The sequence below is a fragment of the Streptomyces sp. HUAS MS02 genome, from assembly GCF_055702265.1.
In genome coordinates, this window is record NZ_CM146747.1 from 2,274,894 (window position 1) to 2,390,236 (window position 115,343).

Genomic DNA, 115,343 nt, shown 5'->3' on the forward strand with positions numbered 1-115,343 from the left:
CGACGCCGACCTGCTGGTCCTCGCGGCGCAGAAGTACGCGCTGAACGCGGACAACGCGCACCGGCTGCGGGCCGGGCTGGTGGTCGAGGGCGCCAACATCGCCTCCACCGCCGAGGCGCGGGAGAAGGTGCAGGCCTCGGGGGCGTTCCTGGTGCCGGGTGTGATCGCCAACATCGGCGGGGCCGGCTCGGCCGCCCTGGCCGTCACCCGGGTCGTGCCCTTCGACCTCGAGGCCGAGGCCCGTAAGGCGTGGGTCTTCGACTGGGTCGGCGACTGTGTGCGCCGCAACACCCGGGACCTGATGGAGATCGCCACCGGACGTCCGGGCGACCCGCTGCCCGAGCTGCTGCACGTCCGTGGGAAGGAGCGCGGATGAGCACGGCAGCCACCACGGGCCCGGCCGGGCACACCGACCTGGCGGGCCTGTCCGGCGCGGAGCGGGCGGCCGAGTACCGGCGCCGGGGCTGGTGGCGGGACGAGACCTTCCTCGACGACCTGCACCGCCAGGCGCGGACCCGGCCGCACAAGCTCGCCATCGCGGGCCGCCGGATCGCCGAGTCCCGCACCGACACCCTCGACTACGCCGAACTGGCCCGCCTCACCGACCGGTTCGCGCTGGCGTTGCTGGACCTCGGCGTGCGGCGGGGCGACTTCGTCGCCGTCCAGCTCCCCAACCGGTGGGAGATGGTGGCGCTGATGTTCGCCTCCGTACGGGTCGGCGCGGTCATCTGTCCGATCTCGCCGATCTGCCCCGAGGACGAGCTGCGCCACCGCCTCGGCCTCACCGAGGCACAGGTGTGCGTCACGCTCCCCGACTGGTCGGGCACCCCGCTCGCGGGGATCGTCACCAAGCTCAAGGACGAACTCCCCTCGCTGGACCATGTGGTGGTGGTGGACGGGCCGGCCCCCGAGGGTGCGCTGTCGTTCCACGACCACTTCGTGGCCACGGCCCGCGAGGAAGGGCGGGCCGGTGATCTGGACGGCCTGGCGCTCACGGCCGACGAGCCGTTCGTCGTCCTGTTCACCTCCGGCACCACGGGTGAGTCCAAGGGCGTACTGCACAGCCAGAACACGATCCACTCGGCCGTACGGGGCTATGTGGACGCCTTCGGGCTCGGCGACGACTGGGTCGCGGCGGTGTCCACGCCCCTCGTCCACTACTCGGGCTTCGCGCAGGGCGTCCTCGCGGGCGTCATGCTCGGCGGCACGGTGGCCTTCCAGGACATCCGCAGGAACGAGGCGCTGCTGGACCTGGTGGAGCGCTACGGTGCCACGCTGCTGTACGGGCCGCCCGCCACGCTCGCCGACGTGGCCGCCTCGCAGCGGGCCGAGCGGCGGGACACCGGTTCGCTGCGGCACGTGGTGATCGGCTCCGCGCCGGTCCTCGCGGAGCTGGCCGACGAGGTCCACGATTCCCTGGGCGCCCGCGCCCACTCCTTGTGGGGCATGTCGGAGAACGGTCCGGTGACCATGACCCGGCCCACGGACCCAGCCGACTGGGCGGCGCACAGCAACGGCCGTGCCATCGACGCCATGGAGACCCGTATCGACCCTTCGGGCATCGACGGCGAGAGCGACCGCGTGGGCCGGCTGAAGGTGCGCGGCGCGTCGCTGGCGCTCGGCTACCACCGGCGCGAGGAGGCATTCGCGGCGGAGCTGGACGCGGACGGCTGGTTCGACACCGGGGACCTCGCGCGGGACGACGGCCGGGACGGCATCCGCATCATCGGCCGGGCCCGCGACGCGATCGTCCGTGACGGCCTGGTGGCGCCGATGACGGAGTTGGAGGCGCTGATCGGCAGCCATCCGAAGGCGGTCGAGGCCGCGGTGGTGGGCCTGCCGTCGGCGACACACCCCGGTGGGGCCGCGATCTGCGCGGTGGTGGTCCCGGCGGGCGGCGCGGACCCGTCCCTCGACGACATCCGCACCCGGCTGCGGGACTCGGGCCAGGACACCCGCTTCCTGCCCGACCGTCTGGAGCTGCTGCCCGCGCTCCCCAAGACGCTGACCGGCAAGGTCCGCAAGGCAGAGCTGCGGCAACTGTTCTCCGAGCCGTCGGTCTGACCCGCCTCCCTCTCCCCCACCCCGTTGGAGCCTGAAATGCCCGAACCCGCACCGGTCTCCATGTCGGCGACCCTCGCCGCCGACGAGGCCATGGCCCGCCGGCGTCGCGCCGGGGAGCAGGTGCTGTCGATGACCAGCGGTGAGATCGGCCTACCCGTACACCCCGCCCTGCGGGAGCGGCTCGCCTCCGCGGTGGACGAGAACGCCTACGGGCCCGTGCCCGGCAGCGAGGCGCTGCGGGAGGCCGCGGCAGGTTACTGGGGGCGGCGTGGGCTCGGCACCGATCCCGGGCTCGTCGTGGCCGGTCCGGGCAGCAAGCCGCTGCTGTTCGCCGTGCTGCTGGCCATCGGCGGCGACGTGGTCGTGCCGGTGCCGAGCTGGGTCAGCTATGCCGCGCAGGCCCGGCTCGCCGGGGCCCGCCCCATCGCCGTACCGACTCAGCCGGGCGAGGGCGGCGTACCGGAGCCGGAGCGGCTGCGTGAGGCGGTCACCGTGGCACGCGCCGCCGGGCAGGACCCGCGGTCCGTGGTGGTGACCGTGCCGGACAATCCGACCGGCACGGTCGCCTCGCCCGCCACGGTACGCCGACTGGCCGCCGTCGCCCGGGAGTTGGACCTGGTCGTCGTGTCCGACGAGATCTACTGCGACCTCGTGTACGACACCTCCGCCCCCGCCCGGTCCCCGGCCCTGGACGCCCCCGAGCGCACCGTCGTCACCACCGGTCTGACCAAGAACCTGGCGCTCGGCGGCTGGCGCACCGGTGTCGCCCGGCTGCCCGACGGCGACCTCGGGCGAGCCCTGCACGGCCGACTCGTGTCGATCGCCAGCCAGATCTGGTCGAGCCCGCCGGCCCCGGTGCAGACGGCGGCCGCGTACGCCTTCGGCGAGCCCCCGGAGATCACCGAGCACATCGCGGCGAGCCGCCGGCTGCACGAGGCGGTGGTGCGGGCGGTCGCCGACCGCTTCACCGCGGCCGGAGCGAACCTGGCCCCGGTCCGCGCGACCAGCTATCTCTACCCGGACTTCGAGCCGCTGCGGGACCGCCTGGCCCGTACGCACGGCGTCCGCGACGGCGACGACCTGGCCCGCTTCCTGACCGAGCGCCACGGCCTCGGCGTACTGCCCGCGAGCGCGTTCGGCGACTCCCGGCACGCCTTGCGGATCCGTGCCGCGACCAGCCGCCTCTACGGCGACACCGACGAGCGGCGCTGGGCCGCGCTCACCGCACCGGATCCCGTCGAACTGCCCTGGATCCGGGAGGCGGTGGACCGCGTCGGCGCGATCCTGGCCGACCTCACCGGCACACCCGCCCCGTCCCTGGCCCTTCCGTCCTGATTCCCCCGGCCTGAGTCCCCCGAGCCTGATTTCACGTGCCTGATTCCCCCGAGCCACAGGAGACCTTTCCCCATGTCTGACCCGATCCTCTTCGAGGCCCTCCACCAGGGCGAGCGCCACGTCGGCTTCGGCCTTCCCGAGCCGGGCGCGCCGCAGACCCTGTACCGGGTGGCCGACGGACAGCTCGCGGCGGCCTTCATCGCCACCGACGGCTCCGCCGACGCGATCCGGGCCGCCGTCACCGAGGGCGCCGAGAGCGTCACCGTCACCGCCGGCGACCCGAAGGTGCAGCCGCTGCCGCCGCTGCTGCCGACGGCCACCGGGAACGCACTGCTGAGCGGTTTCATGGGCACGCACAAGAAGAAGTGGGGCGGGAAGACCGCCCCGGAGGGCGAGTTCACGCCGCCCAAGTGGTTCTTCAAGGGCTTCGGCGACTGGGTGCGGCTGCCGGGCGAGACGCTGAACGTGCCCGCGAACCCGGTGGCCCTCATCGAGGAACCCGAGGTGGCCCTCGTCTACGTCAACGACGCCGACGGCACCCCGCACTACGCGGGCTACACCTTCGCCAACGACCTGTGCGACATCGGCCTGCACCGCCAGGACCCCGGCTACAACCCGTACTGCAAGCTGTGCGACACCGCCCTCGCGCCCTGGCTGTTCCTCGGCGAGCCGCCGGCCTCCGTGACCGGCCGGGTCACCATCGAGCGGGACGGCGCGACCGCCTGGGAGGGCGGCTTCGACTGCGGCGACGACGCCCTGTACTTCCGGGTGCGGGACATGGCGGAGCACCTGTTCTCGTTCCCCGCGGTGCGGCGGCCCGGCCTGGTCAACTACGTGCTCCTGGGCGCCGACGAGGCCAGCTTCCACGACGGTTTCCGCATCGCCGACGGCGACCGCATCGCCATCGACGTCAAGAGCCACGGCGTGGCCTTCGACAACGCGGTCAGGTACGTCTCCCCCGCTCCCCTCGCCTGAGAGGCAGGCTCCATGGCCGCCGTCGCCCGAAAGCGGCTGCACCTCGCGGCGCAGCTGCCCGGCATCCACAACGTGACCGTGTGGTCGGACCCGCGGTCCCGGAGCCAGATCTCCATCGACTCCTTCGTACGGCTCGCGCGGACCGCGGAACGCGGCAGGTTCGACTTCTTCTTCCTCGCCGAGGGACTGCGGCTGCGCGAGCACATGGGCGAGTTCTACGACCTCGACGTCGTGGGCCGCCCCGAGAACCTGACGGTGCTCGCCGCGCTGGCCTCGGTCACCTCCCGGCTGGGCCTCGCCGCCACCGTCAATGCCACCTTCAACGAGCCGTACGAGGTGGCGCGCAGGCTCGCGACTCTGGACCACCTCAGCGGCGGGCGGGCGGCCTGGAACGTCGTCACCAGCTTCGACGCTTTCACCGGTGAGAACTTCCGCCGGGGCGGCTTCCTCGCGGAGGCCGACCGCTACGGCCGCGCCGCCGAGTTCCTGCACGCGGCGCGGCGGTTGTGGGACAGCTGGGCGGTCGACGCGGTGCGCGCGGACGCGCGGGCCGGGGAGTTCGTCCGCCCCGGCGCCGGTGGGTTCGCCCACCGGGGGCGGCACTTCGACATCGCGGGGCGCTTCACGACGCCGCGCGGCCCCCAGGGGCACCCCGTGGTCATCCAGGCCGGGGAGTCCGACGCGGGCCGGGAGTTCGCCGCGGCCGACGCCGACGTCATCTTCAGCAAGTACAACCGGCTCGACGAGGCCCGCGCCTTCTACCGGGACGTCAAGGGACGCCTGGCCCGGCACGGCCGCTCCCCCCACGAGCTGAAGGTCATCCCCACCGCGACGGTGGTCGTCGCCGACACCGACGAGGAGGCCGCGGCGTACGCCGACGAGATCACCCGCGCCCAGGTGAGTCCGCAGACCGCGATCGCCCACCTGGAGGCGGTGTGGGGTCGCGACCTCTCGGCGTACGACCCGGACGGGCCGCTGCCGGACGTCGACCCGGAGCCCGACTCCCTGGTGCTGAAGGGGCATTCGGTGTTCCGCAAGGGCCGCCAGGAGACGGCACGCAGGTGGCGCGAGCTCGCCCGGGAGCGCGGTCTGAGCATCCGTGAGCTGGTCATCGAGGTCCACGGCGGCCAGACCTTCGTCGGCAGCCCCCGCACCGTCGCCGACGCCATCGACCACTTCGTGCAGACCGACGGGGCCGACGGTTTCGTCCTCGTGCCGCATCTGACGCCCGGCGGCCTCGACGACCTGGTCGACCGGGTGGTGCCCCTCCTGCAGGAGAGGGGCGCCTTCCGCGAGGACTACACGGGGACGACACTCCGGGACCACCTCGGTCTGCGCCCCCACCCCCGCACACCCGCGAAGGAGGACGCGTGACCGGCACCCCCCTGCACCTCGCCGTCGCCCTGGACGGCGCGGGCTGGCATCCGGCGGCCTGGCGGGCCGAGGACGCCCGGCCCGGTGAGCTGTTCACCGCCGGGTACTGGGCGGACCTGGTCGCCGAGGCCGAGCGGGGCCTCGTCGACTTCGTCACCCTGGAGGACGCCCTCGGCCCGCAGTCCGCCGCCTTCCACCGGCCGGACGACCGCGTGGACCAGGTCCGCGGATATCTCGACGCGGTGCTGCTCTCGGCCTGCCTCGCCCCGCTGACCACGCACATCGGCCTGGTCCCCACCACGAACGTCACGCACACCGAGCCGTTCCACGTGGCCATCGGCATCGCGACCCTCGATCACGCCGCCGAGGGCCGCGCGGGCTGGCGTCCGCAGATCTCCTCGCGCGCCGCCGACGCCGCCCACTTCGGCCGCCGTACGACGCCGGAGCTGACCGACGACGACGTACGCGACCCGGAACTGATCGCGGCGCGGTTGCGCCCGCTGTTCGCGGAGGCCGCCGACGTGGTGGAGGTGGCGCGGCGGCTGTGGGACAGCTGGGAGGACGACGCGGAGATACGGGACGCCGCCACGGGCCGCTTCGTCGACCGCGGCAGACTCCACCACATCGACTTCGAGGGCCCGCACTTCACGGTCAAGGGCCCCTCGATCACCCCGCGCCCGCCCCAGGGCCAGCCCGTGGTCGTGAGCCTGGCGCATGCCTCCACGCCGTACGAGTTCGCGGCGCGGGCCTGCGACGTCGTCCTCGTCACCCCGCACGACCGCGCCGGCGTGAAGTCCGTCCTGGCGCAGGTCGACGATGCCGTGACCGCTGTCGGCCGGGACGTACGGGCCCGCCCCTTGAAGCGGTTCGCGGAACTGCTCGTCCTCCTGGACGACGAGCCGGGCGCCGCAGCCCGCCGCAAGGCGCGTCTGGATGCCCTGGACGGCGCCCGACTCGCCTCGGACGCCGAGATCTTCACGGGCACTCCGGGCGACCTCGCCGACCTGCTGCTCGACTGGCGCACCGCCGGCCTCGACGGCTTCCGGTTGCGCCCCGGCGCCCTGCCGCACGATCTCACCGCGATCACTCGTGGCCTGGTCCCCGAGTTGCAGCGGCGCGGCGCGTTCCGCACCGCGTACGACGCCACGACACTGCGCGGGCACCTGGGGTTGCCCCGCCCCGAAAGCCGTTACGCGGAAACCGGTTGACTCCAGAACTCCTGGCTCGAACCGGTTCGACACTCCGCGGAGGCGAAGCTTCCGAGCCGCTGGGACAGAGGGCTGTGAAGAGCCGCGGGGTCCGGCCGTCGAACCGGTTCGCGTGAAGTGAAAGCAGGAACGGGCGGGGCGGCTGTCAACACCTCGATCGGAACTTCCCGTCATAGCGCGGCGATCCGGACGATCCCCGGTCCCCCGCGGCTTCGCTCGTGTCGGAAGTATTGCTGCGCGATTTCTCCGGTGCTAGCTTCCAGCGAACCGGTTCGACGGAGTGACCCTTCCGGCGGCCGAGAGCCCACTCCGCACCACCCCTGGTGTGCGGGGTGCCGCCACGGCCGCGCCGGTCGGCCGCCCCGGCTCCGTGGCGCGGGCGATCGAACCGATTCCGTACAGCCGCCCCGGATTCCGCGTCGCCGCAACCAGCCCGCCCCGCCGCCACCATCCGCCTCGCTGCACCCTCCGCATCGCCGCCGCCATCCGCCTCGCTGCACCCCCCCGCATCGCCGCCACCATCCGCCTCGCTGCACCCTCCGCATCGCCGCCGCCCAGTCCGCACGCCGCCGCCATCTCCGAACCCGCCGCTTCACCGACCACGGCACACGGACGGACAGCCGGGGCGGGGCGGGGCGGGGCGGCTGAACGGGACCCGTTACTCACAGGATCGAGGACGCACCCCATGCCATCCGCTGACAGATCGGCCCGGCGCCGGGCCTCGGCCGCCGTGGTCCTGGCCCTCGGGGCGGGCGTGCTGGTCGCGCCGGCCGTCCCCGCCCGGGCCGCCGAAGCGCCCGAGCCCACGGCCCGCTACACCTTCGACGAGGACGACCTCGCGTCCGGGAAGATCACGGACGTCTCCGGCAACGGTCTGACGGCGAGCCTCGTCAACGGCTCCACCGCGCGGTCCGTCGAGGGCACGGGCGGCGGCAGGGCGCTCGCCCTGCCCGGCGGGGCATCCACCTCCGACGGCGCGTACGTGCGCCTGCCCCGCGCGGTGGTCGGCGACGCGACCGACCTGACGGTGTCCGCCCGTGTGAAGTGGGGCGACGACAGGTCGGCCTGGCAGCGGATCTTCGACCTGGGCACCGACACCACGAAGTACCTCTTCACCACCCCGTCCCACAACGGCGGGGCGCTGCGCACCGCCGTGACCACCGGCGGCGGGGGCGCGGAGTCCCAGGTCTCCGGTTACGCGGCGCTCCCCGCCGGCTCCTGGCGGACGGTCACGGTCACCCTCGACACCGCCGCCGCGCGGGTCACCACCTACCTCGACGGCGTGGCCGTCTCCTCCGCGAACACCGCCGTCAAGGCCAGGGAGCTGCTGGGCGCCTCGGCCACCGCCGCCGGATACATCGGCAAGTCCTTCTGGCCGGACCCACTGCTCAAGGGCGCGATCGACGACTTCACGGTGTGGCACTCGGCGCTGAGCGCCGAGCAGGTGGCGGCCGTGGTCGGCGACGTCCCCACCCTCCGGTCGTTGTCGCGGACGTCCTTCGACGTGCGCACCACGACCGGGACCGCTCCGTCCCTGCCCGACTCGGTCCGCTCCTCGTACTCCGACGGCTACGACCGTGACACGCCGATCGTCTGGGACGCCGTGCCCGAGGACAAGTACGCACGGCCCGGCACGTTCACGGTGGCCGGACGCGCGGCCGGACGGGACGTGCGGGCGACGGTCGCCGTGGTCCGGGAGGGTCAGCTCACCGTCGACCTCGCCTCGGACACCGGCGCGTTCCACGGCGGCGCCTCCGGCACGCTCTACGGCGTGTACGGGCCGGACGTGCCGACCAACAACCTCATCGAGGGCATGGGCCTGCGCACGGTCTCCACCAAGGCGCAGGACGGCCCGCAGCACCCGGGCGCCGACGCACTGGAGGTGGTGAAGCCGCTGGCGGACTCCACCGACGGCGATGTGTACATCTACATGACCGACATCCACCGCGGCTTCCCGTACCAGTGGCCGGGCGACACCCCGGCCGAGAAGCTCAAGCTCTACGAGCAGAAGATCGCCCGGCAGGTCGACCAGGTGCTCCAGCTGCCCGAGGAGTACCAGGACAACATCGTCTTCGTGCCGTTCAACGAGCCCGAGGGCAACATGTTCGGCACCGGGGAGTGGAGCTACAACGGGGTCAGCTGGCTCGACGACCCCGACGACTTCCTCGCCGCCTGGGACTCCGCGTACGAGCTGATCAAGGAGAGGATGCCGGACGCCCGGATCGCGGGCCCCAACACCAGCGTCCTCTACGACCAGGTGAAGGGCTTCATGGCGCACGCCCTGGCCGCCGGCACGCTCCCCGACGTCGTCACCTGGCACGAGCTGAGCCACCCGGAGGCGGTGCGCGACAGCGTCGCCACGTACCGGGGCTGGGAGAAGGACCTGTTCGAGGGCACCGCCCGCGAGGGCACCGAACTGCCCGTCAACATCAACGAGTACGCGTTCAACTACCACACCTCGGTGCCCGGCCAGATGATCCAGTGGGTCTCCGCGATCGAGGAGTCCAAGGTGGACGCCGACATCGCCTACTGGAACATCGACGGCAACCTCTCCGACTCCGCCGTGCAGTCCAATCGCGGCAACGGCCAGTGGTGGCTGCTCAACGCGTACGCCTCGATGAGCGGGCACACGGTGCACGTGGACCCGCCGTTCCCCGGCGAGAACTACACCATGCAGGGCGTCGGCACGCTCGACGAGAGGAAGAAGCAGGCCCGGCTGATCTTCGGCGGCTCCACCGGCAAGGGACACATCACCTTCGCCGGCGTCCCGCAGAAGATCTTCGGCGGCAGCGTCCACGCCTGGGTCCGCGAGATCGAATGGAGCGGGCAGCTCGGCGACAGCTCCGGCCCGAAGCTGCTCACGGAGACGAACCTGGAGGTCTCCGACGACGGCGCGGTCTCCGTCGACTTCGGTGACGGTGACGGCACCCTGCCGACGCTGAAGGAGTCCTCGGCGTACGAGATCGTCCTCAGCCCCGCCGGGAAGGCGAAGGCCACCTTGGACGCGCCCACGCGCTGGCAGCACTCGTACGAGGCCGAGGACGCCGCCCACACCGGGTCCGGCCACTCGAAGAACGGACCCGAGGGCTCACCCCGCGACGTGTCGAAGTTCTACACCTCCGGCGGCTACGACGTCGGCGGCCTGCGCACCGGTTCGGACCTGACGCTCGACTTCACCGTGGACGTGCCCGAGGACGGCACCTACGACCTGAGCGTGTTCGCCAACTCCCTCAACACCTTCGACAAGGTGCAGGACCAGGGCCCCACCAACGTCTTCCTCCGGGTCGACGGCGAGGCGGACGGCGAGCAGGAGCTGTATCTGCCCCTGGGCTACAAGTGGGTGGTGTGGGACCACACCGACACCACGGTCCGGCTCACCAAGGGCAGGCACACCCTGACGCTCGCCGCGCGGAGCGCCGACGGCAAGCGCGTCACCCAGGGCGACGCCATCGTCGACCGGCTGACCCTCTCCCTGCCGGACGCCTCCGCCGGTACGCGGGTGTACGAGGGTGAACTCGCCTGGCTGGGCGGCGGGGCACGTCCCGTCTACGACCTGCCCAAGCGGCCGGCCAGCGGATCGGGCGCGGCCCGGCTCCCGAAGAAGGGGACCGCCACGTTCTGGGTGTACTCCCCCGCCGACCGCGAGGCCACCCTCAGGGTCGACACCCTGAAGGGCTCGGGCGCCCGGCTCTCCGTCAACGGCCAGGACGTCCTGCGGCTGGACAAGGGCCGGAACCGTGTCGCGGTCTCCCTCTCGGGCGGCGTCAACAAGGTGACGGTGAACGGGAGTTCGTCCACCACGCTCGTCGACCGTCTCACGGTCACCTCGACCGAGGGCACGCTCCCGACGCGTACGTACGAGGGGAAGGACGCCGAGCTCCAGGGCTCGGCCGCGCTCGCCTCCCTCTCCCTGGCCACGGGCGGCACCGCGATCACCGGGATCGGCGGCGACCCGGGCAACGGCAACACCGCCACGTTCACCGTCACCGCCGACCGGGCGGGCACCCACGCGCTGCGCGTCCGCTACTCCAACCCGGAGCAGTCGCCGGCCACCCACTACAACCCGGACCCGCTCGCCCGCCATGCCGACCTCGCCGTCAACGGCGGTGAGGCACGGCGGGTCACCTTCCCGCACACCTTCCACCAGAACAACTTCTGGGAGCTGACCGTCCCCGTCCACCTGAGGAAGGGGCAGAACACGATCACCTTCCGCTCCGAGGAACTCCCGAACTTCGACGGCGAGACCTACGCCTCGGACACCTTCCCCGGTGTGCTGCTCCGCTCCCGCCACGCCCCGCTGATCGACCGCGTCACGGTCGCGCCGTACGCCCGGGAGGTGCGCTGAGACGAGCGGCGCCGACGGTGACGGCCTCGACGCCGACGGCGGTGACCGGGTTCGACTCGGCCTGGGCCGCCGGTGTTTCCCGGGACCCGGCGCCGGCGCGGCGGCGGGTGAGCCGGGTGGCCAGTGGTTCGGTCCAGCGCGCGGTGAGCGGGCCGACGACGACCAGGAGGAGCACGTACGCCGTCGCGAGGGGCCCCACACGGGGCTCGACCCCGACGGCGAGACCGGCGATGACGATGGAGAACTCGCCCCGGGCGACCAGGGTTCCGCCCGCGCGCCACCGTCCCTTGGCGGAGATCCCGGCCCGGCGCGCGGCCCAGTACCCGGTGGCGATCTTCGTCAGGGTGGTGACGGCGGCCAGCGCGAGGGCCGGGAGGAGGACGGGTGGGATGTCGGCGGGGTCGGTGTGCAGGCCGAAGAAGACGAAGAACACGGCGGCGAAGAGATCGCGCAGTGGGGTCAGGATGCTGCTGGCCCCCTCGGCGACCTCACCGGACAGCGCGATGCCGACCAGGAACGCGCCCACGGCGGCCGAGACCTGGAGGTGCTGGGCGATCCCGGCGACGACGAGGGTGAGGCCGAGGACGACCAGGAGGAGCATCTCGGCGCTGTCCGAGGACACCGCCCGGCTGATCAACCGGCCGTGGCGCAGGGCGACATAGAGGACCGCGCCCACCGTGCCCAGGGCGATCAGCAGGGTCAGGGTGCCGCCCGCCAGGCTCACCCCGGCGAGCAGCGCGGTGAGGATCGGCAGGTACACGGCCATCGAGAGGTCTTCGAGGACGAGGATGCTCAGCACGACCGGGGTCTCACGGTTGCCGAGGCGGCGCAGATCGCCGAGGACCTTGGCGATGACGCCGGAGGAGGAGATCCAGGTGACGCCGGCCAGGGCGACGGCGGCGACCGGGCCCCAGCCGAGCAGCAGCGCCGTCGCGGCACCGGGGGCGGCGTTGAGAACGAAGTCGACCGCGCCGGAGGGGTATTGGGACTTGAGGCTGGTGACGAGTTCGGAGGCGCTGTACTCAAGGCCGAGCAGGAGCAGCAGCAGGATGACGCCTATCTCGGCGCCGGTGGCGACGAACTCCTCGCTGGCCCGCAGCGGGAGGAGTCCGCCGTGTCCGAAGGCGAGTCCGGCGAGCAGGTAGAGGGGTATGGGTGAGAAGCCCACCCGTCCGGCGAGGCGGCCCAGCATGCCCAGGGCGAGGATGATCGCCCCGAGTTCGATGAGCATGGCTGTGGTGTGATGCACGGGCGTCTGTCCTCCGGTGACGAGTGCGGTGACGGCGTCTGTGCCTGGGGGGAGTTCGGGTGCGGGCGGGGACGCGTGGGCACGCGAGACAGGCCGGGAGCCCCCTCCGTCGCGGCGGAGGGGGCGTCGGTAGGCGGGGTGTCAGCTCAGGCCCGCGGCGCGGCCGGTATCGGGAACGGCGTCACGAGCGGCGTTGAGGACGCGCACGCGGATGAATCGACCCATGTCACGCCCCCCTTGCACGCCGCCGGCGTACCACCGGCCAGCACTCGAACGAATGAGCAAATTGGCGCTCAACAGAGCGTGGGCGCCAGGTAAAGGAGTTTAGCGCAATCCGAAAAGGTAAAATCACACAATCAGTAAAGTGACGCCCATTTCCCTTCACAGCGGACTTGTTACGTCACTCGCCGATCTCGACCTCAACCGTGTATCCGGAGAGGGCAAGGTCACAGCCTTGCCCCCTGCTGCTCCTTTGTGCCTCTGGCCTAGCATCCGAGCATGACGGTCCTGCCTGACGACGGGCTTGAGCTGGCCGCCGAGTTCCCTGACGCAACCCACGAGCAGTGGCAGCGCCTCGTTGCGGGCGTGCTGCGCAAGTCGGGCAAGGACGTCGAGGGCGCTCAGGCCGAGGAAGCCCTGTCCACCGCGCTGGAGGACGGGCTGCGCACCCGTCCTCTCTACACCGCGCACGACGCCGCGCCCCCCTCCGGCCACCCCGGCTTCGCACCCTTCGTACGAGGAGGCAGGGCCGCCGGCAACACCGTCGGCGGCTGGGACGTACGCCAGCGGCACACGACGGCGGACGGCGCGGCGGTGCTCACGGACCTGGAGAACGGCGTCACCTCCCTGTGGCTGGTGCTCGGCGAGGGCGGCTTCCCGGTGGCGTCGCTCGGCCGGGCCCTCGACGGCGTCCACCTCGACCTCGCGCCCGTCGTCCTGGACGCGGGCACCGAAGCGGAGCCCGCCGCACGGGAGTTGCTGCGGCTCTACGCCGAGCGGGGCGTCGCCGGGGCGGCGGCACGCGGCAACCTGGGCGCGGACCCGCTCGGCCATGAGGCCCGCACCGGACAGACCTACGACATCGCACCCGTCCTCGACCTCGCGCGCCGGTGCGCCGAGGAGTACCCGGGGCTGCGGGCCCTGACCGTGGACGCCTTGCCGTACCACGAGGCCGGCGGCTCGGCGGCGCAGGAGCTGGGCGCCTCGCTCGCGACCGGTGTCGCGTATCTGCGGGAGCTGACCGGCGCCGGACTGAGCGTCGAACAGGCCTGTGCACAGCTGGAGTTCCGGTACTCGGCGACCGCCGACCAGTTCCTGACGATCGCCAAGCTGCGCGCCGCGCGCCGCCTCTGGGCCCGGGTCGCCGAGGTGTGCGGGGCACCCGCCGCCGGGGCGCAGATCCAGCACGCGGTGACCTCGCCGGTGATGATGACGCGCCGCGACCCGTGGGTGAACATGCTCCGCACCACCATCGCCACGCTGGCCGCCGGCGCGGGCGGCGCCGACTCGGTCACCGTGCTGCCCTTCGACCACCGGCTGGGCCTGCCGGACGCGTTCGCGCGACGCATCGCCCGCAACACCTCGACGATCCTGATCGAGGAGTCCCACCTCGCCCGGGTGATCGATCCGGCGGGCGGCTCCTGGTACGTGGAACGGCTCACCGACGAACTCGCCCACGCGGGCTGGGAGTTCTTCCAGCGGATCGAACGCCTGGGCGGACCGGCCGCCGCGCTGCGATCGGGCGACCTTCGCCAGGACCTCGCCGACACCTGGGCGGCCCGCACCGGCGGGCTCGCCAAGCGGCGCGAACCGGTCACCGGTGTCAGCGAGTTCCCGCACCTGGCGGAGAAGCCGGTCGTCCGCGCCCCCGCGCCCGAGCCGCCCTCCGGCGGCCTCCCCCGCGTCACCCGTGACGAGGCGTACGAGACCCTGCGGGCCCGCTCGGACGCCCATCTCGCCGCCACGGGCTCCCGCCCCCGGATCTACCTGGCCGCCCTCGGTCCGGCCGCCGCCCACACCGCGCGGACGACCTTCGCCGCCAACCTCTTCCAGGCGGGCGGCATCGAGCCCGTCACGGAGGGCTCCTTCGAGGACAGCGGCGCCACCGAGGTCTGTCTGTGCTCCAGCGACGCCCTGTACGAGGAGAGCGCCGCGGCCGAGGCGGCCGCGCTCAGGGCCGCCGGCGCCACGCACGTGTTCCTCGCGGGCCGCCCCGGGGAGTACGCCGACGTCGACGCCTACGTCTTCGCGGGCTGTGACGCCGTGGCCGTCCTGTCCGCCACCCTCGACCGCATGGGAGTGTCCCGATGACCACCCCCTCCACCCCCTCCGTCCCCGACTTCACCGGGATCGAGCTGGGTTCCCCGTCCGTCGACGGCGGCGCCGACGAGTGGCGTACGGCCGTCGAGAAGGCGACCGACGGCGGCGAGCCGCTGTGGGAGACCCCGGAGGGCATCCCGGTCAAGCCGCTCTACACCGGTCAGGACCTGGAGGGTCTGGACTTCCTGGGCACGTACCCCGGCATGGCCCCGTATCTGCGCGGCCCGTACCCGACGATGTACGTCAACCAGCCCTGGACGATCCGCCAGTACGCGGGGTTCTCCACCGCCGAGGAGTCCAACGCCTTCTACCGCCGCAACCTGGCGGCCGGTCAGAAGGGGCTGTCCGTCGCCTTCGACCTGCCCACCCACCGGGGCTACGACAGCGACCACCCCCGGGTGACCGGTGACGTCGGCATGGCGGGCGTGGCGATCGACTCGATCCTCGACATGCGGCAGCTCTTCGACGGCATCCCGCTGGACCGGATGACCGTGTCGATGACGATGAACGGCGCGGTGCTGCCCGTACTCGCGCTCTACATCGTGGCGGCCGAGGAGCAGGGTGTACCGCCCGAGAAGCTGGCCGGGACCATCCAGAACGACATCCTCAAGGAGTTCATGGTCCGCAACACCTACATCTATCCGCCGAAGCCGTCGATGCGGATCATCTCCGACATCTTCGCCTTCACCTCGCAGCGGATGCCCCGCTACAACTCCATCTCCATCTCCGGCTACCACATCCAGGAGGCGGGCGCGACGGCCGACCTGGAGCTGGCGTACACCCTCGCGGACGGCGTCGAGTACATCAGGGCGGGCCGGGAGGCCGGCCTGGACGTGGACGCGTTCGCGCCCCGGCTGTCGTTCTTCTGGGCGATCGGCATGAACTTCTTCATGGAGGTCGCCAAGCTGCGCGCGGCCCGCCTGCTGTGGGCGAAGCTGGTCAGGCAGTTCGACCCGAAGAACAGCAAGTCGCTGTCCCTGCGTACCCATTCGCAGACCTCGGGCTGGTCGCTGACCGCGCAGGACGTCTTCAACAACGTCACCCGCACCTGCGTGGAGGCCATGGCGGCCACCCAGGGCCACACCCAGTCGCTGCACACCAACGCCCTGGACGAGGCCCTCGCCCTGCCCACCGACTTCTCCGCCCGTATCGCCCGCAACACCCAGCTCCTCATCCAGCAGGAGTCCGGCACCACCCGGGTCATCGACCCGTGGGGCGGCAGCGCGTACGTGGAGAAGCTGACGTACGACCTCGCCCGCCGGGCCTGGCAGCACATCCAGGAGGTCGAGCAGGCGGGCGGCATGGCGAAGGCCATCGACGCGGGCATCCCCAAGCTGCGCATCGAGGAGGCCGCGGCCCGTACCCAGGCACGGATCGACTCCGGGCGGCAGCCGGTCATCGGCGTCAACAAGTACCGGGTCGACAGCGACGAGCAGATCGACGTCCTCAAGGTCGACAACTCCTCCGTCCGGACCCAGCAGATCGAGAAGCTGCGGCGGCTGCGCGCGGACCGCGACGAGACCGCCTGCCGGGACGCGCTCGACGCGCTCACCCGGGCGGCCGGCGGCGAGGGCAACCTGCTGGAGCTGGCCGTGCGCGCGGCCCGCGCCAAGGCCACCGTCGGCGAGATCTCCGACGCCCTGGAGAAGGTGTACGGCCGGCACGCGAGCCAGATCCGTACGATCTCCGGCGTGTACCGCAACGAGGCAGGCGAGTCCCCGAACGTGGAGCGCACCCGGAGCCTGGTGGAGTCCTTCGCCGAGGCCGAGGGCCGCCGGCCGCGCATCCTGGTCGCCAAGATGGGCCAGGACGGCCACGACCGGGGCCAGAAGGTGATCGCGACCGCGTTCGCCGACCTCGGCTTCGACGTGGACGTCGGCCCGCTGTTCCAGACCCCGGCCGAGGTGGCCCGTCAGGCCGTCGAGGCGGACGTGCACATCGTCGGGGTGTCGTCGCTGGCCGCCGGGCACCTGACCCTCGTACCGGCGCTGAAGGAGCAGCTGGCCGAGGAGGGGCGCGAGGACATCATGATCGTGGTCGGTGGGGTGATCCCGCCTCAGGACGTGCCCACGCTCCTGCGGATGGGCGCGGCGGCCGTCTTCCCGCCCGGCACGGTCATCCCGGACGCGGCGTACGACCTGGTGCGGCGGCTGTCGGACGATCTCGGGCACGACCTGTGATCGATGTCGACGCCTACGCCAAGGGTGTCCTCGACGGGAAGCGGGCGATCGTCGCCCGCGCCATCACCCTCGTCGAGTCCACCCGGCCCCAGCACCGGGCACTGGCCCAGGAGCTGCTGACCGCGCTGCTGCCGCACAGCGGCCGGGCCCGGCGGATCGGGGTCAGCGGGGTGCCGGGCGTCGGCAAGTCCACGTTCATCGACGCGTTCGGCACGATGCTGACCTCGCTCGGGCACCGGGTGGCGGTGCTGGCGGTGGACCCGTCGTCGAGCCGTACGGGCGGCTCCATCCTCGGCGACAAGACCCGGATGGAGCGGCTGGCCGTCGACCCGGCGGCCTTCGTCCGGCCCTCGCCGACGGCCGGGACGCTCGGCGGGGTCGCCAAGGCCACCCGTGAGTCGATGGTGGTGATGGAGGCGGCCGGCTACGACGTGGTGCTGGTCGAGACGGTGGGGGTCGGCCAGTCCGAGACGGCGGTCGCCGACATGGTCGACTCCTTCCTGCTCCTGACGCTCGCCCGCACCGGCGACCAGCTCCAGGGCATCAAGAAGGGCGTCCTGGAACTGGCCGACGTGCTCGCCGTCAACAAGGCGGACGGCCCGCACGAGCGTGACGCCCGTACGGCGGCACGGGAGCTGGCGGGTGCCCTGCGGCTGATGCACGGGAAGGACGCGGTCTGGACGCCGCCGGTGCTGAGCTGCAGCGCCCGCGAGTCGACCGGACTGGACGCCGTCTGGGAGCGTCTGGAGCAGCACCGCACGCTCCTGGACTCCACCGGCCGGCTCACCGCCAAGCGCCGGGACCAGCAGATCGACTGGACCTGGTCGATGGTCCGCGACGAGCTCCTCGACCGGCTGCGCACCCACCCCGGGGTCCGCTCCGTCGCGCCCGGCCTCGAACAGCGGGTCAGGGACGGCGAGTTGACGGCGACGCTGGCCGCCGAACGCATTCTGGAGGCCTTCGGGGACCCGTCCCCCGGTTCACCCGGCTGAGCGCCCTGAGTGGTGGCGGAGTGCGATCCGGCTGACGGTGGATCACGTCGGAGTCGGGTCAAGTCAGCTGACGAAGCACCAGCTGCCCGGCTGCCGGCGGAAGGACCATCAGATGCGTTCTGCCCGCATGCTGCTCGTCACCGGGGCGGCGGCCGCCGTCCTCGCCGTCACCGCTCCCGGCGCGTACGCCGACGGTGACGAGTGGGAGCACAAGGACAATGGCTACAGCAAGGAGCACCACAAGGACAGCAGCCACGACGGCCCGCACGGCGGGGTTCACACGGGTGGCGGTGCGCTGACCTCGCCGGCGGGCGGGGAGGAGTGGAACTCCGAGCGCTCCGGCAGGCCCGGCGCCGGGGGCTACGACAAGGAGGAGGAGTCCACCAAGGAGTCCTGGAACGGCGACCACGCCAAGGACTCGTGGAAGGGCGGGAACGACAAGGAGTCGTGGAAGGACGAGCACGACAAGGGTTCCTGGAAGGGCGGCGAGGACGCGGGAGCCTGGAAGGGCGACCACGACAAGCCGCGCGGCGGGATGCACACGGGCGGCGGCGCGCTCGCCGCGCCGGCGGTGACCGCGGGCGGGATGGCGGTCCTCGCGGTGGCCGGTACGGGCATGTACGCCCTGCGCCGCAAGAAGACCACCGGAAGCGTGGCCTGATCCCATGCCGGGCGCGATACCTGGCGCGATAGCGGCCGCGGCCGCCACACCGTGTGTCGTGTGGCGGCCCGGCCGGCGTTCCCCGCGTGCGGGCCCCGGTCGGTGTTCCGGGCGTACGGGCCCCGGCCGCCCGCTCCTTCGTCCCTTTCGCTCTGCTGCCGTACCTGTGAGGTGGTTCCGATGGCAGCCCACTCCTCTCCCCCCGGTGCCCGCGTCAATCTGACCGTGCTGTGCGCCGTGGCCCTGTTGATCCTGGCGGTGAGCCTGTTCGGCGGCGAGGACTCGTCGTCCGACACCTCCCGCCCGTCGGGCGCCCGGCACGCCCCGCAGGCCGCGCCCGCCTCCCCCGGCGAACAGGCCGCGCCCGTCGAGCGGCCGGCGGACCGGCGACAGCGGTCGCCCCGGGCCAGACCGGTCCGGCTGCTCATCCCCAAGATCCAGGTGAGCGCCCCCTTCGTGCCCCTCTCCGTCGGCCGCTCCGGGCAGCTCGAAGCCCCGCCCGCCGACGACGTGAACCTCGTCGGCTGGCACGCCGAGGGTGCCGCGCCCGGCGAGACGGGCACCTCGATCATCGCCGGCCATGTCGACACGGCGACCTCACCGGCGGTCTTCGCGGGGCTGAGCGAACTGGAGAAGGGGGACGTCTTCCACGTCGCGCGCTCCGACGGGAGCAGGGTGTCCTTCGTGGTCGACTCTCTGGAGACGTTCGAGAAGGACGACTTCCCCGACGAGCGGGTGTACGCCGACGCGGCCCGCCCCGAGGTCCGCTTGATCACCTGCGCCGGCGACTACGACCGCAAGGTCATGGACTACACAGAGAACCTGGTGGTCTTCGCGCACCGGACCTGAGGGCACGCGGAGGGAGAGCGCTCCCACGCCCCGGGCGAACAACAAGAGACGGGCAGTCCAAGAACCATTCCCGAAGTGACCAAGAGCGGTTCAAGGGACGGCCATGATTGATCAACGCACGTCCATGATTCCGCAACTTGAACGTTTGAGCGTTTAGGTCGGACGTACGTTCCTGCCCGTGAACCCTGACCCAACACCCCCCATAGGCGACGGCGCCGAGGCGACCGCCACCGGCGCGGACGCCCCGATGTCCCACGCCAGGTCGCGCGGCCGGCGCTCCCTCCTGCGCGCCGCGCTGGCCGGCACGGCCGTCCTCGGCGGCGGCCTCGCGGTCGGCGCCTTCCCGGCAGACGCCGAGCCCGTCTCCCGCTCCTCCCGTGCCACGCCCTCGCCCTCGGCCCCCACCCGTCCGCGGCCGAAGACGGCGGAGGAGGCGCTGACGGAGCTGTCGAAGGGCAACCGCCGCTGGCGGACCTTCCACGAGCAGCACCCCGACGAGGACTACGCCGTGCGCAAGGCGCTGACGACCGGTCAGCAGCCGTTCGCCCTCGTCCTCGGCTGTATCGACTCCCGGGTCCCCCCGGAGCTGGTCTTCGACCAGGGCCTCGGCGACCTGATGACCGTGCGCAGCGCGGGCGAGGTGCTGGACCGGTCCGTGCTCGGCAGCGTCAAGTACGGCGTCCTCGAACTGAAGATCCCGCTGGTCGTGGTGCTCGGTCACCAGTCCTGCGGTGCGGTGAAGGCGGCCGTCGCGGTGGACGAGAGCGGCGAGGAACTGCCGAGCGGCATCCAGTACATCGCGGACGAGATCGCTCCGGCGATCGACCACAGCGTGACCGGCGACGCCCGGGTCGCGGCGACCATCGACGCGAACGTCCGGCTCGTCCGCTCCAAGCTGGAGGCCGACCCGGACCTCGCCGCCAAGCTGAAGGCGGGCGAGGTTGCCGTCGTCGGCGCCCGCTACGACCTGACGACCCAGCGGGTGCACCTGCTCAAGTAAGCGGGCCCTGGCAGGGAGAAGGCGGCTCCGGTGCATCACCCACCACCGGGGCCGCCTTCGTGTGTCGTGATGTCGCCGGGCCGTGTCCGGCCGGCGGCTCAGCCCTCGACGAGCGTGATGTCCTGCTGCCGCACGGCGTGGAACCTGGGCAGCGGCAGGCCGCCGCCGGAGAGCTCCGTGACGGTGGCCTCCACCCGGGCGGGTCCGGGCCGGAAGCGGCCCGGGGCGGCCTGGTCCGTGTTGGTCCAGGTGTGGTCGGCGCCGTCGCAGACCGCCGAGGTGCCGCCGACGCCCTTGCGGACGTGGCTCTCGCCCTGCTGGAGCGAGGACGAGACGAAGACGGGGCCGTTGCCGCCGAGACAGCGGTAGGTGCCGGACAGGGTGAGGGTGCCGTCGGGGGCCACGACCCCGGTGGGGTCGATGGTCACCGTCTCGAACGGTTCGGTCGTGGCACCGGCGGACGGGGCGGCGGCGAGCACCAGCAGCGCGGCGCCTGCGGCCGCGCCGAGCAGCCGGGGGACGCGCGCGAAGGCCGGGGACGAGGGCATGGGAGAACCTCCTTGGACGGGACCCAGCGGGGATCCAGAGGGGATGCAGAGGGGATCCAGAGGTACCGGCCACACCTCTCCGATCGTGCGATCATCACCCCTTCGTCGGCGCGTCGGTTCCTCCGTCCTCACTACCGGTTCCGCCCGCCGCACCACCGGGTGCGCCCCGCGCGCCCATGGTTATGTCCGCGTCCTGTCACGGCACGTCCGGGTGCTGTCACGTCTCGCGCGAGGGTGTGGCGATGAGTTCCGGGCGCGGGCATGGTCTGTAGTGCGAGGCGGTGACGCACCGCCGGCACTCACCACGACGTGGAGGCGCGCCATGTGTTCACACCAGCCCCTGTGCCCCTCGGCCGACCGCTCCGACCGCGACGCCGCGCGCGTCGTCGCCTTCCACCCCGAGCAGGGCTGGAACCTGCTGTGCAACGGGGCGATCGTCTTCGACGACACCGGCGAGATCCTGCCCGACGGCAGCATCGTCGCGCCGAGCCGGCTCGCGGTCGCGGCCTGACACCCACCGCACCGGGGCCCGGGCCTCGGGGCTACGGCAGAACCGCGAAGCCGTCCAGCTCCACCCACGCCCGCTCGTCCCACAGCCGTACGACGCCGACGACCGCCATCGCGGGATAGTCCCGGCCCGCCAACCTCCTCCAGATACGGCCCAGTTGGGGAGCGCGGCGCCGATAGTCGGCGACGTCCGTCGCGTAGACCGTGACCCGGGCGAGGTCGGCCGGCGCACCGCCGGCGGCCTCCAGCGCGGCCAGCAGATTGCCCAGGGCCTGCTCGAACTGCTCCTCCAGCGTCTCCCCCACGATCTTGCCGTCCGCGTCGAGCGCGGTCTGGCCCGCCAGGAACACGACCCGGCTCCCGGTGGCGACGACGGCGTGGGAGAAGCCGGTGGGGGGCGACAGCCCGGCCGGGTTCACCCGCTCGGCGCTCATGACGGCCTCCCCTCGGGCCCGGTCCGCCGGTACAACTCCTTGGCGATGACCGTCCGTTGCACCTCGCTCGCCCCTTCGTAGATGCGTGGCGCCCGCACCTCGCGGTAGAGGTGTTCGAGCAGATGGCCGCGCCGCAGCGCCCGCGCGCCGTGCAGTTGGACGGCCGCGTCGACGACGTACTGCGCCGTCTCGGTGGCCAGCAGCTTCGCCATCGCGGACCGGCGCGGCACGTCCGGGTCCCCCGAGTCGTACGCCGTCGCCGCCGCGTAGACCATGAGCCGGGCCGCCTCCGTGCGCAGGGCCATCTCGGCGACCTGGTGGGAGACGCTCTGGAGGTCCCGCAGCTTGCCGCCGAAGGCGTCCCGTCGGGCGGTGTGCGCGAGGGTGGCGTCCAGGGCGGCTTCGGCCATGCCGACCGCGAAGGCGCCGACGCTCGGGCGGAAGAGGTTGAGGGTGGCCATGGCGACCCGGAAGCCCTGGCCGGGTGTGCCGAGGACGTCGTCGGCGGTGACCGGGACGGCGTCGAGGCTCAGGGCGCCGATGGGGTGCGGCGAGAGCATGTCGAGGGGGGTGCCGGTGAGGCCGGGGCGGTCGGCCGGGAGCAGGAACGCGGTCACGCCGCGGGAGCCCGCGTCCGGGGTGGTGCGGGCGAAGACGGTGTAGAGGTCGGCCTCGGGGGCGTTGGAGATCCAGCACTTCTCGCCGGTGAGGCACCAGCGGCCGGGGCCGTCGGGTTCCGCGCGCAGGGAGAGGGCGGCCGCGTCCGATCCGGCGCCCGGCTCGCTGAGCGCGAAGGCCGCGATCGCGTCGCCGTCGCTCACCCGGGGCAGCCAGCGGGCCCGCTGCGCGTCGGTGCCGTGGGCGTGCACCGGGTGGGCGCCGAGCCCCTGGAGGGCGAGCGCCGTCTCGGCCTCGGTGCAGACGTACGCCAGTGACTCACGCATCAGGCACAGGTCGAGCGCCCCCGAGGTGAACAGCCGGGAGAGCAGCCCCAGTCGGCCGAGTTCGGCGACGAGGGGGCGGTTGACGTGGCCGGGCTCGCCCTTGTCGGCCAGGGGGCGCAGGCGCTCGACGGCCAGTGCGCGCAGCTCTGCGCGCCAGGCGAGTTGTTCCGGTTCTAGCGAGAATGCGGTCATTGCCCGTCCCTTCTCACCTGGGGGCCACTGCCGAGGTTATCGCGGACTGTTGACTGCCGTCACCAAGGCGATACGCTCGCTGGTGCGAGCCCACCCACGCCAGCCAGTCCGGCACTCCGTGCGAGCCCACTTCGGCAGGGACCACAGCAGCAGGGACACAGCAGGGGGCGAACGTCATGAACTCCAGGGTCACCGCCCATGTCGACACCTTCGCCCGGGACTGCCTCCCGCCGCCGGACCAGTGGCCCGAGCTGTCCTTCGACCTCCCCGAGCTGCGCTATCCGGACCGCCTCAACGCCGCCGCCGAGCTGCTCGGCGGCGGCGAGGCGGAGCGGCCCGTGTTCCGTACGCCCGCCGGGGAGAGCTGGACGTACGGCGAACTACGGGACCGTGTCGACCGGATCGCGCACGCCCTCACGTCCGACCTCGGGGTGGTCCCCGGCAACCGGGTCCTGCTGCGCGGCCCCACCACGCCCCTGCTGGCGGCCTGCTGGCTCGCGGTGCTCAAGGCGGGGGCGGTCGCGGTGACCGTACTGGCGCAGCAGCGACCGCGGGAGCTGGCGACGATCTGCGAGCTGGCGCGGGTGTCCTTCGCACTGTGCGACCTGCGGCACGTGGACGACCTCGTGAAGGCGGACGTCCCGGGGCTGCGGGTCACGACCTTCGGCGGGGACGGGCCCGACGACCTGCTCGGGCTGCCGTCGGCGGACGGGACGCGCGGCCCGTACGAGGCGGTGGGCACGGCGGCCGAGGACGTGGCGCTGATCGCGTTCACCTCCGGGACGACCGGGCGCCCGAAGGGATGCGTGCACTTCCACCGGGACCTGCTGGCGATCGCGGACACCTTCTCCCGGCACGTGCTGCGGCCCAGGGCAGACGACGTGTTCACGGGGTCCCCGCCGCTCGGATTCACGTTCGGTCTCGGCGGTCTCGTCGTCTTCCCGATGCGGGCCGGCGCCAGTGCCCTGCTGCTCGAACAGGCGGGGCCGAGGCAACTGCTGCCGGCGATCGCCGAGCACCGGGTGTCGGTGCTGTTCACCGCGCCGACCGCCTACCGGGCGATGCTGGGCGAGCTGAACGGGTCGGCAGGGGAAGCCGGTTCGGCCGGGGCCGAGCGGTACGACATCTCGTCGCTCAGGCGGTGCGTGTCGGCGGGTGAGAACCTGCCGGAGGCCACGTGGCGGGCCTGGCACGAGCGGACCGGGCTGCGGATCATCAACGGCATCGGGGCGACCGAGCTGCTGCACATCTTCATCTCGGCGGCCGACGACGCCGTACGGCCGGGGCGGACGGGCGTGCCGGTGCCCGGGTGGCGGGCACGGGTGCAGGACGCGCAGGGGAAGGAGGTGCCCGACGGACAGCGGGGACTGCTCGCGGTGCGCGGCCCGGTCGGGTGCCGTTACCTGGCGGACGAGCGGCAGCGGGAGTACGTGCGCGACGGCTGGAACGTCACGGGTGACACCTATGTCCGCGAGCCCGACGGGTACTTCCGCTATGTCGCGCGCGCCGACGACATGATCATCTCGGCCGGGTACAACATCGCGGGTCCCGAGGTGGAGGAGGCGCTGATGCGCCACCCGGACGTGGTGGAGACGGCGGTCGTGGGCCGGCCGGACGAGGCGCGCGGGCAGGTCGTCGTCGCCCATGTGGTGCTCGCGGCGGGTGCGCGTAGGGACGGCGAGGCGCTGCGCGCGTTCCTCAAGTCGCAGCTGGCGCCCTACAAATGCCCGCGCGAGTTCGTGTTCCTGGACGCGCTGCCGCGCACGGCGACCGGCAAACTTCAGCGGTTCCGGCTGCGCACCCTAAGTGACCAGCAGTGATGCCGACGACCTAAAATGATCAACGTGTCCGAACAGCACGCACCACGTTCGCTCATCGTCACCTTCTACGGCGCCTACGGCCGTTCGGTGCCGGGCCCCGTGCCCGTCTCCGAGCTGATCAGGCTGCTCGCCGCGGTCGGTGTCGACGCGCCCTCCGTCCGCTCCTCGGTGTCCCGGCTGAAACGGCGCGGCCTGCTGCTGCCGGCCCGCACCGCGTCGGGGGCGGCCGGGTACGCGCTGTCGCAGGACGCGCGCCAGCTCCTGGAGGACGGCGACCGGCGGATCTACGCGACGGCGCCCGAGCGGGACGAGGGCTGGGTGCTGGCCGTGTTCTCGGTGCCGGAGTCGGAGCGGCAGAAGCGGCACGTGCTGCGCTCCCGGCTGGCCGGGCTGGGCTTCGGCACGGCGGCACCGGGCGTGTGGATCGCGCCGGCCCGGCTGTACGAGGAGACCCGGCACACCCTGACCCGGCTGCGGCTCGACCCGTACGTGGACCTGTTCCGGGGTGAGCACCTGGGGTTCGCGGCGACCGCCGAGGCGGTGGCGCGGTGGTGGGACCTGGCCGGGATCGCCAAGCAGCACGAGGCGTTCCTCGACCGGCACGCGCCCGTGCTGCACGCCTGGGAGCGGCACGAGGAGACCCGGCCGGAGGAGGCGTACCGCGACTACCTGCTGGCCCTGGACTCCTGGCGTCATCTGCCGTACGTCGACCCCGGGCTGCCCGCCGAACTGCTGCCCGCGGACTGGCCGGGGGTACGCTCGGCGGCCGTGTTCCGCGCACTGCACGGGCGGCTGAGGGACGCCGGAGCCCTGTTCGTGACCGCCGGATCGTAAAAACCCGGAACAGCTTCGTTCGCTCAGGGAACCCTCAGGCTCTTACTTCGGTCTTCTCAGAATCTTTACTTACCATCCTGACGCATGAGCCTCATGCGCAACCTGAACCGTGCCCTCACCGCCACCACCGGTCTGCAAGTACGCAGGGCCGCCCCGGTCGCGTCCGCCGCGCCCAGGGCCACCGCGCCGAAGCAGGAGGCGAGGAAGCCCACGGCGAGGTACCGATGTCCGGCCCCCGAGGACCTCGCGACGGACCGGTTGCTCAGGCGGCCGGTCTTCATCATGGCTCCCGTGCGCTCGGGCTCCACCCTGCTGCGCATGCTCCTGAACGCGCACCCGCGGCTGCACTCCCCGCACGAGCTGCACATACGCCGTCTGGAGGTCGGCTACGGCAGCAAGCTCTCCCAGAAGGCGATGAGCGCCCTCGACCTGGACCGCGGTGACCTGGAGCACCTGCTGTGGGACCGGGTCATGCACCGCGAACTGGTCAGGTCGGGCAAGGACTTCATCGTCGAGAAGACCCCGAGCAACGCCTTCGTGTACGAGCGCGTCCGGGACTGCTGGCCGGACGCCCGCTTCGTCTTCCTGCTGCGCCACCCGGTCTCCATCGCCCGGTCCTGGCACGAGGGCGACCCCGACAGGCGTACCTACGACGAGGCCGCCGCCGACGCGCTGCGCTACATGAGGGCCGTCGAGCGGGCGCGCGCGGGCACCACCGGCGGGTACACCGTGCGCTACGAGGACCTCACCGCCGACGCCGAGAAGGAGCTGCGGGGGCTGTGCGCGTTCCTCGACCTCGACTTCGAGCCCGCCATGCTCGACTACGGCAGGCAGGACGACGCCCAGGTCGTCAAGGGCCTCGGCGACTGGCGGGACAAGATCAGGACCGGTCGGGTGCAGGCCGGGCGGGCGCTGCCCACCGACGACGACATCCCCGACCTGCTCCGGCCGATGTGCGAGGCGTGGGGCTACAGCTCGTGAGGCCGCACGCCGAGATAGCCGAGGTGTGGCCGCGCGACGGGCGCATCAGACTCGTCGGACGCATCCACGGGGCCCCGGCGGACGGGACCTGGCACCTGCTCCTCACCCGCCGCGCGCACACCGGCCGGACGCTGCGCTACGCCGCCGCCGTCAAGGGCGACCGCTTCGAGACCGAGCTGCCCGTCGGCGACCTCACCGCCGACGACTACGCGCCCGTCGAGGAATGGGACGTCCACCTGACCGACGGTCAGGTCGAACTGCGTGCCGGGAGGCACCTCGACGACGTCCGGGGCAAGAAGAAGATCTTCGTGTATCCGGAGCAGCGCGTGGGAGACCTCCGGGTGCGGCCCTACTTCACGATCAAGGACAACCTGTCTCTGGAGTGCCGTACGGGAGGCTCCGCATGACCGACCGCCGACCACTCCCCGAGCGCCCCCGCGTCCGCTACCTGCTGCTGCACGCGTACGGCCGGGGCGGCACCGTCCGCACGGTGACGAACCAGGCCAACTCCCTGGTGGCGGCGGGCTGGAGCGTGGAGATCGTCAGCGCCGTGCGCCGCCGCGACGACCTCCAGTTCCCGCTCGACCCCCGGGTGCGGGTCACCACCGTCGTCGACCTGCGCGAGGGCGCCCACACCCCGCCGTCCGGGCTCCTCGCCCGCTGGCGCGACCACCGGCGCGGCGTGCGGCTGGAGGCACCCGCCCGGCACATCCCCAAGGGCGAGTTCGGCTACCGCTACTTCAACCGGTACGTCGAGGACCGGCTCATCACGTATCTGCGGTCGTTGACCGACGGCGTCCTCGTCACCACCCGCCCCGCGCTGAACTTCCTGGCCGCCGAACACGCCACCGGAGGTGTGGTCCGGGTCGCCCAGGAGCACATGAACCTCGGCACCCACAAGCGGGACGTCCAGCGGCGCATCCAGGAGACGTATCCGCGCTTCGCCGCGGTCGCCGTGCTCACCGAACGCGACCGCGAGGAGTACGCCGAACTCCTGCCCGGGACCAGGGTCGTCCGGATCCCCAACGCCGTGCACTCCCTCGACCAGGTCCCCGCCGACCCCAGGTCGAGGATCGCGGTGGCGGCCGGCCGGCTCTTCCCGCAGAAGGGCTTCGACCTGCTGATCCCGGCCTGGGCGAAGCTCGTCGAGACCTACCCCGACTGGCAGCTGAGAATCTACGGCAGCGGTGAGAAGAAGTCGGAACTGCGCCGTCTCATCGACGAACACCATCTCTACAATCACGTCTTCCTTATGGGACACACCGACCGCTTGGACGACGAACTCGCCAAGGCCTCCTTCTACGTGCTCAGTTCACGCTTCGAGGGACTGCCGATGGTGATGATCGAGGCGATGAGCCACGCCCTGCCCGTGGTGAGCTTCGACTGCCCGACCGGCCCCGCCGACGTGCTGACGCACGGCGTGGACGGGCTGCTCGTCCCGCCCGAGGACCCCGACGCGCTCGCCGACGCCATGGCCCGGCTGATGGCCGACGAGGTGCTGCGCGCCGACATGGGCATGGCCGCGGTCCTCACGGCGGCCTCCTACGGCCCGGACTCCGTCCACCACCGCTGGGAGTCCCTCTTCGCCTCCCTCCACGGGCAACGGCACGGCATCGCCGTCGGCGCCGCGAAAGGAGCCCACGCATGACCACCTCGTCCAGGGCCTCCCGGGCCCAGGGAGCCACGGTCTGGCTCACCGGACTGCCGAGCGCGGGCAAGACGACGATCGCCCGCGTCCTCGCCGGGCGGCTGCGGTCCGAGGGGCATCGGGTGGAGGTGCTCGACGGTGACGAGATCCGCCGCTTCCTCTCCGCGGGGCTGGGCTTCTCCCGCGAGGACCGCAACACCAATGTGCAGCGCATCGGCCTGGTCGCCGAGGTCCTCGCCCGCAACGGCGTCAAGGCGCTCGTGCCGGTCATCGCGCCCTACGCCGACAGCCGCGAGGCGGTCCGGGGGCGCCACGACGCCAGCGGCACCCCGTACTTCGAGGTGCATGTCGCCACCCCCGTGGAGGTGTGCAGCCGGCGTGACGTGAAGGGGCTGTACGCCCGGCAGGCCGCGGGCCGGCTCAAGGGCCTGACCGGCGTCGACGACCCGTACGAGCCGCCGGCCGCCCCCGCGCTCCACCTCCCCACGCAGCACCAGACGCCCGACGAGTCGGCCGCGGCCGTGTACGCGCTGCTGGCGGAACGGGGCCTCGTATGACCGGCACCCCGCGGCGGCGTTCACGCGTGGCTAGGACAGGGTGAGCCGAGGCCTGGGGGCGTCGGTGCGACCGGTGTTGGGGCGGCGGCTGCCGGCCCCGTACGGGGCCGGCCAGGGCGCGCCCGGTCCCTCGTAGCCCTGTTCGGCGGCCGCGTGGAGGGTCCAGTGGGGGTCGTAGAGGTGGGGGCGGGCCAGGGCGCAGAGGTCGGTGCGGCCGGCGAGGATCAGTGAGTTGACGTCGTCCCAGGAGGAGATGGCGCCGACGGCGATCACCGGCACCCCCACCTCGTGCCGGATGCGGTCCGCGTACGGGGTCTGGTACGAGCGGCCGTACTCGGGCCGCTCGTCGGCGACGACCTGACCCGTCGAGACGTCGATCGCGTCGGCGCCGTGCGCGGCGAAGGCACGGGCGATGGCGACGGCGTCGTCGGCGGTCGTCCCCCCGTCCGCCCAGTCGGTCGCGGAGATACGGACGGTCATGGGCCGCTCCTCGGGCCACACCGCCCGTACGGCGTCGAAGACTTCGAGGGGGAAGCGGAGCCGGTGGTCGAGGGAGCCGCCGTAGCGGTCGGTGCGGCGGTTCGTCAGCGGTGAGAGGAAGCCGGAGAGCAAGTAGCCGTGGGCGCAGTGGAGTTCGAGCAGGTCGAATCCGCTGCGGGCGGCTCTGAGCGCGGCCGAGGTGAACTGCTCGCGGATGTCGGTGAGGTGGGCGCGGGAGAGGGCGCGCGGGGTCTGGCTGCCCGGCTTGTACGGGAGCGGGGAGGCCGCCACGAGGGGCCAGTTGCCGGTGTCCAGGGGCTCGTCGATGCCCTCCCACATCCGTTTGGTCGAGCCCTTGCGGCCGGAGTGTCCCAGCTGCACGCCGATGGCCGTGCCGGGCGCCCGCTCGTGCACGAAGGTCACCGTGCGGCGCCAGGCGTCGGCCTGCCGGGTGTTCCAGAGCCCGGCGCAGCCCGGCGTGATCCGCCCTTCGGGGCTGACGCACACCATCTCGGTCATCACGAGCCCGGCGCCGCCGAGGGCCCGGGCGCCGAGATGGACGAGGTGGAAGTCGCCGGGGACGCCGTCGGTCGCGGAGTACATGTCCATCGGGGAGACGACGACCCGGTTGCGCAGGGTCAGCCCGCGCAGCCGGAAGGGGGTGAACATCGGGGGCGTGCCGGGCGGGCAGCCGAACTCCCGCTCCACGGCGCCGGTGAAGTGCGCGTCGCGCAGCCGGAGGTTGTCGTGGGTGACGCGGCGGCTGCGGGTGAGGAGGTTGAAGGCGAACTGCCGGGACGGCTGGTCGAGATGGAGCCCGATGTCCTCGAACCACTCCAGACTGGCCCGCGCCGCGCGCTGGGTGGAGGCGACCACCGGGCGGCGTTCCTCCTCGTACGCCCGCAACGCCCGCTCCAGGTCGGGCTGTTCCTCCAGAGTGGCGACCAGGGCCAGCGCGTCCTCGACGGCCAGCTTCGTACCGGAGCCGATGGAGAAGTGCGCGGTGTGGGCGGCGTCGCCGAGCAGGACCAGGTTGCCGTGGGACCAGCGTTCGTTGACGACCGTGCGGAAGGTCGTCCAGGTGGAGTTGTTGGAGCGCAGGGGGCGTCCGCCGAGCGCGTCCGCGAAGAGCTTCGCGCACCGTTCGACCGACTCCCGCTCGTCCGCCCGGTCCAGCCCGGCGGCCCGCCACACCTCCTCGCGCATCTCCACGATGACGGTGGACGCGCCGGGCGAGTACGGGTAGCCGTGCAGTTGCGCCACGCCGTGCTCGGTCTCGGCGATCTCGAAGCGGAACGCCTCGAAGGCGAAGTCGGCGGCGAGCCAGATGTAACGGCAGCGATGCGTCCGGACGGTGGGCCGGAACACCTGGGCGTACGCCTCGCGCGTCGCGCTGTGCACTCCGTCCGCCGCGATGACCAGGTCGTACGTCTCGCAGAGCCAGGAGGGGTACGGGGCCTCCGTGCCGAAGCGGAGGTCCACGCCGAGGGCGCGGCAGCGGGCGTGGAGGACCTGGAGGAGGGTGCGGCGGCCCAGGGCGGCGAAGCCGTGTCCTCCGGAGGTGTGGCGGATGCCTCGGTGGACGATGTCGATGTCGTCCCAGCGGACGAAGTGCGCCTGCAGGGCCTCGTAGACCTGGGGATCGGCGTGTTCGATGCCGCCGAGGGTTTCGTCGGAGAGGACCACGCCGAAGCCGAAGGTGTCGTGGGGGGCGTTGCGTTCCCAGACGGTTATGTCGCGGGCGGGGTCGAGGCGTTTGAGGAGGGCGGCGGCGTAGAGGCCTGCGGGGCCGCCGCCGATGATCGCGATACGGGTGGGGTGGGTGGGGTGCGTTGGCGGCTTGGGGTTCGTGGGGGCTGGTCGCGCCCCGCGGCGGAGCCGCATATCGACACCGCCCCGCGCCCCTGGGTTCGCTGTCCCCGGACTTGGCGCGACAGGGGGCGTGGGCATCAGCGGCCCTGCCATTTCGGGGGGCGTTTCTCTGTGAACGACGCGTGGAACTCCCTGTAGTCCTCGCCGGTCATCAGGAGGGCCTGGGTCGCCGCGTCGAGTTCCACCGCGGCCGACAGGGGCATGTCCAGCTCGGCCGTCAGCAGGGCCTTCGTCTGGGCGTGGGCCAGGGCCGGGCCCTCGGCCAGGCGACGGGCCAGCGCCTGGGCGGCCTCGTCGGCACTGCCCTCGTCGGTGAGCTGGCTGAGGAGGCCGATGCGCTCGGCCTCGGCGGCGCGAACGGGTTCGCCGAGCATGAGCAGCCGGGTGGCGTGGCCGAGGCCGACGACACGGGGCAGCAGGTAGGCGGCGCCCATGTCGCCGCCGGAGAGGCCCACGCGGGTGAAGAGGAAGGTGAACCGGGCGGTGGGGTCGGCCACCCGGAAGTCGGCGGCCAGGGCGAGGACCGCTCCGGCGCCCGCCGCAACGCCGTGCACGGCGGCGATCACGGGGAAGGGGTATTCGCGGACCGCTCGTACGACCTGGCCGGTCATCCGGTTGAAGTCGAGCAGCTGGGCGGTGTCCATGGCGAGGGTGGCGCCGATGATCTCGTCGACGTCCCCGCCGGAGCAGAAGCCACGGCCGGCCCCGGCCAGCACCAGGGCCCGTACGGATCTCTCCCGGGAGAGTTCGGCGAGCAGGTCGCGCAGGTCGGCGTAGGCGCCGAAGGTGAGGGCGTTCAGCTTCTCCGGGCGGGCGAGGGTGACGGTGGCGACGCCGTCGGTGATCTCGCACCGCAGGTGCCGCCAGTCGGAGGTGCGGGCGGCGGAGCCGGTGAAGGGACTCATACGGGCGGCCTCCTCGGGGGCTACCGCGACGCGCGGCTACTTCCCTGCCCCTCGAAGTTATCACCGTTATCTGACTGTCGTCACGAGTGCACGATAGACCGATCGGGCCGCCACGGTGGGGGCGTGCGGAGGCCGGGGGAGGCGCGGCGGCGGAGACCGGAAAGGCGGCGAGAGGAGGCCGAGGGGCGACGGCGGCCGAGGAAGGCGCGGCGGCGGAGACCGAGAAGGGCCCGGCCGGCAGAGGCGGAGCCCGGGGAGGCGGGTGGTGGAGGCCGGGGAGGTGGGGATGGGTGGAGGCCGGGGGAGGCGGCGGGCGGGGTCCGTGACTCGGTCACGGACGTTCGACAAGCCGGTAACGACGGGCTCGGTCGGGCGCGGCGGGGCGTTGGCACGGGTAGACCGCCGTCAACGGGGCCGACGGTCCCTCACGGTGCCCGCCGAGCGACTTCACCGGTCCGCGCCGTACCATTCGTCACGTTGAAAGCAGGACGAGCCATGACCTGCTCCATGAACGGATCAGCCGCCTTGCACGAACCCTCCGCCCCCGCCTCCTGGCGCATCGCACTGCCGCACACCGCCGCGGCCGTGCCCGTGGCCCGCGCCCTGGTGCGGACCGCGCTGACCGAGCTGGAGCACGGGGCGGACTGCGACACGGCTGAGCTGCTCACGGCGGAACTGGTCGCGAACGCGATCGAGCACGCCGCCGGGGAGGGCCCCATAGAGCTGGTCGTCGAGCTGGTGCCGAGCGGCTGCAAGGTGGAGGTCCACGACCCCGACCCCGCTCCCCCGGGCGATCTCACCACCCCGGGACACCTCGACCCCGACCCCTGGCAGGAGCACGGCCGCGGTCTGCTGCTGATCCGCGCCCTCAGCTCCGCCTGCGGGCACCGCCCCACGGACTCCGGCAAGGCGGTGTGGTTCCGGCTGCCGACGGTGCCGCCGCAGCGCCGCCACGCGTAGCCCCGGCCCGAACGACGGCCCGAACGACGGTCCGGCGTCGCGGGGTACCGGCCTCACGCCAGGGTCGCCACCAGGACCGCCTTGATCGTGTGCAGCCGGTTCTCCGCCTCGTCGAAGACGACGGAGTGCGCCGACTCGAACACCTCGTCCGTGACCTCCAGCGAGTCCAGCCCGTGCAGCTCGTGGATCTCGCGGCCCACCTTGGTGCCGAGGTCGTGGAAGGCCGGCAGGCAGTGCAGGAACTTGACGTCCGCGTTGCCGGTGGCCCGCAGCACGTCCATGGTCACGGCGTACGGGGAGAGCGCCCCGATGCGCTCGTCCCAGACCTCCTTGGGCTCCCCCATGGAGACCCAGACGTCCGTGGCGACGAAGTCGGCGCCCTCGACCCCCTCATGGATGTGCTCGGTGAGGGTGATCCGCGCGCCGCTGATCTCGGCGAGCTTGCGGGCGTGGGTGACGATCTCCTCGGCCGGCCAGTAGGCCTGCGGGGCGACGATCCGGACGTCCATGCCGAGCAGGGCCCCGGTGACCAGGTAGGAGTTGCCCATGTTGAAACGGGCATCGCCGAGGTAGGCGAAGACCATCTCGCCCAGCGGCTTGTCGCTGTGCTCGGTCATGGTCATCACGTCGGCCAGCATCTGGGTGGGGTGCCAGTCGTCGGTGAGCCCGTTGTAGACCGGCACCCCGGCGAACGCCGCCAGCTCCTCGACGTTCGCCTGGCTGTCACCCCGGTACTCGATCGCGTCGAACATCCGGCCGAGCACCCGCGCGGTGTCCTTGACCGACTCCTTGTGGCCCATCTGGGAGCCGGACGGGTCCAGGTAGACCGTCCGGGCGCCCTGGTCGGCCGCGGCGACCTCGAACGCGCAGCGGGTGCGCGTCGAGGTCTTCTCGAAGATGAGCGCGATGTTCCTGCCCCGCAGGTGCTGGGTCTCCGCCCCGGCCTTCTTGGCCGCCTTCAGCTCCACGGCCAGCTCGATCAGCCCGCGGAACTCCTCCGCGGTGAAGTCCAGCTCCTTGAGGAAGTGGCGCCCGGCGAGGGCGTGGGGAACGGTCGCCATGGGGCGCTCCTGGGTCGACGGGACGGGGACAGCGAGAGGAAGACTGGAAGTATATACGATGTTCCACATTTCTATACGGCGCCCTCCATGCCGCCGCGGATCCCTACACCCCGGATCCCTACACCGCGGATCTCTCCACCGGACAGCTCATGCAGCGCGGCCCGCCCCTCCCCCGCCCCAGCTCGCTGCCGGGGATCTCTATGACCTCGATGCCCTGCTTGCGCAGATGCGTGTTGGTGGTGGCGTTGCGCTCGTAGGCGACGACGACGCCGGGCTCGACGGCGAGGACGTTGCAGCCGTCGTCCCACTGCTCGCGTTCGGCGGCGTGGACGTCCTGCGTGGCGGTGAGCACCCGGATCGCGTCGAGACCGAGCGCGGCGGCGATAGCGCGGTGCATGTGCTCCGGCGGGTGATCGGTGACCTTGAGCTCCTTCTCCCCGACACCGGGCTCGATGGTGTACGAGCGGAGCATGCCGAGTCCGCCGTACTGGGTGAAGGTGTCGCCGTCGACCATGGTCATGACGGTGTCGAGGTGCATGAAGGCCCGGCGCTTGGGCATGTCGAGGGCCACGATGGTCTGCGCGGAGCCGGCGGCGAAGAGCTTGTGCGCGAGCATCTCGACGGCCTGCGGGGTGGTGCGCTCACTCATGCCGATGAGGACGGCCCCGTTGCCGATGACGAGGACGTCGCCGCCCTCGATGGTCGACGGGTAGTCGGCCTGACCCTCCGACCAGACGTGGAAGGTCTCGGTACGGAACAGCGGGTGATGCCGGTAGATCGCCTCGAAGTGGACGGTCTCGCGCTGACGGGCCGGCCAGCGCATGGCGTTGATGGACACCCCGTCGTAGATCCAGGCGGAGGTGTCGCGGGTGAAGAGGTGGTTGGGGAGCGGGTCGAGGAGGAAGTCGTCCAGATCCATGACGTGGAAGCGGACGGAGGCCGGCTCCATGTGGGCGTCTAGGAACTCGCGCTTGGTCATGCCGCCGATCAGCGCCTCGACCAGCCCGTCCACGGGCAGCGATTCGAAGGCGGCCCTGAGATGGTCCGTGGCGAGCGGGCCGTACTCCTTCTCGTCGAAGACGCGGTCCAGGACGAGTTGCCGGGCCTGCGGAATCCGCATGACGTCGGTGAGGAGGTCGCCGAAGAGGTGGACGGCGACGCCTCGGTCGCGCAGCACGTCGGCGAATCCGTCGTGCTCGGCGCGCGCCCGGCGCACCCACAGGACGTCGTCGAAGAGCAGCGCGGTCTTGTTGCTGGGGGTGAGCCGTTTGAGCTCAAGATCCGGCCGGTGCAGGATGACGCGGCGCAGGCGCCCGGCCTCGGAGTCGACATGGAATCCCATGCCCTCATCCTGACCATTCGGGCGCGTGTTCACCCGCCGGTCGGCCGAATCGGAATCCTTCCGCCACCTCCATCTCGTCCCCTTGACGATAAAGGGATGTCCCCGTTATCGTCTAAGTGACGCGAATCGCTCGCCGCCCGGACACCGGGGGCGGGCTCGCGGACACGTCCGGCGGCACCAGAGGGGGACCATCCATGGCCGACATCACCAGACGGCTCGGCTGGCGGCATCTGCGCGGAGCGCCCACCGCGCACATCCGCCACCACCGCTCCGGGCGGCTCGCGCACGACGGTCCGGGGCTGAGCTTCTGGTACCGGTCGCTCAGCGCCGCGCTCTCCGAGATCCCGGTGGACGACCGGGAACTGGCGATGACCTTCCACGCCCGTACGTCCGACTTCCAGGACGTGGCGGTGCAGGCGACGGTGACGTACCGGGTGAGCGACCCGGCGATCGCCGCCGCCCGGCTCGACTTCTCCATCGACCCCGACACGGGGGTCTGGCGCGGCGCTCCGCTGGAGCAGCTGTCGACCCTGCTGACGGAGACGGCCCAGCAGCACGCGCTGGACGTCCTGGCCCGTACGACGCTGGCGTCCGCCCTGGTCGACGGGGTCGCGGCGGTCCGGGAACGGGTGGCGAGCGGGCTGGCGGCCGAGCCACGGCTGCCGGCCACCGGGATCGAGATCGTGGCCGTCCGCGTGGTGGCGCTGCGGCCCGAGCCCGAGGTGGAACGGGCGCTGCGCACACCGGCGCGGGAGCAGATCCAGCAGGAGGCCGACCGGGCGACGTACGAGCGCCGGGCCGTGGCCGTCGAGCGGGAGCGGGCCATCGCCGAGAACGAGCTGGCCAGCCAGATCGAACTCGCCCGGCGCGAGGAGCAGTTGGTCGAGCAGCGGGGCACCAACGCGCGGCGCGAGGCGGAGGAGAGGGCCGCCGCCGACGCGGTGAAGGCGGGCGCGGAGGCGGCCCGGACGGTACGGCTGACCGAGGCGGAGGCCGAACGCACCGTGAAGCTCGCCGAGGCCGAGGCCACGCGGAGTGTGAAGCTGGCGCAGGCGGAGGCGGCACGGCAGGTCAAGCTCGCCGAGGCCGAGGCGCGGGCCGCGCGGGAGGTGGGCGCGGCGCGGGCCGAGGCACAGGCGGCGTGGCTGCGGGTGCATGCCGAGGTGGACGCGGCGACGCTGCACGCGCTGACCGGGACGCGGCTCGCGGAGAACCTGCCGCGGATCGAGAGTGTGACGGTGTCGCCCGATGTGCTGACCGGGCTGCTGTCCAGGCTCGGCGGCGGGTCGGGCGGCGGGGACCGGGCGTGAGTCTGGCGCCGCGTGTGGTGCTGGTCCATCGCACCACCGAGTACGAGGAGTTGGTGGCCCGGCACGGCACGCACGGGCAGGCCGCCTTCTTCCTGCGGTCCCGGGGGCGGGACATCGAGGACGTGGCCGAGCGGCACCGGCGGGAACGCGCGGCGCTCGCCGAGGTCGCCTCCTCGGTGCCGCTGACATGGCGTCAGTCTCGGGTCGAGCGGGGCGATCTGGACCGCTTTCTGTTCGCCCCCGAGGACGTGGTGGTCGTGGTCGGGCAGGACGGGCTGGTCGCCAACGCGGCGAAGTACCTCGCGGGGCAGCCGGTGGTGGGGATCAACCCCGATCCCCGGCGCAATCCGGGGGTGCTGGTGCGGCATCGGCCGGAGCAGGCCGCAAAGTTGCTGACCGCTTCGGTCCAACACACCAGTCAAGTCGACGAGTTGACGATGGTCGAGGCCGTCGCGGACGACACGCAGCGGCTGGTGGCGCTCAACGAGATCTACCTCGGCGCGGCGGGGCACCAGACCGCCCGGTACCGCCTGGGGCTCGACGGCGACAGGGGTGCCGTCGAGCCCCAGGCCTCGTCCGGGGTGCTGGTCGGGACGGGGACCGGGGCGAGCGGGTGGATCCGGTCCGTCTGGCAGGAACGGGCCAGTGCGCTGGCCCTTCCGGGGCGCGACGAGGCCCGTCTGCTGTGGTTCGTGCGTGAGGCGTGGCCGTCTCCGGCGACCGGGACGTCCCTGGTGGCGGGGGAGTTGGCGGCGGCGGCGCGGCTGCGGCTGACGGTGGAGTCGGATCGGTTGATCGTGTTCGGGGACGGGATGGAGGGGGATGCGCTGGAGCTGACGTGGGGGCAGACGGTACGGGTGGGGGTGGCGGGGGTTCGGTTGCGGTTGGTGGGCTGACGCGGGGGCGCCGCCGGTTCGGTGCGTTCTCGGGTGCGGGCCGGTGGGGCTTCTCGCGCAGTTCCCCGCGCCCCTGAAAAGCAGGGGCTGCGCCCCGTGCTTTTCACCCCCGCAGCCCCGCCGCTCTTCAGGCCCGCAGGGCCTGGTCTTTCAGGGGCGCGGGGAACTGCGCGACCAGCCCCCACTCACCCGCACCCGGCCACGAACCCGCAGCCCCGAGACCGTGACCGGCAGTTACTCGGCCCCGTCGGCGGACGCCGCCCCCTTGCGGCGCTTGCGGTGGGTGTAGGCCACTACCGCCTCCCACAGATCGCGGCGGTCCACCTCGGGCCAGGGCTGGTCCGTGAAGTGGAGCTCCGCGTAGTGCGCGTGCCAGGGGAGGAAGTTGGACGTGCGGATCTCACCGCTGGTGCGCCACAGGAGGTCCACGTCGGGCATGGCGTGATGAGGCAGGTGCGCGGCGAAGAGCTGTTCCGAGACCCGGGACGGATCGACCTCGCCCGCGAGCGCGGCACGCGCCAACGCCGCGCCCGCCTGGGCGAGTTCGGCCCGGCCGCCGTAGTTGACGCAGACGTTGAGCGTGAGGCCGGTGCGGTTGCGGGTGGCGTGCTCCTGGGCGCGGAGGACCTCCACCACGTCCTCCGGGAGGCCGTCGGGAGAGCCGACCCAGCGCAGTCGTACGTCGTGGTCGAGCAGTTCACCGTCGAGCAGCTCGGCGCGCATGATCGCGAAGAGTTTGGAGACCTCGTCGGGCGACCGCTTCCAGTTCTCGGTGGAGAAGGCGTAGACCGTCAGATGGGCGAGGCCGATCTCCAGCGCGCCCTGGACGACGTCGCGCAGGGCGACCGCTCCGGCCCGGTGGCCCTCGTCGCGGGGCAGCCCGAGCCCGGTGGCCCAGCGTCCGTTGCCGTCCATGACGATCGCCACGTGCTGGGGCAGGTGCGCCTCGGCTATGGCAGGTGGGCGGGCGCCGTCGTGGTGCGGGCGCGGGGGCAGCGGCGGTTCGGCGATCCGCGTGACGAGCCGTTCGGGGCCGGTGAGGGGGCCCGGAGCCGAGTCGTCCCCGGTGCCGCCGCCGGACGACGCGCCCCCGGCCGCCCTAGCCGGGGCGTCGTCCCTGCCCGGCGGCAGCGTCAGCCGCCACACCACGGCGGCTCGGGCGCGGGCCGGGCCCACGATCCGCCACTCGGTGTGCCGGGGCACGCGTACCGGGCGGTGCAGGACGGCCGAGCCGGAGCGTTCGATCGCGTCCAGCTCCGCGCCGAAGAGTTCGACCGCGGTGTCGAGCACGATGGCGGGGCCCAGCGGCAGCGTGTTCCGCAGCGCCCGGCGGGAACTCTCCAGCCACTGCCGGGCCTGGTCGACGAGGTGCGCGACCAGCCGCCGGACGGCCGGGGTCCACGCGCGGGAGATCAGCTCGTCCCGGGTCACGCCGTGGCGGTCGAGGACCTCGGCGGGGAACCACACCTGCCCGGCGTCGAGGTCCTCGGGGAGGTCGCGGAGCATGTCGGCGAGGAACAGACCGTCCACGAACCGGGTGAAGCCCGGGAGGTCGCGCAGCCGCACGGGGACGGGCAGTCCGGAGCGGACCAGCATGCGCATCAGCTGTTCGGGCCAGCTGACGTTCTGGGCGTGGGCTCGCTCCCGCCACTCCTGCCAGGTCGCGACACCCTCGCGGGCCTCGTCCCCCTGGACGGCGTCCAGGGCGCCCAGCAGATCCGCGGGGTCGAGCCCCCAGTACCAGACCGCGTCGGTCAGCGCGAGCCGTACCGGGTCGTCACTGGTGCCGTTCGCCAGGTCGGCCTCCAGCGCGGTCCGCCACTCCTGGAGCCGCCTGCTCCGCTCCTGCGGGGTGCCCTCGGTGGAGTCGAGCAGGTCGTCGGCGGAGGCGAGTGCGGCGTACAGGGCCCAGCACGCGGGGCGGACCGTCGGCGGCATCAGCTGCATGAGCGCGTACTCGGTGGGCCGGGTCGTGCGGACCAGGCGGCGGCACTCGTCGTACGCGGCGTCGAGGGCCGACCGCTCTCGACCCGACCGCCCGGCGGATCCGGCTGCGGCCCGCGTTCCGGACCGCGTGGTGGTGCGACGCATGGGAAACCCCACATACCTTCGACTGGGACCGATGGGACCGACTCGGGTGACAGCGGTCGCCTGCGATCGGCTTCGATCGCTGTCTCCCCGAGCACCGCCGGAACCTCTCGAACGCGGAACACGGCCACGCCTGCTCGCGACATTATCAGCCGCAATGTCATGTCACGGGCGCGGGTCCGCCCGCCACGGACGAGGGTCGTCCGTGGCGGGCGTCGGTCTCACAGCCGGGGGTCGACGGGCTCCGACTCCAGGGCCAGTACCCCGAACACCGCCTCGTGCACCCGCCACAGCGGCTCTCCTTCGGCGAGCCGGTCCAGGGCCTCCAGACCCAGGGCGTACTCGCGCAGGGCGAGGGACCGCTTGTGGTTGAGGAACCGGCCGCGCAGCCGGGCGAGGTTCTCCGGACGGGTGTACTCCGGGCCGTAGATGATCCGCAGGTACTCCCGGCCCCTGCACTTGATGCCCGGCTGGACCAGCCGCCCCTGGCCGCTGCGCACCACCGCGCCGACCGGCTTGACGACCATGCCCTCGCCGCCGCGGCCGGTCATCTCCAGCCACCAGTCGATGCCCGCGCGCACCGAGGCCTCGTCCCCGGTGTCGACGAAGAGGCGCCGGGTGGTCTGCAACAGACCGCTGACGTCGTACTCGACGAGCCGGTCGAGGAGCGCGAGCTGTTCGTCGTGCGGGAGCGCGGCGAGGCTGCGGCCCTGGACCGCGAGGATCTGGAAGGGGGCGAGCCGGACGCCGTCCAGGCCCTCGGTGGGCCAGCAGTAGCGCCGGTACGCCTCCGTGAACGCGGCGGCGTCGGCGGCCCGCTCGCGCTGCTTGCCCAGCAGCTCGCCCACGTCGACACCGCGTGCCGCCGCGCCCTCCAGGGCGGCCAGCGCACCCGGGAACACCGCGCCGGAGGCGGCGCCGACGGCCGCGTACTGGGTGCGCAGCAGCCCGGACGCCTTCAGGGACCAGGGCATCAACTCGGCGTCCAGCAGCAGCCAGTCGGTGTCGAGTTCGTCCCAGAGCCCGGCCGCCGTGACGGCCTCGCGGATCCGGGCGAGGACCAGCTCGGTGCGCGCCTCGTCGTCGAAGAACGGGCGGCCGGTACGGGTGTAGAGGGACCCGGTGGGCCCGTTCACGCCGAAGCGGTCGCGGGCGGCGTCCGCGTCGCGGCAGACCAGGACGACCGCCCGGGAACCCATGTGCTTCTCCTCGCACACGACCCGCGCGACACCGTCCTCCTTGTACTGCGCGAACGCCTCAGCCGGGTGCTCCAGGTAGCCCTCGACATGCGAGGTCGCGGTCGGCGCCATGGTCGGCGGCAGGTACGGCAGCAGCCGCGGGTCGACCGCGAAACGGCTCATGACCTCCAGGGCCGCGGCCGCGTTCTCCTCGCGGACCGACACCCGGCCGGCGTGCCGGGTCTCGACGACCCGACGGCCGTGCACGTCCGCCAGGTCCAGCGGCCTGCCCTCGTGGCCGCCGGGTGCCTCGGTGGCCAGCGGCCTGGCCGGCTCGTACCAGACCTTCTCGGCCGGTACGTCGACGAGTTCGCGCTCCGGCCAGCGCAGCGCGGTGAGCCTGCCGCCGAAGACGGCACCCGTGTCGAGGCAGATGGTGTTGTTCAGCCAGGTGGCGGTGGGCACCGGGGTGTGGCCGTAGACCACGGCGGCGCGGCCCCTGTAGTCCTCCGCCCACGGGTAGCGCACCGGCAGCCCGAACTCGTCGGTCTCGCCCGTGGTGTCGCCGTACAGGGCGTGGCTGCGGACCCGGCCGGAGGTGCGGCCGTGGTACTTCTCCGGCAGACCGGCGTGACAGACGACCAGCTTTCCGCCGTCGAGGACGTAGTGGCTGACGAGGCCGTCGATGAACCGTCGCACCTCCTGCTTGAACTCCTCGCTCTCGTCCTCCATCTGCGCGATGGTCTCGGCGAGCCCGTGGGTGTGCTGGACGTTGCGGCCCTTCAGGTAACGGCCGTACTTGTTCTCGTGGTTGCCGGGCACGCAGAGCGCGTTGCCGGAGCCGACCATCGACATCACGCGGCGCAGCACGGCCGGGCTGTCCGGCCCCCGGTCGACCAGGTCGCCGACGAAGACGGCCGTACGGCCTTCCGGGTGGACGCCGTCCACGTAGCCCAGCTTGCCGAGCAGCGACTCCAGTTCGCTCGCGCAGCCGTGGATGTCGCCGACGATGTCGAACGGGCCGGTGAGGTGGGTGAGGTCGTTGAAGCGCTTCTCGGTGACGATCGTGGCGTGGTCGATCTCCTCGACGCCGCGCAGGACGTGCACCTTGCGGAAGCCCTCGCGCTCCAGGTGCCTGAGGGAGCGGCGCAGTTCGCGGGTGTGGCGCTGGATGACGCGGCGCGGCATGTCGGCGCGGTCGGTGCGGGCCGCGTTGCGCGCGGCGCACACCTCCTCCGGTACGTCGAGCACGACGGCGATCGGCAGCACGTCGTGCTTGCGGGCCAGTTCGATCAGCTGCCTGCGGGAGTCCTGCTGCACGCTGGTCGCGTCGACGACGGTACGGCGGCCGGCCGCGAGGCGCTTGCCCGCGATGTAGTGGAGCACGTCGAAGGCGTCCTTCGTCGCGCTCTGGTCGTTCTCGTCGTCCGCGACGAGTCCCCGGCAGAAGTCGGAGGAGATGATCTCGGTGGGCTTGAAGTGGCGTCGGGCGAACGTGGACTTGCCCGAGCCGGAGGCGCCGATCAGCACCACGAGGGAGAGGTCGGTGACGGGCAGGATGCGCCCCTCGGGGGTCTCCCCGGTCGTGTTGCCGGTGGTGGTTCCGGTGGTCTCGCTCATGCCGCGTTCGCCTCCTTCTTGTTCGTGGTGTCGGTCTTGTTCGTGGTGCCGGTCGTGGCCGTGGTCATGTCGAACACGGCCATCTGGGTGGGCGGCCCCACCTCAGGGTCGTCGGGCCCGACGGGCACGAACCGGACCTGGTAGCCATGCCGTTCGGCCACGGTCGTCGCCCAGGCGCGGAACTCCTCCCGGGTCCACTCGAAGCGGTGGTCGCTGTGCCGGGCGTGCCCGGCGGGAAGGGATTCCCAGCGGACGTTGTACTCGACGTTCGGGGTCGTCACGAGGACGGTGCGGGGGCGGGCCGAGCCGAACACGGCGTACTCCAGGGCCGGCAGCCGGGCCGGGTCGATGTGCTCGACGACCTCGCAGAGCACGGCGGCGTCGTAGCCCTTGAGCCGCTTGTCGGTGTAGGCGAGGGAGCTCTGGAAAAGCTGGACGCGGGCGGCCTGGCGCTCGCCCATGCGGTCGAGCTTGAGGCGGCGGGAGGCGATGGTGAGCGCGCGCATCGAGACGTCCGTACCGACGATCTCGGTGAAGCGGACGTCCTTGAGCAGCGCCTGCACCAACTGGCCCTGACCGCAGCCCAGGTCGAGGACGCGGGCGGCCCCGGAGTCCTTGAGGGCGGCGATGATCGCGTCACGCCGCTGCACGGCCAGCGGAGTCGACTTCTCGACGGACTCGGCCCCGGTCTCGGCCCCGGCCCCGGTCTCGGTCTCGGGCCCGGTCTCGGCGACGGCCCGCGGCTCGACGACGGCCCCCGGCTCGGCCTCGGTCTCGGCCGCGATCTCGCCGTCGGCCTCCGGGTCCACGGATTCCTCGACCGCGTTGTCGATCTCCTCGATCTCGCTGTCGTCGGCCTCGGCCAGCCGGACGAGTTCCATGCGCTCCATGGCCTGCCGGGTCAGCGACCAGCGGCGGGACAGGTACCGGCTGGTGATCAGCTTGTGCTCGGGGTGGTCCGGGAGCCAGCCCTCGCCGACGCGCAGCAGCTTGTCCACCTCGTCGGACGACACCCAGTAGTGCTTGGCGTCGTCGAGCACCGGCAGCAGCACGTACAGGTGGCGCAGCGCCTCGGCGAGGGTCAGCGACTCCGACTCCAGGACGAGCCGTACGTAGCGGGAGACGCCCCATTCGGGGAACTGGGTGTCCAGCGGCACCGCCTCGGCGGTGACGGTCCAGCCGAGTGGCACGAACAGCTTGACGACGAGGTCCGGGCCACCGCGGGCGGGCAGCGCCGGTATCTCGACGCGCAGCGGGCGGACCTGCTCCGGGAGTTCGGGGCGGGCCTTGCACTGGCCGCGCACAGCGCTGGAGAAGACGTCGTTCAGCGCGACGGCGAGCAGGGAGGAGGCCGCGTACGGGCGGTCGTTGACGTACTGGGCGAGCGCCGCGTCGGGGGCGCCGCCGCGGCCCTTGCCCTTGCCCCTTCTGACCAGTGCCACCGCGTCCACCTCCAGCAGCAGCGCGGCCGTGCACCGCTCGACGTCCGCCTCGGGGTAGAGGACGTGCGCCGTGCCGTAGGAGGTGGAGAACGCCTGCGCGTTGTCGGGATGCTTGTGCAGCAGGAAACCGAGATCGGTCGCGGGGCGCTCTGGGGTGCCGGTGGTACTGATCGTCAGGAACACGGTGAGGTTGCCTCATGGTGGGTGTCTGTGATGGACGCCCAACGTACAGCGAAGGATCAGTGCGCACTCAGGCATTTTCGCCGGAGGACCGCCCCCGCGTCGTGGCCGCGGCCGACCCCGCGGCCACGACGGGGGCCCGGCATCAGGGCAGTTCGGTGACCCGGTCGGTGCCCGGTGGGGCGACGGGGCTCCGGGCGGTGAGGTAGTCGGTGAGGGCGGTGATGTCGTCTCCGCCGCCGACGCTGTTCCCGCCCTCGGCGAAGGTGGTGAAGCCGTCGCCGCCGGCCGCGAGGAAGGTGTTGGCGGTCACCCGGTAGGTGGCGTCCGGGTCCAGGGTCTCGCCGTCGAGCTTGATCGAGGACGGGTCGATGCGGTCACCGACGGGGGCGCTGCGGGAGAAGGAGTAGGTCAGACCCTTGGAGATGCCCAGCATCAGGGTGGGCGCACGGGTCCCGGAGTCGTTGAACTGCTCCTCCAGGATCTTCTCGATCTGTGCTCCGGTGAGGTCCACCGACACCAGGGAGCCGGCGAAGGGCTGTACGGCGAAGGCCTCGGCATAGGTGATCTCGCCGGGTGCCTCGCCGCCCGTGGAGGAGGCGTGCACCAGGTCGGCCCGGACGCCGCCGGGGTTCATCAACGCGATCCGCGCGCCGCCCCGTTCGGGTGCCGAGGTCGCCGCGAGCTGCGCGTCGGCGACCAGGTTCGCGAGGTCCGACTCGGCGTCGCGGGTCTCGGAGCGGGTGATGTCGGCGGTGACACTGCCGACGACCTTGTTGGCCAGGGGCGCCGAGAGGGCCTTCCACTTGTCGATGACGGCGGTCTGGTCGGCGTCCTTGGCGCCGGTGCGGGTGACGAGGTGGTTCATGGCGGCCACCCGGTCCCGTACGACGTCGCCGGTGCGGCGGTCCACGGGCAGGCGGGTCTCGGTGACGACCCGGCCGAAGGAGGAGGCCGAAGTGACCGTGCGGGGGTGGCCTGCGGGGTCGGGCAGGGTGCAGACGTACGGCTGGTGGGTGTGGCCGGTGACGACGGCGTCGACGGCCGGGTCGAGGTGCTTCGCGATGTCGACGACGGGGCCGGAGATGCCGTCGCACTGCCCGTACGAACCGGCCTGGACGCCGCCCTCGTGGAGCAGGACCACGATCGCCTCGACGCCCTGGCGGCGCAGTGCGCGGGCGGCGGCGTCGGCGGTCTCGACCTCGTCGGCGAAGCGTACGGACGTGATGCCGGACTGGCCGGTGACCGCGGGGGTGCCCTCCAGGGTCATGCCGATGAAGCCGACCTTGACGCCGTCCACCTTCTTGACCCAGGTGGGCGCGAGGAGCGGCTTTCCGGTGGTGCGGTCGAGGACGTTGGCGGCGAGCCACGGGAAGGCGGAGCCGTCGTACGGCTCGCCCTCGATGTAGCAGCCGTCCTCGGGGTGGCAGCCGCCGTGCTGGATGCGCAGCAGTTCCTCGGTGCCCTCGTCGAACTCGTGGTTGCCGACGCTCGTGACGTCCAGGCGCAGCTTCTCCATGGATTCGACGGTCGGTTCGTCGTGGAAGAGGCCGGAGAGGAAGGGGCTGGCGCCGATGACGTCGCCGGCGGCGACGGTCAGGGAGGCGTCGGTGCCCTGGCGGAGCTGCCCGAGCCGGGTCGCCAGGTACTCGGCGCCGCCGACCGGGGTGGACTTCGGGTCCAGCTTGGAGCCGAGGGTGGCGTCACGGCCCGTGGGCGGCTCCAGGTTGCCGTGGAAGTCGTTGAAGGAGAGGAGCTGGACGTCGACGGTGTCCGGCTGCTTCGGGACGGCAGGGACGCCGCCGGTCAGGACGCCGGGGCGGACGGACAGCAGATGGAACTTGGTGACGCTGCCGTTGAAGCCGAAGTTGTCGTCGGCGACGAGGACGAGGGTGCGGGAGCCGTCGGGGAGAGTGGGGCCCCAGGTGATGCCCTCGACGTTGTCGGCGTCCGTGCCGGAGAGGGTGAAGTCGTACAGCAGCTTCTTCGGCATGGGCCGCTCCGCGCCGGACAGTTTCTCCTCGCCGCGTACGTCCGTGGCGCCGCGGGTGGTCGTCCAGTACAGGCGGATCGCGAAGCCCACGCCGGAGGCGAAGGAGCGTTCGACGGTGAGGTAGTCGGTCTTGTTGATCGCGAGGATCTCGGAGACGCCCCGGTCGGCCGCGTAGGTGCCGACGGGGGCGGGCAGCGGGGCGGTGGGCGCGGCGGAGATCGGGTCGACCTCGTAGACGTGTTCAGCCTCGGGCTTGCCGGTGCGGCGGTCCATGACCAGCAGCCGCGAGGGGCTCTTCGCGGTCAGCCCGGCCGCCGGGCCGTCCTGGACGAGCGCGTTCTCGGTGATCGTGACGGCCTCGCGGCCGTCCGGGGAGAGGGTCAGCCCTTCCAGGGCCTGGTTGTTGCGGACACCGGCGACGAGGGTGCCCGCCTCCGAGCGGACCGGGGCGTACGCCTTCGGCAGGGGCAGTTCGCGCAGGTACGCGCCGGACGGGGAGGTCTCGCGGACGAAGGCCGGCTGTCCGGAGGCGGAGGCGCCCTCGCTGGTCCACAGCAGGCCCTTGCCGCCGGGGTTCCAGCGGATCGCCTCCGGGTCGACGGCCTTGGCGGCGAAGGGTGCGCCGGTGGTGTCGTCGAGGACGGTCAGCGCGTCGAGGGTGGGCCTGTCCTCGGCGAACTTCTCTCCGTCGAGGGGGAGTCGGAGGGTGTAGAAGCGGGCCTTGCCGTTCTCGGAGCGGTCGTCGCTGAGGGTGGCGTACGTGTGGGTTCTCGGGTCGTAGTCGATGCCGGAGAGTCCGCCGAAGGGCATGCCGAACTCGGTGGTGCCGGCGGGGACGGTGAGGGTGTCGAGGAGGGTGATGCCGTTCTGGGTCTTCCTGGGGGTGCCGTCCGCCTCGGGGGCGGCGTCGGCGGCGAGGTTGTTGGTGAGGGTCAGGCCGCCGAGAAGGGCGGAGGCGGTGAGGGCGGCGAGGCCGACGCGTCTGCGTCTGTGCCTGCCGGTGAGCCGTCTGGGTCCGGGCATGGGTGTTCCTTCCGGGGAGGGGAGGGGAGGGGTGCGGACGGTGAGGGGTGGTGCTGGTGCGTCGCGGGGTGCGGGTGGGTGGGGGCTGGTCGCGCAGTTCCCCACGCCCCTTGAAAGACCGGCCCTGCGGGCCGAAAAGCACGGGGCGGCAGCCGGAATCAGAGGGACGCCGGGGCGACTTCCCCCGCGCCCCTCCGCTTCCTCCGCCACGCGTACGCCGCCAGGGCGACCAGGGTCATCGCGTACGGGATGGTCGACACCAGTTGCGGTGGGACGTCGAGGGTGCCGAGCTGGACCGCCAGGGCCTCGGCCGCGCCGAAGCCGAGGGCGGCGAGGAAGACGCCCCAGGGGCGCAGGCCGCCGAGGAAGACCGCGGCGAGGGCGATGAAGCCGCGGCCGGCGGTCATGTCCCGGACGAAGAAGGACACGTACCCCATGCTGAGGAAGACCCCCGCGAGACCGGCGAGCGCGCCGCTGAGCGCGAGGCCCGCGTACTGGACGCGCCGTACCGCGATGCCCACCGAGGCGGCGGCGTCCGGCATCTCGCCGACCGCGCGGAGGTGGAAGCCGAAGCGGGTGCGGTAGAAGAGCCACGCGACGAAGGGAGCCGCGAGGAAGGCCAGCCAGGTCAGCGTGTTCTGGCCGCTGAGCACGTCCCCCAGCACGGGGATGTCCTCGATGCCGGGCAGGGTGACCGTGGGCAGGGTTCCGCTCTTCAGGCCGGACGTGCCGCCCTTGTCGCCGAGGAGGGTGAAGACGGCGTAGGCGGTGCCGCCGGACGCGAGCAGGTTGAGGCCGATGCCCGCGATGATCGCGTCGGCGCCCAGTTCGAGGCGGAGCGCGGCGAGGAGGACGCCGAGCAGAACGGCCACCGTCACGCCGGCGAGCGCGCCGGCCGCGACCGATCCGCTGTAGCCGGCGACCAGCGCGCCCGTGCAGGCGGCGCTCAGCATCTGGCCCTCCAGGGCGATGTTGCTGATGCCGGCGCGTTCGGCGACGAGTCCGCCCATGGCGGCGAGCAGGTAGGGGGTGGCCACGCGCAGCACGGCCGCGAGGAAGGCGCTGCTGAGGACGACATCGAGAACGGAACTCATCGGGCCTCCCCCTCACCGCGCGCGCCGCCGGGGTGTCCGTCGCCGTCCGCGTCGTGGGCGGCGCCCGGTCGGCCCTGCGGGTCCGCGCCGCCACGGCGTCGGTCGTCGACGCGTCCGCCGGTGGCGGGAAGGCCGTGTGAGTCTCCGCCGACACCCGACCGGCCGTCGGTGTGCCCGTCGGCAATCGTCCCGCCGTTCGAGGCCGCGCCGGCGCCCGGTCCGCCGTGCGCGGCGGTGGCCGGGCCGCGGGCGAGGCGGCGTTTGAGGAGGTCCGGGAGGGCCTGGGCGGTGACCAGGAGGACGATGACCGCCTGGATCACGACCACGATCTCCGTGCCCACGTCCGTCTGCTGTTCCATGATGTCTCCCCCGGCGCGCAGGTAGGAGTAGAAGAGGCCGGCGACCACGACGACCAGCGGGTTGTTCCGGGCGAGCAGCGCCACCACGATCCCCTCGAAGGCGAGGCTCCCGGCGAGCCCGGGTTCGAGGCGCCCGTACACGCCCTGCACGAGATGCGCTCCGGCCAGGCCCGCGACGGCCCCGCCGATCACGAAGCTCCACTCGATCGCGCGGGGCACCCGGATGCCGCCGTACTCGGCGAAGTGCGGATTGGACCCGGTCATCCGGATGCGATAGCCGAGCGGGGTACGGGTGACGAGCAGCCACAGGGCGACGGCGGTGAGCAGCATCAGCAGGAAGCCGACGTTGGCGCGGCCGAAGGGGATGCCGAGCCACTCGGTGAGCGGGGTCAGCGCCGAGTCCGGCTGGATGCGCTCCGAGTGGACCGCGCTGCTGCCGGGCTCCTTCAACGGGCCGTTCACGAGGTAGTCGTAGACGCGCACGACGATGGCGTTGAGCATCAGCGTCGCCACGATCTCGTTGGCGCCGAGCCGTGCCTTCATCGAGCCGGGCACGAAGCCCATGCCGGCCCCGGCGGCCGCCGCGGCGACCAGTGGGACGATCACGGCGGCGACGGGCGGCAGCGGCAGGAAGACCGCGACGGTGGCCGCCGCGAGCGCGCCCGCGTACAGCTGGCTCTCGGCGCCCAGGCTGATCTGCCGGGCCCGGAAGGGAATGGCCACCGACAGGCCGAGCAGGGTGAGCGTGGTGGCGTCCTCCAGCCAGCGGCCGACGCGGAAGGAGCGCTCCAACGGGCCGGTGAGCAGGGCCTCGTAGGCGGCGACCGGGTCCTTGCCGGTGGCGAGGATCACGAGGAAGCCGATGACGAGGGCCACCAGGACGGTCGCCAGGGTCATGCTGAGGTCGACGGCGAGGCCCCGGCGCCGGGTGGCCCGGTACTCCCGGCGGTCCTCGCTCTCGATGAGGGTGCTGGGCATCAGGCGGTCGCCTTCCCGGAGTCGCCGGAACCGTGGTCGCCGGAACCGTGGTCGTCCAGCCCGGCTCTCAGTCGCTGCGGTGCGTGGTGTTCGACGCCGAGCATGTACAGACCGACCCGCTTCTCGGTGAGGTCCGTCGTGTCGTCGAAGCGGCCGACGAGCCGGCCGTCCTTGAGGACGAGCAACCGGTCGGAGAGGGCGAGGAGTTCGGTGAGGTCGGCGGAGATGAGGAGGACCGCCGCCCCCGCGTCGCGGGCGGCGACGAGACGCTCGTACATGAAGCGCATGGCGCCGATGTCCACGCCCCGGGTGATCTGGGAGGCGATCAACAGCCGTGGTCCAGCGGAGAGTTCGCGGGCGACGACGACCTTCTGGAGGTTGCCCCCGGACAGCGCGCGCACCGGCACCGACGGGTCGGGTGTGCGGATGGCGTAGTCCGCGACGAGCCGTTCGGCGTGGGCGCGTACGGCGGCGGGGCGCAGGACGCCCCGGCGGGCGAGGGGCGGGCGGTCGTGCCGGTCGACGACGAGGTTGTCGGCGATGGACTCGTCCAGCGCGGCCCCGTCGTGGAGGCGGTCCTCGGGGACGTATCCGATGCCGACCCGGCGGTGTCCGGCGACGTCGAGCCCGGCGGTGTCGGTGTCACCGACCCGGACCGTGCCCGAGCCCGGTCGCCGCAACCCGGCGAGGATCTCGGCGAGTTCCGTCTGCCCGTTGCCCTCGACACCGGCCACGCCGACGATCTCGCCGGCGGCGACGTCGAAGTCGATGCCGTGCAGGGACTGCCCGGTCGGGGCGGCGTAGCCCAGGTCCCGCACCCGCAGCGTGGTGGCGGCGCGCCGGGCCGGGGCGCGGTCGACGTCGAGGGTCATCTCGCGGCCGACCATCATCGCGGCGAGTTCGCGCTCGGAGGTGTCGGCGGTGGCGACGGTTCCGACGAGGGCGCCGGCCCGCATCACGCTCACCCGGTCGCTGATCTCCCGCACCTCGCGCAGCTTGTGGGAGATGAACAGCACCGTCATCCCGCCGTCGCGCAGACGTCGTACGGCAGCGAAGAGGTCCTCCGTCTCCTGCGGGGTGAGGACGGCGGTCGGCTCGTCCAGGATCAGTGTCCGGGCCCGGCGGTGGAGGGCCTTGAGGATCTCGGCGCGCTGGCGCATGCCGACCGACACCTCGTCGATACGGGCCAGCGGGTCGACAGCGAGTCCGGCCTCCTCGGCGAGCCGGGCGGTGGCCTCGACGGCCGCCCGGGCGTCGACCAGACCCCGTCGGCCGGGCTCGACGCCGAGGACGACGTTCTGGGCCACGGTGAAGGACGGCACCAGCATCAGGTTCTGGTGGACCATGCCGACACCGAGCGCGATCGCGGCCGCCGGGCCGCGCAGTACGCGGGGCCGGCCGCCGATCAGGATCTCGCCGGAGGTGGGCTGCTCCAGGCCGTAGAGCAGCTTCATCAGCGTGGACTTGCCCGCGCCGTTCTCGCCGACGACCGCGCGGATCTCACCGACCGGTACGTCGAGGTCGACGCCCCGGACCGCGCGGACGCCGTTCGCGTACGTCTTGGTGACCGCGCGGGTGGCGACGGCGGGCCCGGCCGGGTCCCATGACTCGTTCATCTCAAGGCCGTTCGGGGTGGGTGCGGGGGTCAGAAGGCGCTGGGGACCGTGAGGGAACCGGACTTCACGCGGTCGGCAGCCTCCTGGAGCTCGGTACGGATCTTCTCCGGCACGATCTCCTGGAAGTGGGCGTCGTCGACGTAACCGACCGCGTCCTCGGCGAGACCGACGCTCTGCACGGCGCCGTACTTCACGGCGTCCTTCTTGTCGTCCTCGGCGGCCTGGTAGAGGGCGTTGCCGACGTTCTTGAGGATCGAGGTGACGACGGTGTTCTTCTGCGCGTTGTCGGTGAGGGTCTGGTACTGGTCGGAGTCGACGCCGAAGGTGTAGCGGCCGGCGCTGGCGGCCGACTCGAAGGTGCCGAGCCCGGAGAGCCCCGCGACCGGCCAGACGAGGGCGGCGCCCTGCCCGTACATCGCGGTGGAGATCTCCTTGCCCTTGGCGGGGTCGCCGAAGGGCTTGTCGCCGCCGACGTACTGGGTGAGGACGTCGGAGTTCTTGCCGCCGGCCGCCTTGAACCCGGCCTTGAATCCGACGATGAAGTCCTCGATGACGGGGATCTTCACGCCTCCCACGACGCCGACCTTGTTCAGGGATTCGGCTCCCTTGAGGGCTTTCTCGGCGACCAGCTTCTCGGCGAGGAATCCGGCCAGATAACCGCCCTCGTTCTGCTTGAAGGTCACCGAGTAGACGTTCTCGCACTTGTTGGAACAGCCGTTCTTGCCGGAGTAGTCGACGGCCGAGTCGAACACCCAGAACTTCTTGTCCGGGTACTGCGGGGCGAGTTCACCGATGTAGTCGGTGACGTCGAAGGTGCCGGCCGCGAGGATGTCGTAGTCGTCGGCCGCCGCCGCGTCCTCGAATCCCGGCTCCCACTTGGTGCGGTCCGAGCCCAGCTCCACCACCTTCAATTCGTACCCCAGCTCGCTCTCGGCCCGCTTCAGCCCCTCGTACGCGGAGTCGAAGAACGACTTGTCGCCGAGCCCGCCATTGACCACCAATTTGATCCGGGGCTTTCCGGAGGAGGCCGCCCCGGAATCGTCGGACCCCGATCCCCCGCACGCGCTCAGCACCAGCATTCCCGCCACCGCTGCGGCGGCGCCCGGTCCGTAACCACGGCGAATTCTCATCACTGCCGACCTCCTGATCATTTTTCCTGCTTTCTCTGTCCGCTGTCTTCTGTTCGCTGTTCTCGCTGACAGCGACAGTAGGAAGTGCAAAACGTTTTGGCTACGCCGAACGGTTTCTGTTTGATTTCTTCCCGGGGAATTTCAGCCGTCGGCCCGCAGCGCGGCAGCGGCGATGTGGACGGCACGGTCGAACCCGGTCTCCCGGTCCGCGGCGGACAGGGCCGCGCCGGTGCGCACGTGGTCCGACACGGTCAGGACGGCGAGCGCCTCGCCGCCCTCCACCGCGGCCACGGCGTACAGCCCGGCCGCCTCCATCTCGACGGCGAGGGTGCCCCGGCGTTCGAGGGCGTCGAGAACCGCGGGCCGGTCGAGGTAGAAGTGGTCGCTGGAGAACACGGGGCCGACGTGCACGGCTGCGCGGTCCGAGCGGCCCGGTCCGCCCGGTTCCTCCGCCTCGACGGCGTTCGCCGCGTCGACGGCCGCGCGCAGCGGCCGGTAGGAGGCGGCCAGGGAGAGGGTCACACCGTCCACCAGGAGGCGGCTGACGCTGGAGTCGGTGTGCGCGGCGGAGGCGATGACGACGTCCCGGAGGGCGACCGAGGTGGTCAGCGCGCCCGCGGTGCCGACCCGGACGATCCGGCGGACCCCGTAGTGCCGGAACAGCTCCGTCGCGTAGATCGACATCGACGGGATGCCCATGCCGGAGGCGAGCACCGACATCGGTACGCCGCCGTACGTGCCGGTGTACCCGAGGATGCCGCGCACCTCGGTCACGAGCCGCGCGCCGTCGAGCACCGTCTCGGCGATCCGCCGGGCCCGCCGGGGGTCGCCGGGCATCAGCACGAGGGGGGCGAAGTCGCCGGGGACGGCAGAGATGTGGGGGGTGCCGACGGACACGGGAGTGCCGACAGGCTCGGACACGGACACGGACACGGGCACGGGCTCGGACACGGCCTCGGCCGGCGTCACAGCTCCTCCCCCGCGAGCCAGCGGACGAGGCGGTCCCACAGTTCCGCGTAGCCGTCCCATTCCAGGAACGGGGGCGGGGCCCAGTGCGGGGCGACGTCGGAGGTGAAGGCGGCCGAGCGGCCCGTGCCGTGGTCGCCGACGGCCAGCAGCGGATGCCCGGCGCACTCGGCGAGCAGCGATGCCTCCGGTCGTACGGCGACCTCGTTGAGGCCGAGAAGCGCGGGCCAGGCACGGTCGAGTCCGGCGACGACGGGGTGCCCTCCCACCACCTCGGGGACGGCCCCGGCCGGCAGCTCCACCCGGTCGTCGCGGTCGAGCATCGTCACCGGCAGGGCGGCGGCCAGCGGCGTACGCCCCCAGCGCGCGCGGGCGTCGATGCCGCTGAAGGTCAGATAGCCCCCGATCATCAGCACGCCTCCGCCGCGCTCGACGAAGTCCCGCACCAGCTCCGAGCGGTCGGGGGCGGGCTCGGACCGGTTGAAGGTCTCCGGCGGCAGCTGGAAGCTGTTCGCGCCGACATCGCTGATGACCACGACGTCGAACGCGTCGAAGCCGTCGGCGGTGTCCGGGACCCGCGTGGGTATCTCGTGCGCGGGCACGTACGTGACGTCGTGGCCGCGTGCGCGCAGCGCGTCGAGGAAGACGCCGCCGCCCTCGGTGTACTCGGCGGTGTGAAAGGCGTCGAAGCCCTTCTGATGGACCGTGTACGTGAACCAGGACTCGCCGACGACGAGGACTCTGGGCATGGACGAACCGACTTTCTCTCAGGGGATTCAGAGGGGCTCGGGGGCGCTCGGGGGTGTGTTCCGAGCCGTGTCCTGGCGCCTCGGGGCACAGGGACATGGCCGCGTGGCGCGGCGACGGCGATGACGGGACGCTGACGGTGGCGGTGACGGTGGCGGTGGCAGAACCGGTGACGGTGGCGGTGGCAGAACCGGTGACGGTGGCGGTGCCGGTGGTTCAGCGGGCGGCGGGGGGTGCCGTGCTCCCCCGTACCTTCAGTTCGACGGGGAGGGTGTGCCGGGACGCGGGCGGGACCTCGCCCCGGGAGACGTACTGGAGGAGTTGCGCGGTGGCGGTGCGCCCGACGTCGTAGGCGGGCTGGTGGACGGTGGTCAGCGACGGGTTGACCAGCGAGGCGGCCCGGATGTCGTCGAAGCCGACGACGGAGAGGTCCTCCGGCACGGACAGTCCTGCCTCGCGCAGCGCGGCGAGCGCGCCGAACGCCATCAGGTCGTTGGCCGCGAACACGGCGGTGCGGTCCGCGAGTCCGCCGTCGTCGAGCAGTTCGGCGACCAGCCGGTACCCGGACTCCTCCTTGAAGTCGCCCGTCCGCTCGACGACATCGCCGTGGAAGGCCTGGCGGAAGCCGTGTGCGCGGGCCGCCCCGCTCCTCAGATCGCGGGGGCCGGTCAGCATCAGGGCCCGGCGGTGGCCGAGCGCCCGCAGATGCTCGCCGACCAGCCGGCCGCCCGCCTCGTGGTCGGCGCTGGCGATGAGCGCCCCGCTCAGGCCCTCCACCTCCTCGTCGGCGAGCGCGATCGGGAACTTGCCCATCAGCGCCTCCAGCCGCCGCCGGGACGGGGGCGACCCGGAGGCGTACACCATGCCGTCGATGAACCGGCTGCGGATCATGTCGAGGTAGCGGTCCTCGCGGTCGGCGTCGAACTCGGTGTTGCACAGGATCAGCCCGTACCCGAGGTCGTGGGCGGCGTCCTCGGCGCCCTTGGCCAACTCGGCGAAGAAGGTGTTGCTGATGTCCGGGATCAGCAGGCCGATCACGGAGGTGGCGCCGGCCTGGAGGCTGCGGGCCAGCGACGCGGGCACGTACCCGAGCCGGTTGACGACGCTGCGCACCCGGGCGGCGGTCTGTTCGTTGACGGGCCGGTTCCCGCTCAGCACGTGCGAGACGGTGGTGGGGCTGACCCCGGCCGCCGCGGCGACGTCCTTGATGGAGGCGGCCCGGCGCACGGCGGGACGGTCGTGGGCGGTGTCGCGGGTCAGATCACGGGTCATAGTGCTGCACCGCCCTGCCGTGCGAGGTGTCGAGGATCCGTGCGACGCGCACGTCCGCGTCGGCGAGCAGCGCGGGTTCGTCGACGGTGAGGAGCCGTCCGTCGCGCATCAGCACCCGCCCGTCGACGATCACCGTGCGGACGTCGGCGGCACGGGCACTGTAGACGAGTGCGGCACGCGGGTCGTGCAGCGGACGGCAGTGCGGGCCGGACAGATCGGTGAGGACGATGTCGGCGCGCATGCCCGGCTCCAGCGCGCCGATCCGGTCCTGGAGCCCCAGGGCCCGGGCCCCGCCCCGCACGGCCGTCCGCAGGGTGTCGGACACCGTCATCCAGGTGGCGTCCCGCACCGCCTGCTTCTGCGTGAGCGCGACCAGCCGCAGCGCCTCCCACACGTCCAGGGTGTTGTGCCCGGCGGCCCCGTCGGTGCCTACGGCCACCGTGATCCCAGCGCCGAGCAGGTCGCGGACCGGGGTCAGCGGGGACAGCGCGTGCTTGAGGTAGACCTTGGGGCAGCAGGCCACGGCCGTGCGGTCCGCGTACTCGGCCAGCAGCGGCAGGTCCCGCTCGACGATCCCGCAGCCGTGCGCGATGAGGGCACCCGCGTCCAGGACACCGGTGTCGTGCAGCGCCCGGATCGGGGTGATCCCCCGCCGCTCCAGGCTGGACTCCGTCTGCTCCAGGTGCTCGGCGGCATGGATGTGCACGCGCACCCCGAGCCGCCGGGCGTGGTCGGCGAGGGTCCGCAGGTCCCGGTCGTGGACGGTGTAGGGGGCGTGCGGCCCGAGCGAGACGGTCACGCGGCCGTCGGCCCCGCCGTGCCAGGTCTCGGCGAAGGCGACGGTGGCCTCCAGCGCCTGGGCGCCGCCGCTGCTGAAGTAGGTGGGCGCGATGTCGGCGCGCAGCCCCGCCTCGGCCACCGCCTCGGCGATGCCCTCGGGGAAGAAATAGTGGTCCGCGAAGGTGGTGACGCCCGACCGGATCATCTCCGCACAGGCCAGCAGCGCCCCGGCCCGCACGTCCTCGGCGGTCAGGTTGGACTCCATCGGCCACACGCGGTCGTTGAACCACCCCTCGACCGTCACGTCCTCGGCCGCGCCCCGCATCAGCACCATCGGGCTGTGCGTGTGCGCGTTCACCAGACCGGGCAGGGCCAGCAGCCCCCGCCCGTCGACCACCTCCGTGCCCGGCTCGTCCGGGCGCTCCGCCCCCGTCGGCCGGACCTCCACGATGACGCCGTCCGCCACCACGATGTCCCGCGCGGGCAGGACGTCGCACTCGCCCTCCACGGGGACACGCAGCACGTCACAGCCGCGCACGAGGAGGCGGGGGCGGGTGACGGAAGGGGACGTTCTGTCGCTCATGCGACACAAGCTAGATATCCAAAACGTTTTGCACAACAAGAAGACGCTTCGGACATCGGAAGGGTCTCGGGACGGCAGGACGGAGGCTCATGGCCGGAGACCGGAGCCGAGAGCCCGGGCCGGCGGACCGAGGGCTTGTGGCCGGAGGCCCGGAGAACCGGGCTGAGACCGCCGCATCCCAGGAGGCGCGATGCTCGGAGGTCGGAGGCCGGAGGCCGGGGCACGGAGGGCGGGCGCCAGAGGCCGGGGCACGGAGGGTCGGCGGCGCAGGTCCGGAGGACTTGAGGACCTGAGGCCCGCGGCCCGGAGGGGGCCCGGAGGGCCGTGACGTGTCGGCCCGGGGCCGTGGTGGCGGCGGGCGGCGCCGTCCCGCGCCCCGGGCCGGGCGCGGGACGTGTTTCGCTACGACAGCTGGGACTGCACCTGGCCCGAGATCAGCTCCAGGTGGTCCAGGTCGTCGAGGTCGAGGATCTGGAGGTAGACGCGCTGGGAGCCGATGGCCTGGTAGCGGCCCAGCTTGTCGACGACCTCGGCCGGGGAGCCGGCCAGCCCGTTGGCCTTGAGCTCGTCGACCTCGCGGCCGATCGCGGCGGCGCGCCGGGCGACCTCGGCGTCGTCCTTGCCCACGCACACGACCAGGGCGTTCGAGTACACGAGGTCGTCACCCTTGCGGCCGGCCTCCTCCGCGGCCTTGCGGACCCGGCCGAACTGGCGCTCGCTGTCCTCGATCGAGGCGAACGGCATGTTGAACTCGTCGGCGTACCGCGCGGCGAGCCGCGGGGTACGGACCGCGCCGTGGCCGCCGATGAGGACCGGCAGCTTGGCCTGCGCGGGCTTGGGCAGCGCGGGCGAGTCGGTCAGCTGGTAGTGGGTGCCCTCGTACGAGAACGTCTTGCCGACCTCGGTGGCCCACAGACCGGTGACGATGGCCAGCTGCTCTTCCAGACGCCCGAACTTCTCCTTGGGGAACGGGATGCCGTACGCCTTGTGCTCCTCCTCGAACCAGCCCGCGCCCAGGCCGAGCTCGACCCGGCCGCCGGACATCTGGTCGATCTGCGCGACCTGGATGGCGAGCACACCCGGCAGGCGGAAGGTTCCTGCGGTCATCAGGGTGCCGAGGCGGATGCGTTTGGTCTCGCGGGCGAGGCCGGCCAGGGTGATCCAGGCGTCGGTGGGGCCGGGCAGGCCGTCCGACGAGCCCATGCGGAGATAATGGTCGGAACGGAAGAACGCGTCGAATCCGAGGTCCTCGGTCGCCTTGGCGACGGTGAGGAGGGTGTCGTAGGTCGCCCCCTGCTGGGGCTCGGTGAAGATGCGAAGATCCATGCCTCCATCCTGCACGCTCACCCCCCGGTCAACGGCACCGGTGCCACTGGTGCCTCGGGGCCACGGTCGGGTGAAAATCCGTCAATCCGGCGCCCGGGACCGACGGCGTCAGTGACCGGCCGGAACGGTGATCGTTGCTCGGGAGGAGCCGGACCGCCCGGCACCCGTCGCCGGCGGCCGCTGCCGGGACGCCCGCACCACGTGCCCCCTCGGGGGGCGAGGGCCGAGGAGGCCGTCACATGTCCCAGGAAGCCGTGCCGGAGCAGGCTGCCGTGCCTGCGCAGCCGAAGGGTCTGCTCCAGCAGATGGAGGAGCTGATGGCTGCCCTGAACGCGGACCTGTCCCAGCTCGACGCGGAGTTCTCCGCACCGCGGACCGCCTCCACGGAGGAGAGCGGACCCGCCTGAGGTTCTCCGAGCCACGATCCCGACGCCCGGCCGTGCGTTTCCGGCCGGGCGCTCGCCGTGTTCGGGGCCTCGCCCCTCACCCGCCCGCCGAGGTGCGTTCTTCGACTGCGGGTGAGTGAGGGTTCACCGCGCAGTTCCGCGCCCCTGGAAGCAGGCGACTTCCCGTCCCCAGCGGCTCACCCCGCCGCCGCGTCTCTCTCCGACAGGACCTGGTCTCTGACGGCCAGGCGCCGGAGCATTTCCAGCACCCGGTCCCGTGCCTCGTCCGCCGCGTCGATCGCCTCCATGCACTGCCAGTACGTCGCCTCGTCGTCCGCCCCGCTCGCCAGACCCACGAGTGCGATGCCGACCTCGCCCAGCAGGCCCCCGAGCCGCAGCAGCGACTCGTGGGCGTCGCCCAACTCGGTGAGCTGGGCGGCGCGTAAATCGCCCACACCGAGCGGCGGGACGCCGAGTATGCCGCAGCCACTGCCGGCCAGCTCGGTCAACCCCAGGGCCTCACCGCGCAGTTCGGGAGGTCCCGAGACCGCGAGACGGCTCCCGATCGCCTGGGCGAGGGCATAGGACTGCCACGCCTCCGCCATGATCTGAGGTCCCTCGACGCTGCCCGCCAGAGCACGCCTGCTCGCGAAGATGAGCCGCACCGCATCCATGCGCTGCCCCCGACTTTCCCCGACGCGCTCTCACACGTCCGCCCGAACTCCTGCCTGTTCATTACCCACAGTGAGGGCCGCTGAGACAGAAAGCCAGAGGAAGCCTGAAATCTGTGGATAACAAGTCGGCTGTGGACAACTTTTCAACTCCGGAGAGTGACAATCGGATGGGGTCGCTCAGCGTCGAGCGTCCTCAGGGTCGTCCCGGTGCCGGAAATCTCCGTTCGTTGCGGTCGATCTTCGCATCCAGCGCTGACAACAGGTCGATCCCCAGCACCTCGCAGAGCTGGAGCAGATAGGCGAGCACGTCGGCCACCTCGTCCGTGACGCGGTGGGCGGTCTCCGGATCCGACATCACGCGAGCCGACTCCTCCGGCGTCAACCACTGGAAGATCTCGACGAGTTCGGACGCCTCGACGCTCAGCGCGGAGACCAGGTTCTTGGGTGTGTGGTACTGCTGCCAGTCGCGGGCGGCGGCGAACTCGGCGAGCCGCCGCTGCAGCGCCGCCAGGTCCGGCTTCCGCTCGGGCCGCTTCCGCCCGGCCCCAGGACCTTGCCCCGTTGCAGACTCGGGACCTTGCCCGACTTCGAACTCGGGACCTTGCCCCGTTTCGGACTCAGGACCTTGCCCCGTCCGGGATTCAGGATCTTTCACGGTTCAGGTCTACCACCGTCACCCCCGCCACTCCCGCGGCCCAGGAGGCGTCGCTCACCGCGCCGACGAGCCGGATGTGCCCGCGTTCGCACATCCGGGCCGCCAGCCGCACCAACTCCCCCGCCTGCCGGGGGTCCAGGGCCCGGTCGAAGCCGTCGGCGAGGACCGTGAGCGTCTGCAGAGCCGCCGGCACCTCCGCGGCCTGGTCGACCTCCAGCACCCCGGGGCCGGTGAACAGCACCAGGGACAGCGCGAGATACCGCAACTCGCCGTCCCCGAGCAGGCCCAGGGCCGTCCGCACGCCGTCACCCCGGTCCAGCACCGCCCGTACCGCGCCGTCCCGCAGCGGCTCGGCGAGCAGATCGAGGACCGGCCCCGCACAGCCCTCGCGCACCGCGCCTACGAGCAGCGCGTGCCGTCGGCCGCACTCCGTCCGCGTACGCCACAGCACGTCGGCGAGGTTGTCGCAGCCCCGCAGCAGCCGACCGGAGCCGAGCGGCACGGCGGCGCGCATCCGGCCGGGGCGGGGATCACAGGCGTAGACCGAGCGGAGGGCGACCACCATCTGCTCGGCGGCGGCGAGGACCCGGCGCTGGCCGTCCGTCTTGCCGGCGACGCGGAGCGGGAGCAGCGCCGTACCGAGGCGGTCGTCGGGCAGGGGGCCGCGGGTGACCGGTGAGGAGCCGGCCGTGTGCCAGGCGGCCTGAACCACGGGGCGGCTCGGGTCGACGAGCGCCGTCTCCAGCAGGGTGAGCCCACCGCACGTCAACCGCTCACCCACGACGCGGAGTTCGGGCTCCGCCTGGACGGCGACGTCGAGGTGCACGGGCCCCTCGGGGCCGTCGGCCGTGCAGCCGATACGGAAGCCGCGGCGCCGCTGGGCGTCGGGGCGGGCCCGTTCGGGGACGCAGCCCAACGGGTCGGGGAAGACCTCGTCGAGGCGGGCGCCCCCACCGAGCCCGGCCAGCGCCTCGTACGCCCTGAGCGCGGTGGTCTTGCCGCTGCCGCTGCGCCCCGCGAGGAGGGTCAGCGGCCCCAGCGGGAGGAAGGCGTTGCGGTGTCCGGCGAAGGCGGAGAGCCGCAGTTCGGTGACGCTCGGCCGCTCCGGACGCGCCCCGGCGTCCACGCCGGGCACCACCGGCGAAAGGGATGACACGGTCATATGCGGACACTAGGAGCCCGCGCCGCAGACAAACCGTTCCGCCGAGTGGATCTTCCTACGATCGAGGGAGCGCCCACCGGGAACGAGGGCGCCCCGCCCGCACGGACAGCGCCCCGAACCCCCGCAAGCGCCCCGCGCTCCCCGGGACAGCCGGCACCGATCCGGGCCGGCCCCGCCCGGAACCCACGAGAGCGGGCAAGCCGAACGGACGGACTCCCGAGAGGGGCGCACGCTCCACACGCCACGCCCGCGGAACCGGCCACGCCATGAACCACCCCCGCAGAACCGGCCACACACCATGAACCACGCACGCTGAACCGGCCACACGCCACGAACCACGCATCACGCACCACGAACCAGCACACGCCGCCCACCCCGAGCCCCGACGCGGCGCGTTCAGGCGCACCCCGCCGAGCCACCGCAGCGCGCGTCACACCCCCGGGATCCCGGCGCCCTCCATCAGCCCTCGCACCTCGGTGCCCGGTGGCGTGAGAAGGAACACGTTCCGGTCGACCCGGTGCATCCCGGAAGCCAGGCCGAAGACGACACCCGTGCTGAAGTCCAGCACTCGCTTGGCGGTGTCGCTCTCGGCGCCCGACAGGTCCAACAGCACCGGAACGCCCGCCATCAGCGTCTCCGCCACCTCGCGGGCGTCCGCGAAGACGTTGACACGCAGCACCACGAAACGGCGCCGGGCCTCCGTCTCGGCCTCCGGTATGGTCCGATGGCCGACCGCGGACGGCCAGGCGTCCCTGCCCCGCAGCGGCACGACCTGGGCGAGCCCCTCCCACTGTTCGTCGGTGACATCGTGGCTGTTCACCCTGTTCACCGGCCTTCCCCCTGGCTCGCACTGAATGACTGCATCAGCCAATTCTTACGCATGGTCACCCGTTCGGCCCAACAGCGACACGGACCGCGACTCCTCCGTCCCGGCCGACGGCCGGAAGCCGCCCTCACAGTCCCTCGCGCGGCCGTGTGTGGCGGGCGTAACGCCTCGTGATCGGATCATGTGACACAGGCGTAACGGGCAATTCGTACGCTCGAGCCTGCCGGTCGGCGATCCGGCGACTGAGCGGCAGCCGTCCGGCGGCCGTACCAGACGGCGACCGGCCATCGCGCCGGACAGCGAACAGCCGTCGCCCCGGACGGCGAACGGCTGTCACGTCGGACAGCGCCGGCCGCCGTACCGACAGCGCCCGGCGGACCGGCCGGACGACCGAACGGACGAACTGACGAACGGCAGGACGAACGACCGGACACCCCGGACGCCGACAGAGAGGGGCCGCCCGTGGCCGCGCAGGGCCCGCAGAGCACCACGACACAGGTGCGGACCGTGTGCTCGTACTGCGGTGTCGGCTGCGGCATGCTCCTGGACGTCGGGATGGGCCCCGACGGCCGGCGCACGGTGCTGAAGGCGTCCGGCGACAAGTCCCACCCGGCGAACTTCGGCCGCCTCTGCACCAAGGGCGCGACCACCGCCGACATGCTCGCCGCACCGGGCCGCCTCACCACCGCCCTCGTGCGGGAAGACCGGGGCGACGAACCGGCCCCCGCGCCCGTCTCCGACGCGATCACCGAGACGGCCCGGCGGCTGCGCGCGATCATCGACGAGCACGGCCCCGACGCGTTCGCCTTCTACGTCTCCGGCCAGATGAGCCTGGAGGCCCAGTACCTGGCGAACAAGCTGGCCAAGGGCTTCATCCGGACCAACCAGATCGAGTCCAACTCCCGGCTGTGCATGGCGAGCGCCGGCACCGGCTACAAGCTGTCGCTGGGCGCCGACGGCCCGCCCGGCTCCTACGAGGACCTGGACCGGGCGGACGTCTTCCTCGTCATCGGCTCGAACATGGCGGACTGCCACCCGATCCTGTTCCTGCGGATGATGGACCGGGTCAAGGCGGGCGCGAAACTGATCGTCGTCGATCCGCGCCGCACGGCGACCGTCGAGAAGGCCGACCTGTTCCTGCAGATACGTCCGGGCACGGACCTCGCCCTCCTCAACGGCCTGCTGCACCAGCTGCACGCGAACGGGCACACCGACGCCGACTTCATCGCCGCCCACACCGAGGGCTGGGAGGCGATGCCCGACTTCCTCGCCGACTACGCGCCGGACGCCGTCGCCGACATCACCGGCATCCCGGCGGACGACATCCGCGAGGCCGCCCGGCTGATCGGCGAGGCCGCCGAGTGGACGAGCTGCTGGACCATGGGGCTCAACCAGTCCACGCACGGCACCTGGAACACCAACGCGCTGGTCAATCTGCACCTGGCGACCGGTGCGATCTGCCGGCCGGGCAGCGGCCCGTTCTCGCTCACCGGCCAGCCCAACGCGATGGGCGGGCGCGAGATGGGCTACATGGGGCCGGGGCTGCCGGGTCAGCGGTCCGTCCTCGTGGACGAGGAGCGGGCGTTCGTCGAGGAGCTGTGGGAGCTGGCGCCGGACAGCCTGCGCAAGGACGGGGTCGGCAAGGGCACCGTCGAGATGTTCCAGAAGATGGCCGACGGGGAGATCAAGGCCTGCTGGATCATCTGCACCAACCCGGTCGCCTCCGTGGCCAACCGCAAGACCGTGATCGAGGGGCTGGAGGCCGCGGAGTTCGTCATCACCCAGGACGTCTTCGCGGACACCGAGACCAACGCCTACGCCGACGTCGTCCTGCCGGGGGCCCTGTGGACCGAGTCCGAGGGCGTCCTCATCAACAGCGAGCGCAACCTCACCCTCGCCGCCCCCGCCGCCGACCCGCCTGGCGAGGCGATGGCCGACTGGCGGATCATCGCGGCCGTCGCCCGGGAGATGGGCTTCGAGAAGGGGTTCTCGTACGACAGCGCCGAGCAGGTCTTCGAGGAGATCAAGCGGGCGTGGAACCCGAAGACCGGCTGGGACCTGCGCGGCGTGACGTACGACCGGCTGCGGTCGGGGTCCGTGCAGTGGCCCGCGGCTTCGGAGGACGGGCCGACGCGCAACCCGATCCGCTACGTGGTGGGAACCGGCGACGCGAACGGTGGCGGGGCCACCAACTGTGACGAGGCCGCGAACGGTGACGGCGCGGCGGGCGATGACGGCGGGACCGGTCGGGGGTTGCTCTTCCCCACGGCCAGTGGCCGGGCCGTGTTCCACGCACGTCCGCACCTGCCGCCCGCCGAGATGCCGGACGACGACTATCCGTTCGTGCTCAACACCGGGCGGCTGCAGCACCAGTGGCACACGCTGACGAAGACCGGCAGGGTCGCCAAGCTCAACAGGCTGAACCCGGGGCCGTTCGTGGAGGTGCACCCGCGGGACGCGCGTGAACTGGGCGTCGCGGACGGGGACTCGGTGGAGGTCGCCTCGCGGCGGGGGCGGGCCGTCCTGCCGGCGGTGGTCTCCGACCGTGTGATGCCCGGGTGCGTGTTCGCGCCGTTCCACTGGAACGACCTCTTCGGGGAGTACCTGAGCATCAACGCGGTGACGAGCGACGCGGTGGACCCGCTGTCGTTCCAGCCGGAGTTGAAGGTGTGCGCGGTGTCCCTGGCGAAGGTGGCCGCGTCGGCGAGGTTCGCGGCGCCGGCCGGGAGCGAACCCACCGGCACGCCGACGACGGCCCGGACGACAGCCCCGGCGACGGCCCCGACGACAGCCCCCGTACCGGCGTCCCCGCTCCCCGTATCGGCGGCGGTCGCCGTGCCGACTCAGGTCGCCCTCGGTGCCAACCCGTTCGGTCTCGAACCCTCGCCGCCGCCCGTCCTCTCCGCCCAGGAGCGGCAGTACCTCACCGGCTTCCTCGCCGGGCTCGGGTCCGGGGTGCAGGGGGTGCCCGTGCTCCCGGCGGACGCGCCGTTCGCGCCCGAGCACGCGGTGTGGGTGAACGGGGTGCTCGCCGGGATGTACTCGCGGTCGACGGCGCCGAGCGCGGAGCCCGCCGCCGTCGAACCGGCCGGACGCGAGGTCGTCGTGCTGTGGGCCTCGCAGACCGGGACGGCCGAAGAGTTCGCGACGGCGGCCGCCGAGCATCTGGGGGCGGCGGGGCACCGGGCGACGCTCGTCGGGATGGACGAGGCCACGCCGGACCGACTGCCGCCCGGCACGGACCTGTTGCTGATCACCAGTACCTTCGGGGACGGCGACGCACCCGACAACGGCTCCGGGTTCTGGGACGCGCTGTCCCGGCAGGAGGCCCCCCGCCTGGACGGCGTGCGCTACGCCGTGCTGGCCTTCGGGGACTCCTCGTACGACGACTTCTGCGGGCACGGTCGCCGACTGGACGCCCGGCTCGACGAGTTGGGCGGGGTGCGGCTGGCCCCGCGCACGGACTGCGAGCCGGACTACGAACCGTCGGCGGACGCCTGGCTGGGCCAGGTCATCACCGCGCTCGGCAAGGGGACAGACGGGGGCGAGGGCCCCGCGGAGGGCGGGCCCACGGCTGCGGGAACGACGCCCCAGGGCTCCGTCACCATCGCCGCCCCCCAGGTCACCGCACCCGCGTCCACGCCCGCCCCCCGCTCCGCGAGGCCCGCGCCCGCCATCGCCCGGCTGGTCGGCAACCGGCTGCTCAGCCTGCCCGGAGCGGGCAAGGAGGTGCGCCGGTTCACCTTCGACACCAGCGGGACGGGACTGGCGTACGAGGCGGGCGACGCGCTCGGGGTGCGGCCGGTCAACTCCCTCGGCCTGGTCGCCGAATGGCTGGCCGTGACCGGTCTGGACGGCTCGGCTCCCGTGACCGTCGAAGGGGTGGGCGAGGTGCCGTTCGCCGAGGCGCTGCACCGGCATCTCGACATCACCCGGATCACCTCGGACCTGCTCCGCTTCGTCTCCGAACGGACCCGGGACAACCGGGAGCTGAAGAAGCTCATGCGTCCGGACAACAAGGACGGGCTGGCCCAGTGGTCGTGGGGACGGCAGGCCGTCGACGTGGTCGCCGAGTTCGCCGTACGCGCCTCCGCCCAGGAGTGGGCCGGTGTCTTCAAGAAGCTACAGCCCCGCCTGTACTCGATCTCGTCGAGCCCGCTCGTCGACCCGCACCACATCTCGCTGACGGTGTCGGTCGTGCGGTACGAGAACCTGCACGGGCGCCCGCGCGGCGGGGTCTGCTCCCCCTTCCTCGCGGACGGTGAGGCGGACCTGGAGGTGCCGGTCCACGTCCGGCGCTCGCCGCACTTCCGGCCGCCCGCCGATCCGTTGACCCCGATGATCATGGTCGGCCCCGGCACCGGTGTCGCGCCCTTCACCGGCTTCCTCCAGGAACGGCAGGCCCTCGGCCACCGGGCGCCCAACTGGCTGTTCTTCGGAGAGCAGCACCGGGCGACGGACTTCTACTACCAGGAGGAGCTGACAGAGCTTCAGGAGTCGGGCGTGCTCAGCAGGTTGGACACCGCCTTCTCGCGCGACCAGCGCGCCAAGGTCTACGTCCAGGACCGGATGCGCGAGCACGGCCCCGAGCTGTGGCACTGGCTCCAGGACGGCGCCCGCTTCTACGTGTGCGGCGACGCCTCCCGGATGGCGAAGGACGTCGACCGGGCCCTGCGGGACATCGCGATCACCCACGGCGGGATGACCGAGGACGAGGCGGCCGCGTACGTGAAGCAGTTGGCCACGGAGAAGCGGTACGTGCGGGACGTGTACTGAGCGGGTGCCGCCCGGGCCCGTCTACCGAGCCGGGCCCGTCTGCCGAGCGGGGCCCGACCGGTCGCGCCGCGCCACGGTCGCCGTGGAGCTGGTGTTCCTCGCGTGACGCGTACGCCCGCGATCCCGGAGGCCCGCAGCAACCCGGAGTCCGCAAAGCCCCCAGCGCCACCCAACCGCCAACGCCCCGGCGCCCCTAGCTCTCCCACCGCTCCCAGCACCCCCAACCCTCCCACCGCCCCCAGAAACGACTTTGCCATCTCTTTACAACGCCCCCCGCCGCTGTCTCGTCTCTCCGCTCGGTACGTGACGCCGCCGCACCCCGGGCAACCGGCCGCGCGGTGGCCCACGAAGCCGTTCGACAGACCCGATCCAGACGAGAGAGAGCGACCCATGCGCCGAACCGTCCTCAGTGCCACGGCACTTGCCGTCACCGCCGTGCTGGCGACCGCGCTCCCCGCCTTCGCCGACGACACGAGCCCGGCCGCCGTACCGCAGGAGGCGGCCAAGACGGCGACCCCGGTCCCGTCCGCCCCCGCCAAGGATCAGCCGTCGGACACCGCGCCCGCCGAGGCCACGGACGACAGTGTCACGAGCCCGGCGCCGAGCCAGGTCCCCGTCGTCCCGAGCGGAGCCCCCGACACCGGTACGGCGCCGGAGTCTCAGGGGACCAGCGGCACGGCCGTGCTGGCGGGCACCGGTGCCACCGCGCTGCTCCTCGGCGGCGGCGCGGCCGTAGTCCTCGTACGCCGCAAGCGGGCGAACGAGGCGTGACACCGCTCTCCAGGCGCGCCTTCGCCGTGGCGGCGGCCGCCGCGCTGTCGGTGAGCTGCGAGGGCGGCCGCGCCGACCACGCCACGACCAAGCCTTCCGGGGACGGCGCGACCCCGCATCGGTCCTCGCCGTCCCAGACGCCGACACCCGGCGCGGCACGCCCCCTGGCCCGTTCGGTGCCGGTGCGGCTGCTGATCCCGGCCATCGAGGTCGACACCCCGGTCATCCGCCTGGGGCTGGCCTCCGACGGCACGGTGGAGGTGCCGCCGGTCACGGAGCACGACAGGGCGGGCTGGTACCGGCACTCGCCGACGCCGGGCCAGACCGGCCCGTCGGTGATCCTGGGCCATGTCACGGTCGGCCCCTACGGTGACGGTGTCTTCCGCCGGCTCGCCCGGCTGCGGCGGGGCGAGCGGATCGAGGCGCGCCTGGAGAACGGCACGACAGCGGAGTTCACCGTCGACTCCGTACGCACGGTCGCCAAGGCCGACTTCCCCACGAACGAGGTCTACGGCAACGTGAACCGTCCCGCGCTGCGCCTCATCACCTGCGGCGGCCCGCGCACGGGCGAGGAGTACCGGGACAACGTGATCGTCTTCGCGACGCTGAGCCCCACGGCCCGGTGACCCGCACCCCGACCTCCCCCCTCCTCCCTCCCTTCCCTCCGTCCCCATTCCTCCCCTTCCTCTTGTCGCACCATCACGACCATGGAGAGCGTTGAAACGGACCCGTGAGAAGGCCGCGTCCGAGTTGTTCGCCGCCCTCTACCCGCGCCTCGCCGGCTGGTGCCGTCGGCTGGTCGACGACGACGAGACGGCCCACGAGATCGCCTCGGAGGCGTTCACCCGGCTCTGGGCCCGCTGGACGTCGGTGGCGGAGCCGCACGGCTTCCTCTACGTCACCGCGGCCAACCTCGTACGGGACCACTGGCGCAAGCTCGAACGCGAACGCAAGGCCATGCACCGGGCCACCGCCGAGGCCGCGGTGCGCCCGCGGTACGACGACGCCGAACAGTCCGACCCCTCGGTGCGGCTGCTCGTGCGGTCGCTGCCGGAACGGCTGCGCGTACCGATCCTGCTGCACTACTACGCTGACATGCCGATCCGGGAGGTGTCCGAGCTGACCGGACGCAAGGAAGGAACCGTCAAGGCCGACCTCCACGCGGCCCGCGAACTGCTCCGCGCCCACCTGAGGAGAAGCCTTGATCACACGCCCTGACGAGGGCCCGGACTTCGAGCCCGACGACCCGCTCACCGTCCTCCTGCGTCCCCCGGCCGACCGACTCGGCCCACCGCCCGGCCGTTACGAGGCGATCCGCCGCACCGCCGCCCGCCGCCGGCTGGCCCGGGCCGCGGCCGGTGCCGCCGCGGCCTGCGCGGTCGTCACCCTGATCGCCCTCCCGCTGCGGCTCGGTGGCGACAAGGCCCCCGCGAGCCCTTCGGTCCCCCTGGCCCCACCCCCCGCGACCAGCACCCCCCCGTCACCCACGCCGACATCCACACCCACATCGGCACCGACACCGCCCCGGCACCCCGACCCCCGGTCGGACAGCGACAGCACCACGACCCCGATCCCCTCGGCCCCACCCAGCAAGACCGCTACCGACGCCACCGCCCCGTCGGCGCCCCCGGCAGACACCACCGCCTCGTCGGCGCCCCCGGCCGAGGCCGCCGGTCCCTCGGCCCTGGACAGCACCTCCGGCACGCCCTGACCCCCGCCCACTCGGCGGCGCCGTGGTCAGATGTCGCCGCCACGTGATCTACACCACGAAACCTCTTAGTAGAACAGTAGAAAACGCCCCATCACCCGGCGCGACGACCGTTCCTTGGGTACGGTCGTGACAGCAGATCCAGAACGGCCGGTGACGGAGCCCCGCATGAAGCTGAGTCGGCGCGTACGCGCGGGTGGCCCCATCGGCCATCTGCTGCTCGTCGCCGTCCTCGCCTTCAGCGTCTTCGCGATGCACAGCACGGGGCATCCCGGCGAGCCCGCACACTCCATGGGCGCCGCCTCGCACGCCACTGCGACACATACGACGGCGCCGGGCCCGGGTTCGGGGCCGTCGACGACGGCGCCGGGTCCGGGGCCGTCGTCCTCGCACGAACCGGCCACGACCATGGACATGCAGTCCCTCTGCGTGGCGATCCTGCTCGGCGCATGGGCTCTCACCGTCCTCCTCAAGTCGGCGTTCACCCGCCGTCATGAGGAGTGGGCAGCACTTCTCGCCCAGGTCGCCACGATCGCGCGACCCCGCCCGCCGCCGCGCGGGCCCGATCTCACCCGTCTGTCAGTTCTGCGGCTGTAGGCCGAACCTCCCACGCGGGCGCGCGCATTGCGCGGCCCCGCGGCTCCGCCTGCCCACGAACAGCCAAGAACGCACACCACGAGGTGAATCGACCATGACTGCTTTCACGCGCACCGCTCGCCGGACGCGCCTTCGCCGCGCCTCCGCCACCGTCGGCATCGTCGCCGTCGGCGCCCTGCTCCTCACCGCATGCGGCGACGACATGGACGGCATGGACCACGGCAGCGGCAAGAGCTCGCCGTCCGCGTCCGGCGACGCCGGATCGTCCGGCGGCGGGTCGTCCGACACCGGATCCGGCGACTTCAACGACGCGGACGTCACCTTCGCGCAGATGATGATCCCGCACCATGAGCAGGCCCTGGACATGGCCGAACTCGCCGACGGCCGGGCCTCCGACACGGAGCTCAAGGAGCTCGCCGAGCAGATCGAGAAGGCCCAGGACCCCGAGATCATGGCGATGAAGGGGTGGCTGCGGTCCTGGGGCAAGCCGACGACCGTCGAGTCCATGCCCGGCATGGACCACGGCAGCGGCGGCGACGGGATGATGTCCGACGCGGACATGCAGCAGCTCAAGGGCATGAAGGGCACCGAGTTCGACAAGATGTTCGCCGAGATGATGATCCAGCACCACAACGGTGCCATCACCATGGCCGAGGACGAGCAGAAGGACGGCAAGAACGGTGCCGCCGTGAAGATGGCGGGTGACATCGTGAAGGGCCAGACCGCCGAGGTCGAGCAGCTCAACGACATCCTCGACCGACTCTGAGCACCCCCGGCGCGGGCCGACGACGGCCCGCGCCGGTCCTCACGCGGGCAGGCCATCCACAGGCCGGTCCGCGGGCCATCTACTATGCCCCTGCGTACGCGCCTACGTGCGTACACGTCAACAGCCAGAAGGAGCAGGGGTCATGAGACGGCTGGGGGAACTGGAAGCGGAGATCATGGACCGCCTCTGGACGTGGAACCGTCCGGCGACGGTGCGCGAGGTCGTCGACGATCTCAACAAGACCCGTCCGCTCGCCTACACCACGGTCATGACGGTCACCAACATCCTCTACAACAAGGGCTGGTTGCTGCGGGGCAAGCAGGGCCGTGCCTGGCTGTACACCCCCGTGCGCAGCCGCGAGGCGTACGCCGCCGCGCTGATGGAGGACGGTCTCGACGCGAGCAAGGACCGGCCGGCCGCGCTGGTCCACTTCGTGGAGAACATGACGGAGGAGGAACAGGCCGCCCTGCGCAAGGCGCTGCGCGCGGTCGGACGGCAGGCGAAACCGTGAACGCGGCTCCACTCCTGCTCGCCTACACGGCGGCGGTGGGCTTCGTCGCCCCTCCCCTGGTCCTGCGCGCCGCATGGCCGCACCGGGCTCCGGCCCTGGCCCTGCTGGTCTGGCACACGCTGACGCTGTCCTTCGTCCTCGGGATCGCACTGACCGCGTACCACCTGCTGATGCCCACCGAGCACACCCACCAGGGACTCCTGGGCCTGCTGCACTCCTGCGGACTCGACCTGGGCGCGAGCGGACCCGCTCACGACACCGCGGGCCGCCTCGCGGTCGCCGTTCCCACGGCGCTCGGGACGGCACTCGCGGGCACCTTCGCCTTCCATGTCGCACGAGCCCGGCGCGCGCGGGACCGGCACCGGGAGGCGGTGGATCTGGTCGGCCGCCGCTCCGAGCGGCTGGGGGCCACCGTCCTGCCGTACGACGTGCCCGCCGCCTACTGCCTGCCGGGCCACCGGCCCCGGATCGTGATCAGCGACGCGGCCGTAAGGGAGCTGAGCCCCGAACAACTGGCGGCGGTCCTGGCGCACGAACGGGCCCACATCGCGGGCCGCCACCATCTGGTGATCGCCGCCGCGGAGGCGTTCCACTCGCTCTTCCCCCGGCTCCCCCTGGCCCGTCACGCCCGCGCGCAGACGGCACTCCTGCTGGAGATGGTCGCCGACGACCACGCCCTGCGCGCCCACTCCGACGGGGCGCTGGCGAGCGCGATGTACGAGATGGCAGCCGCCCGGACCCCGAAGGCCGCCTTCGCGGCGGGCGGCCCGGCGGTCCTGATCCGGATCCGGCGGGTGCTCGGGCCACGCCGTCCCGCGCACCGCGCGTTCTGGGGTTCCGTCGCCGCAGTGACCGCGACCGTCCCGCTGTTGCCGCTCCTCGTCACCTGCCCGCTGGGCGCCGCGTGACGCGGACGTAGCCGCCCCCGTCAACGCGGGCCCCCTTGGGACCCAACTCCCCCATGGATAATGCCCGTTCGGGTCAGACGGTCATCATCAACAGCATCGTCGCCATGGAGCCGCCCATGCCGATGTGACCGGCCAGGCGGGCGTTCGGGACGGACAGCATGTCCGGGGTGCGAGACGCCCGGCGGTGGCGGGCCCGGGCGGCCGACCCGGCGGACGATCCACCCGGCTCCCGCAGCCGGGCGCGTACGGCCAGCGCCACGGACGCCAGGAAGTAGGCGGCCAGGACCCAGAAGGCGACGCGCCACACCATGGCGGAGCCCGACGCGGCGGCGGCCTCGGTGACGCCATGGGCTCCCATGCCCTCCATCCCGCTCATGCCTTCCATCCCGCTCATGCCCTCCGTCCCGGCGGCGCCCCCATGGCCGTGCCCGGAGGAGCCGGCCAGGGCGAGCGTCGGTCCCGAGGCGGCGCCGGGCATGGCCAGGGTCATCACCACCATGGCGGCACTGCCGATCACGAGATGGGCGCCGTGCCGCAGCTGCCGCACACCGCCGAGTACGGCATGCCGGACGGACAGGGCCACGCCCCCGAGACAGAGCAGCCCGAACAGGGTCGCCCACCACACGCCGTACGTGCCGTAGAGGCTCGCGGTCGGAGGCGCCGCCATGACGGCCATCCCCACACCCATGACCACCTCGGCCCCTGCCTCGTACCGGACCCAGCCTCTGACCAGTGCCAGCCGCACGAGGTTCCCGACGGCCGCCCCGGCTCCCAGTGCCACCAGCGTCCAGCCAAGAAGGTGTCCAGCCACGTCGCCACCCCTTCACGGGGCCGGAAATCCGGCTCACCGATCGTCGACTTCTACGTACCCGCTTAGTACGCAGCGACCGCCCATCCGTCTCAGACGGGTGAACCGAACCGCCTCCAGGGGCACCCGAGGCGTCCAGGCGCGCCTCTGGCCACATACCCCCCAGGGGTATATCCTGGGCCGCGAGCCCGACCACGGGCCGCCAAGGACGGAGAGGGAGGAAGAGGTCATGGACCACACGGACCACAGGACCGGCCACGACGGCACCACCCACGACCACACCGGGCACACAGACCCGCAAGGAAGTCACGGAAGCCACGAAGGTCATGCAGGCCACGAAGGTCATGCAGGCCACGAAGGTCATGCAGGCCGTGGAGGGCATGGAGGGCACGGAGGGGCCTCCTGGGCGACGGCGGCGAAGGCCACCCTGCACTGCCTCACCGGGTGCGCCATCGGCGAGATCCTGGGCATGGTCATCGGCACGGCCCTGGGGTGGGGCAACGTGCCGACCATGGTCCTGGCCATCACGCTCGCGTTCCTCTTCGGCTACTCCTTCACCCTGTTCGCGGTGCGGCGGGCCGGCCTGGACCTCAAGAGCGCGATCAAGGTGGCCCTGGCCGCCGACACCGTCTCGATCGCCGTGATGGAGCTGGTCGACAACGCCATCATCGCCCTCACCCCGGGCGCGATGGACGCCCACCTGGACGACGCCCTGTTCTGGTCAGCCCTCCTCGGCGGCTTCGGGGTCGCCTTCCTCATCACCACGCCGGTCAACAAGTGGATGATCGGCCGGGGCAAGGGCCACGCCGTCGTGCACGCCTACCACTGAACGCGACGCCAGGCGTGACGGACCTTCAGCCGCCCGAACCCCATAGCCCGGAGATCCGGATCACCGGAGGGCATCGCGGACACCACCCGTCTGCTCGCCGGCAGGAGCCGGCTGACGCACTCAGGATCAGCCCGGCACCGACCGGACGCATCGCACGCGGGCGACGGGTCTTGGCCCGCCCGCACTCGTCGCCACACCGGAGCCGACCACCACGAGCGCGCGCAAGACCCGAGTTCAGGCGCCCTTGGCCACCGGCTCCAGAATCGCCACGCACTCCACGTGATGCGTCATCGGAAACACGTCACGGCGGACACACGTCACGGCGGCCAAGACAAGGAGAACCTGCAGTTCAGATGGCCTTTCCTAGGCCAGCAGAAGGGCTCTGGCGCACCGAAGCGTCAGATGGGCGTCACCGCCGACACGCTCCCCTATCGCGCGGGCCACGTACGGCCCGCCATGGTGCCACGGGCCGTACGTGTGCGCGTCGCCGCGATGGCGAGGGTCAGGCCGACGACCGCCGCGGGAGCTGTGGCGATCATCAGCCAGTCCGCGCCGTCTTCCGGGCCGGCGGCCACCAGGAGGGCTGCCGTGGCCACGGCGGCGGCGAGTCCGCAGGCGAGGAGGGCGGCGAAGGCGTACCGGGAGCGGCCGTGTCCGGGGGCCGGCGCCGCCCAGTGACGGGCGATCTCCCGCACCTCCCGGCGGTGCTGTGCGGCGGCACGGATCCGCAGCGCGGCCGCGACGGTCGCACCCGCCACCACCACCGCGCAGGCCGCCTGCCACACCACGCCGGCGAAGAGCACCGCGGCGCCGACCGCGGCCGCACTCCAGCCGGTCAGACAGGCCACCGCCGCGGTACGGCGGGAGGCCGGCCGGTCGGCCCCGGCTCGCAGGTCGGCGAGGGCAGGGAGGTACCAGACGCAGCCGGCGGCGGTCACCAGCGCGGCGCCCGTCGCCGGGACGGTGTGCGCCACCTCAGTTCACCGCCTCGGCCGCGGCGATCTCGGGGTGGTGGAGGTCGAAGGCCGGAGACTCGGACCGGATCCGCGGCAGCATGGTGAAGTTGTGCCTCGGGGGCGGGCAGGAGGTCGCCCACTCCAGCGAACGGCCGTAGCCCCACGGGTCGTCGACCTCGACCTTCTTGCCGTACTTGGCCGTCTTCCAGACGTTGTAGAAGAACGGCAGGATCGACAGGCCCAGCAGGAACGACCCGATCGTGGACAGGGTGTTGAGCGCGGTGAAGCCGTCGGCGGCCAGGTAGTCGGCGTACCGGCGGGGCATGCCCTCGGCACCCAGCCAATGCTGGACGAGGAAGGTCAGGTGGAAGCCCGCCGTGAGCGTCCAGAAGGTGATCTTGCCGAGGCGCTCGTCGAGCATCTTGCCGGTGAACTTGGGCCACCAGAAGTGGAAGCCGGCGAACATCGCGTACACGACCGTGCCGAAGACCGTGTAGTGGAAGTGCGCGACGACGAAGTACGAGTCGGAGAGGTGGAAGTCCATCGGCGGCGAGGCCAGGATCACGCCCGTGAGGCCGCCGAAGACGAAGGTGATCAGGAAGCCGGTGGTCCACAGCATCGGCGTCTCGAAGCTGAGCGAGCCCTTCCACATGGTGCCGATCCAGTTGAAGAACTTCACGCCCGTCGGCACCGCGATCAGGAACGTCATGAAGGAGAAGAACGGCAGGAGGACGCCGCCGGTGACGTACATGTGGTGCGCCCACACCGTCACCGACAGACCCGCGATCGCGATCGTCGCCCCGATCAGGCCCATGTAGCCGAACATCGGCTTCCGGGAGAAGACGGGGATCACCTCGGAGACGATCCCGAAGAACGGCAGCGCCAGGATGTACACCTCCGGATGGCCGAAGAACCAGAACAGGTGCTGCCACAGCAACGCGCCGCCGTTGGCCGCGTCGAAGACATGGCTGCCGAACTTGCGGTCGCACTCCAGGGCGAACAGGGCCGCCGCCAGCACCGGGAACACCATCAGGATCAGCAGCGCGGTCAGCAGCACGTTCCAGGTGAAGATCGGCATCCGGAACATGGTCATGCCGGGTGCGCGCATGCAGATGATCGTGGTGATGAAGTTGACCGCGCCGAGGATGCTGCCGAAGCCCGACAGCGCCACACCCATGATCCACATGTCGGCGCCGAGGCCCGGCGAGTGGACGGCGTCGGACAGCGGCGCGTACAGGAACCAGCCGAAGTCGGCGGCTCCCCCCGGGGTGAGGAAACCGAACGCGGCGATCGACGAGCCGAACAGGAAGAGCCAGTAGGCGAGCATGTTCAACCGCGGGAACGCCACGTCGGGAGCGCCGATCTGCAGCGGCATGATCCAGTTGGCGAAGCCGGTGAACAGCGGCATCGCGAACATCAGCAGCATGATCGAGCCGTGCATGGTGAACGCCTGGTTGAACTGCTCGTTCGACATGATCTGCGTGCCCGGACGGGCCAGCTCGGCGCGCATCATCAGGGCCATCACCCCGCCGACGATGAAGAACACGAACGCGGTGACCAGGTACATCGTCCCGATCTTCTTGTGGTCGGTGGTCGTCAGCCAGTCCGTCCACGACGGTCCGCCCGGCGTGTACTCCGCCCGTCCGGATGCCTCGTCGGCCACGGCGACCTCGGCGCGCGGCCGCTCGGTCCCCTTCTGCTGTATCTGTGCCTCGTCCACCGGACGGCGTCCTCCCCATGCGGTCATGTCGTCGACGAGCCGGGAAGTGCCGTGGTGCGGGATGTTCACCTGACTCTTCCTTGTCGCCGCCTCATGATCGGCGGTGGGGTACCGGGTCCGGATAGGGCCGAAGGGCCCCTCCCAAGACCCCTGCGCAGGGGTCCAACGTCCCCACTTCACGTCGCTGAGCGGCGCGGCGCGCATCGCCTCGCACGCCGGTCGTACGCTGCTGAGCACCGAGCGGTCCAGGAGCGCGCGGAATGCCCGAATCACCACCCCCGACCGCGGCGTCGTCACGGCTTCGGCTCGACGTGCCGGACAGGATGCACAGCCTCCTCGACGCCGTCACGAACCTGGGCCGGGGCCTCGAACTCCCCCAGGTGCTGCGCGGCATCGTGGAGGCGGCGATCATCCCGGGGCCTGGGCGGTGAGCTCTGGACGGCCCATGACCATGGAGTGCCGGGCCTCCTCCGCGGTCCAGCAAGGCGTTGCGCGCCGTCGCCGACGTGGTGAGCGGCTTCAGGACGCCCGGCCACGGCCTGCCGGGCTTCGAGCGCGCCGCCGTCGAAATCGCTCTCGGCGGCGTCCACAACCTGCGCGTCCACCACGACGACGTCCTCCAGCCGGTACTGCGCCACCTCAAGGTCCTGCACGTGACCGGCCTCGGGCGCGAGGGACTCAAGGCCCAGCAGGAACTGGGCGAGTTCCTCGGCTCACTGGACACGCAGGCAACCCGGTTCGACGAGCGCAGGACCGTCATCCTGGCGCGGCGCGCGGCCGCGAAGGGCTGAGCGGCGGCCGGGCGGCGCTTCCGTCACCGGCCTGGCGGTGCAGCGGTACGGGCGGGAACGCGCCAGGTGACCCGAGCCGACGGCAATGCCATGCCTCCCCTCGCACGTTCCCGCGACGGCGTCATCACCCGGCCCGGGGGCGTGCTCCCGGGCGCGGGCCTACGAACCTCCGCGCCCGTCCACCCACCGAGCGCGGCCGTGCGGGGGCCCGCGGGATCAGAGCAGGGTCTGCCAGTAGTCCCAGAAACGGGTGGCGATCAGCATCACGATGCTCAGGTACCAGGTGACCGGTACCGCCCAGTGGAACTCCAGCACCCCGGCCACCAGGACGCGGGGCGCACGGATGATCCCGTGCCGCAGGTTGTGCGCGGTGACGTACCAGAACATCGCGACGGTGGCCGCCCATGCCAGGCAGCACCACAGGCACAGCGCGCCGATCTCGTACAGCGCCTGCGTCATCAGCCACATACAGAACCCTGCGCCGAACAGCGTGCCGGCGTTCAGCCCGAGCCAGAACCAGCGGCGGAAGCGGGCCCCGGCCAGCAGTGCCGAGCCGATCGCGACGACCACCGGGTATGAGAGCAGGCCGAGCAGCGGGTTGGGGAAGCCGAACACGGACGCCTGGTCGCTCTTCATGACGTTCGTACACGACAGGATCGGGCTGAGGTTGCACGAGGGCGAAAAGTCCGGGTCCGCAAGGAGCTGGAACTTGTCGATGGTGATGACGAAGGAGGCGAGGACGCCAAGGGCGCCGGACACGATCAGCAGCCAGGCGAAAGCCCGCCCGGCCCCGCTCGTGCTCGCCGACGTGATCTCCCGCTCATCTCCGCCCCCCTGAGTCACAGTGGTGAGATGGTGCACGGTCGTGGTGGTGCCGGTCATCGGGGTTGTTCCGCCTTGGCTCTGTTCGGGGCGGGCCGGGGGCCCACAGTGGCCGACACGTCGCTGCCGCGCGGAGCACGGCCGTTGTCCTGCTCCGGTACGCCGGGGACGGCCCCGCGGGCTGCCCCCTTTGGCCACACGACCTCGACCGGAACGCCGTGGGCGCGGGCGTATGCCACCAGATGCGCGGTGGCATCACGGCCGTTGGACGGCGAGCCGTCCCACACGGCCAGCAGTTGACGGCATCCCGCGATCATCCGCTCGTCCTCGCCGACACACGCGTCGCGGTCCGCCGGGTCGTACGCCAGCAGACGCACCTGCTGGGCGAGGACCAGCACCTCACCGGTCGCCGCCCGGTCACGCTGCGGGAGCAACGCCGGCACCATCCCCTCCGTGGGAATCACCACGACGAGTTCCCGACCCGCCGCCCGCACCGCCCGGCTGAACGCCACCGGCACCCCCGCCCCCACGCGCACCAGCCCCGGCAGCCGCTCGGGCAGGCGCTCCAGCACCGCCCGCAACTCGGCCTCCACCAGCTTCAGCGTCTGCGAAGCGAGGTCGGCGTGCCCGACCGCCAAGATCATCTCTCCGCTCACATCCCGTCCTACGGTGCTCTCGCTCTGCCGTTCGTCCTCGCACTGCACGGCCCCGCCCGCCTCGCCCATGAGCGAACCGCAAGACGATGCCCACAGGCGGGATCCAAAGCGTCGGCGCACGGGCGGGACCGCAGGATCAGTGAAGTCAGTACGCTCAACCGGCGACAAGGGCCGAACGGCCCTGCCCGAGAACGTCGACGCGCTCTCGATGGGGCCCGTCAGACCTGCTCGGCGGCCCGTGCCCCTTCCGAGGAGAGCGACGGCTCGGGCGGGGGCGTCCCCGCGGCTGGCCAGGCGGTGTACCCGGAGCACCTAGGCAACCTGCGCGCCGACCTGCTCGACCGGGTCGAGGCTGACGCCGGGGTCCTGCGGGATCAGGCCGATACGCCGCCCTCGCACCTCCGCCCACGCCCGCTCCCCGAGCCCGGTCAGCTCCTCACCCCTCCGAGGTGCCGGAGGCCCCGAGAGCGTCACACTTCTGACGCACCGCTTCGTGCGCCTGCGCGCCCCGGCAGCCGCTGACATCGAAAGCCTCAGGGCGGACCCGACCGTCGCATGCACCGCTTGGCAACTGGACGAACTCCACATCGCCCCACGACGACCTTCTCGGCCTGTTCGGCGAGCCCCTGCGGTGACACCTCATCAGAACGAACGTCATCTGAGCGTCAAGAGGGCTGTCGCCTCTGGGCCGAGAGACGGAGAGACAATCCCGTCGATTCGGCAACAGCCACAGGAACGCCAGGTCGGACAGCCTTCACAAGCCAAAGAGGTGCTCCACGCCGTGCGCTTGGGAGAACAGGTCGAGTTCACCCGGTCGCACCTGAGAGACCCATGAAGCCGCAGCTCAGAGGCCCTTTTCCGCAGGCTCAAGAATAGCCACGCACTCCACGTGATGGGTCATCGGAAACAGATCGAACGCCCTGAGCGTCCGCACCCGGTACCCGCCCTCCCGGAAGTACCCCAGGTCGCGTGCCAGCGCGGCCGGGTCGCAGGCCACGTACGCGATGCGGCGGGCCGCCAGGGACGCGAGGTGCTGGACGGTCTTGCGGCCCGCCCCCGCACGCGGCGGATCCAGGACGATGAGGTCCACCTCCGTGATCCCCGTACGCGGCAACACCGCCTCGACCTTGCCCTGTTCGATCCGCACCCGCTCGAACTCGGCGAGGTTGTGCCGCGCGTCCTCGACCGCCCGCTTGCCGGACTCGATGCCGAGGACCGCGCCCTTGTCACCGACGCGGTCGGCGAGGGCGCCCGCGAACAGCCCCACGCCGCAGTAGAGGTCCAGCGCCATGTCGCCCTTGCGGGGCAGCAGGCCCTGCATGACGGCCTTGACGAGGGTGTCCGCGGCCTTGGGATGGACCTGCCAGAAGCCGCCGCTGCCCACCCGATACGTACGGTCGTCGGCGCGCTCGCGGACGAAGGGGCGCCCGTGGACGCGGTGCACGCCCCCGTCCTTCTCCTCGACCCGCATCACGGACACCGGCCTGTCCAGCTCCACGATCGGCAGACGCGCCCCCGGCCGCGGTTCGAGGATGACCTGACGGTCCTGCGAACCGGTCGCCGCGATCGCGTCGATCGACGCCATGCCCGTCCAGTCGCGCTTCTCGATGCCCAGCTCGGACACGCCCGGTGCCGCGATCATGCAGTGGTCGATCGGCTCGACCTCGTGCGAGCGGTGACGGCGCAGACCGGCGCGCCCCGACTCGTCCACCGCGTACTGCACCCGCGTGCGCCACGCGGGGACCTCGCCCGCCGGCAGCTTGTCGCCCTCGGCCGGCATCACCGTGCCGTCCCAGCCCGCCTCCTCGGGGGTGAGACCCGCGAGGCGCCGCAGCTGCTCGGTGATGACCTCGCCCTTGAAGCGGCGCTGGGCGCCCGGCTTGGCGTGCTGCCAGTCGCAGCCGCCGCAGCGGCCGGGTCCGGCGTAGGGACAGGGCGCCTCGACGCGGTCCTTGGAGGCCGACAGGATCGAGACCGCGTCCGCCCGCAGGAAGCGCGCGCCCTCCTCGCCGTCGGTCACCCGCGCAACGACCCGCTCACCGGGCAGCGCGTGCCGGACGAAGAGGACCTGTCCCTCGGCGGTACGGGCGATGCAGTGGCCGCCGTGGGCGACGGGGCCCACCTCGACCTCGTACTCCTCTCCCACCAGCGATTTCTTCGGTTCTGCCTGCATGGTGGGGTGACTCCAGAAGAGAGGAAAGCGAAAACGGCCGGACAACAGCCCACCAGTCTACGTGGGTGCTGTCCGACCGTTTACCACGAGCGGGGACTCGCGGGCGAGCCCCGGTCCCGCCGGGTCCAGCTCTTGTCGGCCGAGGACTGGTCCGGGGCCTACTCCGGGGCCTTGTCCGAAGTCTTGGCCGAAGCCTTGGCCGGTGACTCCTTGGGGCGCTCGTTCGCCGGACCACGCCGTACGGACCCCGGCGCACTCCATTCCTGCCGCTTGCGCGCCCGGCGCTTGGCGACCTCGGAGGACTCCAGCTGATAGGGCACGGAGGTCACCATGACACCCGGCGTGAAGAGCAACCGGCCCTTGAGCCGGAGTGCGCTCTGGTTGTGCAGCAGGTGTTCGTACCAGTGGCCGACCACGTACTCGGGGATGATCACCGACACCGCGTCGCGCGGGGACTCCTTGCGCAGCCCCTTGACGTACTCGATCACTGGCCGCGTGACCTCGCGGTACGGCGAGTCGAGGACCTTCAGCGGTACGTCGATGCCACGCCGCGTCCACTCCTCCTGGAGCGCCTTGGTCTCCGCCGGGTCGACGTTGACGCTGAGCGCCTCCAGCGTGTGGGAGCGCATCAGCTTGGCGTAGGCGAGGGCGCGCAGGGTGGGGCGGTGGATCCTGGAGATCAGCACCACCGAGTGGACCCGGGACGGCCGGACGACGTCGTCGCTCGGGCCGTCCGGCGCCGCGATCTCCGCGGCGACCCGGTCGTAGTGCTTACGGATGGCCGTCATCGTCGCGTAGAAGATCACCATGCCGAGCAGGGCCACCCAGGCGCCGTGCGTGAACTTGGTGCCGAGCACGACGATCAGGACCAGCCCGGTGAAGAAGGCGCCGAAGGTGTTGATCGCGCGGGAGCGGATCATGTGGCGCCGCCTGGCCGGGTCCTTCTCGGTGCGCAGATGGCGGTTCCAGTGCCGGACCATGCCCGTCTGGCTGAGTGTGAAGGAGACGAAGACGCCCACGATGTAGAGCTGGATCAGACGCGTGGAGTCGGCGCCGTAGATCCACACCAGGAGGATGGCGGCGCCGGCGAGGAGCACGATGCCGTTGGAGAAGGCGAGGCGGTCGCCGCGGGTGTGCAACTGGCGCGGGAGGTAGCGGTCCTGGGCGAGGATCGAGCCCAGCAGCGGGAAGCCGTTGTACGCGGTGTTCGCGGCCAGGAAGAGGACCAGCGCGGTGGCGGCGGCCAGAACGACGAAGAAGAAGGTGCCGTCGCCGAATACGGCCGCCGCGACCTGGGAGATCACCGGGTTCTGGACGTAGGAGTCGCCGACCGGGGCGCCGTCGCGCAGCAGGTCGGCCGCGGGGTTCTCGGCCATGCGCACGTTGGTGGCCATGGCGAGGCCGATGATGCCGCAGAACATGGTGACGGCGAAGAAGCCCATCAGGGCCAGAGTGGTGGCCGCGTTCCTCGACTTGGGCTTGCGGAAGGCGGGGACGCCGTTGGAGATCGCCTCTACACCGGTGAGCGCGGCACAGCCGGAGGAGAAGGCACGCAGCAGCAGGAAGACCAGCGCGAAGCCGGCGAGCCCCTGGTGCTCGGCCTTGATCTCCAGGTCGGCGGTGGGCGCCCGCATCGTGTCGTCGAGGACCAGTCCGCGGAACGCGCCCCAGGCGATCATCGTGAAGACGCCGACGACGAAGACGTACGTCGGGATCGCGAAGAGCTTCCCGGACTCCTTCACCCCGCGCAGGTTCATCAGCGTGAGCAGCACGATGATGCCGATCGCGCACAGGACCTTGTGCTCGACGAAGAAGGGGACGGCCGAGCCGAGGTTCTCGACGCCGGAGGAGATGGACACGGCGACGGTGAGGACGTAGTCGACCAGGAGCGCGCTGGCGACGGTGAGGCCGGCCTTGGGGCCGAGGTTGGTGTTCGCCACCTCGTAGTCGCCGCCACCGCTCGGGTAGGCATGCACGTTCTGCCGGTAGGACGCCACCACGGTGAACATCAGCACGACGACCGCGACGGCGATCCAGGGGCTGAAGTGGTAGGCCGACACGCCCGCGATGGAGAGGACCAGCAGCACCTCGCCGGGTGCGTACGCCACGGACGAGAGCGGGTCGGATGCGAAGACGGGGAGTGCGATGCGCTTCGGCAGGAGCGTTTCGCCCAGCCGGTCGCTGCGCAGGGCCCGCCCGATCAGAATCCGTTTGGGCACGTCGGTCAGTTTGGACACGCAGAGGATCGTAAGCGCCCCGGCTGGTTCTGGGCACATCCGGGTGAAATCCCGGCGGGCCCCGGGGTGAAATCGGACCGCCGACGACTGCGAAGTGCGTCACCTCACGCATCCTCCGGTGTGATGGCTGCGTCCTTGCGTCCATATGACGAATCCCGTCGAGATGAGGGATCCCGTCGCCCTGAGGAATCCCGTGCATCCCGCGCATCCCGTGTACGTGCCGCGTGTGTACCGGGCATCCGATGGAACCCGTGACGTTCTCGCCCCCTCTACTCCCTGGAGGCCCCATGCAGGCCGCGACCGCTGAGCTGATCGGCGCTCTCGCCTCCCTCGTCGGACTCGGCTTGCTGACGAGGGCCAGTGTCCGCCGGATCCGACGACGTCCCACGATGTGACCCGTGGGTGCACGGGGGTGCCCCCGACGGACCGCGCATGTGTAGCTTGGGCGGCGGTCTGAGACCCTGTTTTCGACGTTTCGGCTGAACAGTAGCTATTGACACCGGAAGGACGGTCGTGCACATCGTCATCATGGGCTGCGGGCGAGTGGGTTCCACCCTCGCCCAGACCCTGGAGCAACAGGGGCACACGGTCGCCGTGATCGACCAGGACCCCACGGCCTTCCGTCGTCTGGGCTCGGGTTTCGGCGGCCGGCGCGTCACCGGGGTCGGCTTCGACCGCGACACCCTGCGCGAGGCGGGCATCGAGGAGGCGGGCGCGTTCGCCGCCGTCTCCAGCGGCGACAACTCCAACATCATCGCCGCGCGGGTCGCCCGCGAGATGTTCGGCATCGAGAACGTGGCGGCACGGATCTACGACCCGCGCCGGGCCGAGGTCTACCAGCGCCTGGGCATTCCGACGGTCGCCACGGTCCGCTGGACCGCCGACCAGATGCTCCGCCGGCTGCTGCCGTCCGGGGCCGAACCGCTGTGGCGCGATCCCACCGGCGGCGTCCAGCTCGCCGAGGTGCACGCCTCGTCGGCGTGGGTGGGCCACAAGATCAGCAAGATGCAGGAGGAGACCGGGGTCCGCGTCGCCTTCCTGACCCGCCTGGGCGAGGCGGTCCTGCCGACCTCGCAGACGGTGCTGCAAGAGGGTGACCTCGTGCATGTGATGATGCGGACGGACGACGTGGAGAAGGTCGAGGCGTCCTTCGCCGAGGGCCCCGACGAGGAGGGCGGTCACTGATGAGGGTCGCCATTGCCGGAGCCGGAGCGGTCGGCCGCTCGATCGCGGGCGAACTGCTGGAGAACGGCCACGAGGTCCTTCTCGTCGACAAGGCGCCGACCGCCATCTCGGTCGAGCGCGTGCCCCTGGCGGAGTGGCTGCTGGCCGACGCCTGCGAGATCACGTCCCTGGACGAGGCGGCGCTCCAGCGTTGCAACGTCGTCATCGCCGCGACCGGCGACGACAAGGTCAACCTGGTCGTCTCCCTGCTGGCGAAGACGGAGTACGGCGTTCCGCGGGTCGTCGCCCGCGTCAACAACCCCAAGAACGAGTGGCTGTTCAACGAGTCCTGGGGCGTGGACGTGGCCGTGTCGACCCCCCGGCTGATGTCGGCGCTGGTCGAGGAGGCCGTGAGCGTCGGCGACCTGGTCCGGCTGCTCCGCTTCAGCCACGGCGACGCCAACCTGGTCGAGCTGACCCTGCCGCCCGAGTCGGCCCTGGCCGGCACCCAGGTCGGTGAGGTCGAGTGGCCGGAGGACACCTCCCTGGTCACCATCATCCGCGGCACCCGGGTCCTCACCCCGACCTCGGACGACTCCCTGGAGGCGGGCGACGAACTCCTCTTCGTGGCCGCGCAGGCGCGGGAGGAGCAGCTGGAGGACCTGCTGTCGGTGCGGCGCGAGGACGCGACCGGCTGACGCGGGGTGTGCGACGACGAAGGGGCGCCCGGAGGTTTCCGGGCGCCCCTTCACGTACCGGGCGACCGGGCTCCCCAAGTCTTCGTCGCCTTCAACCCCTGCGCCCCGTTCCGCCCGGCCCAGGCGCCCTCAGCCCGTCCGGCGTCTGAGGACGAGGCCGTTCAGGCCGAAAAGCGGGGCCCGGGGGCGCAGCCCCTGCGAGGCCCGCACCAGCCCCGGGTGCCTACTCCCCCGCCCGCGCGGCGGCCTTCCGCTCCTCCGCCGCCCGTTCCTCCGCCTCCATCTCGGCGAACACGTCGATCGGGGCCGGGGCCTTGGCCAGGAAGATCCAGGTCAGCCAGACCGCGAGGAGGAACGGCGGGATCTTCAGGGCGATGAGGACCCAGCCCAGCTGTGTGGTGTCGGCCCACCAGTACAGCGGGAAGAGGATGGCGCACTTGCCGAGCAGGATCGCGCCCCAGGCGTAACTCGCCTTCGCGTACGCCTTCTTGCGTCCGGGGTTGCGGGTCCGCCAGGACAGGTTCTCCTTGAAGACCGGGCCGAGCATCAGCCCGATCAGCGGCACACCGGCCAGGGTCGTGATGATGTACGCGCAGCCGAGGCCCAGCGTGTAGAGCATGCCCGGCAGATAGAAGTCCTTGGCGTTGCCGGTCATCATCGCGAAGACCACACCGAAGGCGACCCCGAAGACACCGCTGAAGGCGTGCTTGACGGTGTCCTTCATGACCAGCCGCACCACGACCAGCAGGACGGAGACGCCGAGGGCCGCGAGGGCCGCCGAGTGCAGGTCCTTGTTGATCGTGTAGATGGAGACGAAGAGCAGGCCCGGGAGCACGGTCTCGACCATGCCGCGCACGCCGCCGAACGCCTCGAACAGCGCGGCCTCCGTCACCGCCCTGGAGTCGTGCGAGCCGTCCTGTCCGCCCTCGGCGTCCTGGACGCCGCGCTGGGCGTCTTCCGTCGGCTTGTCGAGCGACGTCACCGGCTACTCCCGTCCGAGCGGTCTGAGTTCGTACTTCGGATTGAACAGCACCCTACGGCCCCGGCTCATCGAGATCCGGCCGGATGCGATCAGCCTGCGCCCCGGCTCTATCCCGACGATGGAGCGTCTGCCGAGCCATACGACGTCCAGGGCGGCCGAACCGTCGAACAGCTCGGCCTCCAGTGCCGGGACACCGGCCCGGGGGCGCAGCGTGACCGTGCGCAAGGTACCAGTAACGGTCACTATCTGTCGGTCGTGACAGTCACATATGCGCGTGCAGCCGGCGGTGTCCGCGTCCTCGCGCAGCTCCTCCGACTCCAGGTCCGTCTGGGACGAGGAGAGCCGGTCGAGCATGCGCCGGAACCGGCCCGCCGGCTTCTCGGAACGAGGAACAGCACTCATGACAAAAAGCGTACCGGGGCCCGCCGACAGTCCAGCACCCCGTACGCGGCGGACCTCCGCCGACTCCCCCGGTCTCACTTCTCGAAGCGGTAGCCCATCCCCGCCTCGGTGATGAAGTGCCTGGGCCGGGAGGGGTCGCCCTCCAGCTTGCGCCGCAGCTGCGCCATGTAGACCCGCAGATAGTTGGTCTCGGTGCCGTACGAGGGCCCCCACACCTCCTGGAGCAGCTGCTTCTGGCTGACCAGGCGCCCGGTGTTGCGGACGAGCACCTCCAGCAGGTGCCACTCGGTGGGGGTCAGCCGGACGTCCCTGCCGTCCCGGTTCACCTTCTTCGCGGCCAGGTCGACGGTGAAGTCGTCCGTCTCCACGATCACGTCGCCGTCCTCGCCGCCCACGGGCTCCGCGCGGCGGACGGCGGCCCGCAGCCGGGCGAGCAGCTCGTCCATGCCGAAGGGCTTGGTGACGTAGTCGTCGGCGCCCGCGTCGAGGGCCTCGACCTTCTCGTCGGAGGTGTGCCGGGCGGAGAGCACGATGATCGGCACCCGGGTCCAGCCGCGGAGTCCCTTGATCACCTCGACGCCGTCCATGTCGGGCAGTCCGAGGTCGAGCACGACGACGTCGGGGTGCCGGGCCGCGGCGAGGGCGAGCGCGCTCGCCCCGTCGTGGGCGGCGTCGGCCTCGTACTTGCGGGCCTTCAGGTTGATCACGAGCGCACGCACGATCTGCGGCTCGTCGTCGACCACGAGCACTCTGGTCATACGGCCCGCCTCATGTGCCGCCTCACGTGCCCCCTCATGTGCCGCCTCATGTGGTTCGCCTCTCTGCCGATATGGCCGTGCCGACCGGTGCGTCGGCGGTCCGGTCCGCCGACGGGACGGCGTCCGCCGATGTAGACGTGTCCGCGGCCGGGTCGGTGCCCGACGAGGAGTCCGTGACGGGCCCGGAGCCGTTCTGTGCGGCCCTCACGGTCAGCACCATGGTGAGGCCGCCGCCGGGAGTGTCCTCGGCGTCGAGCGTGCCGCCCATGGCCTCGGCGAAGCCCCGGGCGACCGCGAGACCCAGGCCGACGCCGGCCCCGCGCGGGGCGTCGCCATGGCGCTGGAAGGGGGCGAAGATGCGGTCCTTGGCCTCGTCGGGGACGCCGGGGCCGCGGTCGGTGACCCGGACCTCGACGCGGCCGCCGAGGGCGCTCGCGGAGACCTGGACGGGCGTGCCGGGCGGGCTGTACTTGACGGCGTTCTCGACGATGTTGGCCACCGAGCGCTCCAGCAGGCCGGGGTCGACGGCGACCATGGGCAGAGTCTCGGGTATCTCCAGCCCGACGCTGCCCTCGGGGACACCGCCGAGCGCCATGGGCACCACCTCGTCGAGGTCGATCTCGCGGATCAGGGTGGTGACCGTGCCGGTCTGCAGCCGGGACATGTCGAGGAGGTTGCCCACTAGGTGGTCGAGCCGGTCGGCGCCGTCCTCGATCCCTGCGAGCAGTTCGGCCTCGTCCTCCTCCGACCAGGCCACGTCGTCGGAGCGCAGGGACGACACGGCGGCCTTGATGCCGGCCAGCGGGGTGCGCAGGTCGTGGCTGACGGCGGCGAGCAGCGCGGTGCGGATGCGGTTGCCCTCGGCCAGCGCCTTGGCCTGGTCGGCCTCCTGCTGGAGGCGCCGGCGGTCCAGGACGACCACGGCCTGGGCGGCGAACGCGGCCAGCACCCGGCGGTCCTCGGCGGGCAGGACGCGGCCGGAGAGGGCGAGCGCCATGTGGTCGCCGACCGGCATGTCCACGTCCGCGGCCTCGGGCCGGTCCATCTGCCGGGGGCCCACGCTGCCCGCGCAGGTCCACGGGTCGACCTCGCTCTCGCGCTCCAGCAGGGCCACCGACTCCATGCCAAAGGTTTCGCGCACCCGTTCGAGGAGTGCCTCCAGGCTGGTCTCCCCGCGCAGCACACTGCCCGCGAGGAACGACAGGATCTCCGACTCGGCGCGCAGCCTGGCCGCCTGGTGCGTGCGCCGGGCCGCGAGGTCCACCACGGAGGCCACCGCCACCGCGACCCCTATGAAGACCACGATGGCGACGATGTTCGTCGGGTCGTCGATCGTCAGCGTGTGCACCGGCTGGGTGAAGAACCAGTTGAGCAGCAGCGAGCCCAACACGGCCGCGGCCAAGGCGGGCAGTAGACCGCCGAGCAGGGCCGCGGCCACCGTGAGCGTCAGGAAGAGCAGCATGTCGTTGGCGAGACCGAGGTCGGTCTCGAAGGTGGCCAGCAGCGGCGCGAGCAGCACCGGCCCGGCCGTCCCCACCAGCCAGCCCCAGATCGTCCGGGCCCGGCCGAGCCGTGCGCCCCGGGCGACGGGCAGGCCGCGCCCCTTGCCCGCCTCGTCGTGCGTGATCAGGTGGACGTCCAGGTCGGGCCCGGAGTCCCGGGCGACGGTGGCGCCGACGCCCGGCCCGAAGACGTACTGCCAGCTCTTGCGGCGCGAGACGCCCAGCACGATCTGGGTGGCGTTCACCCCGCGCGCGAAGGCCAGCAGCGCGGCGGGGATGTCGTCGCCGACGACGTGGTGGAAGGTGCCGCCAAGGTCCTCGACGAGGGTGCGCTGGACGGCGAGTTCCTTGGGCGAGGCGGAGGTCAGCCCGTCGCTGCGGGCGATGTAGACGGCCATGACCTCGCCGCCCGCGCCCTTCTCGGCGAGCCGAGCGGCTCTCCGCAGCAGGGTCCGCCCTTCGGGGCCGCCGGTCAGCCCGACCACGATCCGCTCGCGGGAGCCCCATATCCGCGACACCTGGTGCTCGCTGCGGTAGGCGTTGAGGTACTCGTCGACCCGGTCCGCCACCCACAGCAGCGCCAGCTCCCGCAGGGCGGTCAGGTTCCCGGGGCGGAAGTAGTTCGACAGTGCGGCGTCGACCTTGTCCGGCTGGTAGACGTTGCCGTGCGCCATCCGTCGGCGGAGCGCCTGCGGCGACATGTCCACCAGCTCGATCTGGTCCGCCCGCCGCACCACCTCGTCGGGGACGGTCTCGCGCTGCCGTACGCCGGTTATGGACTCGACGACGTCACCGAGCGACTCCAGGTGCTGGATGTTGACGGTCGAGACCACGTCGACACCGGCGGCGAGCAGATCCTCGACGTCCTGCCAGCGCCTGTCGTTGCGGGAACCAGGCACATTGGTGTGGGCCAGCTCGTCCACGAGGGCGACCCGGGGCCGCCGGGCGAGCACGGCGTCCACGTCCATCTCGGTGAAGACCGCGTCCCGGTACTCCAGCGTCCGGCGCGGAACCTGCTCCAGCCCGTGCAGCATCACCTCGGTGCGCGGCCGGCCGTGATGCTCCACGACGGCCACCACGCAGTCGGTGCCGCGTTCGATCCGGCGGTGCGCTTCGGACAGCATCGCGTACGTCTTGCCGACGCCCGGTGCCGCACCGAGGTAGATCCGCAGCTTTCCGCGTCCCATGTCCCCATTGTCTTCCCGTGACCACTGCCCACGCAGCGTCGACCTTACGGCCAATAATCACGGCAAAACGGACAGAGGCGGCTGGGGGCCGCCTCTTTGACACAACTCTGACGCCGGCGCCCCGAGGGGCACGGGGAACTGCGTGACCGGTCGCGCGGACCCGCAGTTCCCAGACGGCCTCGGCCGGAACGGCTAGCGGACCTCGGTGATCTCCGGCCCGCGCTGCAGCTGTCCCATGCCGCCGGAGAAGCGGGAACCGGCCTGCTCCTCCTGCTGGACCCCCTCGGGGACCATCTGCGCGTCGTTCGGCAGCTTCAGGACGATCGGGTCGCGCGGAGCCATGGGGCCCTCACCGCGGACGACGACCGTGTCCCGGAAGATCTGCTCCAACAGCCCGGCGGTCTGCGGCTCCACCGCGCCCCGCCCGGAGATCACTCCGCGCAGGAACCAGCGGGGTCCGTCCACGCCGACGAAGCGGACCACCTGGAAGCCACCCGTGCCGTCCGGCAGCTGCACCGGCACCTGAGCGCGGAGCTCCCAGCCCAGCGGGCCCTCGACCTCGTCGATGACCCCGCCCTGCTGGGTGATGCCGGAGGCGATCTCCTCGCGGACCTCACCCCAGATGCCCTCGCGCTTGGGAGCGGCGAAGGCCTGCAGCTGGACCGCGCTGTCGCGCAGCACGACCGTCGCGGCGACGATCGCGTCACCGGCGACCTCCACCCGCAACTCCATGCCGTCGACTCCGGGCACGAAGATGCCCCCGAGGTCGACCCGGCCCTCGCCGGGCTCGCGCACCTCGGAGCTGTCCCACGGCCCGTCCGGCCGGGGCTCGGGCTCCAGCCGCACGCGCTCCCGCTCGACGCCCGCCTCGGCGTCGGCTTCCCCGGCAACGCCGTCGACCTGCTCGGCCTCGCTCGCCGCGTCCGCCGCGTCCTCAGCGGAACCCTTCTTCTTGCGACGTCCGAACACGTCACTGTCCTTCCCGGTCGGATACGACCGAAGCGTATCGATTCCCACCCGTTGTGCCGCTTGTGCTGCTTGTGCCGCTTGCTCCGTCCACGGCGGCGTGACCGCCGGTGGACCCGAAGCCCCCCTCGGCCCGCGCCGAGTCGGGAAGCTCCGCCACCTCCTGGAAGCGCACCTTCTCGACCTGCTGGACGACCAGTTGGGCAATCCGATCGAAGCGCTCGAACCGTACGGCTTCATACGGGTCGAGATTCACCACGATCACCTTGATCTCCCCACGGTACCCGGCATCAACCGTCCCCGGGGCATTCACCAGGGCGACGCCGCAGCGGGCGGCGAGACCGGAGCGTGGGTGCACGAAGGCCGCGTACCCCTCGGGGAGCGCGATGGACACCCCCGTGGGCAGCACGGCCCGTTCGCCGGGCCTCAACTCCCGGCTCTCCGTGGTGCGCAGGTCGGCGCCCGCGTCACCGGGCCGCGCGTAGTCCGGCAGCGGCACGTCGGGGTCGACGCGCCGGACGAGGACCTCGAGAGGGGGACGGCCGCCGCTCACGGGTTCACCTCGAAGGCTCGGGCCCGCCGGACCTGGTCCGGGTCCTTCATGGCCGCCTGGATCTCCTCCGCGCGGCCGTGGTCGATGAAGTGGTCGACCTTGACCTCGACGAAGAGGGCGTCGGCACGGACGGCCAGCGGTCCGTCGGGGCGGCCGACGCGTCCCTCGGCCCGCGCGAAGATCTTCCGCCCGGCCACCGCCGTGACCTCGGCCCTCAGATGCAGTACGGCCCCCACGGGGACGGGCTGCAGGAAGTCGGTCTCCAGGCGCCCGGTCACCGCGATGGTGCGCAGCAGCCAGGTGAGGGAGCCGAGGGTCTCGTCCAGGGCACTGGCCAGGACCCCGCCGTGGGCGAGCCCCGGCGCGCCCTGGTGCGCGGGCCGCACGGTGAACTCGGCGGTGAGAGTGACACCTTCGCCCGCCCTGGCCTCCAGGTGCAGCCCGTGGGGCTGCTCGCCACCACAGCCGAAACACTGCCCGTAGTGCGCGCCGAGCAGCTCGCCGGGGGCGGGTGCCTCGGGATGGCGTACGGGCGCCGTGGCGTCCGCCGGGGGCCGCAGGGCCGCGGAAGTACCTCTCACAGCCGCAGACCTTACCCGTCCGTCAGCGTCCGGCCATCGCCCCTACGGGCAGGGTTTCCCCTCGGACGCCCCTACCTCCGGGGCCGGAGGGTCCGCGTGCCAAGCTTGACGCCATGCAGCTCTCCGTCCCGCCGTACGAAGAACGGCTCACGGCTCCCCGCACCTGGTGGCTCGTCTGCCTCCTGGTCGGCGTCTCGATGGCCCTGATCATGCTGCCGTTCGGCACGCTCCCCCTGCTGGGCGGCCTCGTGGGCGGGACCGCGATCGCGGCGGTCGTCACCAGTTCCTACGGCTCGATCCGCATCCGAGTCGTCGGCGACTCCCTGATCGCGGGCGAGGCGAAGATCCCGGTGAGCGCCCTCGGCGAACCGGAGATCCTGGACCGGGAGGAGGCCCAGGCCTGGCGCACGCACAAGGCCAACCCCCACGCCTTCATGCTCCTGCGTGCCTACGTCCCGGCGGCCCTCCGCATCCCGATCACCGACCCGAACGACCCGACCCCCTACGTCTACCTGTCCACCCGAAACCCCGAAGCCGTGGTCGCGGCCCTGGCAGCGGCGAAGAAGACGACGGCCTAGCGAGCGTCCGGCGGGCCGACACCCCAGGCAGCGCGGCGCGCGACCTGCTGACCGGCGGCACGCGGCGCCGCAGCGCACGGCTCCCGGACCGACGTCGTGTGGCGACGCGGCGCGCGAGCTGTCGGCCGCCCACAGCCCGACGTGGCCCACGGTCGGTCACCCAGCCACTCGCGGCGACACAGCACCCGGCTCGCGGGCGGTGAGCCATGGCAGCACGACAAGCGGCTCGTCGGCCGGCGAGGCTCCAGACGGCCAAGCGGCGGGCCGCTTGGCGGTGGATGACACGTGGCGGCGCGCAGCGCGCGGGTCACCCGGCGCGAAACACAGCCCCGAGGCAGCAGAACGGGCCCGCCGCCGACCCGCACAGCCGTGCGACAGGGCGCGGGATTCCCTACTGAACTCTTACCGCCGAGAAGCACCCGGCCGCCGCGCCGACCCCTCCCACCGAGCCGCCCCTCGGCCGGTCCGGCCCCTGCGGCCTGCCCGGCGCTTCGGCCAACCCGGCCCTTCCTTCTGACCAGCCCCTCCCGCGGCCACGTTTCTTCCCGCCGCAACGGCCTTGCGCCGCGACGGTGGCCTCCGGCGGTGCCGGACCCGGGCGCGTCCGGCGGTGCCCGACCCGGGCGCGCTCGATCGGCGCGCACCCGCAGCCGACCGGCGGCGTCACGCGTCAGCCGCCGCCGAGTTCCTCCGGCAGTTCCCCCACCGTCAGCGGATCCACCGGCTTCTCCAGCGGCGGCAGTTCCGGCAACGCCTCCCACGGCACCTGCATACGCCGCAGGTCCTTGCGGATCCGCTCTGCCAGGTGCTTGGTGTCCCGGCGGTTCATGACCGCCCCCACCGCGGCACCGACCAGGAACGGCATCAGGTTCGGCAGATTGCGCACCATCCGCTTCATGATCTGCTGCCGCAGCTGCCGCTTCATCTGTCCACCGAGCGCCGAGTTGATCGTCGACGGCTTGGTCACGTCGATCCCGCGCTCACCGGACCAGGAGTCCAGATAGGCGGTACTGCGCTGCCGTAGATTCCCCGGCGGCCGCACCCCGTACAGCTCGTGCAGCTCGGCGATGAGCTTCAGCTCGATCGCGGCGACGCCGGTGATCTCGGCGGCCAGCTCCGCGGGCATGGCGGGAGGCGTCGGCAGCATCGCCGCGGCCCCGACACCCGCCCCCACCGTGGAGGACGCGTTGGCCGCCCCCGCGACGAGCTTGTCGGCGATCTGCTCGGGTCCCAGCCCCGGGAACTGGGCGCGCAAGGTCGCGAGATCGCGCACGGGGATCCGTGGGGCGATCTCGATGACTCGGTCGGTGATGTACGCGAGCCCCGCTCGGGCCCGGTCACCGCTCTTGCGGGCCCCGACCTTGAGGCCCTGTTTCACTCCGTCCCGGACGGCGGCGACGGCCGCGCGCCGGCTGGCGACCGGCGCCGGATCGTCCACCGGAACGGGCAGGCGTCCCTGCTCGTCCGTGGCCTTCCCCGACGCCGAATCGGACGCACGTTCGAGCGAGGCCGCTCCCTGTTCGGAGGAGCCCCGCTCGTCATCACGCACGCCGTCGGAGCCGTCGTACGGCCCCTGGTCCGCCCCCTTGCGGGAGCGGCGCTTCCAAGGAGGGGTCGAGCCAGTCACGGCCGACCCTGCCTCAGTCGCAGTCGCGGCAGATCGGCTGACCGTTCTTCTCGCGGGCCAGCTGGCTGCGGTGGTGCACCAGGAAGCAGCTCATGCAGGTGAACTCGTCCTGCTGCTTGGGCAGCACCCGGACGGCCAGCTCCTCGTTCGAGAGGTCGGCCCCGGGCAGTTCCAGGCCTTCGGCGGCCTCGAACTCGTCTACATCCACGGCGGACGTCGACTTGTCGTTCCGGCGAGCCTTGAGCTCTTCCAGGCTGTCCGAGTCGACGTCGTCGTCGGTCTTGCGTGGGGTGTCGTAATCCGTTGCCATGTCGCGCTCTCCCCCTCTGGGTGTCTGCGGTGTCTCCAGCGCACGTAACGCGTGAGAGGCCGGACTTGTGCCCGACCTGAGGCGGAGATTTTGCCTCACATCAAGGTCTGTTACTCAATCGACACCCAACCGGACTCCTCAAGAGTGATCGGCTTGGATGGCGAACGGGACCGTACACGGTCCTGAGGCTGCATTTCAAAGGCGCCTCAGCATGTACTTCCCGTGATCTCAACCCCCGAAAACCCGGATTTTCCCGGCTTTACGACGGCCACATGATCACGCTCGGTAGATGGCTGGAAAATCGCCCCTGTGATCGATCACACATCGGTCGTGCACGACCGTTTCGATCAGGCGCCCGGGAAATTCCGCGCAAAGCGAACACGTCCCGGAACCGGGGGTCATTTTCTCAGACCGGAAGGGTCACTCGCATCACGAGCCCGCCTCCTTCACGTGGCCGGGCGGCGATGTGGCCGCCGTGCGCGCGGGCCACGGAGCGGACGATCGACAAGCCGAGGCCCACCCCCTTGTCGCTTCCCGTGCGCTCCGTACGCAGCCGCCGGAACGGCTCGAAAAGGTTGTCGATCTCGTACGCCGGGACCACCGGCCCGGTGTTCGTGACCACCAGCAGGGCCTGTCCGTGCTGGAGCTCGGTGGTGACCTCCACCCAGCCGTCCGTGCCCTGCACGTTGTACCGGACGGCGTTCTGGACGAGGTTCAGGGCGATCCGCTCCAGCAGGACGCCGTTGCCCTGGACGACCGCGGGGGCCCGTTCACCGCGGATCTCCACCTTCTTGGCCTCCGCCTCGGAGCGCACCTGGTCGATGGCCCGGGAGGCGACCTCGGCGAGGTCCACCGGCTTGCGCTCGACGATCTGGTTGTCGCTGCGGGCGAGCAGCAGCAGACCCTCGACGAGCTGCTCGCTGCGCTCGTTGGTGGCCAGCAGCGTCTTGCCCAGCTGTTGCAGCTCGGTCGGCGCGTTCGGGTCGGAGAGGTGCACTTCGAGGAGGGTGCGGTTGATCGCGAGGGGTGTCCGCAGCTCGTGCGAGGCGTTCCCGACGAACCGCTGCTGGGCCGTGAAGGCCCGCTGGAGCCGCTCCAGCATCTCGTCGAAGGTGTCCGCCAGCTCCTTCAGCTCGTCGTCCGGGCCGTCCAGCTCGATACGGCGGGACAGGTCGGAGCCGGCCACCGCGCGCGCGGTGCGGGTGATCCGGCCGAGCGGCGCGAGGACCCGGCCCGCCATCGCGTACCCGAAGGCGAAGGCGATCACGGCGAGCCCGAGCAGCGCCAGCAGGGACCGGCTCAGCAGGGTGTCCAGGGCCACCTGGCGCTGGGCGTCGATACAGGCGGAGATCGCGGCGTTGAAGTCCGCGAGCCGCACATTGGTCGAGCCGGCGTCCACCGCGGGACACTTCTCGCTGGTGACACTGATGTCCGTGCCGCCCACGATCTTGAACAGCGGCGCGTTGCCCGTGTTCACCGCCTGGGCGGCCAGCAGGTAGATGATCGACAGCAGCAGGATCCCGGCGATCAGGAACATGCCGCCGTACAGCAGCGTGAGCCGTATCCGGATGGTCGGGCGCAGCCACGGGAGCGGGTTCTGGGGCCGCCTGGGGTCCCAGGTGGGTTTCGGGGGCGCCAGCGGGGGCGCGGGGGTCGTGGCCATGGCGGATCAGATCCGGTAACCGGAACCGGGCACGGTGACGATGACCGGCGGTTCGCCGAGCTTGCGGCGCAGCGTCATGACCGTCACGCGGACGACGTTGGTGAACGGGTCGGTGTTCTCGTCCCAGGCCTTCTCCAGGAGCTGTTCCGCCGAGACGACGGCGCCCTCGCTGCGCATCAGCACCTCCAGGACCGCGAACTCCTTCGGCGCGAGCTGGACCTCCTTGCCGTCGCGGAAGACCTCGCGGCGGTTCGGGTCCAGCTTGATGCCGGCGCGCTCCAGGACGGGCGGCAGCGGCACGCTCGTCCGTCGGCCGAGGGCACGCACGCGTGCGATGAGCTCGCTGAACGCGAAGGGCTTGGGCAGATAGTCGTCGGCGCCGATCTCCAGGCCCTCGACACGGTCGCTGACGTCGCCGGACGCGGTGAGCATCAGCACGCGCGTGGGCAGCCCGAGCTCGACGAGCTTGCGGCAGACGTCGTCGCCGTGGACGAGGGGAAGGTCGCGGTCGAGGACGACCACGTCGTAGTCGTTGACGCCGATGCGCTCCAGGGCGGCCGCACCGTCGTACACGACGTCGACGGCCATGGCCTCCCGGCGCAGTCCGGTGGCCACCGCATCGGCGAGCAGTTGCTCGTCCTCGACGACGAGTACGCGCACGTCGCTTGTCCTTCCTCTGTCCACCCGCGTAGCGCGCCACGGGCGCGCACGGGCAGGGTGTTCGTGGGTGTGTGACCTCCATCCTGCCTTTTTCAGCCGTAAGTCGGCTGTAAGACGACTCCGGGCGGGAAGAGCGGGGGCGCTCGACCGGGAATGCGGGATTTTTTCGTCCGGTTGAGGTTTCCGTCCGAGAGCCCGAGGGGAGGACGGCTTTACACCCCGCGATCACGCTCTGCTTGTGCCGCACCACCATGCGGCACGGATCCGCTTTTCCGCAGAGTGGGCGTGGGTGTCCGGCACCGTCGCCGCCCGGCCAGGGCGGCGCTGGGCATCCACAGGAGACGTGATCGCCCCTTCCGAACGGCACACCCCCGTGCCAACGACCCACGACCCAGGACGAGGGGGCGCAGCATGGACGCATTCACCGCAGGACTTCTGCAGCGCATAAGGGCGACCGAGTCCGACCTGACCAGGGCTCGCGACGAGGGCGACGACTTCCTCGTCGAGGTGGAGCAGGGCGAGCTCGACGACCTGCGCCGCCTCGCCGCCGACCACGGTGTGGAGGTCGGCGCGCAGAGCGTCTGATCCACGGCCCACACGCACGACAGCGATCCCCCCGGCAGATCCAGACCGGGGGGATTGCTGTTTTTTTGAGGCTCGGTTCGCCTCCGGGGCGCTTGTGCCTGTGTCGAGAGCGCGATCGTGCTCGGCCCTCCTTCGTCGGGCGCTGCGCGCGTTCGCGCTCTCGACACAGGCGCGCCCCTTCGGCTCACTCGCCGTAGGGCGCCCTCTGCTGCTGTGGCTTGAGTGCGCCTGCTGGTGCGGACCTCAGTCGTGCCAGGCGCCGAGGGCGTCCAGGCGGGTCTGGAGGGCCTCGAAGAGGACCGGTGGGGCCGCGATGGTCAGGTCGGTCGAGAGGGGCTCTCCGGGGCGGCCACCGGTCAGGGCGCCCGCCTCCCGGGCGATGACGTCGCCCGCGGCGTAGTCCCAGGGGTTCAGACCGCGCTCGTAGTACGCGTCGAGGCGGCCCACGGCCACGTCGCAGAGGTCGATCGCGGCCGAGCCGCCGCGCCGGATGTCCCGGACGTGCGGGATCAGCTCGCGCAGTACGTCGGCCTGCCTGGCGCGGCGCTCGGCGAGGTAGCCGAAGCCGGTGCCGACGAGGGCCAGCTCCGGCTCCGGGGCGGGTCGCACACGCGCCGGGCGGTCGTTCAGGAAGGCGCCCTCGCCGAGGACGGCCCGGAAGGTCTCGCCGCGCACCGGGGCGTGGACCACGCCCACGACCGTCTCGCCGTCCACCCGGACGGCGATGGAGACGGCCCAACTGGGCAGTCCGTAGAGGTAGTTGACGGTGCCGTCGAGGGGGTCGATCACCCACTGGACGCCGCTGGTGCCCGCGACGCTGGCGCCCTCCTCGCCGAGCACGCCGTCGTCCGGCCTGTGCTCGGCCAGCAGGCCGGTGATCAGCTTCTCGGAGGCGATGTCCATCTCGGTCACCACGTCGACCGCGCTGGACTTGGTGGCGGCGACGCCGAGATCGGCGGGTCGGCCGTCGCGCAGGAAGTCCCCCGCTCGGCGGGCGGCGTCCAGGGCGATCTCCAGCAGTTCGGCCTTCAGGCCGTCCGGACGCTCGGGCTGGTCGGTCACGGTGCTCCTCACGCGTACGGGCTGTCGACGCCCGCGGCGGCGGGCTGCGGGGTCCTGGCCGGGCAGCAGCCGACCGGGCACAGGTTGTGGCTGGCGCCGAGCGCGCCGAGCGCGCAGGGGGTGACCGCGTCCTCGCCGCGCTCGGTCGCCGCTCGCTCCAGGACCAGGTCGCGGACGGCTGCGGCGAACCGGGGGTCGGCGCCCACCGTGGCCGAGCGGCGGACGGGCAGGCCCAGTTCCTCGCCCTTGGCCATGGCCTCGGTGTCGAGGTCGTACAGGACCTCCATGTGGTCCGAGACGAACCCGATGGGTGCCATCACGACGGCCGGGACGCCGGCCGCGTGGCGCTCCTCCAGGTGGTCGCAGATGTCCGGCTCCAGCCACGGGATGTGCGGGGCGCCGGAACGGGACTGGTAGACGAGCTGCCAGGGGTGTTCGACACCGGTCCGCTCGCGCACCGCGTCGGCGATGAGCTGCGAGACGTCCAGGTGCTCCGCGACGTACGCGCCGCCGTCCCCGTGGTCCTCGACCGGGCCGGAGGTGTCCGCCGAGGCGTTGGGGATGGAGTGCGTGCAGAAGGCGAGGTGCGCGCCGTCGCGGACGTCGTCGGGGAGGCTGGCGAGCGACTCCAGGACGCCGTCGATCATGGGTTCCAGGAAGCCGGGGTGGTTGAAGTAGTGCCGGATCTTGTCGATCCTCGGCAGCTCCAGGCCCTCGGCCTCCAGGGTGGCGAGCGAGTCGGCCAGGTTCTCGCGGTACTGACGGCAGCCCGAGTACGAGGCGTACGCGCTGGTGGCGAGGACCAGGATGCGGCGGCGGCCGTCGGCGACCATCTCGCGAAGGGTGTCCGTCAGATAGGGCGCCCAGTTGCGGTTGCCCCAGTAGACCGGCAGGTCCAGGCCGTGCTCGGCGAAGTCCTTGCGCAGGGCGTCCAGCAGGGCGCGGTTCTGGTCGTTGATGGGGCTGACCCCGCCGAACAGGAAGTAGTGCTGGCCGACTTCCTTCAGGCGCTCCTTGGGGATGCCTCGACCCCGTGTCACGTTCTCCAGGAACGGGACCACGTCGTCCGGGCCTTCCGGGCCGCCGAAGGAGAGCAGGAGCAGGGCGTCGTAGGGGGTGGCGTCGTGCGCGTGTGGCATGTCCCCGATCCTGCCACCCGGCACCGACGGACGGGATCCCGGCCCAGCCCGAGAATGACTTAGGGTGACCTCACTCGTAAGCTGTATCGACGGAGTTCGCGCCTTACGAGGAACTCGTCCCTCCGCTTCCCGGAACGACCGGAGCCCCCGTGCCCAGCCCCTACACCGCCCTGTTCGCCGCACCCGGCACCAAGGGCTTCACCGCCGCGGGACTCCTCGGCCGGATGCCGCTGTCCATGATGGGCATCGGCGTGGTCACCATGATCTCCCAGCTCACCGGCCGGTACGGCCTGGCCGGCGCGCTCTCGGCGACCATCGCGCTGTCCGCCGCCGTGCTCGGCCCGCAGATCTCCCGGCTGGTGGACCAGTACGGGCAGCGGCGGGTACTGCGTCCGGCGACCCTCGTGGCACTGGCCGCCGCCGCGGGACTCCTGGTCGCCGCGCACTACGGCTGGCCGGACTGGGTGCTGTACCTCTGCTCGGCCGGCATCGGCTGTGTGCCGAGCCTCGGGGCGATGACCCGGGCGCGCTGGGCGGCGCTGTACCGGGACACCCCGCAACTGCACACGGCGTACTCCTTCGAGTCGGTCGTCGACGAGGTGTGCTTCATCTTCGGGCCGATCATCTCCATCGGGCTGTCCACGGCGTGGTTCCCGGAGGCCGGACCGCTGCTCGCCGCCTGCTTCCTCGCGGCCGGGGTCTTCTGGCTGACGGCCCAGCGCGCCACGGAGCCGGCGCCGCACCCGCGCGAGCGGCACGACAAGGGGCGTTCGGCGCTGCGTTCGCCCGGACTGCAGGTCCTGGTGGCCACGTTCGTGGCCACCGGAGCGATCTTCGGAGCCGTCGACGTGGTCACCGTGGCCTTCGCCGAGGAGCGGGGCCACAAGGCCGCCGCGAGCGTGGTTCTGGCCCTCTACGCGGCCGGTTCCTGCGCCGCGGGCATCGTCTTCGGGTTGCTGCGCTTCTCCGGTGCGGCGGAACGTCGATGGCTGCTGGGCGTGTGCGGCATGGCCGTGAGTATGATCCCCCTCCTACTGGTCGGAAACTTGCCGTTTCTGGCCGTGGCGCTCTTCGTTGCGGGTCTGTCCATCGCACCCACGATGATCACGACGATGTCCCTCATCGAGGAGCACGTACCACGCACGCAACTGACCGAGGGCATGACCTGGGTGGGCACCGGGCTCGCGGTCGGGGTGGCGCTCGGATCCTCGGTCTCCGGCTGGGTGATCGACGCGGCCGGGGCGAAGGCGGGGTACGTGGTTCCGGCGGCCTCCGGGGCCGTCGCGGTCGCGGTCGGTTTTCTCGGGTACCGCCGGCTGCGCAGGCCGGCTCCAAGGCGGGGAGGGCCCCATGAGCACCACAGTGATCGGCAAGAGCGGCACGTGGCGTAACTGGGCGGGGAACGTCACCGCCCGCCCGGTGCGGGAGGTCACCCCGGCCACCGTCGAGGAACTCGCCGCGGCCGTAAGGCAGGCGGCCGAGGACGACCTCCGGGTGAAGGCCGTCGGTACGGGCCACTCGTTCACCGCCGTGGCCGCGACCGACGGCGTGGCGATCCGCCCCCAACTGCTGACGGGCATACGCAAGATCGACCGTGAGGCCATGACCGTCACGGTCGCCGCCGGCACTCCGCTCAAGAGGCTCAACCTGGCTCTCGCGCGCGAGGGGCTCTCGCTCACGAACATGGGCGACATCATGGAGCAGACGGTGTCCGGCGCGACCAGCACCGGCACCCACGGCACCGGCCGCGACTCGGCCTCGATCGCCGCCCAGATCCGGGGGCTCGAACTGGTCACCGCCGACGGGTCGGTGCTGACCTGCTCCGCGACGGAGAACCCCGACGTGTTCGCCGCGGCCCGCGTCGGCATCGGCGCCCTCGGCATCGTCACCGAGATCACCTTCGCCGTGGAGCCGATCTTCCTGCTCACGGCGCGCGAGGAACCGATGCCGTTCGAGCGGGTGCTGGCCGAGTTCGACGAACTGCACGCCGAGAACGAGCACTTCGAGTTCTACTGGTTCCCGCACACCGGCAACACCAACACCAAGCGCAACAACCGCAGCGCGGGCCCCGAGAAGCCGGTACCACAGCTGAACAGCTGGTTCGAGGACGAGTTCCTCTCCAACGGCGTCTTCCAGGTGGCCAACTGGGTCGGCCAGGCGGTTCCCGCGACCATCCCGACGATCGCGCAGATCTCCAGCCGCGCCCTGTCCGCGCGGAGCTACACCGACATCCCCTACAAGGTCTTCACTTCTCCGCGCCGAGTGCGGTTCGTGGAGATGGAGTTCGCCGTTCCGCGCGAGGCCGTCGTGGACACGCTGCGTGAACTCAAGGCGATGGTCGACCGTTCGAACCTGCGCGTCAGCTTCCCCGTCGAGGTGCGCACCGCACCGGCCGACGACATCACGCTCTCCACCGCCTCCGGCCGCGAGAGCGCCTATGTCGCCGTGCACATGTTCAAGGGCACGCCCTATCAGGCCTACTTCACCGCCGCCGAGCGGATCTTCACCGCGCACGAGGGACGGCCGCACTGGGGCAAGGTGCACACACGGGACACGGACTACTTCGCCAAGGTCTATCCCCGCTTCGGCGAGTTCACCGCGCTGCGTGACCGGCTCGACCCCGAACGGCGTTTCCAGAACGACTACTTGCGCCGCGTGCTCGGGGCGTAACCGGACGGGCGGTTCTGGCGATCATGTGAAGCACGTCCCTCCCGGGGTCACGAAAAGGTCTGTTCCGGCGGCGTATTGACGTCTCCCATGAGAAGTTGAGCGGCGTGCCGATCCACGCAAGTGGCCCGAATGGAGTACTGTTGCGAGCCCTGGGTCCGGACTCCCGCCAGGGTGTCCGGGGCCTTCGAGGACCGCCGGGAGGGGGATCGTTGCACAGGGTGATGAGGTTCGTCACTTAGCGTTGCGAATTGATAACCGTGCCATAACGGCGGCCTCGGGCTCACGCCCGACACGCCGGGCAACTCGGCAAGGTTGTGGCAGGCTGCACCCGGGCAGGCCACACTCGACTAGCGGAAGCAGCGACGCACGTGACGTCGGCAGGCACCACCCGGGAGGTCCCCATGCCCGAACTGCGTGTCGTGGCCGTCTCCAATGACGGCACACGGCTGGTGCTGAAGGCTGCCGATTCCACGGAGTACACGCTTCCGATCGACGAACGGCTGCGTGCCGCCGTGCGCGGCGACCGACCCCGCCTCGGCCAGATCGAGATCGAGGTGGAGAGCCATCTCCGCCCCCGTGACATCCAGGCGCGGATACGCGCGGGTGCCACGGCCGAAGAGGTCGCGCAGCTCGCCGGCATCCCCGTCGACCGGGTCCGCCGCTTCGAGGGTCCCGTCCTGGCCGAGCGCGCCTTCATGGCCGAGCGGGCACGCAAGACCCCGGTCCGGCGCCCCGGCGAGAACGCCGCGGGACCCCAGCTCGGCGAGGCCGTCCAGGAGCGACTGCTGCTGCGCGGCGCCGAGAAGGACACCGTCCAGTGGGACTCGTGGCGCCGCGACGACGGCACCTGGGAAGTGCTGCTGGTGTACTGCGTCGCGGGCGAACCGCACTCGGCGAGCTGGACCTACGACCCGCCCCGGCGGCTCGTCCAGGCCGTCGACGACGAAGCGCGGTCGCTGATCGGCGAGTCCGACGACCTCGGGACGCCCGAGCCGAGTTTCCCGTTCGTGCCGAGGATCGCGCGGCTGCCCCGTGACCGACCCCTGGACCGCCAGGCGGAACGTCCCGTCCTGCCCGCGCCGCCCGAGGCCGACGAGGACATGGTGAGCGAGCGCGACTCGCTCACCAGCATCCTGGAGGCCGTCCCCAGCTACCGGGGCGACCTGGTGGTGCCCGAACTGCCCTCCGCCGAACCGCAGGAGGACTCCGTCTCCGTCGAGGAAGTGGCGGAGGAGGAGTCGGCGGCTCCCGCGGCCTCGGCCGGTTCCGCCTACGCGGACGTCCTCATGCCGCGGTCGGTCAACGGCCACCGCGACCGGCTGATCGGTGCCACCGACCGCCAGGCCGAGGCGGACGGCGTCCGACCGGGTCGGCGCGCCGCGGTGCCGAGCTGGGACGAGATCGTCTTCGGTACGAGACGTAAGAAACAGGAGTAGCGGGCCTACGGCGGTGGAGGGTCGGAGCAGTCACTCCTTCCAGGAGATCCGTTTCTCTCGGGTGCGGTCTCGGATGCCCTCTCGGGTGCGGGATCGGTCATTCATACGTGTGTGGGGCTCACGTCGTTCAGACGTGGGCCCCACACGTGCGGTCAGCTCCGGGTCACTGGGGGTCGGGTCCGGTCGCCACCGGGCGGTCGCCGTCCCGGGACCACTCCGACCACGAGCCCACGTAGAGGGCCGCCGGGATGCCCGCCACCGCCAGCGCCAGCACCTGGTGGGCGCCGGAGACACCGGAGCCGCAGTACACGCCGACCTCGGAGTCGGCGGTCGCGCCGAGTCCCTTGAAGCGGTCGGTGAGTTCGGCGGCGGTCCGGAAGAGTCCGGATTCGGCCACGTTCTCCGTGGTCGGGGCCGACACCGCGCCCGGGATGTGCCCGCCGACCGGGTCGATGGGTTCCACGTCGCCCCGGTAGCGTTCGGCGGCCCTCGCGTCCAGGAGCAGCCCGGTGCGGGCCAGCGCCGCGGCGCCGTCCGCGTCGAGCAGCGGCAGCGCGCCGGGGACGGGCTCGAAGGTCCCCGGGGCGGGCTCCGGGATCTCCGCCGTCAGCGCGCCCGTCCAGGCCGCCAGGCCGCCGTCCAGGACCCTCACCGAGGGGTGGCCGGCCCAGCGGAGCAGCCACCACGCGCGCGCGGCGGCCCAGTTGAGCCCGCCGTCGTACACGACGACGGCACGGTCGGCCGAGACACCGGCCGCCCGCATCGCCGTACCGAAACCGTCCAGGTCGGGCAGCGGATGACGGCCACCGGAACCGGCGGGACCGGCGAGTTCGGCGTCCAGGTCGACGAAGACGGCCGTCGGAATGTGCGCCTTCTCGTACTCGGGACGCAGGTTGGGGCCGCCCAACTGCCAGCGGACGTCCAGGATCACCGGCGGACGGGCTCCCGCCAGCTCGTTGGCGAGTTCGGGGGCCGAGATGATGGCGTTCATGGCCCCATCCTCGCGCACGGGGTGGCCGCCTCGCCCGGCTCCCGCTACTCTGCCCGCCGAGCGGTGCCGATCACCGGGCGTACGGGATCAGGCACGAGCTGTACAGCTGACGGACACCACACGGCGGCGGCGCGGACGAGAGCCGGGACCGTGAGCCGGGCATCCTCGCGTACCCGCGCGTCGAGCGGCGGTGCGGCGCGGGCCCGTGGCGCTACGGGTGGTGCGAGCATCGGCACGGGGCGTGATCGCGCGTGGACGCGGGACACGCGTACCGAGGGCGACGGACACGGCCACCGGCAGGGGCCGAGGAGAGAGTGACGATGACCGAGGCACGGGGGTCGACCGGCCTGAACGGCACCGTGTATCCACCGGGCACACCCTGCTGGGTGAGTCTGATGGTGCACGGCACGGCCGCGACCCAGGAGTTCTACGGGGCGCTGTTCGGCTGGGAGTTCCAGCCCGGACCCCAGCAGCTCGGCCCGTACGTGCGGGCCCTGCTCGACGGGCGGCAGGTGGCGGGGATCGGCCAGCTGCCGCCGGACCGTCATCTCCCCATCGCCTGGACGCCCTACTTCGCCTCGGCCGACGCGGACCGGACGGCGGAGGCCGTGCGGCACCGCGGCGGCACCGTCGGCGTGGGCCCGCTGGACGCCGGCGACGCGGGCCGGCTGGTGATCGCCTCCGACCCCGCGGGCGCCGTCTTCGGCATCTGGCAGGCGGCGGGACACCTCGGCGCGGACATCACCGGCGTCCCCGGCACGCCCGCGTGGGACGAACTCCTCACCGTCGACAGCTCGCTGGTGGCCAAGTTCTACGAGACGGTCTTCGGCTACGAGGAGGAGCCGGTGGTCTCCGCCGACCTCGACTACGTCACCCTGCGCGTGGGAGGCCGCCCGGTGGCCGGCATCCATGGCGTCGGCAGCGCGCTCCCCCGGGACCGGGGGCCCCACTGGCTGACCTACTTCGAGGTGGCCGACCCCGACGAGGCCGCCGACCGTGTCATCGAACTCGGCGGCCATGTCCTCGAAGCGGCCCACGACACCCCGCACGGCCCGGTGGCCACCCTGGCCGACCCGGAGGGCGCGAAGTTCGCGGTGGTGCGCACGGAACACCGGACCGCCGGCGGGGACGGTCGCACGGTCGAGTGAACCGGGGCGGGGGCCCGCGCCGGACCGCCGTCGGGTCAGACCGTCTCGACCGGGAGGACGTCCGGGGAGAGGGCGCCCGCGTGGGCCGTGGCGGCCGTCATCCGGCGGCGGTGGTGACGGCGGCAGAGGACCTCGTAGCCGATGTCGTCGGGCTGGTTGACGTCGCCGACGACGACCTGGGCGCCCTCGACGACCATCTGACCGCCTATGGTGCGGGCGTTGTGGGTGGCACGGGCACCGCACCAGCACAGGGCCTCGACCTGGAGGACCTCGACGCGGTCGGCCAGCTCGACCAGGCGCTGGGAGCCGGGGAAGAGCTTGGAACGGAAGTCGGTCGTGATGCCGAAGGCGTACACGTCCAGGCCCAGGTCGTCCACGACGCGGGCGAGTTGGTCGATCTGCCCGGGGGCGAGGAACTGGGCCTCGTCGGCGATCACGTAGTCCGCGCGGCGGCCCTGGGAGAGGTGGTCGACGAGATAGGCGTAGAGGTCCTGGCCGTCCTCGACCTCCACGGCGTCCGTGACCAGGCCCAGTCGTGACGACAGCTTGCCCTCGCCCGCGCGGTCGTCACGCGTGAAGATCATGCCCTGGAGGCCGCGCGCCGAGCGGTTGTGCTCTATCTGGAGGGCCAGCGTCGACTTCCCGCAGTCCATGGTTCCGGAGAAGAACACCAGCTCGGGCATGGTGAGTTGAGCACCTTTCGGCGAGGAGGGCGAGGGGGCGGCGGGTCAGGCAGGTCCGGCGGGCGGTGTGATGGGCGGTGGCAGGGCCTCAGGAGCGTACTTCGAGGAGCGGGACCAGCTGTTCGACGGGGGTCATCGAACCGTGGTTGCCGACCATCGCCGACTCCTTGGGCTCCCGCTCGGAGGCGACGATCAGGACGTCGTCGTGGGCCGCCGCGACCACGTCCCCGATGCGGGCGTACACGCGTTCGTCGATGTGGGGGCCGAACCAGCCCGCCGCGATGGCCTCGTCGCGCGAGGCGATCCAGAACTGCTCGCCGAGCACCTCGCGCCAGCAGGTCAGGACGTCCGACTGGGCGCCCGGCACCGCGTAGACATGGCGGGCCCGGCCTTCTCCGCCCAGCAGGGCGACCCCGGCGCGCAGCTCCCAGTCCTCGTCGAAGTCGATGCGGTGCCGCTCGTCGAACGGGATGTCGATCATGCCGTGGTCTGCGGTGACGTACAGGGCGCTGCGCGGCGGGAGTTGCTCGGCCAGACGCTGGACCAGCCGGTCGACGTGCATGAGCTGGCCGCGCCAGGCGTCGGAGTCGACACCGAAGCGGTGCCCCGCGCCGTCCAGTTCGGAGTAGTACGTGTAGATCAAGGCGCGGTCCCCGGCGGCCAGTTGCTCGGCGGCCAGGTCCATGCGGTCCTCGCCGGAGAGGCGGCCGTGGAAGGTGCCGCCGCTCAGCGCGATCTGGGTGAGGGGCGTGTTCTGGAAGGCCGGGGAGGTGACCTGGGCGGTGTGCACACCCGCCCGGTCGGCGAGCTGGAAGATCGTGGGGTACGGCTGCCACGCCTTCGGCGAGGTCCACGGCTGCCAGCGGAGCTGGTTCATCAGCTCGTCGGTCTGCGGGTCGCGGACCGTGTAGCCGGGCAGGCCGTGCGCGCCCGGGGGGAGGCCGGTGCCCACGGAGGCGAGGGAGGTCGCGGTGGTGGCCGGGTATCCCGCGGTGATGGGGCGGCCGGTGCCGCCGCGCGAGGACGCCAGCAGGGCCGTCAGATAGGGCGCCTCGTCGGGGTGCGCCTTCAGCTGCTCCCAGCCCAGGCCGTCCACCAGGAAGACACAGACCCGGTCGGTCGCCGTCAGTTCCGGTATCGAGGCGGTCGTGCCGGGGACCCCCATGCCCGCCGCGAGGGTGGGCAGGAGGTCGGCGAGCGAACCGGCACCGTACTCGGGGACCGGGGCGGAGCCGAGGGCCAGGGGTTCCGGGTGGTCCCAGGTGGGCAGCGCCATCAGCGGGCGGTGTCCGCGGTGGCCTCGGAGAGGGACTGCGCGAAGGCGAGGGCCTGGCGCACGGTCTCCGGGCCGTCCCCGGCCTCGCTGACGCGCAGGCTGAGGTCGTCCGCCGTCGAGCTGCCCGTGTACCCGTGGTCCGCCTCGCAGTTGGGGTCACCGCAGGCGGCGGGTTCCAGGTCGATGCGGGAGACGGCGCCCCAGCCGATGGTCAGGACGACCTCGCGGGGCAGGGTGCCCGGCGTGTACGACTCGGGGTTGGCGACGACCCGGCTGAGCACGACCGACGAGATCCGGCCGATCTTCACCGACTCGGTCGACGTCGTGGCGTACGGCGTCGGTGACGTGCTGTCCGCGGCCTGCTCGTCGGTGTGGCTCACGATGAAGCGGTTGCCCGTGAGGACGAGGACGGTGACGTGGCGCCGCACCTCGTTCGCGTCGAACGTCGTCTCCTGATGGACCAGGTACGACTTGATGGCCTCGCCGCCGACAGCGGCCTCCACCGCCTCGGCCACGAGGGCCGGGTAGTAGCCGCTGCGCTCGATCGCCGCACGCAGCCCCTGGGTCGTCGTACTGGTCTTGGCCATGACGTCCATCCTACGGGGGCGCACTGACTGCGAGGGACCGCTCTGCCGTCTCCGTTCTGTCGTGGACGGATCAATGCGGGGGCGGGGGGACGCGGTCTCAGTACACCGGCAGGGTCCTCGGGCCGAGGTCGTCGCGGACGGGCGGGCGCGCGAGCCGGACGGTGGCGCCGAGCACGCTGAGGCCCTGCGGGGCGACGACGACGGGTTCCAGGGAGACCGCCACGACCTCGGGGTGGTCGTCGACCAGCCGAGACACCCGCAGCAGCAGCTCCTCCAGGGCCTCGGTGTCCACGGGGGCCGAGCCCCTCCAGCCGAAGAGGAGGGGTGCGGTCCGGATCGAGCGGACCAGTGCGGCCGCGTCCCGCTCGGTGGCCGGAATCAGGCGGTGCGCCATGTCGCCGAGCAGCTGCGACGCGGGACCGGCGAGACCGAACGAGAGCACCGCTCCGGCCGCCGGGTCCACCACCGTCCGCACGATCGTGTCGACGCCTCGCGGAGCCATGCCCTGCACGACCGGACGGAGCTCCTCGGGGCCCCCGAAGAGCTCCGTCAACTCCGCGTACGCCCGCCGCAGTTGCTCCTCGTCCGCCAGGTCGAGCCGTACGCCGCCGAGGTCGGCCCGGTGCCGCAGGTGGGGGGCGGTCGTCTTGAGCGCGACGGGATAGCCGATGAGCCGCGCCGCACTCGCGGCCTCGTCGGGCGTCGGCGCGGGGCGCGCCTGCCGCAGACGGATGCCGTACCGCGCGAGCAGCGCGCCCGTCTCGTCCTCGCCGAGGGTGAGTCCCTCGCCTCCGGCCAGCAGCGTGTCGATCTGCTCGGCCGCGCCCTTCTCGTCGATGTCCTCGTACTCGGGCACCCGCCCCGGCTCCGCCGCCTCCCGTCGCCACTGGGCGTAGTTCACGGCTTCGGACAACGCCCGAACGGCCCGCTCGGCGGCGGGATAGGCGGGGATGAGCCGAGACCCGCCCGACTCCACGGACGTCGCCGCCCCGGGCTCCACATCCGCAACGGCCGACACCGGCCCGCCCGGACCGGCCGGGCCGCGGTCGTTCGTGCCGGGGCCGGGGCCGGGCACATCCGAGCCGGCCCCGCGAGGACCGGCCGCGCCCGGGTCGGTCGCGCCGGAACCTGCCGGGCCCAGGCCGACCGTGCCCTGGCCTGTCACGCCCGGCCCCGCCGTGCTGGAGTCGGCGGGGTGTGCGGCGCCACCGGGCGCGGGCGTGGCTGCGCCCGCTCCTGGCGCCTGCCGCGTCGTCACCGCCCGCTGGGCCTCGTCCGCCGCTGCGGCACCGAGGGGACTGTCGGTGGGCTGAGGAGCCGTGCTGGCCGCGGCCGACAGCGCTTCCGCGAGGCCGCCCAGCTCCACGTGGACGACCAGCACCGGCTTCGAGGGGTTCGCGGCGGCGGCCGACCGCAGGGCCTCCGCAAGGGCCGCGTCCCCCGGCGAGGTCTCCCCCAGCGCGGGTATCGCCGTCACCACCACCGCGTCGCACGAGTCGTCGGCGAGGGTCCGTGACAGTGCCGCGTGGAAGTCCTGTGCCGAGGCCCCGGTCGTCAGGTCCAGCGGCGGCAGCGGCCGCAGCCCTTCGGAGAGGCACGCGTCGTACGTGAGCATCCCGAGCGACTCGGAGTTCCCCAGGATCGCCACCCGCGGCCCCGCCGGCAGCGGTTGCCGGGCCAGCAGCAACCCCGCGTCGACCAGTTCCGTGATCGTGTCGACCCGGATCACCCCGGCCTGGCGCAGCAGCGCGGAGACGGTGGTGTGCGGCAGCTGGGTGGCGCGCACGGCGTGCCCCAGGGGCGCGGAGCCGTGGCGCGCTCCCTGCACCACCACGAGCGGCTTGACCGCGGCCGTGCGCCGGGCGAGGCGGGTGAACTTGCGCGGGTTGCCGATGGACTCCAGGTACATCAGGACGACATCGGTGTCCGGGTCCTCGTACCAGTACTGCAGGACGTCGTTCCCGGAGACGTCCGCGCGGTTGCCGGACGAGACGAACGTGGAGACGCCCGTGACCCCGGTGACCCCTCCCCCGCGCCGGTGCAGCCGGGAGAGCAGCGCGATCCCGATGGCGCCGGACTGGGCGAACAGGCCGATGCGCCCGGAGCGCGGGGTCTCGGGGGCGAGCGAGGCGTTGAGCCGGACGTCGGGGGCGGTGTTGATGATCCCGAACGCGTTCGGCCCGATGATGCGCATGCCGTACGTGCGGGCCTGGCGCACCAGTTCGCGCTGGCGTTCGCGCCCTTCGGGCCCGCTCTCGGCGTATCCGGCGGAGACGACCACGAGGCCCTGCACCCCGTGCTCCCCGCACTCGGCGACGACCTGGGGGACGTGGGCGGCGGGGACGGCGACGACCGCGAGGTCCACGGGCCCCTCGATGTCGGTGACGGTCCGGTGCGCGGGGACGCCGGCGATTTCCTTCTCGTCCTCCCCGAGGGCCTTGTTCACCGCGTACAGCCGCCCGGTGAACCCCGCCTCCCGGAGGTTGGCGAGCACGCTGCGGCCCACTCCGCCCGGTGCGCGTCCGGCGCCGACGACGGCGACCGAGCCGGGGGCGAGCAGCCGCTGGACGGACCGGGCCTCGGCGCGCTGTTCCCGGGCGCGCTGGACGGCCACGGAGCGGTCGGTGGGTTCCAGGTCGAACTCCAGGCGGACGACGCCGTCCTCGAAGCTGCGCTGCTGCTGGTACCCGGCGTCGGTGAACACCTTGATCATCTTGCTGTTGGCCGGCAGCACCTCGGCGGCGAAGCGTCTGATGCCCCGCTCGCGGGCCACGGCGGCGATGTGTTCGAGCAGGGCGGAGGCGACGCCGCGGCCCTGGTGGGCGTCCTGCACGAGGAAGGCGACCTCGGCCTCGTCGGCGGGTGCGGACGCGGGCATGCCATCGGCGCCGATGCGGTCGTAGCGTACGGTGGCGATGAACTCGCCGCCGACGGTGGCGGCGAGTCCCACCCGGTCCACGAAGTCGTGGTGCGTGAAGCGGTGGACGTCCTTGGCGGACAGGCGAGGGTAGGGCGCGAAGAAGCGGTAGTACTTCGACTCGTCCGAGACCTGCTCGTAGAAGCTGACGAGACGCTCGGCGTCATCAACGGTGATGGGCCTGATGCGTGCGGTGCCGCCGTCGCGCAGCACCACGTCGGCCTCCCAGTGGGCGGGGTACTCGTGCCGGTCCGACGAGGTCTGCATGGGCCCCAGAGTACGGCTCGCGTCCGACAACGGCGCGGGGCAGTCTGGGGTGGCACGACAGAAGCACAACACAAGCGCGACAGCCGGTTCATGGTCAGGCCGTGGGCCCGTTCCGGTACGTCGCCCCATATGGGAAACTGGTCTAGACAACCCGGTCTAGACCTCTCTGCAGCACCCGAGACACCTGAAGGGCAGCATCACATGGCTGAGCGCCGCGTCAACGTCGGCTGGGCCGAGGGCCTCCACGCCCGACCCGCATCCATCTTCGTCCGGGCCACCACGGCCTCCGGTATCCCCGTGACGATCGCCAAGGCCGACGGCAACCCCGTCAACGCGGCCTCCATGCTCGCGGTTCTGGGCCTCGGCGCCCAGGGCGGCGAGGAGATCGTGCTCGCCTCCGACGCCGAGGGCGCGGACGTCGCGCTCGACCGTCTGGCGAAGCTCGTCGCCGAGGGGCTGGAAGAACTCCCCGAGACGGTCTGAGCGACCGGGTAACCGAAGCGGAAAGGCCTGAGAAGCCGCCCCCGCACACATCGAAGGGCTCGTCCGATTTATCGGGCGGGCCCTTCGCATTTACCTCTTCTTTCCGGTCTGCGGGCAGCAGAAATAATGCCCCTCGGAATTCTTCCCTCTTTGTATACGGCGTGCGTGTTAATGCCGCAGGCTCGGCATGTTTACGGGGTGTTGCGAAGTCCTCACACGTTCCGGGCGTTCCGCCCCGCCGCCCCCGGCCGGAAATCGGAGCCGGTGCGCGGCGGTGGCCCGCTCGGTGTGCAGGGACGTGATCGTCCGGGCCCGCTCGCTGTCGCCGCGCGCGACCGCGTCCACGATGCCGCCGTGCTCCGCCCAGGACTCCACGGGGTCGGACGGCGCCTCGACCGCGTACATCCAGGCGATCTTGTGCCGCAGTTGGGCGAGCGTCGAGGTCAGGGCGGGGCTGCCGGACGCCTGTGCGAGCGTCTCGTGGAACCAGCCGCCCAGGGAGCGCAGATCCTCGCTGTTGCCCCTCCTGGCCCGCTCCTGGCCCAGCCTGACCAGGCCGCGCAACACCTTGAGGTGCGCCTCCGTACGGCGCTGTGCGGCGCGGGCGGCCCCCAGGGGCTCCAGCAGCATGCGCATCTCCAGCAGGTCGGCCGCCTCCTGCTCGGTCGGCTCGGCGACGCACGCGCCCGCGTGCCGGCGGGTCACCACGAACCCCTCGGCCTCCAGCGTGCGCAGGGCCTCGCGCACGGGCACCCGGCTGACGCCGTACCGGCGGGCGAGCAGTTCCTCGGTGAGCCGGCTGCCGCGCTCGTAGACACCCGCGACGATGTCATCACGGATCGCCGTGCATACCGAGTGCGCCGGAATACGCATGACCGACCTCCGCCTTAATCCCCGTGAAACGTCGATGATTGACGTGTGTTCCAGCGACTCTATTGCAGCGAGCGGGAATTTCCGATGGCGGACCGGAATCCAAGGATATTTTTTGGACAGGAGCTACGTCACACAGCGGGTATGCATGAACGAGGAAAGCCCCGGCTCGATGAGCCGGGGCCTCCAGGGAAGCGTCGGGGACGCGTCAGACGTTCACGCCGTGCGAACGCAGGTACGCGGCGGGGTCCATGTCCGAGCCGTACTCGGCCGTCGTCCGGGCCTCGAAGTGCAGATGCGCCCCGGTGACGTTGCCGGTCGCCCCGGAGAGGCCTATCTGCTGGCCGGGGGTGACCGTCTGGCCGACGGAGACGCCGATGGACGACAGGTGGCCGTACTGGGTGTAGGTGCCGTCGTTCATCTTGATGACGATGTTGTTGCCGTAGGCACCGCCCCAGCCCGCCTCGACGACGGTGCCGGAGCCGACCGCGAGGACGGGCGTACCGGACGCGGCGTGGAAGTCGACACCGGTGTGGCTGCCGGAGGACCAGACGGCACCGCCGGTCTTGTAGCCGGTGGAGATGTAGGAGCCGCTGATGGGCGCGACGTAGGCGTTGAGGCGCTCACGCTCGGCCGCGCGGGCGGCACGGGCCTTGATCTCCTCGCGCTCCTTGGCGGCGGCACGCTCCTGCTCGGCCTTCTCGGCGGCGGCCTTCCTGGCCTCCTCCTGCGCCTTCTTCTTGACGGCGGCCACCTCGGCGGCCTGCTCCTGGGCGGCGGCCTGCGCGTCGACCTGGTCGGCGACCGTGTCGCCGAGGGTGATGATCTGGTTCAGGCCGGTCTGCTCGACGGCGGGCTCCTCCGCGGCGAGCGCGGGGCCGGCCAGGGTGCCGAAGACGCCGGTGGTGGTGAGAGCGGCCACGCCCACGTTTCGCGTGGTCGTGCGCTGCACACGGCTGGGACGGCGGTGCTTCCCGGGGGCGCGGGTGAACGCCATGAAGTGGCTGGTCCTTTCCTTCCTTCTCGCCTACCGGGTTAGCTGACGGGTTCGGAGCAGGAAGGTCTCCTACGGCTACCCCTCGTTTCGCGTCGCTCCGCGAAGGGCACCCGATTCACCCCAGGGACGTGATGGGTCCCCGGCTCCCCTGGCTCGCGCCATGCGGGGACTCGGCGATGACTGTCCGGTGCCGCGGCTGCGGCGAACTTCTGACGAACAGCCGGACCGACGCTAAGTGGGCCGTCTTCGAAATAACAAACGGATCACAGGATTTGTTAACTACGCCACAGGGCAGACACACAACCTCCGCCATCAATACGGACAAACAGGGGCCCTGGTGACTCTTCCGTCACCAGGGCCCCACTGACACGCGTCCGTCAGGCCGGCTCCTACTCGGCCGGAACGACGGTGACTTCGCCGATTCCGAGGGCCCTGACGGGCTCCTCGATCTGCGCGGCGTCCCCGACGAGGACGGTCACCAGACGGTCCACCGGGAAGGCGCTCACGGCCGCCGCGGTGGCCTCCACGGTGCCGGTGGCGGCGAGTTGGCGGTACAGCGTCGACTGGTAGTCGTCCGGCAGGTACTGCTCGACCTGGTCGGCCAGCGTGCTCGCCACGGCCGCGGCCGTCTCGAACTTGAGGGGGGCCACCCCGACGAGGTTCTGCACGGCGACGTCACGCTCGGCGTCGGTCAGGCCCTCGGCGGCGAGGGTGCGCAGCACCGTCCACAGGTCGTCGAGCGCAGGACCGGTGTTGGGGGTGTCGACGGAGCCACTGATGGCGAGCATCGCGATGCCCGAACCGTCGGGCGCGGCCCGCAGGACCTGGCCGAACGCCCGCACGCCGTAGGTGTAGCCCTTCTCCTCGCGCAGGACGCGGTCCAGGCGGGAGGTGAGGGTGCCGCCGAGGCAGTAGGTGCCGAGCACCTGCGCCGGCCACACACGGTCGTGCCGGTCGGCGCCCACGCGGCCGATGAGCAACTGGGTCTGCACGGAACCGGGGCGGTCCACGATGATCACACGCCCGGTGTCGTCGGCGGTCACCGACGGCACGGGGCGCGGCGCGCCCGGGGAGCCGGTCCAGGCGCCCAGGGTGTCGGCGAGCAGGGCGTCGAGGTCGACGCCCGTGAGGTCGCCGACGACCACGGCGGTGGCCGTCGCGGGGCGCACGTGGCGCTCGTAGAAGGCGCGTACGGCCGCGGAGTCGATGCCCTCCACGGTCTCCTCGGTGCCCTGGCGGGGCCGCGACATCCGGGAGGTGGCCGGGAACAGCTGCCGGGAGAGCTCCTTGGCGGCCCGGCGGCCCGGGTTGGCCGTCTCGTGCGGGATCTCGTCGAGCCGGTTGGCCACCAGCCGCTCGATCTCCGCGTCCTCGAACGCGGGCGCCCGCAGGGCGTCGGCGAGCAGGCCGAGGGCCTTCTCCAGCCGCGACACCGGTACTTCGAGGGACAGCCGTACACCGGGGTGGTCGGCGTGCGAGTCGAGGGTGGCGCCGCAGCGCTCCAGCTCGGCGGCGAACTCCTCGGCCGTGTGCTTGTCGGTGCCCTCGGAGAAGGCCCTGGTCATGATGGTGGCGACGCCCTCGATGCCGGCGGGCTCGGCGTCCAGGGGCGCGTCGAGGAGCACCTCCACGGCGACGACCTGCTGGCCGGG

Annotated in this window: 97 protein-coding genes, 1 pseudogene and 1 riboswitch (2 of these 99 cut by a window edge); of the genes and pseudogenes, 45 read left to right on the forward strand and 53 right to left on the reverse strand. The window is 72.0% G+C overall.

Annotation, left to right across the window (positions count from 1 at the left end; genetic code table 11):
- The 7 genes from ACZ9QC_RS09705 to ACZ9QC_RS09735 form a co-directional block, all read left to right on the forward strand.
- Positions 1-376 carry the final stretch of a Glu/Leu/Phe/Val dehydrogenase dimerization domain-containing protein gene (locus ACZ9QC_RS09705; RefSeq protein WP_472919797.1) on the forward strand. It extends 743 nt beyond the left edge of the window, so only the last 376 of its 1,119 coding nucleotides appear in the window; its start codon lies off the left edge, out of view; it ends in the stop codon at positions 374-376.
- Entirely contained in the window at positions 373-2,064 is a 1,692-nt protein-coding gene (locus ACZ9QC_RS09710) for an AMP-binding protein (protein ID WP_472919798.1), read from the forward strand. The genes ACZ9QC_RS09705 and ACZ9QC_RS09710 overlap by 4 nt, the downstream gene beginning before the upstream one ends.
- A 36-nt stretch (positions 2,065-2,100) precedes the next feature.
- Complete coding sequence (locus ACZ9QC_RS09715; RefSeq protein WP_472919799.1) at positions 2,101-3,399, forward strand: pyridoxal phosphate-dependent aminotransferase; 1,299 nt, start codon at positions 2,101-2,103, stop codon at positions 3,397-3,399.
- Positions 3,400-3,471: 72 nt separating this feature from the next.
- Complete coding sequence (locus ACZ9QC_RS09720; protein WP_472919800.1) at positions 3,472-4,374, forward strand: fumarylacetoacetate (FAA) hydrolase; 903 nt, start codon at positions 3,472-3,474, stop codon at positions 4,372-4,374.
- A gap of 12 nt (positions 4,375-4,386) precedes the next feature.
- Entirely contained in the window at positions 4,387-5,748 is a 1,362-nt protein-coding gene (locus ACZ9QC_RS09725; protein ID WP_472919801.1) for an NtaA/DmoA family FMN-dependent monooxygenase, read from the forward strand.
- The gene (locus ACZ9QC_RS09730; RefSeq protein ID WP_472919802.1) at positions 5,745-6,956 is read left to right on the forward strand and encodes an LLM class flavin-dependent oxidoreductase; all 1,212 of its coding nucleotides are present in this window, start codon (positions 5,745-5,747) and stop codon (positions 6,954-6,956) included. The genes ACZ9QC_RS09725 and ACZ9QC_RS09730 overlap by 4 nt, the downstream gene beginning before the upstream one ends.
- A gap of 685 nt (positions 6,957-7,641) precedes the next feature.
- Complete coding sequence (locus ACZ9QC_RS09735; RefSeq protein ID WP_472919803.1) at positions 7,642-11,301, forward strand: LamG-like jellyroll fold domain-containing protein; 3,660 nt, start codon at positions 7,642-7,644, stop codon at positions 11,299-11,301.
- Here the strand turns inward: ACZ9QC_RS09735 and ACZ9QC_RS09740 are convergent.
- Positions 11,267-12,550, reverse strand: coding sequence for a cation:proton antiporter (locus ACZ9QC_RS09740; RefSeq protein ID WP_472919804.1), 1,284 nt, complete (start codon positions 12,548-12,550; stop codon positions 11,267-11,269). The genes ACZ9QC_RS09735 and ACZ9QC_RS09740 overlap by 35 nt on opposite strands.
- Positions 12,551-13,048: 498 nt before the next feature.
- Here ACZ9QC_RS09740 and ACZ9QC_RS09745 point away from each other — a divergent pair, with 498 nt between their 5' ends.
- The 6 genes from ACZ9QC_RS09745 (at position 13,049) to ACZ9QC_RS09770 (ending at position 20,551) form a co-directional block, all read left to right on the forward strand.
- Entirely contained in the window at positions 13,049-14,860 is a 1,812-nt protein-coding gene (locus ACZ9QC_RS09745; RefSeq protein WP_472919805.1) for a methylmalonyl-CoA mutase family protein, read from the forward strand.
- Positions 14,857-17,049 carry a methylmalonyl-CoA mutase gene (gene scpA / locus ACZ9QC_RS09750; RefSeq protein ID WP_472919806.1) on the forward strand — a complete coding sequence of 731 codons (2,193 nt, stop codon included), beginning with the start codon at positions 14,857-14,859 and terminating at the stop codon, positions 17,047-17,049. Before ACZ9QC_RS09745 ends, scpA begins: the two co-directional genes overlap by 4 nt.
- Positions 17,046-18,041 carry a methylmalonyl Co-A mutase-associated GTPase MeaB gene (meaB, locus tag ACZ9QC_RS09755; RefSeq protein ID WP_472919807.1) on the forward strand — a complete coding sequence of 332 codons (996 nt, stop codon included), beginning with the start codon at positions 17,046-17,048 and terminating at the stop codon, positions 18,039-18,041. The genes scpA and meaB overlap by 4 nt, the downstream gene beginning before the upstream one ends.
- Before the next feature lie 112 nt (positions 18,042-18,153).
- Positions 18,154-18,702 (forward strand): hypothetical protein, encoded by a 549-nt coding sequence (locus ACZ9QC_RS09760; RefSeq protein ID WP_472919808.1) that lies wholly within the window; start codon positions 18,154-18,156, stop codon positions 18,700-18,702.
- 180 nt (positions 18,703-18,882) lie between these two features.
- Positions 18,883-19,551 (forward strand): class F sortase, encoded by a 669-nt coding sequence (locus tag ACZ9QC_RS09765; RefSeq protein WP_472919809.1) that lies wholly within the window; start codon positions 18,883-18,885, stop codon positions 19,549-19,551.
- 178 nt (positions 19,552-19,729) lie between these two features.
- Positions 19,730-20,551, forward strand: coding sequence for a carbonic anhydrase (locus ACZ9QC_RS09770; protein ID WP_472919810.1), 822 nt, complete (start codon positions 19,730-19,732; stop codon positions 20,549-20,551).
- A 98-nt stretch (positions 20,552-20,649) separates the two neighbouring features.
- On the opposite strand, the gene ACZ9QC_RS09775 is transcribed toward ACZ9QC_RS09770, so the two are convergent.
- Complete coding sequence (locus tag ACZ9QC_RS09775; RefSeq protein WP_472919811.1) at positions 20,650-21,099, reverse strand: DUF6299 family protein; 450 nt, start codon at positions 21,097-21,099, stop codon at positions 20,650-20,652.
- A gap of 322 nt (positions 21,100-21,421) precedes the next feature.
- Here ACZ9QC_RS09775 and ACZ9QC_RS09780 point away from each other — a divergent pair, with 322 nt between their 5' ends.
- Positions 21,422-21,610, forward strand: a complete 189-nt coding sequence (locus ACZ9QC_RS09780) for a DUF5999 family protein (RefSeq protein ID WP_184900388.1) — start codon at positions 21,422-21,424, stop codon at positions 21,608-21,610.
- A 31-nt stretch (positions 21,611-21,641) separates the two neighbouring features.
- Here ACZ9QC_RS09780 and ACZ9QC_RS09785 read toward each other — a convergent pair whose 3' ends face one another.
- Entirely contained in the window at positions 21,642-22,040 is a 399-nt protein-coding gene (locus tag ACZ9QC_RS09785; protein ID WP_184900386.1) for a Rid family hydrolase, read from the reverse strand.
- Positions 22,037-23,176: an acyl-CoA dehydrogenase family protein gene (locus tag ACZ9QC_RS09790; protein WP_472919812.1), complete on the reverse strand. Its 1,140-nt coding sequence runs from the start codon at positions 23,174-23,176 to the stop codon at positions 22,037-22,039. Before ACZ9QC_RS09790 ends, ACZ9QC_RS09785 begins: the two co-directional genes overlap by 4 nt.
- Positions 23,177-23,352: 176 nt before the next feature.
- On the opposite strand from ACZ9QC_RS09790, the gene ACZ9QC_RS09795 reads away from it, so the two are divergent.
- The 6 genes from ACZ9QC_RS09795 (at position 23,353) to cysC (ending at position 29,016) form a co-directional block, all read left to right on the forward strand.
- Positions 23,353-24,996: an AMP-binding protein gene (locus tag ACZ9QC_RS09795; protein WP_472919813.1), complete on the forward strand. Its 1,644-nt coding sequence runs from the start codon at positions 23,353-23,355 to the stop codon at positions 24,994-24,996.
- A 15-nt stretch (positions 24,997-25,011) separates the two neighbouring features.
- The gene (locus ACZ9QC_RS09800; protein WP_472919814.1) at positions 25,012-25,830 is read left to right on the forward strand and encodes a PaaX family transcriptional regulator; all 819 of its coding nucleotides are present in this window, start codon (positions 25,012-25,014) and stop codon (positions 25,828-25,830) included.
- Positions 25,831-25,914: 84 nt separating this feature from the next.
- Positions 25,915-26,811: a sulfotransferase family protein gene (locus ACZ9QC_RS09805; RefSeq protein ID WP_472919815.1), complete on the forward strand. Its 897-nt coding sequence runs from the start codon at positions 25,915-25,917 to the stop codon at positions 26,809-26,811.
- Positions 26,808-27,218 carry a hypothetical protein gene (locus tag ACZ9QC_RS09810; RefSeq protein WP_472919816.1) on the forward strand — a complete coding sequence of 137 codons (411 nt, stop codon included), beginning with the start codon at positions 26,808-26,810 and terminating at the stop codon, positions 27,216-27,218. The genes ACZ9QC_RS09805 and ACZ9QC_RS09810 overlap by 4 nt, the downstream gene beginning before the upstream one ends.
- Positions 27,215-28,459 (forward strand): glycosyltransferase family 4 protein, encoded by a 1,245-nt coding sequence (locus tag ACZ9QC_RS09815; protein ID WP_472919817.1) that lies wholly within the window; start codon positions 27,215-27,217, stop codon positions 28,457-28,459. Before ACZ9QC_RS09810 ends, ACZ9QC_RS09815 begins: the two co-directional genes overlap by 4 nt.
- Complete coding sequence (gene cysC, locus ACZ9QC_RS09820; RefSeq protein ID WP_472919818.1) at positions 28,456-29,016, forward strand: adenylyl-sulfate kinase; 561 nt, start codon at positions 28,456-28,458, stop codon at positions 29,014-29,016. Before ACZ9QC_RS09815 ends, cysC begins: the two co-directional genes overlap by 4 nt.
- A 30-nt stretch (positions 29,017-29,046) precedes the next feature.
- Here cysC and ACZ9QC_RS09825 read toward each other — a convergent pair whose 3' ends face one another.
- Entirely contained in the window at positions 29,047-31,461 is a 2,415-nt protein-coding gene (locus tag ACZ9QC_RS09825) for a bifunctional salicylyl-CoA 5-hydroxylase/oxidoreductase (RefSeq protein WP_472919819.1), read from the reverse strand.
- A complete protein-coding gene (locus tag ACZ9QC_RS09830) occupies positions 31,446-32,273 on the reverse strand; it encodes an enoyl-CoA hydratase family protein (RefSeq protein WP_472919820.1) in 828 nt (275 codons plus the stop codon). The genes ACZ9QC_RS09825 and ACZ9QC_RS09830 overlap by 16 nt, the downstream gene beginning before the upstream one ends.
- Before the next feature lie 507 nt (positions 32,274-32,780).
- Here ACZ9QC_RS09830 and ACZ9QC_RS09835 point away from each other — a divergent pair.
- Positions 32,781-33,233, forward strand: coding sequence for an ATP-binding protein (locus tag ACZ9QC_RS09835; protein ID WP_472919821.1), 453 nt, complete (start codon positions 32,781-32,783; stop codon positions 33,231-33,233).
- A gap of 53 nt (positions 33,234-33,286) precedes the next feature.
- Here ACZ9QC_RS09835 and argF read toward each other — a convergent pair whose 3' ends face one another.
- Both argF and ACZ9QC_RS09845 read right to left on the reverse strand, forming a co-directional pair.
- The gene (argF, locus tag ACZ9QC_RS09840) at positions 33,287-34,294 is read right to left on the reverse strand and encodes an ornithine carbamoyltransferase (protein ID WP_472919822.1); all 1,008 of its coding nucleotides are present in this window, start codon (positions 34,292-34,294) and stop codon (positions 33,287-33,289) included.
- 118 nt (positions 34,295-34,412) lie between these two features.
- On the reverse strand, positions 34,413-35,636 hold the full coding sequence (locus tag ACZ9QC_RS09845; protein ID WP_472919823.1) for an arginine deiminase: 1,224 nt from the start codon (positions 35,634-35,636) through the stop codon (positions 34,413-34,415).
- A gap of 194 nt (positions 35,637-35,830) precedes the next feature.
- On the opposite strand from ACZ9QC_RS09845, the gene ACZ9QC_RS09850 reads away from it, so the two are divergent.
- Both ACZ9QC_RS09850 and ACZ9QC_RS09855 read left to right on the forward strand, forming a co-directional pair.
- Entirely contained in the window at positions 35,831-36,946 is a 1,116-nt protein-coding gene (locus tag ACZ9QC_RS09850) for an SPFH domain-containing protein (RefSeq protein WP_472919824.1), read from the forward strand.
- Positions 36,943-37,842 (forward strand): NAD(+)/NADH kinase, encoded by a 900-nt coding sequence (locus ACZ9QC_RS09855; protein ID WP_472919825.1) that lies wholly within the window; start codon positions 36,943-36,945, stop codon positions 37,840-37,842. Before ACZ9QC_RS09850 ends, ACZ9QC_RS09855 begins: the two co-directional genes overlap by 4 nt.
- A 234-nt stretch (positions 37,843-38,076) precedes the next feature.
- On the opposite strand, the gene uppS is transcribed toward ACZ9QC_RS09855, so the two are convergent.
- From uppS to ACZ9QC_RS09920, 13 genes are all read right to left on the reverse strand, one after another.
- Positions 38,077-39,933, reverse strand: coding sequence for a polyprenyl diphosphate synthase (uppS, locus tag ACZ9QC_RS09860; protein ID WP_472919826.1), 1,857 nt, complete (start codon positions 39,931-39,933; stop codon positions 38,077-38,079).
- Positions 39,934-40,151: 218 nt separating this feature from the next.
- Positions 40,152-42,728, reverse strand: a complete 2,577-nt coding sequence (locus ACZ9QC_RS09865; RefSeq protein ID WP_472919827.1) for a polynucleotide kinase-phosphatase — start codon at positions 42,726-42,728, stop codon at positions 40,152-40,154.
- Positions 42,725-44,353, reverse strand: coding sequence for a 3' terminal RNA ribose 2'-O-methyltransferase Hen1 (locus tag ACZ9QC_RS09870; RefSeq protein WP_472919828.1), 1,629 nt, complete (start codon positions 44,351-44,353; stop codon positions 42,725-42,727). Before ACZ9QC_RS09870 ends, ACZ9QC_RS09865 begins: the two co-directional genes overlap by 4 nt.
- Positions 44,354-44,495: 142 nt before the next feature.
- Complete coding sequence (locus ACZ9QC_RS09875; protein WP_472919829.1) at positions 44,496-47,366, reverse strand: esterase-like activity of phytase family protein; 2,871 nt, start codon at positions 47,364-47,366, stop codon at positions 44,496-44,498.
- Positions 47,367-47,524: 158 nt separating this feature from the next.
- Positions 47,525-48,460 carry an ABC transporter permease gene (locus ACZ9QC_RS09880; protein WP_472919830.1) on the reverse strand — a complete coding sequence of 312 codons (936 nt, stop codon included), beginning with the start codon at positions 48,458-48,460 and terminating at the stop codon, positions 47,525-47,527.
- On the reverse strand, positions 48,457-49,797 hold the full coding sequence (locus tag ACZ9QC_RS09885) for an ABC transporter permease (protein ID WP_472919831.1): 1,341 nt from the start codon (positions 49,795-49,797) through the stop codon (positions 48,457-48,459). The genes ACZ9QC_RS09880 and ACZ9QC_RS09885 overlap by 4 nt, the downstream gene beginning before the upstream one ends.
- Positions 49,797-51,413, reverse strand: coding sequence for an ABC transporter ATP-binding protein (locus tag ACZ9QC_RS09890; protein WP_472919832.1), 1,617 nt, complete (start codon positions 51,411-51,413; stop codon positions 49,797-49,799). The genes ACZ9QC_RS09885 and ACZ9QC_RS09890 overlap by 1 nt, the downstream gene beginning before the upstream one ends.
- Before the next feature lie 29 nt (positions 51,414-51,442).
- Positions 51,443-52,543, reverse strand: coding sequence for a BMP family lipoprotein (locus ACZ9QC_RS09895; RefSeq protein ID WP_472919833.1), 1,101 nt, complete (start codon positions 52,541-52,543; stop codon positions 51,443-51,445).
- Positions 52,544-52,684: 141 nt separating this feature from the next.
- A complete protein-coding gene (deoD, locus tag ACZ9QC_RS09900; RefSeq protein WP_472919834.1) occupies positions 52,685-53,512 on the reverse strand; it encodes a purine-nucleoside phosphorylase in 828 nt (275 codons plus the stop codon).
- Entirely contained in the window at positions 53,509-54,258 is a 750-nt protein-coding gene (locus ACZ9QC_RS09905) for a glutamine amidotransferase (RefSeq protein WP_472919835.1), read from the reverse strand. Before ACZ9QC_RS09905 ends, deoD begins: the two co-directional genes overlap by 4 nt.
- 214 nt (positions 54,259-54,472) lie before the next feature.
- The gene (locus ACZ9QC_RS09910; protein WP_472919836.1) at positions 54,473-55,528 is read right to left on the reverse strand and encodes a LacI family DNA-binding transcriptional regulator; all 1,056 of its coding nucleotides are present in this window, start codon (positions 55,526-55,528) and stop codon (positions 54,473-54,475) included.
- Entirely contained in the window at positions 55,518-56,891 is a 1,374-nt protein-coding gene (locus ACZ9QC_RS09915) for an amidohydrolase (RefSeq protein ID WP_472919837.1), read from the reverse strand. The genes ACZ9QC_RS09910 and ACZ9QC_RS09915 overlap by 11 nt, the downstream gene beginning before the upstream one ends.
- A 402-nt stretch (positions 56,892-57,293) precedes the next feature.
- Positions 57,294-58,217, reverse strand: coding sequence for an LLM class F420-dependent oxidoreductase (locus tag ACZ9QC_RS09920; RefSeq protein ID WP_472919838.1), 924 nt, complete (start codon positions 58,215-58,217; stop codon positions 57,294-57,296).
- A gap of 239 nt (positions 58,218-58,456) precedes the next feature.
- Between ACZ9QC_RS09920 and ACZ9QC_RS09925 the strand changes: the two genes are divergently transcribed.
- A complete protein-coding gene (locus tag ACZ9QC_RS09925) occupies positions 58,457-58,624 on the forward strand; it encodes a hypothetical protein (protein WP_472919839.1) in 168 nt (55 codons plus the stop codon).
- A 176-nt stretch (positions 58,625-58,800) separates the two neighbouring features.
- On the opposite strand, the gene ACZ9QC_RS09930 is transcribed toward ACZ9QC_RS09925, so the two are convergent.
- The 4 genes from ACZ9QC_RS09930 to ACZ9QC_RS09945 form a co-directional block, all read right to left on the reverse strand.
- Complete coding sequence (locus ACZ9QC_RS09930) at positions 58,801-59,277, reverse strand: DUF6099 family protein (protein ID WP_472919840.1); 477 nt, start codon at positions 59,275-59,277, stop codon at positions 58,801-58,803.
- A gap of 193 nt (positions 59,278-59,470) precedes the next feature.
- On the reverse strand, positions 59,471-59,788 hold the full coding sequence (locus ACZ9QC_RS09935; RefSeq protein ID WP_472921648.1) for a nucleotide pyrophosphohydrolase: 318 nt from the start codon (positions 59,786-59,788) through the stop codon (positions 59,471-59,473).
- Positions 59,789-59,918: 130 nt separating this feature from the next.
- On the reverse strand, positions 59,919-61,094 hold the full coding sequence (locus ACZ9QC_RS09940) for an AAA family ATPase (RefSeq protein WP_472919841.1): 1,176 nt from the start codon (positions 61,092-61,094) through the stop codon (positions 59,919-59,921).
- Positions 61,095-61,524: 430 nt separating this feature from the next.
- Positions 61,525-61,914 carry a cell division protein SepF gene (locus tag ACZ9QC_RS09945; RefSeq protein WP_184903789.1) on the reverse strand — a complete coding sequence of 130 codons (390 nt, stop codon included), beginning with the start codon at positions 61,912-61,914 and terminating at the stop codon, positions 61,525-61,527.
- A 468-nt stretch (positions 61,915-62,382) separates the two neighbouring features.
- On the opposite strand from ACZ9QC_RS09945, the gene ACZ9QC_RS09950 reads away from it, so the two are divergent.
- The 9 genes from ACZ9QC_RS09950 (at position 62,383) to ACZ9QC_RS09990 (ending at position 71,957) form a co-directional block, all read left to right on the forward strand.
- Complete coding sequence (locus tag ACZ9QC_RS09950) at positions 62,383-66,696, forward strand: molybdopterin-dependent oxidoreductase (protein WP_472919842.1); 4,314 nt, start codon at positions 62,383-62,385, stop codon at positions 66,694-66,696.
- Positions 66,697-67,086: 390 nt separating this feature from the next.
- Positions 67,087-67,467, forward strand: a complete 381-nt coding sequence (locus tag ACZ9QC_RS09955) for a sortase-dependent protein (RefSeq protein ID WP_472919843.1) — start codon at positions 67,087-67,089, stop codon at positions 67,465-67,467.
- Positions 67,464-68,093: a class F sortase gene (locus ACZ9QC_RS09960; protein ID WP_472919844.1), complete on the forward strand. Its 630-nt coding sequence runs from the start codon at positions 67,464-67,466 to the stop codon at positions 68,091-68,093. The genes ACZ9QC_RS09955 and ACZ9QC_RS09960 overlap by 4 nt, the downstream gene beginning before the upstream one ends.
- 91 nt (positions 68,094-68,184) lie before the next feature.
- Positions 68,185-68,685 (forward strand): RNA polymerase sigma factor, encoded by a 501-nt coding sequence (locus ACZ9QC_RS09965; RefSeq protein ID WP_472919845.1) that lies wholly within the window; start codon positions 68,185-68,187, stop codon positions 68,683-68,685.
- Positions 68,669-69,178 carry a hypothetical protein gene (locus ACZ9QC_RS09970; RefSeq protein WP_472919846.1) on the forward strand — a complete coding sequence of 170 codons (510 nt, stop codon included), beginning with the start codon at positions 68,669-68,671 and terminating at the stop codon, positions 69,176-69,178. The genes ACZ9QC_RS09965 and ACZ9QC_RS09970 overlap by 17 nt, the downstream gene beginning before the upstream one ends.
- Positions 69,179-69,343: 165 nt before the next feature.
- Positions 69,344-69,772 (forward strand): DUF6153 family protein, encoded by a 429-nt coding sequence (locus ACZ9QC_RS09975; RefSeq protein ID WP_472919847.1) that lies wholly within the window; start codon positions 69,344-69,346, stop codon positions 69,770-69,772.
- 94 nt (positions 69,773-69,866) lie between these two features.
- Positions 69,867-70,538 (forward strand): DUF305 domain-containing protein, encoded by a 672-nt coding sequence (locus tag ACZ9QC_RS09980; RefSeq protein WP_472919848.1) that lies wholly within the window; start codon positions 69,867-69,869, stop codon positions 70,536-70,538.
- A gap of 142 nt (positions 70,539-70,680) precedes the next feature.
- Complete coding sequence (locus ACZ9QC_RS09985; RefSeq protein WP_045562083.1) at positions 70,681-71,049, forward strand: BlaI/MecI/CopY family transcriptional regulator; 369 nt, start codon at positions 70,681-70,683, stop codon at positions 71,047-71,049.
- The gene (locus tag ACZ9QC_RS09990; RefSeq protein WP_472919849.1) at positions 71,046-71,957 is read left to right on the forward strand and encodes a M56 family metallopeptidase; all 912 of its coding nucleotides are present in this window, start codon (positions 71,046-71,048) and stop codon (positions 71,955-71,957) included. Before ACZ9QC_RS09985 ends, ACZ9QC_RS09990 begins: the two co-directional genes overlap by 4 nt.
- Positions 71,958-72,030: 73 nt before the next feature.
- Here the strand turns inward: ACZ9QC_RS09990 and ACZ9QC_RS09995 are convergent, their stop codons facing one another.
- Positions 72,031-72,768: a DUF5134 domain-containing protein gene (locus ACZ9QC_RS09995; protein WP_472919850.1), complete on the reverse strand. Its 738-nt coding sequence runs from the start codon at positions 72,766-72,768 to the stop codon at positions 72,031-72,033.
- A gap of 226 nt (positions 72,769-72,994) precedes the next feature.
- Between ACZ9QC_RS09995 and ACZ9QC_RS10000 the strand changes: the two genes are divergently transcribed.
- Positions 72,995-73,594, forward strand: coding sequence for a DUF4396 domain-containing protein (locus ACZ9QC_RS10000; RefSeq protein ID WP_472919851.1), 600 nt, complete (start codon positions 72,995-72,997; stop codon positions 73,592-73,594).
- Between the two features lie 428 nt (positions 73,595-74,022).
- Here the strand turns inward: ACZ9QC_RS10000 and ACZ9QC_RS10005 are convergent, their stop codons facing one another.
- Positions 74,023-74,568, reverse strand: a complete 546-nt coding sequence (locus ACZ9QC_RS10005) for a hypothetical protein (protein ID WP_472919852.1) — start codon at positions 74,566-74,568, stop codon at positions 74,023-74,025.
- Position 74,569: 1 nt separating this feature from the next.
- The gene (gene ctaD, locus ACZ9QC_RS10010) at positions 74,570-76,297 is read right to left on the reverse strand and encodes an aa3-type cytochrome oxidase subunit I (RefSeq protein ID WP_472921649.1); all 1,728 of its coding nucleotides are present in this window, start codon (positions 76,295-76,297) and stop codon (positions 74,570-74,572) included.
- 233 nt (positions 76,298-76,530) lie between these two features.
- Between ctaD and ACZ9QC_RS10015 the strand changes: the two genes are divergently transcribed.
- Complete coding sequence (locus ACZ9QC_RS10015) at positions 76,531-76,701, forward strand: hypothetical protein (protein ID WP_472922004.1); 171 nt, start codon at positions 76,531-76,533, stop codon at positions 76,699-76,701.
- 63 nt (positions 76,702-76,764) lie between these two features.
- Positions 76,765-77,061: pseudogene (locus ACZ9QC_RS10020) on the forward strand (acyl-ACP desaturase); the annotation flags it as partial.
- Between the two features lie 216 nt (positions 77,062-77,277).
- On the opposite strand, the gene ACZ9QC_RS10025 reads toward ACZ9QC_RS10020, so the two are convergent.
- From ACZ9QC_RS10025 to ACZ9QC_RS10040, 4 genes are all read right to left on the reverse strand, one after another.
- A complete protein-coding gene (locus ACZ9QC_RS10025; protein ID WP_472919853.1) occupies positions 77,278-77,943 on the reverse strand; it encodes a vitamin K epoxide reductase family protein in 666 nt (221 codons plus the stop codon).
- Positions 77,940-78,527, reverse strand: a complete 588-nt coding sequence (locus ACZ9QC_RS10030) for a hypothetical protein (RefSeq protein WP_472921650.1) — start codon at positions 78,525-78,527, stop codon at positions 77,940-77,942. Before ACZ9QC_RS10030 ends, ACZ9QC_RS10025 begins: the two co-directional genes overlap by 4 nt.
- 856 nt (positions 78,528-79,383) lie before the next feature.
- Entirely contained in the window at positions 79,384-80,712 is a 1,329-nt protein-coding gene (locus tag ACZ9QC_RS10035; protein WP_472919854.1) for a class I SAM-dependent RNA methyltransferase, read from the reverse strand.
- Positions 80,713-80,870: 158 nt separating this feature from the next.
- Complete coding sequence (locus ACZ9QC_RS10040; protein ID WP_472919855.1) at positions 80,871-82,949, reverse strand: APC family permease; 2,079 nt, start codon at positions 82,947-82,949, stop codon at positions 80,871-80,873.
- 513 nt (positions 82,950-83,462) lie between these two features.
- On the opposite strand from ACZ9QC_RS10040, the gene ACZ9QC_RS10045 reads away from it, so the two are divergent.
- Both ACZ9QC_RS10045 and ACZ9QC_RS10050 read left to right on the forward strand, forming a co-directional pair.
- A complete protein-coding gene (locus tag ACZ9QC_RS10045; RefSeq protein WP_013000206.1) occupies positions 83,463-84,134 on the forward strand; it encodes a potassium channel family protein in 672 nt (223 codons plus the stop codon).
- The gene (locus ACZ9QC_RS10050) at positions 84,134-84,811 is read left to right on the forward strand and encodes a potassium channel family protein (protein ID WP_472919856.1); all 678 of its coding nucleotides are present in this window, start codon (positions 84,134-84,136) and stop codon (positions 84,809-84,811) included. The genes ACZ9QC_RS10045 and ACZ9QC_RS10050 overlap by 1 nt, the downstream gene beginning before the upstream one ends.
- A 223-nt stretch (positions 84,812-85,034) precedes the next feature.
- On the opposite strand, the gene ACZ9QC_RS10055 is transcribed toward ACZ9QC_RS10050, so the two are convergent.
- The 7 genes from ACZ9QC_RS10055 to ACZ9QC_RS10085 form a co-directional block, all read right to left on the reverse strand.
- Positions 85,035-85,793: a DUF3159 domain-containing protein gene (locus ACZ9QC_RS10055; RefSeq protein ID WP_467339656.1), complete on the reverse strand. Its 759-nt coding sequence runs from the start codon at positions 85,791-85,793 to the stop codon at positions 85,035-85,037.
- A gap of 3 nt (positions 85,794-85,796) precedes the next feature.
- Positions 85,797-86,195, reverse strand: coding sequence for an OB-fold nucleic acid binding domain-containing protein (locus ACZ9QC_RS10060; RefSeq protein ID WP_078936928.1), 399 nt, complete (start codon positions 86,193-86,195; stop codon positions 85,797-85,799).
- A gap of 74 nt (positions 86,196-86,269) precedes the next feature.
- A complete protein-coding gene (locus tag ACZ9QC_RS10065; protein WP_184900224.1) occupies positions 86,270-86,953 on the reverse strand; it encodes a response regulator in 684 nt (227 codons plus the stop codon).
- 46 nt (positions 86,954-86,999) lie between these two features.
- Positions 87,000-89,642: a sensor histidine kinase gene (locus tag ACZ9QC_RS10070; RefSeq protein ID WP_472919857.1), complete on the reverse strand. Its 2,643-nt coding sequence runs from the start codon at positions 89,640-89,642 to the stop codon at positions 87,000-87,002.
- A 192-nt stretch (positions 89,643-89,834) separates the two neighbouring features.
- The gene (locus ACZ9QC_RS10075; RefSeq protein ID WP_472919858.1) at positions 89,835-90,611 is read right to left on the reverse strand and encodes a DUF3710 domain-containing protein; all 777 of its coding nucleotides are present in this window, start codon (positions 90,609-90,611) and stop codon (positions 89,835-89,837) included.
- Position 90,612: 1 nt separating this feature from the next.
- Positions 90,613-91,161, reverse strand: coding sequence for a dUTP diphosphatase (gene dut / locus ACZ9QC_RS10080; protein WP_472919859.1), 549 nt, complete (start codon positions 91,159-91,161; stop codon positions 90,613-90,615).
- Positions 91,158-91,742, reverse strand: a complete 585-nt coding sequence (locus ACZ9QC_RS10085; RefSeq protein WP_472919860.1) for a PaaI family thioesterase — start codon at positions 91,740-91,742, stop codon at positions 91,158-91,160. The genes dut and ACZ9QC_RS10085 overlap by 4 nt, the downstream gene beginning before the upstream one ends.
- 113 nt (positions 91,743-91,855) lie before the next feature.
- Here ACZ9QC_RS10085 and ACZ9QC_RS10090 point away from each other — a divergent pair, with 113 nt between their 5' ends.
- A complete protein-coding gene (locus ACZ9QC_RS10090; protein WP_472919861.1) occupies positions 91,856-92,320 on the forward strand; it encodes a DUF3093 domain-containing protein in 465 nt (154 codons plus the stop codon).
- A 670-nt stretch (positions 92,321-92,990) separates the two neighbouring features.
- Here the strand turns inward: ACZ9QC_RS10090 and ACZ9QC_RS10095 are convergent.
- The 4 genes from ACZ9QC_RS10095 to ACZ9QC_RS10110 form a co-directional block, all read right to left on the reverse strand.
- On the reverse strand, positions 92,991-93,947 hold the full coding sequence (locus ACZ9QC_RS10095) for a hypothetical protein (RefSeq protein ID WP_472919862.1): 957 nt from the start codon (positions 93,945-93,947) through the stop codon (positions 92,991-92,993).
- A 13-nt stretch (positions 93,948-93,960) separates the two neighbouring features.
- Positions 93,961-94,257 carry a DUF4193 domain-containing protein gene (locus ACZ9QC_RS10100; RefSeq protein WP_005481602.1) on the reverse strand — a complete coding sequence of 99 codons (297 nt, stop codon included), beginning with the start codon at positions 94,255-94,257 and terminating at the stop codon, positions 93,961-93,963.
- A 406-nt stretch (positions 94,258-94,663) separates the two neighbouring features.
- On the reverse strand, positions 94,664-95,920 hold the full coding sequence (locus ACZ9QC_RS10105; protein ID WP_472919863.1) for a sensor histidine kinase: 1,257 nt from the start codon (positions 95,918-95,920) through the stop codon (positions 94,664-94,666).
- A gap of 6 nt (positions 95,921-95,926) precedes the next feature.
- Positions 95,927-96,580, reverse strand: coding sequence for a response regulator transcription factor (locus ACZ9QC_RS10110; RefSeq protein WP_009340866.1), 654 nt, complete (start codon positions 96,578-96,580; stop codon positions 95,927-95,929).
- Positions 96,581-96,991: 411 nt separating this feature from the next.
- Here ACZ9QC_RS10110 and ACZ9QC_RS10115 point away from each other — a divergent pair, with 411 nt between their 5' ends.
- Complete coding sequence (locus ACZ9QC_RS10115; protein ID WP_184900211.1) at positions 96,992-97,165, forward strand: hypothetical protein; 174 nt, start codon at positions 96,992-96,994, stop codon at positions 97,163-97,165.
- A 243-nt stretch (positions 97,166-97,408) separates the two neighbouring features.
- On the opposite strand, the gene ACZ9QC_RS10120 is transcribed toward ACZ9QC_RS10115, so the two are convergent.
- A complete protein-coding gene (locus ACZ9QC_RS10120) occupies positions 97,409-98,227 on the reverse strand; it encodes an inositol monophosphatase family protein (protein WP_472919864.1) in 819 nt (272 codons plus the stop codon).
- Positions 98,228-98,235: 8 nt separating this feature from the next.
- Positions 98,236-99,366, reverse strand: coding sequence for a ferrochelatase (locus tag ACZ9QC_RS10125; RefSeq protein ID WP_472919865.1), 1,131 nt, complete (start codon positions 99,364-99,366; stop codon positions 98,236-98,238).
- Between the two features lie 149 nt (positions 99,367-99,515).
- Here ACZ9QC_RS10125 and ACZ9QC_RS10130 point away from each other — a divergent pair, with 149 nt between their 5' ends.
- The 3 genes from ACZ9QC_RS10130 (at position 99,516) to sepH (ending at position 103,472) form a co-directional block, all read left to right on the forward strand.
- Entirely contained in the window at positions 99,516-100,757 is a 1,242-nt protein-coding gene (locus ACZ9QC_RS10130; RefSeq protein ID WP_472919866.1) for an MFS transporter, read from the forward strand.
- Positions 100,717-102,036: a D-arabinono-1,4-lactone oxidase gene (locus ACZ9QC_RS10135; RefSeq protein ID WP_472919867.1), complete on the forward strand. Its 1,320-nt coding sequence runs from the start codon at positions 100,717-100,719 to the stop codon at positions 102,034-102,036. The genes ACZ9QC_RS10130 and ACZ9QC_RS10135 overlap by 41 nt, the downstream gene beginning before the upstream one ends.
- Before the next feature lie 401 nt (positions 102,037-102,437).
- Positions 102,438-103,472 carry a septation protein SepH gene (sepH, locus tag ACZ9QC_RS10140; protein ID WP_472919868.1) on the forward strand — a complete coding sequence of 345 codons (1,035 nt, stop codon included), beginning with the start codon at positions 102,438-102,440 and terminating at the stop codon, positions 103,470-103,472.
- A 163-nt stretch (positions 103,473-103,635) separates the two neighbouring features.
- Here the strand turns inward: sepH and ACZ9QC_RS10145 are convergent, their stop codons facing one another.
- Positions 103,636-104,463 carry a sulfurtransferase gene (locus ACZ9QC_RS10145; RefSeq protein ID WP_215449368.1) on the reverse strand — a complete coding sequence of 276 codons (828 nt, stop codon included), beginning with the start codon at positions 104,461-104,463 and terminating at the stop codon, positions 103,636-103,638.
- Positions 104,464-104,783: 320 nt separating this feature from the next.
- On the opposite strand from ACZ9QC_RS10145, the gene ACZ9QC_RS10150 reads away from it, so the two are divergent.
- Entirely contained in the window at positions 104,784-105,611 is an 828-nt protein-coding gene (locus tag ACZ9QC_RS10150; protein WP_472919869.1) for a VOC family protein, read from the forward strand.
- A 35-nt stretch (positions 105,612-105,646) separates the two neighbouring features.
- Here ACZ9QC_RS10150 and ACZ9QC_RS10155 read toward each other — a convergent pair whose 3' ends face one another.
- The 4 genes from ACZ9QC_RS10155 to ACZ9QC_RS10170 all read right to left on the reverse strand — a co-directional run bounded on the left by ACZ9QC_RS10155 (position 105,647) and on the right by ACZ9QC_RS10170 (position 111,341).
- Positions 105,647-106,294, reverse strand: coding sequence for a thymidine kinase (locus ACZ9QC_RS10155; RefSeq protein ID WP_045561074.1), 648 nt, complete (start codon positions 106,292-106,294; stop codon positions 105,647-105,649).
- An 88-nt stretch (positions 106,295-106,382) separates the two neighbouring features.
- A complete protein-coding gene (locus ACZ9QC_RS10160; RefSeq protein ID WP_472919870.1) occupies positions 106,383-107,570 on the reverse strand; it encodes an alkaline phosphatase family protein in 1,188 nt (395 codons plus the stop codon).
- Entirely contained in the window at positions 107,570-108,157 is a 588-nt protein-coding gene (locus ACZ9QC_RS10165) for a DUF5998 family protein (protein ID WP_184900191.1), read from the reverse strand. Before ACZ9QC_RS10165 ends, ACZ9QC_RS10160 begins: the two co-directional genes overlap by 1 nt.
- 97 nt (positions 108,158-108,254) lie before the next feature.
- Entirely contained in the window at positions 108,255-111,341 is a 3,087-nt protein-coding gene (locus tag ACZ9QC_RS10170; RefSeq protein WP_472919871.1) for a bifunctional acetate--CoA ligase family protein/GNAT family N-acetyltransferase, read from the reverse strand.
- 201 nt (positions 111,342-111,542) lie between these two features.
- Between ACZ9QC_RS10170 and ACZ9QC_RS10175 the strand changes: the two genes are divergently transcribed.
- Entirely contained in the window at positions 111,543-111,824 is a 282-nt protein-coding gene (locus tag ACZ9QC_RS10175) for an HPr family phosphocarrier protein (protein ID WP_037700813.1), read from the forward strand.
- Positions 111,825-111,992: 168 nt separating this feature from the next.
- On the opposite strand, the gene ACZ9QC_RS10180 is transcribed toward ACZ9QC_RS10175, so the two are convergent.
- From ACZ9QC_RS10180 to ACZ9QC_RS10190, 3 genes are all read right to left on the reverse strand, one after another.
- Entirely contained in the window at positions 111,993-112,697 is a 705-nt protein-coding gene (locus ACZ9QC_RS10180) for a GntR family transcriptional regulator (protein WP_472919872.1), read from the reverse strand.
- Positions 112,698-112,902: 205 nt separating this feature from the next.
- The gene (locus ACZ9QC_RS10185) at positions 112,903-113,691 is read right to left on the reverse strand and encodes a M23 family metallopeptidase (protein WP_472919873.1); all 789 of its coding nucleotides are present in this window, start codon (positions 113,689-113,691) and stop codon (positions 112,903-112,905) included.
- A gap of 13 nt (positions 113,692-113,704) precedes the next feature.
- Positions 113,705-113,877: riboswitch (cyclic di-AMP (ydaO/yuaA leader) on the reverse strand.
- A 203-nt stretch (positions 113,878-114,080) separates the two neighbouring features.
- A protein-coding gene (locus ACZ9QC_RS10190; protein WP_467300690.1) for a M16 family metallopeptidase crosses the window boundary here: on the reverse strand, positions 114,081-115,343 show its 3' portion. The gene runs 126 nt beyond the window's last position; 1,263 of the gene's 1,389 nt are visible here — the last part of the coding sequence; the start codon falls outside the window, past its right edge — the gene reads right to left on this strand; it ends in the stop codon at positions 114,081-114,083.

Coding starts and splice junctions, on each gene's coding strand:
- ACZ9QC_RS09710 (WP_472919798.1), top strand. CDS start 373: ATGAGCACGGCAGCCACCACGGGCCCGGCCGGGCACACCGACCTGGCG.
- ACZ9QC_RS09715 (WP_472919799.1), top strand. CDS start 2,101: ATGCCCGAACCCGCACCGGTCTCCATGTCGGCGACCCTCGCCGCCGAC.
- ACZ9QC_RS09720 (WP_472919800.1), top strand. CDS start 3,472: ATGTCTGACCCGATCCTCTTCGAGGCCCTCCACCAGGGCGAGCGCCAC.
- ACZ9QC_RS09725 (WP_472919801.1), top strand. CDS start 4,387: ATGGCCGCCGTCGCCCGAAAGCGGCTGCACCTCGCGGCGCAGCTGCCC.
- ACZ9QC_RS09735 (WP_472919803.1), top strand. CDS start 7,642: ATGCCATCCGCTGACAGATCGGCCCGGCGCCGGGCCTCGGCCGCCGTG.
- ACZ9QC_RS09745 (WP_472919805.1), top strand. CDS start 13,049: ATGACGGTCCTGCCTGACGACGGGCTTGAGCTGGCCGCCGAGTTCCCT.
- scpA (WP_472919806.1), top strand. CDS start 14,857: ATGACCACCCCCTCCACCCCCTCCGTCCCCGACTTCACCGGGATCGAG.
- ACZ9QC_RS09760 (WP_472919808.1), top strand. CDS start 18,154: ATGCGTTCTGCCCGCATGCTGCTCGTCACCGGGGCGGCGGCCGCCGTC.
- ACZ9QC_RS09765 (WP_472919809.1), top strand. CDS start 18,883: ATGGCAGCCCACTCCTCTCCCCCCGGTGCCCGCGTCAATCTGACCGTG.
- ACZ9QC_RS09775 (WP_472919811.1), bottom strand. CDS start 21,099: ATGCCCTCGTCCCCGGCCTTCGCGCGCGTCCCCCGGCTGCTCGGCGCG.
- ACZ9QC_RS09780 (WP_184900388.1), top strand. CDS start 21,422: ATGTGTTCACACCAGCCCCTGTGCCCCTCGGCCGACCGCTCCGACCGC.
- ACZ9QC_RS09785 (WP_184900386.1), bottom strand. CDS start 22,040: ATGAGCGCCGAGCGGGTGAACCCGGCCGGGCTGTCGCCCCCCACCGGC.
- ACZ9QC_RS09790 (WP_472919812.1), bottom strand. CDS start 23,176: ATGACCGCATTCTCGCTAGAACCGGAACAACTCGCCTGGCGCGCAGAG.
- ACZ9QC_RS09795 (WP_472919813.1), top strand. CDS start 23,353: ATGAACTCCAGGGTCACCGCCCATGTCGACACCTTCGCCCGGGACTGC.
- ACZ9QC_RS09800 (WP_472919814.1), top strand. CDS start 25,012: ATGATCAACGTGTCCGAACAGCACGCACCACGTTCGCTCATCGTCACC.
- ACZ9QC_RS09805 (WP_472919815.1), top strand. CDS start 25,915: ATGAGCCTCATGCGCAACCTGAACCGTGCCCTCACCGCCACCACCGGT.
- ACZ9QC_RS09815 (WP_472919817.1), top strand. CDS start 27,215: ATGACCGACCGCCGACCACTCCCCGAGCGCCCCCGCGTCCGCTACCTG.
- cysC (WP_472919818.1), top strand. CDS start 28,456: ATGACCACCTCGTCCAGGGCCTCCCGGGCCCAGGGAGCCACGGTCTGG.
- ACZ9QC_RS09825 (WP_472919819.1), bottom strand. CDS start 31,461: ATGGCAGGGCCGCTGATGCCCACGCCCCCTGTCGCGCCAAGTCCGGGG.
- ACZ9QC_RS09830 (WP_472919820.1), bottom strand. CDS start 32,273: ATGAGTCCCTTCACCGGCTCCGCCGCCCGCACCTCCGACTGGCGGCAC.
- ACZ9QC_RS09835 (WP_472919821.1), top strand. CDS start 32,781: ATGAACGGATCAGCCGCCTTGCACGAACCCTCCGCCCCCGCCTCCTGG.
- argF (WP_472919822.1), bottom strand. CDS start 34,294: ATGGCGACCGTTCCCCACGCCCTCGCCGGGCGCCACTTCCTCAAGGAG.
- ACZ9QC_RS09845 (WP_472919823.1), bottom strand. CDS start 35,636: ATGGGATTCCATGTCGACTCCGAGGCCGGGCGCCTGCGCCGCGTCATC.
- ACZ9QC_RS09850 (WP_472919824.1), top strand. CDS start 35,831: ATGGCCGACATCACCAGACGGCTCGGCTGGCGGCATCTGCGCGGAGCG.
- uppS (WP_472919826.1), bottom strand. CDS start 39,933: ATGCGTCGCACCACCACGCGGTCCGGAACGCGGGCCGCAGCCGGATCC.
- ACZ9QC_RS09865 (WP_472919827.1), bottom strand. CDS start 42,728: ATGAGCGAGACCACCGGAACCACCACCGGCAACACGACCGGGGAGACC.
- ACZ9QC_RS09875 (WP_472919829.1), bottom strand. CDS start 47,366: ATGCCCGGACCCAGACGGCTCACCGGCAGGCACAGACGCAGACGCGTC.
- ACZ9QC_RS09880 (WP_472919830.1), bottom strand. CDS start 48,460: ATGAGTTCCGTTCTCGATGTCGTCCTCAGCAGCGCCTTCCTCGCGGCC.
- ACZ9QC_RS09885 (WP_472919831.1), bottom strand. CDS start 49,797: ATGCCCAGCACCCTCATCGAGAGCGAGGACCGCCGGGAGTACCGGGCC.
- ACZ9QC_RS09890 (WP_472919832.1), bottom strand. CDS start 51,413: ATGAACGAGTCATGGGACCCGGCCGGGCCCGCCGTCGCCACCCGCGCG.
- ACZ9QC_RS09895 (WP_472919833.1), bottom strand. CDS start 52,543: ATGAGAATTCGCCGTGGTTACGGACCGGGCGCCGCCGCAGCGGTGGCG.
- ACZ9QC_RS09905 (WP_472919835.1), bottom strand. CDS start 54,258: ATGCCCAGAGTCCTCGTCGTCGGCGAGTCCTGGTTCACGTACACGGTC.
- ACZ9QC_RS09910 (WP_472919836.1), bottom strand. CDS start 55,528: ATGACCCGTGATCTGACCCGCGACACCGCCCACGACCGTCCCGCCGTG.
- ACZ9QC_RS09915 (WP_472919837.1), bottom strand. CDS start 56,891: ATGAGCGACAGAACGTCCCCTTCCGTCACCCGCCCCCGCCTCCTCGTG.
- ACZ9QC_RS09920 (WP_472919838.1), bottom strand. CDS start 58,217: ATGGATCTTCGCATCTTCACCGAGCCCCAGCAGGGGGCGACCTACGAC.
- ACZ9QC_RS09925 (WP_472919839.1), top strand. CDS start 58,457: ATGTCCCAGGAAGCCGTGCCGGAGCAGGCTGCCGTGCCTGCGCAGCCG.
- ACZ9QC_RS09930 (WP_472919840.1), bottom strand. CDS start 59,277: ATGGATGCGGTGCGGCTCATCTTCGCGAGCAGGCGTGCTCTGGCGGGC.
- ACZ9QC_RS09940 (WP_472919841.1), bottom strand. CDS start 61,094: ATGACCGTGTCATCCCTTTCGCCGGTGGTGCCCGGCGTGGACGCCGGG.
- ACZ9QC_RS09955 (WP_472919843.1), top strand. CDS start 67,087: ATGCGCCGAACCGTCCTCAGTGCCACGGCACTTGCCGTCACCGCCGTG.
- ACZ9QC_RS09975 (WP_472919847.1), top strand. CDS start 69,344: ATGAAGCTGAGTCGGCGCGTACGCGCGGGTGGCCCCATCGGCCATCTG.
- ACZ9QC_RS09980 (WP_472919848.1), top strand. CDS start 69,867: ATGACTGCTTTCACGCGCACCGCTCGCCGGACGCGCCTTCGCCGCGCC.
- ACZ9QC_RS09985 (WP_045562083.1), top strand. CDS start 70,681: ATGAGACGGCTGGGGGAACTGGAAGCGGAGATCATGGACCGCCTCTGG.
- ACZ9QC_RS10000 (WP_472919851.1), top strand. CDS start 72,995: ATGGACCACACGGACCACAGGACCGGCCACGACGGCACCACCCACGAC.
- ctaD (WP_472921649.1), bottom strand. CDS start 76,297: ATGACCGCATGGGGAGGACGCCGTCCGGTGGACGAGGCACAGATACAG.
- ACZ9QC_RS10015 (WP_472922004.1), top strand. CDS start 76,531: ATGCCCGAATCACCACCCCCGACCGCGGCGTCGTCACGGCTTCGGCTC.
- ACZ9QC_RS10025 (WP_472919853.1), bottom strand. CDS start 77,943: ATGACCGGCACCACCACGACCGTGCACCATCTCACCACTGTGACTCAG.
- ACZ9QC_RS10030 (WP_472921650.1), bottom strand. CDS start 78,527: ATGATCTTGGCGGTCGGGCACGCCGACCTCGCTTCGCAGACGCTGAAG.
- ACZ9QC_RS10035 (WP_472919854.1), bottom strand. CDS start 80,712: ATGCAGGCAGAACCGAAGAAATCGCTGGTGGGAGAGGAGTACGAGGTC.
- ACZ9QC_RS10050 (WP_472919856.1), top strand. CDS start 84,134: ATGAGGGTCGCCATTGCCGGAGCCGGAGCGGTCGGCCGCTCGATCGCG.
- ACZ9QC_RS10060 (WP_078936928.1), bottom strand. CDS start 86,195: ATGAGTGCTGTTCCTCGTTCCGAGAAGCCGGCGGGCCGGTTCCGGCGC.
- ACZ9QC_RS10065 (WP_184900224.1), bottom strand. CDS start 86,953: ATGACCAGAGTGCTCGTGGTCGACGACGAGCCGCAGATCGTGCGTGCG.
- ACZ9QC_RS10070 (WP_472919857.1), bottom strand. CDS start 89,642: ATGGGACGCGGAAAGCTGCGGATCTACCTCGGTGCGGCACCGGGCGTC.
- ACZ9QC_RS10090 (WP_472919861.1), top strand. CDS start 91,856: ATGCAGCTCTCCGTCCCGCCGTACGAAGAACGGCTCACGGCTCCCCGC.
- ACZ9QC_RS10100 (WP_005481602.1), bottom strand. CDS start 94,257: ATGGCAACGGATTACGACACCCCACGCAAGACCGACGACGACGTCGAC.
- ACZ9QC_RS10105 (WP_472919863.1), bottom strand. CDS start 95,920: ATGGCCACGACCCCCGCGCCCCCGCTGGCGCCCCCGAAACCCACCTGG.
- ACZ9QC_RS10115 (WP_184900211.1), top strand. CDS start 96,992: ATGGACGCATTCACCGCAGGACTTCTGCAGCGCATAAGGGCGACCGAG.
- ACZ9QC_RS10125 (WP_472919865.1), bottom strand. CDS start 99,366: ATGCCACACGCGCACGACGCCACCCCCTACGACGCCCTGCTCCTGCTC.
- ACZ9QC_RS10135 (WP_472919867.1), top strand. CDS start 100,717: ATGAGCACCACAGTGATCGGCAAGAGCGGCACGTGGCGTAACTGGGCG.
- sepH (WP_472919868.1), top strand. CDS start 102,438: ATGCCCGAACTGCGTGTCGTGGCCGTCTCCAATGACGGCACACGGCTG.
- ACZ9QC_RS10145 (WP_215449368.1), bottom strand. CDS start 104,463: ATGAACGCCATCATCTCGGCCCCCGAACTCGCCAACGAGCTGGCGGGA.
- ACZ9QC_RS10150 (WP_472919869.1), top strand. CDS start 104,784: ATGACCGAGGCACGGGGGTCGACCGGCCTGAACGGCACCGTGTATCCA.
- ACZ9QC_RS10155 (WP_045561074.1), bottom strand. CDS start 106,294: ATGCCCGAGCTGGTGTTCTTCTCCGGAACCATGGACTGCGGGAAGTCG.
- ACZ9QC_RS10160 (WP_472919870.1), bottom strand. CDS start 107,570: ATGGCGCTGCCCACCTGGGACCACCCGGAACCCCTGGCCCTCGGCTCC.
- ACZ9QC_RS10165 (WP_184900191.1), bottom strand. CDS start 108,157: ATGGCCAAGACCAGTACGACGACCCAGGGGCTGCGTGCGGCGATCGAG.
- ACZ9QC_RS10170 (WP_472919871.1), bottom strand. CDS start 111,341: ATGCAGACCTCGTCGGACCGGCACGAGTACCCCGCCCACTGGGAGGCC.
- ACZ9QC_RS10175 (WP_037700813.1), top strand. CDS start 111,543: ATGGCTGAGCGCCGCGTCAACGTCGGCTGGGCCGAGGGCCTCCACGCC.
- ACZ9QC_RS10180 (WP_472919872.1), bottom strand. CDS start 112,697: ATGCGTATTCCGGCGCACTCGGTATGCACGGCGATCCGTGATGACATC.
- ACZ9QC_RS10185 (WP_472919873.1), bottom strand. CDS start 113,691: ATGGCGTTCACCCGCGCCCCCGGGAAGCACCGCCGTCCCAGCCGTGTG.